The sequence below is a fragment of the Leptothoe spongobia TAU-MAC 1115 genome (assembly GCF_018739885.1).
Taxonomy (GTDB): Bacteria; Cyanobacteriota; Cyanobacteriia; order Phormidesmidales; family Phormidesmidaceae; genus Leptothoe; species Leptothoe spongobia.
The window spans coordinates 57,672-159,957 of record NZ_JADOES010000006.1 but is presented as its reverse complement, the minus strand read 5'-3'; the positions used below and the strand labels follow the sequence as shown (position 1 = coordinate 159,957).

Sequence of the window (102,286 nt, the reverse complement as noted above, 5' to 3'; positions counted from 1 at the left end):
AGTTTATTCTGGACCATGCAACAGAAGCTACCTTTGCCTGATACTATTGATGGACTTTTGTCAATGCGTAACTCCTAGTCTTGATCCTGACCAATCACATTAATCACCTCAGCACACCAGGTTTCATGGGAAACTCGCTTCAGCGAATAGCCCTGGCAAGCCCCCATCCAGTCCACTAGCTTATTCCAGCTATAAGTCTGAGGATTCACCACATTAAATGCTTGACCGTTAGGAGACTGTGTCCGGGACAAATGCAAAATCGCACGACTGACATAATCTACCGGCACCAGGTTTAATGCCGCATCAATATCTGGCGCTAGTCCCACCTGAGTAAATCCTTGAATCATTTTGATCACAAAACTATCTGGGGAACAAATACCGCTGGTCGTGTCTCCCATAATGTTGCTAGGTCGATAGATCATCATTGGTATACCCCGAACCCGGAATCCACGAATTTTGATCTGCTGGTCGCTACGACCAAGATATTCAAGGTTGCCATCTGACAGATACCGGGCCAAATCTCCAGTTTTATAAAGAATAGTGCCACCATGCTGGATAAATCGCGCTGCTGTAATCTCGGGTCGGTGTAGATACCCCCGCGCCAAACAGTCACCGGCAATGTACAACTCACCCGTGTCACCCAGGGGTACAGCCTGTAAATCCTCATTGAGTGAAAAAGATTTGTTATAACAGACGCATTGTCCTAGAAAAAGAATTCTACAAGATGGACTAACAGAGTACGTCCTAAATGATTGGACAGTCTGGCTTGGGACTTAGTCATAGCGAATGCCGTTATGCTCTAGCCACCCATCTGCATGCCAGTCCTTAGGATCATCATGGGTCCAGTGTAGAATGCCACCGCGCTCATTCCATTCATATTCCCCTCGAAATCTCACCTCATCCCCCTCGCGTAATGTATCAATCCGAGGAGATACATCGATATTGTGACTAACCAGCAGTGACTGTCCTGACTCTAGTCGCAAAATAAACTTCTGATGCCGTGAACCTTCTAAATCGTCTGCGAGTAAGCGTTCTACTCGACCGACACCGTCCACAATTAAATCAGATTGCCCATTGCGATAGGCCTCCATCAGTTCAGCATCACCTTTGATCTCAGCTCGTCGAAAATGGTCCTGGGGGGCAGCATCCGCCATGGGTATAAACCAAGAAAACAACAATCCAGACACTTTTACCACTGGCACAAGTAGTATAAAAACAGCTAGAAGGGCTGCAGTTGAAAAGCTTTGGAATACTTTCAGAACAGTACTTTGGGCCATGGTGGTGGGAAACCGTATACGGTAATGTCGGTGTAATTTTACCCCAAACCATGGGGGCATTCACCACCTGCGCTAATTCTCTTCCTTTGCGATTATGAATTTGTCGAGCAAGAGAGACACCCCCATGAAGACATCTGCACAGCAACCCATTATCGAAAGCCTACGTACCTGGTACCGCAACGCCATCCGCAACTCTAAATATCGCTGGCTTGTTGTTTTTGGTAGCCTCCTATATCTCGTTAGTCCTTTCGATATCTCGCCTGATGTTTTTCCAATCATTGGCTGGCTCGATGATGGCATCATTGCCACCCTACTAGTCACTGAAGTGTCCCAACTCCTGTTCGAACAGGTCAATGCCTCTAAGAAAAAGAACCAAGAGGCTGCTAATAATTCCGCTGATGCCGCCACCACAACTGAGCAGGTGGTTGATGTAGAGGCGGCCCCCGTAGGCTAGTCCAGTGGACGGCTTGCGTGTTCAATGTTCAACTCATTTAAATTAGGCACAGAATCATGACTTATACCAATTCCCAAACTGCAGTCAACGAAAACTTTCAGTCCATCAAATCAGAAGGTGGTCGCCGGACTCAAAAGATTGCTGATATTCTCAAGGCTGCTTTCTCCGACGCTGTCACTGAAGTAAAAGAAGGTGCTGGCACTGTCAGCCCCCTTGCTAAAGACCTAGCCGGTAATGCTGTTGAAGTGGTTAAAGGAAAAGGCCAGGAAGCCTATCACAGTGCTAAACAGGCCGCCCAGGATACCGCTAATGAGGAGCAAGATGTGATTGCTCGGTTTAAGCTCAAGCTACAGGCGATTATCGATGCCATTAAGGCCACATTGTTTAGCCAGACAGAGGCTGCAGAGGCAGAGGCAGAGGCCATCGGGCTTATTGAGCAGGAAACTGAGGTGCACACCGTGGTTACTGAAGATGCCGCCACTGAGGTAATTGTGGATTCGACCGCTGCTTAGTGTCATGGGGCATGTTCCCCTCCTAGTTTTGTTAGGTACGCAATAGATTGGCGCTGGCTTAGGCTAGCGCTTTTTTTGTTTTTTGGTAGGGGCATTGCATGCAATGCCCCTACGGACGGGATGCTAACAACATTATTGGAATACAGTCCTTCTATGGAACATTCCTAGGTTTTAGCTAAGGCTTCTTTCTGACGTTCTTTAATCTCCAGATGCACCAGCAGAGCATTGATATCCGCTGGATTCACGCCGCCAATGCGGGTGGCCTGCCCCACGGTTAAGGGCTGTACCGACATCAATTTTTCGCGGGCTTCCATGGATAGGGTGTCGATGGTCATGTAGTCGATGTTTTGGGGTAGCTTACGGTTTTGTTGCTTGGCTACCTGGTCAATTTGTTTTTGCTGCCGCTGGATGTAGCCGGAGTATTTGATGTCGATTTCAGCCCCTTCTTTTTCGGCGCGGGTTAGTTCGGGGTTGCCGAGACCGTATTGCTCCAGGTGCTGGTAGTGAAACTTAGGGCGACGGAGGAGATCGGCGAGTGCGATCGCATCCTTGATTTTCTGCCCCGTATCCGCCACAATCTGCTGACCCACTGGCTCATGGGCCTTCACCCGAGTACTGTGCAGCCGTTCTTTCTCCACCGCAATATTTTCCTGCTTACGGGTATACAGCTCCCAGCGCCGGTCGTCGATCAGGCCAATCTCTCGACCCAGGGGCGTCAGCCGTTGATCCGCATTATCTGACCGCAGAATCAACCGATATTCCGACCGAGATGTGAGCATGCGGTAGGGCTCCCGTAAATCTTTGGTACATAGATCATCGATTAACGTGCCTATGTAGCTGCCCTCACGGGGAAAGATGATCATCTCTTCTCCACGGGCATAGCGCACAGAGTTAACACCAGCCACAAAGCCTTGGGCCGCAGCCTCTTCATACCCTGTCGTACCGTTAATTTGACCCGCGCAAAACAATCCCTCTAGCTTCTTAGTCATCAGGGTGGGGAAACACTGGGTGGCAGGCAAATAGTCATATTCCACCGCATAGGCGGGACGCAGCATGGCACAGTTTTCCAACCCAGGCAGACTGCGCAGCATGGCCCGCTGAATCGTCTCGGGCAGGCCCGTAGAAAACCCCTGCACATAAATCTCAGGAATCGTACGACCTTCCGGCTCTAAAAAGATTTGATGACTCTCTTTATCGGCAAAGCGAACAATCTTGTCCTCAATGCTCGGACAGTAGCGTGGCCCCTTGGAATCGACCCAGCCACCGTAGATGGGCGACATGTGGAGATTCTCTTGGATGATGCGATGGGTCTCAGCCGTGGTGCGCGTCAGATGACAATCCATGGGCTCGCGTTCCACCCATACCTCTGGGTCAAAGCTAAACCACCGTACATCCGTATCGCTGGGTTGCTTCTCCAGCACATCAAAATTGATCGTGCGACGATCCACACGGGCCGGGGTCCCCGTCTTCAATCGTCCGGTTTCAAAACCTAGTTGGTTTAATGTATCAGTCAGACCAACAGCGGCAAACTCACCAGCGCGACCAGCCGCCATAGACTTGTCGCCCACCCAGATCACCCCCCCCAGAAATGTCCCCGTGGTGAGAATCACTGACTTACAGCGAAAGGTTACGCCAAAGTAGGTTTGCACCCCAATCACATCATCGTTGTCACCCAAGACTAAATCTGTTGCCATGCCTTCACGCAGGAACAGATTCTCCTGGTTCTCCACGATGGTTTTCATGATGGCGGCATATTCTCGCTTATCGGTTTGCGCTCGCAGCGCCCACACCGCTGGACCACGGGAATTATTGAGCACTCGCTTTTGCAGATAGGTGCGATCGGCCATTTTACCAATCTCGCCCCCCAGGGCATCCACTTCGTGGGTCAGCTGTGATTTTGCCGGACCACCTACCGCTGGGTTACAGGGCTGCCAGGCAATGCGGTCCAGGTTAAGGGTGAGCAGCATCGTCCGTGCCCCCAGCCGTGCGGATGCCAAAGCTGCTTCACAGCCCGCATGGCCCGCGCCAATCACGATTACATCAAATTCATCTAGAAACTCTACCGAGCTGCCCATGTGGCTTACCTATCCAGCGTTTCCCATTCTAACCCTCGATTTCATCAGTGCCGTTGCTGATTTAGGGATGCCCCAAATTAAGCCCAAATTAGGCCAAAATTAGGGATGATGCAGGCGATGTGGCATTCATTGATATAAATTGATGTGGGGTTTGGAATCAGGTGCTTCTACGCCCTGGGGCCTTGGGTATCTCCTGTGCGCAGGGCCTCCGTGTGCTGAGAGCATCCGTACGTGATACCTTACGTATGTTTATCTTAAATATCCAATAGCTTCAGTAAACGCTTTAACCTTTCTCAAGCTTAAGCTGTGCCGTTCTTAAACTGATGAAAATAAATTCACGGCTATTCTCACCTTGCCAGGTTAGATGGATTTTAGTAACAACCTTAGGTTTAACTGCTAGCCCCCTGGGGTTTACGACTACTGCCTGGGGGCAAACAGCAGATGGACCGACTTTGCCCGAGCCTGTCACACAGACCGAATTGTCTCCGGCTAATATCCCCAGGACTGAACTGACGGTACCCCAGGGCAATGGCGAGATTATTGCCGATATTCAGATCCGGTTGGTGAATGCGGAAGAAGACACTGAGGGCAGTCCAGACGTTGCTGGCATGATCAAGCAGTTTCAACTTCAGCCCGGAGATAGTTACGATCCGGAACTGGCCCATGGGGATCTGAGCCGGATTGCTGGGATGGCTGAGCGGGTGACGCTCACCCTTGAGCCCGCCACTGAGCCCGATCAGATCGTCATGGTGGTAACTGCCGAGAAACCCAATTCTTTCTTTTACGACTTTGGCAGCTTACCTCGAACCACGGCTCTTGCCGGTCCTCTACGTCCCGTTACCGTCAATCCCTCTAGCAATAGTGCCCGTGGATTTTCCATCAAGGTGCATGGGGGAATCGATAATATCGGTGATAATAATCAGCGGCTGACCGTTGGCTTGCTGGGTGGGGAGAATACCCTGGGGGCTGAAGTTGACTTCAGGCAGTTTTTCCAGGATGGCTCAGGCTACGGTCTCAATTTTGAAAATCGGCGTGGCATCGAGCCAGAATTTGAAGGTGGTGATAATGAAGTAGACCTGGCCAATGGGGATGATCCCTGGGTGCATCGTCTGGGTGGAGGCGTTGAGTATTTTCGTCCCTTAGCCCCTGATTTAGAAGCCGCTCTAGGGGTTTCTTACCAGCGTATTTCTATCAGAGATGACGCGTTTACCAACGATGTGTTTGATGACGATGAGTTGGGTAACTCGCTGACGGTCAGTGATAGTGGTCAGGATGACCTGCTAACGATTAATCTTGTCGGTAAGTTGGATCGTCGAAATGACGCGGATAATCCCACCCAAGGGTATCGGTTTCTATTTGGCACCGATCAGTCCATTCCCATTGGCGATGCCGATATTCTGTTCAATCGTCTTAGCGCTAACTACACCCAGTTTTTGCCATTAAATTTGTTTGGATTTACCGCAGGTCCTCGCACCCTGGTGTTGAATGTACAAGGCGGTACCATTATTGGCGATACGCCTCCGTATGAGGCCTTTAGTCTGGGGGGCTCAAGTTCCGTTCGCGGCTACAGCTCCGGAGAACTGGGTACTGGAGAAAGCTTTGTCCAAGCCACGGCTGAGTATCGTTTTCCCATGTTTTCCTTCAATGCCTTGGATGACGATATTGACGTGGGCGGTACCCTATTCTTTGACTATGCTTCTGACTTGGGAACCGGTGACGATGTCATTGGTGAACCGGCTGAGGCTCGCGACAAGCCAGGCGATGGGTTTGGCTATGGTCTGGGGGTGCGGGCATTGACCTCTGTCGGGGCTGTACGACTTGAGTTTGGCCTCAATGATGAAGGGGACTCCCAGGTCATTTTTAAGATTGGCGATCGCTTCTAGTTGTTTGTCATGGTGTGGTCACATCTCTGTGGCCACATCGCTAGAACTCAACCAGTTAAGACAATTGCTAAACTTAATTAAATGGCTGCTTGATAGAGCTTTATGACTGCTGTCCTTGGCGTTACAGATCATATTAAAACTCTGAATGATTTACAGAGTCGGTTTGGCCTCCAGCAAGCAAGCGACGACACTTTTTTTAATGAATGGTTGACTAACCTACCTCAGTTGGCCAATGACCAACAACTGGGTGTGGAGCGGCTAAAAAATCGATATGATTACCACCGGGCGGAGGGGTTGCTGTTAGAGGGCACATTCAATGCTGTTGTGCTGTCCCCTTTGCTTGAATTAGCTGGTTTTTTAGATCCACCATTTCGACTTAAGTCGCCCTATGGGGTCAGTCTGGAGTTAGAAGACCCCGACGAAATTATCCGAGGATTTATTGATACCCTCATCGTCCAAGAACATCTGTGGATCATGGTTGTGGAATCAAAACACACTAGCATTCCAGTTCCCGCTGCGTTGCCTCAGCTTTTGGCTTACATGCTGGCTAGTCCTCAGCCGGAGCACCCTGTCTATGGCATGGCCACTAACGGCGATGAGTTTGTCTTTTTAAAGCTATGTCAACCAGACAGTCCGGTATACGATACTTCACGGACATTTTCACTTTTCCCACGTCGCCATGAATTGGGTGAAACCCTAAGGATTTTGATGCGTTTAGGGACTCTTGTTGCTGAATACACATAGGGCAGCCTGGTTTCGGCAAGCGTACACCACGGATAGCTTCGAAATGTTTGGGCTAAATGAATATCAAAATTGAGTTCAATGAGCGCGAGCAATGGCTATTATCATTCGCATTGATGAATATTTTTGGAGGCGGCTCTACCAATGTGCTTCAAAACATATTGGTAAGCATATTGAAAGTGCATGTCTTTAACTGATGAGACCATTAATCAGCGCTTAAAATCTGACCAGGACTGAGTTTCCACTCTGGAATCAGCGTCGATTGAATGTGCTCATCTTTGACGAATACCCTGTCCTCATACATGCCGTTATCCCAGCGGCAGACGGTGACCTGGCGCAGTTCAGGATCCACAATCCAATATTCAGCAATGCCCCGTGCCATATATTCGGTGTGCTTGTAGCGATAGTCGCGATCGCGATTGGCTTGACCAGGGGAAACCACTTCCACCACCAGCAACGGCGGCGGCATATCGTGGGTAATGGTGGCTCGCTTAGTCCCAGCGATGGCCGCTTTAGATCCTTCAGAATGAACTAATAAATCAGGAATACGACAGCTCACATGCTGACCACTCACTTCAATTTCGGTGTTTTTCTGGGCTAACCGTTTGATGGGAAAGTGCTTAGCCAGCTCAAACATTAAATAAGTGGCAATATCATTATTTTCGTCAGATTCTGGCGGCATTTCTAACAAAGCACCGTTAAATAGCTCGTATCGTGCATCTAAACCCTGGGTCTGGTTCAAATACTGCTCCAGGGTGATGGGCCGAACGGAGATAGCTGGGGTCATGGTTGCGACACAAGCACTACAATCCTCATATTGTAGCCAACGGATATTTTTCCCAACCCTCTCCTCCGGTATCGTTGCAAAGTAACTGACGGAAAATTCAACCATGCAACCAGATGTGCTGGCCTTTGACTTTGATGGCGTCATTTGCGATGGGCTGATTGAGTACTTTCAGACAGCATGGCGGGCCTATGGCAAACTGTTCACCCCAGAGACTTTAGAACCCCCTGCAGGTTTAGCTGAAAAATTCTATCCGCTGCGTCCTGTGATTGAAACTGGTTGGGAAATGCCCATGCTGCTAAGGGCCTTGATTGCGGGTAAAACGGATGAGGAAATCATAGCGGGCTGGCCAGAGCTGGCCCTACCTTTTTTAGAAGAAACTAATCTCACTAAAGCTGAGGCAGCCAAAACGCTGGATGGCGAGCGTGATCATTGGATTGCCACCGACTTGGATAACTGGCTGGCCCAGCATCGGTTTTATGCCAACATGCTGGCAATACTACAAAGGTCTCTAGAAAAACGTCCCACCTATATTGTCAGTACCAAGGAGGGGCGCTTTATCCAACAGCTACTCAAACAAAGTGGTGTGACCATGCCCCCGGAAACGATTCTGGGTAAAGAGGTTAAACGGCCCAAGTATGAAACCCTACGGTTGTTAACGGCCAAGCACACTATCGATGCCCGAAATCCCACCCTCTGGTTTATCGAAGACCGCATCAAAGCTCTCCAGTCTGTTAAAAAACAGTCTGACTTAGACCATGTGGAGCTGTTTCTCGCTGACTGGGGTTACAATCTGGCACCCGAACGTCAAGCAGCCCAGGAAGATAATCGAATTCATCTGCTATCGTTAGACTCGATAGTACAAAAGTTCGATACGGAATAGGCACATCCATGCTGGATCTATCGAAAATTGCCCAGCAGATGCAGGGGATTAGTCATCACCTGGCCAAGGAGGCTGAAGCAGCTAAGGTGAGGATTGCGATCGCAACCCAACTCCTAAACCAGGCCCACCTTCAGCAGTCCCACCTGGTGGAGCAGCTTCAAACTAACAATCTGGGCTTCGCCGCCGCCGTCCCGATTGAACCGCTAGATACCAGAGTCAACATCAACCCTGCCCCAGCAGCCCACACCGTTATTGCCACCGACGGCTCCCAAATCAACCCCAGCCATCATGAAATTGCCTATTGCTATTTACTCAATATCGGTCGGGTTGTACTGCACTATGGCCAGAGCCGCTTTCCGCTACTTGATAGCCAGCCCGAGGTAATTTATCGCCCCGAAGACCTCTATGCCTCGCGGCAATGGGGAATTCGCACAGAGGAGTGGATGGGCCATCGGCGGACGGTGTCGGAGGCAGTGGTCTTGGCAGAGTTAGGTGTAGAGGTAAGTGGAAGGCGGGGCAAAAAATCACGGCAGCTGTCCCTTTTACAACGTCTTGCCGTTCCCACCTTGGCCATGACCGATGGCTCGTTAATCTATTGGTTTCTGGATCAGCTCCCGGCACCAGCCAGGGACCAAATCCTCGACCCGATCCTGGCGGCGTGGGAGCAGCTGCGCGATGCCCAGGTGCCGATGGTGGGGTATCTCAGCGCTTCACGCAGCAGTGAAGCCCTAAACTTCCTGCGATTACAAAGCTGCCCCCACGATCAGCCGGACTGCCAAAAGCATTGTGAAGGGCAAACCGATGGGGCCCCTTGCCAGGTATTCTCACCGCTACGGGATGTCACCCTATGGGCCACATTGCTAGAGCCTGGTCAACGAGGGCCATTGTTCAAAAGCTCAGCCGATATTCTGCAGCTCTATGGCGACCATCATCAGATCTACTTCTGCCATGTGCATGTGGGTGCTGAGATTGCCCGTGTGGAGTTCCCTGAATGGGTAGTGACTGATAAAAAACTGTTTGATGCCGCCCTTAGTCTGACCCTAACCCAGGTACAAAAGGGGTTTGGCTATCCGGTGACCTTGGCAGAAGCCCATAATCAGGCGGTGGTGCGCGGTGGCGATCGCAGCCGTTTTTTTGCCCTCCTCGAACAGCAAATGATTCGTGCTGGTCTACAAAATGTAGGCACGTCTTATAAAGAAGCCCGAAAACGCGGCAGTATCGCCTAATCTACATGTCCGGAAATCCAGCCCAACAATTCAAAATTTCCGCTAAGGTCATCGGGAATTCTCTACCTAGCGCGCGTTGTTAACTGTACGTTTTTGCAGACTGTCATCCTGATATTTACGGAGGTAGACTGCAATGCCAGTATTAAATAACGTCTGACTAATGTATGTAGTTACTAGAACTGCGGCTGTGAACTCCTTACCTCAACCGCCGAGTCGCCATCTATGGCACTGTACTCAGGCAATTGATGCCCACGATAGCTGGATCCGTTCCATCACAGTGGATAGCCGAGGTCGGTATATCATCAGCGGCAGCGGGGACCGATCAATTAAATTATGGAACCTTGAGAACGGGCAACTACACCACACATTACAAGGCCATAGCAGCTGGGTGCGGGCATTGGCCATTAGCCTGGATGATCAGCTGATCGTCAGCGGTGGCAATGATAATAATGTCTGTCTTTGGCACCTGGAACAGGCTCACCCGGTGACCACACTCAAAGGTCACACTGATAGCGTCCGGGCCGTTGCCTTTAGTCCTGATGGTCAGTGGATATATACCGGTAGCCAAGATAAAACAGTCCGGCGTTGGTCAGCCGCCACTGGCACATTACAAGAAACACTGTTAACCCATCAGCACTGGATTCGTACCCTCGTCCTGAGTCCCGACGGCCAGACCCTCATTACTGGCACTCAGGATCAGGAAATTAATATTTGTGATGCGGCCACTGGTCAAATTCGCCGTAGATTACAGCGACACACAGGCGATATTGTGTCCCTTGCGATTAGCCCAGATGGTGAATTACTGGTAAGTGGTGGAGCCGATCAAAAAGTGATGTTTTGGCGTCTGCGGGACGGTCGCTTTATGGGGGAGTTCGATGCCCATAACGGCGGTGTCAATAGTGTTAGCTTTAGTGCCGATGGCAAGCTATTGGCTACGGCCAGTCGCGATCGCACAATCCGCATTTGGAACATGACCACCCGCAAACTCCTTGACATCCTTGAAGGTCATGCAAGCGGGGTCTGGTCCGCCGTCTTTGCCCCTGACAACCGCACTCTCATTAGCGGTGATTGGTCAGGACAGATTCGGTGTTGGCAGCTGATGCGTTAGGAGTTGCTTCACCTCCATACCACCTATAGAAGAACTTAAAGCCAAGCTTCTCTACTCAAAAGCTACTATTGAAGTAGCTGTTTAAATCCTTCTGGTATCAACCAACACTATGGAAACCCTAGCCCTAACCAACGACAACGTAGAAAAAGTACTTGACGAGCTCCGTCCCTATCTCATGGCCGATGGCGGCAACGTTGAGCTGGTTGACATCGACGGTCCCGTGGTCAAACTTCGTCTCCAGGGTGCCTGCGGTTCCTGCCCCAGCTCTGCCATGACCCTGCGCATGGGCATCGAGCGTCGCCTCCGCGAATTTATCCCCGAAATTGCCGAAATCGAACAGGTTGTTTAAACCCATCAAAGTCCCTCTCCCTCGGGGAGAGGGATTTAGGGTGAGGGATGCTATTCTGATTTACTGGGAAAACTCGGTGAACCATAGTGCTTGATCTAAAGCTGATTCGACAAAATCCTGACCAAGTAGCAGCGGCCTTAGCCAAACGCAGCGGCGACTATTCGCAATCACTATCTGAGCTGCAGACGCTAGATAGTGAACAGAGAGGGTTGGAGGGAGTGCGATCTCAACTCCAGGCCCGCAGCAATGAAATTGGCAAATCCGTCGGCATGAAAATTAAGGGCGGTGCCGATCCCAAGGGCGATGAGGTCAAAGACCTACGAACAGAAGGTAATCAGGTCAAAAAAGAACTATCAGAACTAGAACCCAAAGAAAAAGAACTCAAGGCCAAAATCCACGACATTCTCCTCACCCTACCAAACCTGCCCAATGACAGCACCCCTGAGGGCAAGGACGAAGAGGACAACGTCGAAGTCCGGCGCTGGGGTGATGACCTGATCCCCCAGGGTGATGGCTTCCTCGCTCATTATGAGTTAGGCGAAAAGCTAGGCATCATGAACTTCGAGCGCTCGGTAAAAATTGCCCAGAGCCGCTTTGTCACCTTGATCGGTGCTGGTGCAGCCTTGGAACGAGCATTAATTCAGTTCATGCTTGATCGCCACACTAAGGTGGGCTACACCGAAATCTTGCCCCCCATTCTAGTCAACTCAGCATCGCTTACGGGCTCAGGTCAACTGCCAAAGTTTGCCGAAGACAGCTTTAAATGTGCAGACGATGACCTTTGGCTTACCCCTACCGCTGAGGTCCCCTTAACGAACCTGCACCGCAGTGAAATCCTCACCGCAGAAGAGTTACCCATCAATTATTGTGCTTATACTCCATGTTTCCGACGAGAAGCGGGCAGCTATGGCCGCGACACCCGTGGCCTGATTCGCCTACACCAGTTTAATAAGGTGGAAATGTTTAAGTTCGTCCATCCAGAGACATCCTTTGACGAATTGGAAACGTTAACAAAAGATGCCGAAGATATCCTCCAGCAGCTCAAGCTGCCCTACCGAGTTCTCGCTTTGTGCACCGGCGATATGGGTTTTTCAGCGACTAAAACCTATGACTTAGAAGTGTGGCTCCCGTCAGCCAACCGCTATCGCGAAATTTCCAGTTGCTCTAACTGCGTTGACTTCCAGGCCCGGCGTGCCGACATCAGGTTCAAAGTTCCAGGGCAAAAAGGCACCCAGTTTGTCCACACCCTCAATGGATCTGGTCTGGCCATTGGACGTACTATGGCGGCCATTCTAGAAAACTATCAACAGCCTAACGGCAGCGTAAAAGTACCCAATGTCCTGCAACCTTACTTAGGACGGGAGTTCCTTTGAATCATTTAACCCACATGTATGGAATCAGAACGGTAGAATGAGAAGATAGCAAACATTTTTCTAGTATTCTGGTGCGCTTATATGTATTGATAGCCCTGTCAATCCTTATTTCCCTAGATTTCTTTAGACTGAGTAGCTAGACAAAGCGCATTAGCTCTCAATCAATTTTTACCGACCTACTTATTTTCATATATGTCCGTTCTGGCCGTTATTTCTGTCATTGCCATCCTGATTTTTGTCCATGAGCTGGGCCATTTCCTAGCCGCTCGACTACAGGGCATCCATGTCAACCGCTTTTCCATCGGCTTTGGTCCCATTCTCTGGAAATATCAGGGTTCACGAACAGAATATGCCTTGCGGGCACTGCCCCTGGGTGGCTTTGTTGGCTTTCCCATGGAGGAAGACTCAGATAATAGCTTTTCGCCTGACGACCCAAATCTGCTCCAGAATCGGCCAGTGATGGATCGCGCCATCGTCATGAGCGCCGGTGTCATTGCTAACCTTCTGTTTGCTTATCTGGTTTTTGTGGTCCAGTTCACTAGTGTTGGCGTTCCCCAAGACTTTGTCCCTGAGCCAGGAGTGCTGATCCCTCAGGTTATGTCCAGCACATCTCCAGCTGCTACTGCTGGAATCAAAGCAGGCGATATCATCCTGTCCGTGGATAATCAACTCCTCAATCAGGGTGAAGCTAATGTGCAGACTTTGATTGATGCCATTCAAAGTAGTCCAAATAAACCCGTTGATTTACAGATCCAGCGGGGCAAACAGGAACTTAACCTTACCGTAACGCCAGATGTATCTCCCGAAGGCAAGCCTCTGATTGGCGTTCAGCTATATCCCAACGGTAGGTTTAGCTATCAGCGATCCAGCAATCCTGTCGAAGTGCTCAAGTTTGCTGCTGAGGAGTTTCAAAACGTATTTGTCCGTACAGCGCAAGGATTCTTTGCCCTAGTAACTAATTTTTCTGAGATGTCAAGCCAGGTATCTAGTCCTGTAGGCATCGTCGACCAAGGTCGGACTATGGCAGATAATAACCTGATTAGTCTGTTTCCCTTCACTGCTCTCATCAGTGTAAACCTGGCGATTATCAATATCTTGCCCCTGCCAGCGTTAGATGGCGGTCAGTTGGCCTTCTTGCTAGTCGAGGCATTGATGGGTAAGCCCTTACCTCGACGCATCCAAGAAAGCGTTATGCAAACTGGACTACTCCTGTTTTTGGGGCTAGGTGGCATCCTCATTGCTCGCGACATTTCACGCCTAGAGATTTTCCAGAACGTTTTTCAGTAGGCAGAGCCGATCGTGACTGCTACACAAGCCAAACGCCCTCGCCTGACTAAAAAACGACGAGCACTGCTTATCCTCGAACGTCTCAAGGAACTCTACCCAGAAGCCCCCTGCTCCCTCGACTACGACAATCCACTGCAGCTACTGATAGCCACCATGCTATCTGCCCAGTGCACTGACGCTCGGGTGAATATTGTCACACCAGCTTTATTTGAACGCTTTCCCAGCGTGACAAACTATGCAGAGGCAGACGTTGGCGAAATCGAGTCGTACATTAAATCAACGGGTTTCTATCGCAATAAGGCTAAAAATATTCGTGCCGCCTGTGAAAAAATTGTGACCGATTTTGGTGGGGAAGTCCCTCAATCAATGGAAACACTCACTAGTCTGCCAGGTGTGGCTCGAAAAACCGCAAACGTAGTGCTCGCCCATGGGTTTGGGATCAATGCTGGGGTGACTGTAGACACCCATGTTAAACGCATTACCAACCGACTCGGCCTGACTAAGCATGATGCTCCGGTCAAAATTGAGCAAGACCTGATGAAGCTACTGCCCCAACCAGATTGGGAAAATTGGTCTATTCGCTTGGTCTATCATGGCCGCGCCGTCTGTGATGCTCGTAATCCAGCCTGTGAGCGATGCCAATTGGCTGAATGGTGCTCATCTGGATCAAAGTTGATCAAAGCCAAGAGCAATAGCAAGACGACTAAAAAACTACCCCAAAAAACATAGGCTGCTCATCTAGTTTTCCTGATGAGAGGGGAACTCTAGAGCATGCATAAAGAGTAGTTTTTAGTTTGAAGCATGATCGGACTATTCGGCCTGAGCACGCTGATTGGGGCGATGCTGCTGGTCAATTGGTTAACCAAGTTTGAGTTTGAAGATAATTTCAATGAAAGAGAACGGTATTAATCATTTACAAAATAGTTTTGCCAAAGACAAGCATGTCCTTTATTATGGGAGACTGTGATCAACATCGGTAACCTATAGGAAACTATCAGCCCAATGGCTAAGAAAGGCATGATTGCGCGTCAGCGTAAGCGCGAAAAAGTAGTTGCAAGGTATGCGACCAAGCGCGAAGAACTTATGAAAGCATTTAAGGCAGCTGGGTCCCAAGCAGAAAAGCTAGAAATCCATCGCAAAATCCAACAGCTGCCTCGCGATAGTTCATCTACGCGTCTGCACAATCGCTGCTGGTTGACCGGTCGCCCCCATGGTTATTACCGTGATTTTGGTCTCTGTCGTAACGCCCTCAGAGATATGGCTCATCAGGGTCTGTTACCCGGTGTAGTCAAGTCTAGCTGGTAAGTTAAATCAGATTTAATTCATTTATATACTATGCGTCCTGTCTGACGAATGTTCAAGCGGGGCGCATTGTCCATTAGATAGCTTTTAGATAGCTTCAGAGTTTGACAAAGCCCCCCCTAATTTTGTTTTGACATACGGATAAACCATTGCAGGACAAACAGTCAGTTGATCCAGTTGCGATCGCTACCGCTTTCCAGGCTTTGCTAAAACACCATCAGACTACTTGCCTACTGGTTAATCGGCAAAATCGTCTTATACATATCTGTAGCGATCACCTCGGGTTACTTGAGGCCGATGGCAATGCATTAGAGCAGGATGTTATCCAGCTGTTACCCGCCCGCCTAAAAGGCCCCAGCAGTGACGTTCTCAAGCAAGCACAGCACAACGGAGAATCCCAAAAAGCTGGCTATCAGCTTGAGTTACCCAACGGTCAACCATATGCCGTGACTCTTGTAGCCAGCTTACATATGGTCCATGGGAGCCAAGACTTCCTAACCCTTTTAATTGAACGGGTCATTGAGCAAGATGCACAAGACAGTCTGTATATGTCGGAAGATCCATGTACGACAGAACTGATTGAAGTCAATGAACGCTTACGGGCAAAAGTATGCGAACAACAGCAAACTGAACAAGCATTAGCCCAACAGGCCCAAGCATTAGTCCGTTCTAATGCAAATTTGGAGGAGTTTGCCTACATTGTCTCCCACGATTTGCAAGAGCCATTGAGGGCGATGACGGCCTTTTCTCAACTCTTGGAACAACGCTATAGCGAACAGTTAGATGCCTCTGCCAAACGCTACATTACTCACATTGTTGAGGGCGGTACTCGCATGAAAGCGATGATTGATGGCATCTTAGAACTCTCTCGCATCAGCCGTAAGACACAACCCACCAATAGCCCTACCAACCTAGACCAGGCCCTTGCAACAGCCCTTAAAAATTTAGAGCTAATTCGACTGGAGACACAAGCAAGCATCACTCACACTGCTTTACCGACTCTATACGTAGATCAAAACCACATCGTACAACTACTGCAAAATCTGATTAGCAACGCTATCAAGTTCCGAGGAGTAGAGCTACCCCGCATTCATGTTTCTGCCAAACAGCAAGCCCATAACTGGCTTTTTACTATCCAGGACAATGGTATTGGCATTCCTCAAAGCCAACAGGAACGTATTTTTAAGCTCTTTAAACGATTGCATAGCCGACAAGAATACCAGGGCCATGGCATCGGACTTGCTATCTGCAAAAAAATTGTGGAGCATTATCAGGGCGACATTTGGTTAACGTCAGTGCCTGGACAAGGGGCAGTTTTTTATTTCACCCTTGCCGATATCGACCAAAATAAGGCTTAAAATAGCAAATATCTCAGTTTTCTTGAGATGAATAACGAGACATTTGGGGATGATCATGCCGCATATCCCTAAAGCTCAAGCATAAACGCTATCACTATAGGGTAAGACAGAACTCCTAAGAATAGGTATTTTTGCGATATACAAGTTATATCGAGTTTTCTTACTATATTTCTAAGCCATCTAGCACAAGACGTCTAAGCAAGACACCGCGTCTAAGCAAGACAATCTGTGCCAGATAGGGGATGTGCAATCAAATAACGTATCCATCTTATGTAGGCTGTGTATAGCCCAAGGGGCATTCAAGAAAAGACGATAGCCGTAACGCATCGGTACTTTATTTTTAAGCAGATCCCTAGCCTGTTCTTCTCCTTGTAGAAACTCTCATTTATATCCTTTTTATTCTGTTTTTATTACATCTGTCATGCCGTACAACCAAACATTCACAGTAGTCCTATAGGTCTTGCCTATGGGTGCCTACACCTATGACACTTTTTACAAGCCACTCATTCATTCATTTATTAAATACATACGGATACACCTATGGTGACAGGCATCGATGCATTGTTGATTGAAGATAACCTATCGGATGCTCAACTTTTTCAGGAACTTTTAACATCATCTGAACTCCTAAACACAAGGCTCCACCATACCGAACGCTTCAATGATGCCCTCCAGACATTAGAAGCTCAAAACAACAACTTTGATGTGGTTTTATTGGACCTGTGTCTACCGGATGGAGAAGGGATAGAACTCGTCAAACAAATTAAAACCCTGGTGCCCAAGATACCTATTGTGGTGCTCTCAGGCATTCAAGATCAAAACGTTGCCTTGGCCGCTCTCCAAGAAGGTGCTCAAGATTATCTGATGAAGTCAGATACATTCTCCCCCGAAAAACTACAACAACTCGGGTACGTAGATGTTGGTAATCTACTGGCTAAGACTATCCAATATGCAATCGAACGCGCAGAGCTAACCAAAAAATTAGAGATTAGCGAAGAACGCTATGCTCTGGCCGTTCAAGGGGCCAATGATGGCATTTGGGACTGGGATCTGATCACAAATACCATCTGTTACTCCCGCCGTTGGCAGGCAATGCTAGGCCTAAATAATAGCGGTATTAGTACAAGTCCAGATGAATGGTTATCCCGCATCTATGCCGAAGATCGTGCAGACTTTGAGCGCAAACTCCAGGAACATCTCGACTTCCATTGGTCAAACTTTGAATGTGAGTACCGCATTTTGCACAGTGATGGTAGCTATCGGTGGATGCTCACACGAGGAATGGCCCTGTGGGATGAAGGGGGACATCCCTATCGAATTGCTGGTTCTCAAACCGATATCACTGAACGTAAGGAGCTGGAACAATCCCTCCACAAGGAAAAAGAGCTAGCTCAAATTACGCTTCATTCCATCGGTGATGCCGTGATCACTACGGATGAGCGGGGGCATATCAAAGACTTTAATCCAGTTGCAGAGAAACTGACTGGATGGAAAGCCAAGGACGCCAGGCAACGTTCTATTTCAGAGGTATGCAAACTGGTTGATAGCCTTACCGGTAAGCCACTTCAAAATCCAGCCCTCCAAGCGATTAAAGAAAAGAAAGCTATTAGTCTCAGTAACCATCCCACCTTAATTTCTAGAACAGGCCAAGAGTTTGGAATTGGGGACTCGGCAGCGCCTATTCGCTCGGCTACGGGGGAGGTATTGGGTACCGTTCTGGTATTTCATGATGTGACTGAGGAGCGAGGTCGGGCCAAACAGCTGGCCTGGCAAGCGTCTCACGATCCGCTGACAGAACTGTTTAACCGTAAAAAGTTTATTCATTCCCTCGATAACGCCATTGACAAACTCCTGGGACAAGACTCGCAGCACATGCTGTGCTATATGGATTTAGATCACTTTAAAACCGTTAACGATACCTGTGGTCACGCAGCTGGCGATCAGCTATTACGCCAGGTAGCGGACCTTTGGCGAGGACAAATTCGACAGACAGATGTCCTTGCCCGTTTAGGCGGTGACGAGTTTGGGCTGTTGCTATACAACTGCAAGTTATCTCGGGCCACCCAGATTGCAGAGTCATTTTGCCAGAGCATCCAAAAATTACGGTTTCTCTATGATGGCAAGGTCTTTAATATCGGTGTCAGTGTCGGTATTGTGCCGATTACATCCCACAACACCAATAATGAACAGGTGATGCAACTGGCAGACACGGCCTGCTATGCCGCCAAAAATAAGGGACGTAATCGTGTACAGGTATATCATCCAGACGATGATGGCATTCATCGTCAAACGGAAGATATTCAATGGTTTTCCAGGGTGACAGAGGCTTTGGATGAAGACCAGTTTCAGCTGTACTCTCAGACCATCGAAGCGGCTATCCCTGGATCTAATGACATCCGACTGTGTGAAATTTTGCTGCGGCTACCGAATGCTAAAACAGGAGAAATTTCACCACCCATGGCATTTTTGCCAACAGCTGAGCGATACAATCTCATGCCGCGTATTGATCGATGGGTGGTAAAACGATTTTTTAATTATCTAACCTCCCACACCCCTGTCCCCAAAACTATCTACAGCGTCAATCTATCGGGCTCTAGCATCAATGATGAAAGTTTTGTCGAATTCTTGGCAGAGCAGCTACGGCAGTATCCGGTTAATCCTCAAATACTCTGCTTTGAAATTACGGAAACCCTAGCCATTGCAAATTTGCAAAAAGCGGTTGAGCTCATCCAAAAGATCAAGCAAATGGGCTGTCACTTTGCTCTGGATGACTTTGGTAGTGGTATGTCTTCGTTTAGTTATCTCAAGCATCTACCTGTGGATTATCTAAAAATTGATGGTCACTTTGTCAAAGAAGCACCGACAGATGAAGTGCTCTGCGCTATGTTGCAATCGATTAATAATATCGGTCACATTATGGGGTTAGAAACAATTGCTGAATATGTTGAAAATACAGTCGTCTTAGAGAAAGTGCAGGCTCTGGGCATCGACTACGCTCAGGGATATGCCATCAGCCGTCCACAGCCCCTTGTATAGTGGTTTAGACATGGCTTATATGGGCTTCAAGATTGACCAACTCTGCTCAGCATCAGCCTAAACATCAGAGAGTGTATTTCGCCATATTTCTTTAGCATTCCTATAGTTAACGTAGAGAAAGAAACGACTCTTACTGAAAAACGTGAGAATCGTAGCTATGTTTGCTAGGATTGCCCCTATGCTGTGGCGATTTGGTAGGTATATGCCATGACTACAGGTGATAGGGGCAAGTCTCTGACAGGTGTTTAAGTATGCGCTATTGGGAGTTTTTAATTCAGCAGGAAGGCGATCAGACCTGGCTGCCTTTAGAAACAAGGCAGGTAGAAATATTAGAAGGTCGTTATCGCATGGCTGCCTATACCAGCTATGACGAAACATCTGTCGAAGTTCGGGTTAGTCAACTGCTGCTAGATGAAATTCCACCCCGTCGTCGTGTCCGGAAGCGTAAGTCCATCACTAATGACTCAGGGCTACTGGCGATTTTTCCGTTTATGCAGCTGAGTCCTGGTCGCTGGGAAATCGATTGCAACAGTCCCGACGTTATTGACGACTTTCTTGGGGATTCCTGGCATTATTCTGTCCAGCTCCAGGTCACGCCTCGGGATGAAGATGACTGGGAACTTGATTGGTCAGAGGCCACCGCAGATAATGATTTACCCGAGCTTGCGGAGCTAGAACCCACCGAGCCCCCCCCTGCCACTGACCTAACATTGGAAGGGGCTGCAGAGAGTGTCCAGTCTACTGAATTTCAGTTAGAGCTGAAGCAGCAGGCCTATGTCACAGAATTAGGAAAAACGCTGACGCTGACAGGTCATCTTGCTCAAACGACTGGTCGCTCCCTATCTAGCAAACAGCTTTGGGTGGAGTTACGGGATCCTCAAACGGCCAGCATTCTTAAGGAACGGTCCTTTGAGTTGCCCACCCAAAGCCTGCCATCTCCCTTCTCAGTCACAATTACCTTGCCAGAAGAACTGTCTACCCAGGTGATTCTGGGAGCAGTTTCGTTACGATCTAAGGCTGAGAAGGACGCCCTCGCCTTAGCATCCTTTACGGTCACCATTGGACTAGCTCAAATGTTGGATGCGATCGCAAACCAACCAGACCTGGAATTCGAAGAAGAAATCTCCATTTTTCCAGGCTCCACGGAATCCTTTGTCCCGCCGCCAGAAAAAACTGAGGCCCTAATCACACGGGAGACCCCCATCATTCCCAGGGAGTTAATCCCCTCCGAAGGGTTAACGCTACCGCCTCAAATTAAACCACCTAGTGAGTTAGATGAGGACATAGACCGTCAGCCAGAACTACCAGAATTTCCGACCAAGCTCGATATTGACCATCAGGGTCAGGACACTCCAGCAGCAGAAACTATAGCTCCAGCTAACCAGGAACTCCCAGCAGAAGAACTGCCTGTTGAGGCCCTATTAGACGAAAACGAGCTCTTCGAAGACGTTCTAACCGATGAACGGCCAGCGATGGGGCTAGTCGATGAACTGCCTATAGAGACGTTAAAGACCCCAGACGAAACTTTAGAAACATCAATCCTGAGCGAGCCAGATATCGCTCCCGAGGATGAGCCTGGGGCAGACGAACAGCAACCATTTTCTGCACCTAAGGTATTTGAACTCGGCAGCATTGAAGACGACGATCTAGACCTGGAGTTAGCCAATGCGGCCCAAGACGATCTAGACGACGATCTAGAACCAGAGCCACTCCCTAGTCCCAACTTTTCCCTCAATGCAGGCTCCGCCTATAGACCAAAAACCACAGACCATCAATGGGATAAGGGCACTATCCACATTGATCGAGACTTTCAAAATTTACAGCTAAGGGACCGTTTTTGGAAAAAGCTCAACCTATTGACACAAGAGGGCTACCGCGAATCTCTAGAGGTCAAACGAGCCTTAAAAACATCTGATACCTTGCCAGAAGGCAACCGACAAAGCAACGAGTTTGTGGCTTATGAGCCCCGTCCTCAGCGCCTGGAGCAGAAGCTGGAACAAGCCGCAAAGAAACCCACAAACGACAGTCAGGAACCGATTCAAGTCCTGCCTCCCACATTAGATGTTCCCATGCAGGAGCTGGTAGCTGGGGAATGGATTGCCATTAAGGTGCGTCTACCGGTAGCTAACTATCATCCCTATGTCAAAGTATGGATGAACGACTTACAAACTCGCACGATCATTGAGGCCCCACGCATGCTGATGCAATTTACCCCCAATGATTACAACGAACTTGAAACCCTGATGCGGGTACAGGTGCCCACTGGCTGTTTGGAGCTCCAGATTGCTGCGATCTCAGTGGATATGTCTACCCTGCAAGAAAGTCGTAAAGTCGTTCAGAATCGGCGGGTGATGCCACCAGACAATACTGTCTCCCTCTTTGACGATTGGGATATGTAGGGAGGGAGCCATGGTGCGACTCTACATATCCCTACAAATCCATGCAAACTTTCTACACAATCGACATATACCGCATCAAATCAAAGTAAATTAAGGTCTAGGTCTTAGGCCCACATTCAAGCGTGTTCGCTCCCTTTGAGGAGAAAATGCAGCTCTGGATGTGTAAACGTTTAAATCTTCAGAGCATTTGCTCTTCATTGAGAGATAGGAGACTTGATATATATGGATACTTCCCTTTTGCCTCAGGTCATGGTGCCCATCGTGGCTATCCATGCATTTGCATTCATGATCGCCATGTTCCTCTATGTAGAGCAGGAAGAGACGTCGGCATAGGATTCTAACCGGTCGATAAATAGCGTTGATCACATAGTCAGGATAAGTTCATCTACCTGACAGCGTTTAACTCTTATGTAGATGTGATGTCTAAATGGCCTATATAAAGGACATTTGCGCTATATAACCGGATAATCATTGCAAAAGCCCCGTAAGCTAAGTCAGCTTACGGGGCTTTTCAACACCTATTTGAGTCCCTACCAGGTTGGCCAATAGATTCAAGGTGCTTAGTAATTACTTGGCTAGGCACCTTGCCAACCTGGCATTGTCTTGGGTTCAAAGACCAATAGAGTTAGACACCTGAACCAACACCAGCATAGGCACCATAGAAAAACAGACCAACCACTACCAACACACCGGTGCCAGCAACAGTTGCCACAATCCAAAGGGGAATTCGGCCATTCTCAAACATGAATTTATCTCCTACTTGTCACCTACTCTCATATTCATGAGACCTTCTCATGGGAATGAGATACCCTCATGGAATGAGACCCTCTCATGAATATAAGGCACGCTGATATTCATGGGACACTCTCATGAAAAATTAAGCCCAGACGGCCCCAAGGACCATCTACACCCGTTAGATTTAGTTAAAGAAGTAGCTAGAAAATAGCAGACCTAAAATGAAAACAAGAAGCAAACCAAGGAACAAGGATGTCCGGTTTAACTCAACAGGCTGCTTATTGGGATTCGGAATTCTGTCCACGGATGTCTCCTATCGCTGAATGAACTGCATTGCGGCAATGGCACCCAGGAAGAATACCGAGGGAACACCAAGGGCGTGTACGGAAAGCCAACGTACCGTAAAAATGGGGTAAACGATGGGCTCGTTGGGATTACTACTGGTCATAGGGGGATTCCAATCTCAATCGACAATCAACAAGGGTGAGGGCCAACTACGTCCAAATTAAAACCTGCAGGTTCCTGTACGGTAAAACGACCGCCTTGGACGTGGACCAGGTTTTAGTTACCAAACTGGGTAATCTGCTTGCCCGCCTCATAACGGTTCTCAAGAATCGGCACCTGGACCTGATTATTGGGGAAATACTCGTTGGGACGAGGGGTGCCAAAAACGTCATAAGCAAGGCCAGTGGACACAAACAACCAACCTGCGATAAATAGAGCAGGAATAGTGATGCTGTGGATAATCCAGTAGCGAATACTCGTAATAATGTCTGAAAAAGGTCGTTCTCCAGTATCACCTGCCATTGTTCAATCTCCTCTTAACAGCGAATAGGCGTTGAAACATATCCAGCTAAAGCTCCCATTAATGCAAAACCATAGTTATGGATATGAAAAGGTTTAGTAACATCATAGAGAACAGAGCATATCCCTATCAAGCGATGATGAAGGATTCATTCATAGTCCTGTTCTCTTGCCCTTGATTAAACCGTGAGTAAAATCGGCTTAAACTGCCGCAGCGTCAGGCATGTAGCGCAGCAAATAACCGCGTTGTCCCAAAATAAATCCCCGCTCCCCACCAAAGAACTTAATCCGGTACAGGTTAGAGGGAACATCTCCAGCGGGCTTATCCTTTAACCAGGTCTCGCCACCGTCGGGACTCATCAGCAGTGTACCGCTACCACCACTGACCCAAAGCTCATTACCGGTACGATAGCCGACATCCAAAAATCCCCAACTAGAGCCAATCTCAGGACGAAGCGGTTCACCCCAGCTTTCATACTTTGGTACCTCTGGACTTTCGCCAGGCTGCCCAAACTGCATCTGACCACCTCGGGCAATCAGCCACAGGTCACCAGTACTGGTAAAGCCCATATTTTGTAAACGCTTGGAATTCTCACGATTATGGGGCTGCCAGCTCTCTTGACCGGGCTCCCAGGTGGAGTAGAAGTTACCCCGTGACGACACCGCCACATAGCGACCATCATCGCTCCGTGTCATGTTTCGAACCACACCAACGGCAGCCTGCACCAAAGCAGTCCAGTGGCGACCGCCATCGTCAGTGCGATAAATCGCTCCGACATCTGTGGCTAGCTCAACTGAGCCTTCGGCAAGGGCTGTCACCATTAAGGGGCTACCTGGTAGCTGATTACTCAGGGGCACATTGGCCCAAGACTTCCCGCCATCGGTCGTGTGCAATAACACGCTGGGTAGACCCGCAACCCAGCCTTCATCTCCGGAAAAATTTACGGAGGTAAAGGTGTAGCGCCGTTCACCAAGATCTAGAACCTTTTGCTCCCAGGTCTCACCACCATCGGTGGTTTCAAACAATGTAGAACGGCTACCGACTAACCAACCATGGTCAGCATTCGCCGCAAATGCCACATCAGAGAAGGTGGAATCGGTTTCTAAGGCAATCATTTGCCATGGATTGCTATCTAGGGACGGTAGGAAAAACTTGGTGCAGCCGACGGTGAGAATTGCGATCGCAACCAACAGTAATCGCTTAAGCCCGATGGCCACTCGCCCATTAAAAAAGTCCGTTAAAACCGTTTGCATCTCTACTAATTTAGACAAAAAACAAATTTAGACATGAAAACCAGACTGAGCATTACGCACTGACCGCGCCAGGAGCAAGTTCAATCCCATTTGGGACTACTTCAAACCGTACAAACTCATGAAAAAGAAAAATGCCGTTGCCAAAGCACCAAAAATAAGCAGGTTTTTTTGGCCTGGAGTCAGCACATTCACACCAAGGCCGTAGCCCAAGTTTTCAGTAAATCCTGAAGGCTTACCCACTGGACCAATGTTAGAAAACAGCTTGGGGCGTGAACCACAAACCGGACAGCGCCAGGTAATCGGCAGCTCAGCAAATTGCACCCCTGGAGGAATGTCTGCTTTGCCATCCCCCTTAACCGGCTCATAAACATAGCCGCAGGGACGACACTCATAACGATCCATTTCGTAGGGTGTAGGCGGTGCAGATGGCTCTTCGGTCTCGGGCGTATCCACCACCGGCTTAGCATCAGGCTCAGTATTCATGGGGGGTTGGGGTAGCGTCATGTAAACAATTATTACATACTGGGTTGCGTCTCCCGAACTCGACAGGGAATATGACTGATCCTTGCAAGCGATCTATAGATAATGTCCAACATTTTCATTGTCAGATTTTTCTATCGTCATGGGATTCGCCTACACAGCTGACTAGAATAGAAGTAAGCTAAGTGGGGGCTTATGACATCTGTCAGGTTAGTTAGAACAATGGTCATCCTTAACGGCCCTAACGTACAAAGCTAACCTGACTCGCAATCGACAAAATGTATTTGTCGATTGCTGTGTGCCCGCTGAGAGGAAATCACAAAACGCGCGTGTTTGTACTAACTGGATACGAATACTTTCTACTCTTTCTGATTATTTGTAGCCTGGTGCCTGTATCGGCACTGTTGGCCGCTAAACTCCTCGGAGCCAAAGGCACAGGGGTAGTCCGACGCACAACTTATGAATCAGGGATGGAGCCCATTGGTGGTGCCTGGATTCAGTTCAACATTCGCTATTACATGTTTGCCCTGGTCTTCGTCATTTTTGACGTTGAAACCGTCTTTTTATACCCCTGGGCAGTTGCATTCCACACGCTGGGCGTGCTCGCGTTCGTCGAGGCTTTGATTTTTATCGCAATTTTGCTGATTGGTTTGGTTTACGCATGGCGTAAAGGAGCATTGGAATGGTCATAAAATCACCCTCAGGCAGTTCCATCATTGGCGACAATGAAAGGGTAATGAACCCGGCAGCACAGCCTACGGTCACCCAGGATCTGTCAGAAAACGTGATCCTCACCACAGTTGATGATATTTATAACTGGACTAGACTATCCAGCTTATTTCCACTGCTTTACGGTACTGCCTGCTGCTTTATTGAGTTTGCGGCGCTGCTTGGCTCCCGATTTGACTTTGACCGATTTGGGTTGGCCCCGCGTTCCAGTCCCCGTCAGGCCGATCTGCTAATCACCGCTGGCACCGTCACCATGAAAATGGCTCCAGCTTTAGTACGTCTCTATGAGCAGATGCCTGAGCCTAAATACGTCATCGCTATGGGGGCATGCACTATTACTGGCGGTATGTTTAGCGTTGATTCTCCCTCAGCCGTACGTGGTGTAGATAAGCTGATTCCAGTGGATGTCTATATTCCCGGCTGTCCACCTCGACCAGAGGCTATTTTTGATGCGGTGATTAAACTACGCAAGAAAATAGCTAATGAGTCCATGCGTGAACGGGGTGTTTTGGAACAAACTCATCGTTACTATACCCGTGCTCACAAAATGGAAGTGGTAGAACCGATTCTGACTGGAAAATATCTCAGATCGGGTACTCGTGAAGCTCCTTCTAAAGAGCTTATGCAATCCATGGGTATGCCCATGAACCTGCCTGAAAAAGCCACCCAGGAGGAAAAAGCTAATGGCTGATGAAGAAATTAGGCCAGAAGAATCAAGTGAAATTGTTGAAGCTGGACCGATATCTAGCTGGCTAACTGAGCAAGGGTTCGCCCATGAAATCATGGAGCGCGATCATTTGGGTGTAGAACTGCTCAAGGTAGAGCCTGCTTTTCTGATTCCCTTTTGCACCGCGCTTTATGCCTACGGATTTAACTACCTGCAGTGTCAGGGTGCCTACGATGCAGGTCCTGGTCAGCCCTTAGTAAGCTTCTATCATCTATCAAAGGTGAGTGATAACGCTGATCGTCCCGAGGAATTACGCATCAAAGTGTACATCCCCCGAGACAACCCCAAAATTCCTTCAGTTTATTGGATTTGGAAGGCGGCCGACTGGCAAGAGCGTGAAAGCTATGACATGTACGGCATTATTTATGAAGGGCATCCCAACCTAAAGCGATTGCTCATGCCTGAAGACTGGGTAGGCTGGCCTCTGCGTAAGGACTACATTTCACCAGATTTCTACGAGCTGCAGGACGCATATTAGCCTGTATGCAAAACTTGCTTGTATTTTTACCCCACAGTTTTATCAGACTGGTGGGGTTAGTTGTGATCAAAGTCATATCTCTACCTGGGGATGCCTCCAAAATAAGGGGAAACACCGAAGGGTGACTCCCATGGCATCTGCTGACTTAATTTCATCTACGGTTTTGCCGACTAAAAGCATCATCATATGCTCCACAGGTAGATCCGGTAGCACGCTGCTAAGCAGAACCTTAAGTAGCTTGGGCTACTTTGGCAAGCCCATAGAGTTTTTTCGGTTCGATATGCTGGCTGACAATGGGGTGACGACATCAGCTACCGAACTTTATCGGTATTTGGGCCAGGTTTACCCCTTGGGGACCACCCCAAACCAGGTATTTAGTGCCAAGCTGCACTGGGATCATCTGAGAAAACTATTGCAGATAGCACGTACTGATCCTGTACTCAAGTCCCAATCAGAGATTGAAATCCTGTCACAACTCTTTCCAAATCCTATATTTATTTTTATTCGGCGTAACGACCTGAGTAGACAGGCTATTTCTATGGAAATTGGTCGCCAAACAGGCGTTTACTTAATCCTTAAAGAGCAAGATAAAAAGCCCCCTCAAGATAAACAACGACTATTCTTTAGACCACTCAATATCTATCGATACAAACAGGGACTGCAACAACGAAATCAAAACTGGCGATCATTGTTTCACCGGAATCACATGTCCTTTTTGGAAGTTGTCTATGAGGATTTGGTCACAGACTTTGAGGGAACAATGCACCAGGTCATTAAAACCTGTGATGTTGCCATACCTGCAGAGAATTTTGAGATTTCTCAGGCCACTAAAAAGCAAGGCAATCAGGTGAATGAACGCTGGTTAAGATATTACTGCCTGATCCCTGAAAGCTTTTTAAAAGCTTATTCCAATGCCAGAAGCTATCTCAGACAGCTCATTGCCAAACGATAATTGAGTCGACATTGCTGATTCTAGAGATGATTTCACCGACAAAACATCGGCCTATAACATTTCTGGCAGCTTGGTTCATCCTCTAAATCAGCAGCGATATTTACTCCGCCCATCGTCTGAGTAGATTTGACACACTCTTGGAAAGCAAATCAAATTCAGGCGTCTTACCATGCTGGGCAAACAATGAACGCCGCACGGTATCGATATCAAATAACAATTCTCGCTGGGCCGGATCGCGGATTAGGCTATGGGTCCAACCCACCACTACCAGACGTTGACCCTGGGTGACCTCATTGACTCGATGCAGCGTAGATGAGGGGTAGACGATGACACTGCCTGCTTTTAGCTTATAGGCCTGCTCATCATCGGCCCCCTCAATCACCAATTCCCCTCCCTCGTAGTCGGTGGACTCACTTAAAAAGAGGGTAAAGGACACATCCGCACGATAGCGGCCCATCATGGCATTATCGGCATGGGTGCCATAGGACATACCCACACCGTAACGACTAAACCGCAGGCTGTGAATCTGTTTTGGCCGCACTGCCACCTGAAACAGGGGATGACGGCTGAGGGCAGCTTTGACTATAGATTCTAACGATTGACCCACATTACGCTTTAGCTGCTGATTGTTTTTCACCTGTTTGGCATACCAGCCAGCGGTGGTTTTACCATCTACAAACTCAGCCGTTGCTAGCTCCTCGTGGATTTGCCTGAGCTCATCAACAGAGAGCACGTCAGGAATTTGAAACAGCATTGATTTATTTCCAGCCTACCCGGTCGACAAGTTTGACCACGTCGGGGTTATTCCGACCGTAGGCAGAGACATTGACCTCATCAACCTTGAACTCCCCTAGCTCGGCCACAATGGGATCCATGGATACTCCATCTACCACGGGATATTCGTTATTACTGTTGGCAAAGACTTCCTGGGCCTCATCACTGATCAAAAACTCCAGAAACGAGATCGCACTTTCCTGATGCTCAGCCCCAGCCACTACACCCACGCCGCTAATATTTACATGGGTGCCCCGATCGGCTTGATTTGGGAAAAACACCGCCGTTTTCGACACAACATCTTGGCTTTCTGGCTCATCGGATTTGGCTAATCGAGCCCAATAGTAATGATTAGCAATAGCGACATCACACTGCCCCGCTGCCACCGCCTTAATTTGATTCACATCCCCACCATCGGGATCCCGCGCGAAATTATTTACCAATCCCTCGGCCCAGGCTTCGGTTTCTTCTAAGCCAATGGTTTCCACCAGTGACCCCAGCAGAGATTGATTATAAATATTGCTAGAGCTACGTACACACACTCGCCCGTTCCATTCCGGTTCAGCTAACGCCTCATAGGTGGATAACTCAGCCGGATCAACTGACTCGACGTTATAAATCAGTACCCTTGCTCGCTTGGTCAAGCCGTACCATAATCCATCAGGATGGCGTAAGTTAGCAGGAACCTTTTCATCCAATACAGGTGAAAAGGCCGACTGAAAAATACCCGCTTGCTCTGCTCGCCACAGACGTCCTGCATCGACAGTGATGAACACATCTGCTGGGCTAGCCTCACCCTCAGTCTTAATCCGTTCGATCAGTTCGTCTGATTTACCCTCAACCACATTGACGTCAATCCCTGTCTGCTCTGTAAAGCGCTCAAATAGATCGTCATCGACATCATAGTGACGCGCCGAATAAACATTGACAACGGCCTCTGGGTCTGCAGCCTCTTGCGACTGACTATCACAGCTTGCGATCGCAAATGCAACTAGGCCAGCACACACAAAAACAGATTTATAGGACATGGACATCCGTAATGCGAAAGTTTCTCAATCAATATTAGGGGAACTCCATTCACTAAGAGAACTTTTTCACCAGAATACATAGACGCCCACCACATGATTACCAGATGATCACGCCAACATTCGCAAAAGTTGAACAAGCTTCAGCACATCATTGGTGAAAACGACACCTAAAATTCAAACTGCCAGTATTATTCTCTCAGTAACTTTTAGATATTTTTCGCAATAAGTAGAAACTATTGCAAACTGACAAGAATTTCGCTACTATTCTCATTAAGTAACTATTAATGATAGTCAACGGAGAAAGGCCCATGGTCGCCTACACCCCCTCAGCAATGAAAGCCGAACTGCATGAGCGCGGGTGGCGTATGACACCTCAAAGGGAAACGATCCTCAATACGTTTCAAAATGTGGCTAAGGGCGAGCACCTGAGTGCAGAAGAGTTATGCGAGCTGCTCAAAGAAGAGGGAGCACCCATTAGCCTCTCCACGATTTATCGTAATCTCAAGCTTATGTCCCGTATGGGTATCTTGCGAGAGCTAGAGCTAGCCGAAGGCCAAAAACGCTATGAAATCAATCAGCCTTCGCCCCACCATCATCACCATCTAATCTGCGTCCGGTGTAACAAAACTATCGAATTCAAAAACGACTCCGTCCTCAAGGCCGGAGCCAAAATGGCTGACAAGTCAGGCTATCACCTATTAGATTGTCAGCTATTGATCCATGCCGTATGTCCGGCATGTCAGCGCTCAATTATGCCAGTTTAGGTGCTGGTAATCAGCTGCATCGATAATCATCAACTACTCCCCAATCACCTCTTCCTCATAATCCTCATAAGGTCCCCCAACGCTAATCGGTGTTCCTACCACTTGAGCATCAACAATATTAATATTCTCAAGGGACGCATTGCTGACATCAGTGAAATAAAGCGCCGAACCAGACAGATCTGCACCATCTAAGATCGCTGATTGAAAAACAGCGTTAGTCAAAAAAGCATTGCTCAGGTTGGCTCCTGTCAAGTTTGCACCCGTCAAATCAGCCCCTTCTAAATTACTATCTGAGAGATTTGCACCCTGGAGATTGGTCCCACGCAAATCAGCCCCAATCAAATGAGATGACTGTAAATCAGCTCCCGAAAGATCGCAGTCAGAGCAAGCACCAGTGACTTCTAGACGTTGCAAGTCAGCCTGAGATGCTCCAAGCACAGGTAAAGAAACAACAGCAGGTAAAACCAGAGCAAGTAAGGTGGCGGTGCGTAACAACATAAGCAATCTCCTCAAGGGGGTTAAACAGCTCAGTCTTCGAAGACCATGGAGTTCTAGGAAGTACCACACTTGAATCGTTTGAGTTTCCTAAGATTCCAGCTGTTTAGATTAACCCTTTATGATGTGTTGTCACGATCTTGACACAGTCCTTCGGTAATTGCCTAGGGTCTTAACAACCTATAATTATTCGGTTTTCAGTACAATTTGCTGATTTCGAAGGAGTTTAACCCCGTAGAAGGAGCTACGTAAAGGATTTACGTAGGGGTTAATCGGTATTGATGGACACCTGCGCGAGCCATGATGCTATAGGCAGGTGCCTGGCTTGTGTATCAGCATCACGGGTCAACTCCCAAAATTTCAACAACCTCTAATGGAATAGACCGTTCCAATTGCAACGTTTGATTTACATAGGTTGACATGCTGGTTACAGCCCCTGCGTATCCAATACCGTCATCTCGTCCAACAATTCCTTCATAAATTTTTCGGGATCTTTGAGATTCATTTCCGAAAGAGCCACCATTTCCTCAACGCTATAACGATCGTCACTATCAACGACCTCTGAAATCCAACTAGATATTGTCTCAGGATGTCGCAATAGCTCTTCAGCGAATTGCAATGGGCCTTTACCTGAATTTTTAGCATCCACTTTAGAGGCCAGGCACAACTGCAAGAGCTTACCCAGTGTAGTTTCGGGGGTGGTACACAAGAGAAACGCCATTGTTTGAGTCAAAAGCTGTTCCTTCTTCATCGGAGAGTCTCCCAGACTGACTATTTATGAATGGTATTGATGTTGTCTATGTTCGCTGCGCGTAAACTATAGCATGAGAGTTAAATTTCCATTTGTATGCAGCGATAGAGATAGTTCAGAATGGATAACACATTAAACCTGCACTATGGCAGGCAAACTTACTATCCACGTCCTCGATACAGCCCAAGGCTATCCGGCAGTTGGGCTAAGGATTGAACTTTGGAGTTGCGATCGCTTGCCCAAATCAGTTACCACCAATGCCGATGGCCGCACCGATGCCGCCGGCTAAACGACCCACTACCATGTAACGCTGCGCTGCTCGCCCTGGCCCTATAGCACCTACCGAGGCGGCTAATCCTATGAGATATACCATCACTGAACTCAACCAAATGACTCAGGCAGAATTTGTCGCCGTCCTCGGTGACGTATTTGAAGATACCCCCAGCATTGCAGAGCAAGCTTGGCATCAACGACCGTTTCTCAACTTGGACAATCTCCATCAAACTATGGTGAGCATGGTTGAGAAAATGTCTGAAGACGCTCAATTAGCTCTTATCCGAGCCCATCCCGACCTAGGTAGTCAGGTACAAATGGCCCCTGCCTCTGTGCAAGAACAAACCAGTGTCGGTCTTGATCGCCTCAGTCCAGCAGAATATAAGCAGTTTCAAACCCTGAACACAACCTATCAAACTAAATTTGGCTTTCCCTTTATCATGGCAATCAAAGGTCAGGCCAAGGAAGCAATATTAACCGCATTTGTAAAGCGTTCAAAAAAATCTCTGGTTAGTGAACAACAACAAGCATTATTGGAAATCAACAAGATTGCGCAGTTTCGTCTAAACGATTTGATCACTTAACTGGAGTTTAGACAAAAATCGCTCTTGACAAGATTATTTGTCTAAACTCCAGACTTAAACTACGGTCAGGTTTTGCTAATCACCCATTGGTAGCCCAGGGAACATGGTGCGGATAACAACATCAGCGATTAGGCAAACACCACGGTACGATTGCCGTACACCAAAACCCGGTTTTGCAAATGCAATCGTACCGCACGGGCCAGCACCACTCGTTCCAAATCCTTACCCTTACGAATCAAATCACTCACCTGGTCCCGATGGCTCACCCGCACCACATCCTGCTCAATAATTGGACCAGCATCCAAGTCTGACGTCACATAGTGACCTGTAGCCCCAATGATTTTCACACCCCGCTCATAGGCCCGATGATAGGGACTTGCCCCCACAAACGCAGGCAAAAATGAGTGGTGAATATTAATCACATTGGGAAACTGACTTAGAAAGTCAGGGCTGAGAATTTGCATATACTTAGCCAGTACCACCAAATCAATGGAGTGTGACCTTAACAAAGCCAGTTGCTTTACCTCTTGCTCTGGCTTTGTTGCCTTAGTAATCGGAATATGATGAAAGGCAATATTAAACTGCTCAGCAATAGGCTGTAGCGTTTCATGGTTGCTCATAATCAGCGGAATCTCTGCCGCTAGCTCACCTGCCTGGTATCGCCACAGCAAATCCAGCAGACAATGATTTTGCTTACTCACCCAAAGTGCCATGCGTGGCACCACATCGGAGAAGTGGAGTTGCCATATGGCCCCTAAAGGCTTGGCAATAGAATCAAACGCAGGTCCAATCAGCTCTCGTCGCAGGTTAAACCCTTCCAACTGCCATTCAATCCGAGACAAAAACAGCTCCGATGGTTCATCTCGATGTTGATCAGCATGAACCACATTGCCACCATTGGCATAGATAAAGTTTGCAATTTTAGCCACCAGTCCCTGCTGATCAGGACAAGAAATCAAAAGTGTTGCAGTGGGTGAGGTCACAGGCAGAGATTCCTAGTTGGCTGGGCATATTAAAAAAGCAGCAAGATAGGATATTATCCCAGTTTGCTGCTCAAGTATATTGATTCAACGATTCTATGAATACCGTGGTGGTCTACGGATTCAAACGTTTACATGCGCTGCTCTAGGAAACCAGTGAGACGGCCCAGGGTATCGTTAAGCTTTTCATCAGTCGTAGGACCTGCATCCACCTCTTCAGTCCGCTTCATGCGCTCAAAGGTGCGAATGATCATGAATAAGATAAAGGAAATGACAACAAAGTTGATAATCGTCGACAAGAAGACGCCGTACTTGATGCCATTTGCAGAGAGAGAGGCAATATCTTCGACATTTGCTGCCTTGAGGGCAGGGTTAAGCAACAGAGGAGTAATAATGTCCCCAATAAAAGACGTGATAACGGCACCAAAAGCACCACCGATAATAACGGCTACAGCCAAGTCAACAACATTGCCACGCAGCAGAAAATCACGAAAGTCATTCATGAATCCACCTGCAGAATTCACCGCGTTGGAACGAGCCTGTCTACTAACCATATCTGAAGCTTTCCTTAAGTGATAAGTGTCATGTGTTTGAGCACATCACCTTGAACTGATAGCGGGGGTGTCAAACCCGCCTGAAGGCCATATCAACTGAAGCATGCACTCGCTATCAGCATTTTCTGACCCACAAAGTGAATTCACAGAATATATCAGTGTTTACTTGGAAAATCCAGTTACTTAAACTACAAGGCTTCCAAACATTACGCAGTGTATCGACAGGTAATAGAAATCAGGAAAAAGCCTTAAAAACAAGAGTTGTTTGTACGATTTTATGATCGCTTTAAGCAATAAAATAGGCCTCAGATTAAATGATATTTGAGCTACCTATGTGTTCAACATTACCTGGTGAAACTAGAAGCTCTTTGAGCGCAGGTACACTGGGTCCAGTGCGACTACTAAACGGCTAAGAACTCTTGAATCACATCATTACTGAGCTGATCGGTAGAGCCAGAAGCAACGATGCCTCCTTTTTGCATGGCATAGTAATAGTCGGCCTGACGGACAAAGTGTAAATGTTGCTCCACTAGCAGCACAGAAATACCCGTGGTTTCGATAATCCGACGGACAGCGTTTTCAATATCGAGAATAATTGACGGTTGAATGCCCTCGGTGGGTTCATCTAAGAGCAATAGCTGGGGTTGTCCCATCAGGGCACGGGCAATGGACAGCTGCTGTTGTTGTCCCCCACTCAAATCGCCTCCCATCCGCGACAACATAGTTTTTAGAACTGGAAACAACTCAAAGATTAACTCAGGAATCTCTTTTTTAGCTTTGGGGGCACGATTGCCTAACGCTTCTAACCCAATGAGCAAATTCTCTTTGACACTTAACCGAGGGATAATCTCTCGTCCTTGGGGGACATAGCCAATACCGGCTCGGGCTCTACGATCAGCAGTGAACGCATTAATGGGTTGACCATCGTAGTTAATCACACCCTCACGGGAGGATAACAATCCGATGATATTTTTGAGCAGTGTCGTCTTACCCACACCGTTACGACCAATCAAACAAACCATCTGGCCCCTAGAGACGGTGAGATCTACATCTCGCAAAATATGGCTCTCACCGTAGTAGAAATTTAACCCCGAAATCTTGAGCATGGGAGCTGTGGCAGGGGCTTGCTTGGTGGGCTGAACAGCAGCAGTCGTTGTCATGGGTAGTGAAGGTAAAGGCGCAGGTCTAATGGGAATCGAGCAAGATAGGTGAGACGCTTGTGTTAGCTGGCTCCATTACTCCCGTGGGCCATAGTGGCGGATTCCAAACGGCTAACGGTCTCCGCTGGTAAATCTAGCAAGGTTACAAGCTTGTGGTAGGCAGACGCTTCAGCCTGATTAATTTGATTAGCACCGATCACCTCGTAGCTGAGCATGAGGGCCTGCTCTCGCTGGGCTGGAGTCTGCAGCTGAGGGACAAGCTCTTCGAGGGGGATTTTTTTGGCGAGTAAATCCTTTAATTCAGTTTTTAGGGTAGCTTGATCATCGGTGGCTTGAGCAAACTGACGACTGAGACGCTCAAGGATGATATCTTGCTCAGCCGCTTCAAAATCACCGTCGGCCCAGGCCATGGTGGCGGCAATCCGTAGCAACAACATCTGCTCAGGTGTGATTGAGGTTTCGGTGCCGAGGTACACCTCAATCACCCGTGGATCGTTTTGCACCTGGTCCATGGTGCCTTCGCACAGAACAGAACCCTCATGGAGCACGGTCACCTGACGGGCGATTTGGCGGACAAATTCCATGTCGTGCTCAATCACAATCACGGAATGGCTTTCGGCTAAGGAAATGAGCAGCTGACCGGTCCGTTCGGTTTCGTCGTCGGTGAGACCGGCAACGGGCTCGTCTACCAGGAGTAAATCAGGGGATTGGGCCACTAGCATGCCGATTTCAAGCCACTGTTTTTCGCCGTGGGATAGGAGGGCAGCAGGTTTATCGGCTTTGTGGTCTAGGCCAATGGTTTCGAGTAGACCACCCACGGTGCGGCGCTCGGCCTTAGGGGTGGGCTTAAATAACGTCGCTAAGACGTTCTTGTTCTGGTTGCAGCACAGCTCCAGATTTTCACGCGGGGTCAAGTTGAGGTAGATGCGCGGGGTTTGAAACTTGCGACCGATGCCGAGACGGGCAATGTCGTGTTCGGAACGACCGCTAAGTTTTTTGCCTTTGAACCGGACTTTGCCTTGGGTCGGCTGAACTTTGCCGGTGATCACATCGAGGAAGGTGGTTTTGCCTGCACCGTTGGGGCCGATAATGACGCGCAATTCGCCTTCGTTCATGGAGAAGGTGAGGTTATTGAGGGCTTTGAAGCCGTCAAAACTGACGGTGAGGTCGTCGATTTCGAGGATTTTATTGGCCATCGTTAATCGTTCGATTGAGGTTGTATCGAGGTATTGAGTTGATGGGAGATTATTTTCCAGCTAATTCGCGTTGTTCGCGTTTGACGTCGGGATCTAGCTCAAGGTCAGGATAGGTGTTGAGCTGGGGTTGGATCCCGAGCAAATCACGGATCTGTCTGACGGCATCATCTCGAAACCAGCCGACGATGCCTTTGGGTAGCACGGTAACCACCAGCAAGAATAGGGCTCCTTGGAAAAATAGCCACACTTCGGGAAATTGCTCACTGAGTAAGGCCTGGGCCCAGTTGACCACCAAGGCACCGAGCACGGCACCACCTAAGGTGGCACGACCGCCAACGGCAACCCAGATCACCATCTCGATGGAGAAAGCAACGCTCATGTATTGAGGCGTAATGCCACTGGATTGGACCGTGTACAGAGCGCCGGCAGCTCCAGCAATGCCACCGGCAACGGCAAAGACGAGCACCTTAAACATGGCAGGGTTATAGCCTGAAAATCGGAGCCGGTTTTCGTCGTCGCGGATGGCGATGAGCAATCGGCCAAAGCGACCTCGGGTGAGCCAACGGCAAAGACCATAGGTAAGGGCAAGGACGATGACGGTGGCAACGTAGAAGACGAATTGCATGCGATCGCTACCCACCTGCTGCCCAAATAGCAAGGTCGTATCGGTCGTCAAACCATTGGTCCCATTGATCAACTTTTGCTGACCATTAAAAAAGTTGAAAAAGACCACCAGCATGGCCTGGGTCAAAATTGAGAAATAGACGCCTCGAATCCGGTTACGAAAGACCAGATAGCCCAGTAACCCTGCAACGATGCCAGGCAACACCACAATGGCAATCAGTGTGACTGGCAGGGAATAAAACGGTTGCCAGAACCACGGCAGCTCTGACACCCCATACAGCCCAAAGAATTCAGGAATACCATCACCGGCCAGATTTAGCTGTAGGTGCATGGCAAAGGCATAGCCACCCAGGGCAAAGAAGATCCCCTGACCCAAGCTAAGTAAACCGGTGTAGCCCCAGATCAGATCCACACCAAGGGCCACGATGGCCAGGGCCAAAAACCGCCCTAGTAAACCCAGACGAAAATCGGTCAGTAATAAGGGGGCAATGAAAAGCAGGAACAGGATCAGGCCAATGACAATACCGGCTTCGAGGGTACGTCTGCGCTTTTTGCCCACAGATTTTGTCGTTATCATCATTACACCTCCACCGAGCGGCCTTTTTGGGGAAACAAGCCAGCGGGCTTAACCTGCAAAAAGGCAATAATCAGGGCAAACACTAACACCTTGGCCATACTGGTGGTCGCAAAGAAGGTGGCCGTATCAATCAAAGGCTGTATGGCCTCGCTGGACGGCAACATTAGCACTAAGGTACCGGACCCCAAAATGTAGGAAACAATACCAATAATCAGGGCAGCAACAATACTGCCCACCAACTTGCCAACCCCGCCGACAACAACAACCATAAAGGCATCCACAATATAGTTACTCCCCAGGTTTGGCCCCACCGAACCCAGCAAGGTAACGGCACAACCAGCGATCCCGGCTAAGCCAGAGCCGAGGGCAAAAGTCAGGGCATCCACTCGCTTCGTCGGAATCCCCAAACAGGCACTCATGTCACGGTTTTGGGTAACGGCTCGAATACGTAAGCCCCAGGCCGACTTATTAAGAAACCAAAATGTCCCCACTAAACAAATAATCGTCAACGCAATGATAAAAAGTCGTGCCGCAGGAAAGGACAGGGTATCGGTCACACTAATGCTGTCCTGTAGCCAGCTAGGTGCGGTAACGTCCACATTACGAGCACTAAACCAGGGTTTAGCCAGGGCATCGTTGCCATTCAGGGACCGCCCCAGGGTTACCCCAATGCCAGCGGATAGCACCAAAACGACAAAGTTGGCCAACTTCTGACGTGGTCCTAAATTAGCTAATTTGCTCAATGCAGCTCGTCCGCCAAAGAGCAACAGACACACCACCAAAAGCCCAAAAGTCATAGCCCAGCTAACACTGCGGACGAACTGCTGCAGGATGAGACTCACCCCCCAAGTAGCCAACAATGTTTCCAATGGTCGCCCGTAGAGCAGTCGAATGACACTGCGTTCCAATGCTAAGCCCACCAGGGCGGCCACCAGAAAAGATAACGGCAGGGCTGCCAAAATATAAAAGTCTTGGGCTCCATCACCAAAGGACTTGAATCCGTTTTGGACCACATAGGTGGTGTAGGCCCCCAGCATCATTAGCTCTCCATGGGCTAAGTTGATCACGCCCATGAGGCCAAAAACGATGGCCAGACCCAGGGCCACAATTAGAAGCACCGCGCCAATGCTGATGCCATTAAATATGCCGTTGATTAAACCGTCGAGCACGACAATTACCTGTGAAATACGTTGACAGTTGCCTGTGTTGTTGTGAAAACTTTATCGAGTAAACCTCTTGCCAGCCCCCATCCCTAGAAGGAGAGATTTAAGAAAAAAGGCATCCCCCAGCAAAAAAGGGAAGAGTCTCTTTTACAAGTGACCCTTCCCCCTGTTAGCTAATCTACCAGAGCCTTAGGCTTCTTTGTACTTACCACCTTTGGCCGGGTCGGACCAGTCACAGGCATAGCCCTTAGTGTCTTCTACAAACTGATTCCAGGGAATTGGAGTCACAGGACCATCAGTTGCAGAGACAATATCAAACAGACCGTCCTCACGGATCTCACCAATGCGAACAATCTTGGAGATGTGATGGTTGGGGTTCATGGTAACCGTACCACCGGGAGCATCAAAGGTTTGACCATAGGCTGCTTCACGAACAGCAGCGATATCTGTGGAACCTGCTTTTTCAACCGCCTGGCTCCATAGATAGACCATGATGTAAGCGGCTTCCATGGGGTCATTGGTTACCCGATCATCACCGTACTCGGCCTTGAAGTCAGAAACCCACTTCTCATTCTCAGGACTCTCAACCGTTTGGAAATAGTTCCAAGCTGCATAGTGACCTTTGAGGAAGTCGGGGCCAATGGTGCGCACTTCTTCTTCTGCAATACTCACGGACATAACCGGGTACTTGTCAGGACCCATGCCAGCGCCCTTAAGCTGCTTAAAGAAGGCGACGTTGCTGTCACCGTTAAGGCTATTGAAGATCACACCGCCGTCGGGGAGCGCGGCCTTGATCTTGGTGATGATGGGGGTGACTTCAGTGTTACCTAGGGGCAGGTAGTCTTCACCGACAGTGGTGCCACCTTTGGCCTTCAACTGCTCTTTGATAATGTTGTTAGCAGTCCGAGGGAAAACATAGTCAGAACCAACCAGGAAGAAGTCCTTACCTTTGTTCTCCAGCAGCCAGTCTACGGCAGGCTCAATTTGCTGGTTGGGGGCAGCACCGGTATAGAAAATGTTCTTAGAACACTCTTGGCCCTCGTATTGAACGGGATACCACAACATGTGGTCCTTGGCTTCAAATACGGGTAGTACTTTCTTGCGGCTAGCCGATGTCCAGCAGCCAAATACGACGGAAACTTGGTCTTGGTCGATCAGTTTCTCTGCTTTCTCAGCAAAGGTATCCCAATCGGAAGCACCGTCTTCCTTAACGATTTCGATTTGCTTACCGAGAACACCGCCAGCGGCATTAATTTCTTTGATAGCAAGTTCTTCAGCATCTACCACAGTGGTCTCACTAATGGCCATGGTGCCACTTAGGGAGTGCAGAATACCCACTTTGATAGTATCGCCACCGCCACCAGCAGAGGCTGTCGTAGCTTCACCTTCAGCTGGTGCAGTAGTGCCACCAGTAGTGTCGGAAGTACCACCACAAGCCTTTAGCAAAATGCTGGTACCTACGGCAGTAGAGCCGTACACCAAAAATTTACGTCTATTAATCCTCGTCATTGGGCGTTCCTTATCTAACGACTCACACACCTATGGCATCAAGAATCGGCCACTGCAACACGAATCGTCACAGCTACCGTAGATACACGTATTTGCTCCGTGATGGTAAGTCTTGCAGAAAGAGGGAATTGTAGTGGTTGATACTTTTTGGCTTTCTACAGATTTATTTGCTTTTGTTTGCTTTTGATCCCCAGCATTATCCCCAAGTGACTTTAGGCTGCAGCATCGCCACTATGGACAAACTAATGCTAATGTTTGAGGCTGACCGATAGCCTAGACGGATTGAGGTACTGACAGCCGTCCCTGGTACTGGATAAACGATTCAATCGTTTCTAAACCTTGGCTTTCTTTAAGGTTTGTAAATACAAAGGGTTTGTCACCTCGCATGGTTTTGGCATCACGATCCATTACAGATAAATCAGCACCCACCATGGGGGCCAGATCAATCTTATTAATCACCAGTAAATCGGACTTGGTAATGCCTGGGCCGCCTTTGCGGGGGATTTTATCGCCAGCGGCGACATCGATCACATAGAGGGTGAGGTCCACCAGTTCTGGACTAAAGGTGGCGGCCAGGTTATCGCCCCCGCTCTCGACAAAAATCAGATCGAGGTCTTTAAACCGGGCTTCTAGATCCTCAATAGCGACCAGATTAAGGGATGCATCTTCGCGAATTGCCGTGTGTGGACAGCCACCGGTTTCGACACCAACGATGCGGCTATGGTCCAGCAGGGCCTGACTTCGCACCAAAAACTGGGCGTCTTCTTGGGTATAGATATCGTTAGTGACTACGGCGATGGAATAGTCATCGCGCATGGATTTGCAAAGGGCATCAACCAGGGCGGTTTTGCCAGAGCCGACGGGACCGGCGACGCCAACTCGATAGGGGGAGGAGGTCATGGGGTATGGATATCGAAATCCGTTTTGTAGAGACCTTCCATGGAAGGTCTCTACAATAAATCCTAGGGTAAAACCCATGGTTCGTGAATCTAGAATTTGCCTTCAAAACTTAAAAGTTATTTCTAACTGCGGAAAAGGCGGGTGTAGAGGGTTTCGTGGTGCATACTTGCGATCGCACCGCCCCATCCACTGACATACAGCTGATCATCCTGTAATTGCACAATGCACTCTGCTGCCGTTTTCAGCTCAGGGATCAATTGCAGCAGACACATCTGACCATCGGTTTGCCCCAAAGGAACGAGTTTGATAGCCGCCCCAATCAGGTTGGCCGCCCAGCTTTGCAAATAGCCAAGGGCCATGGTGTGAATGTCGATCTGCCAGTGGGCGGCGATGATGCCAAAAGCAACGGAGAAATTGCAAGGAGTGCCGCAAGCGGTGAAGGTCGGTTGCAGTTCAGGGTGTAGTTTTTGACCTAGACGGACGAAGGCGCGCCCCATTTGCCAGCTTTGTTGACGTAGTTCGGCGGTATCACGGCTAGCCGTCAACCAATCGTTCCAATAGCGGAGCTGCTCGGGGTTTTGATAGTGATGATGGGCACGGGTTGCGATCGCCACATCCAATCGCACACCGCCATAGCGCAGCTCCTGCACCAGCCAGCTGTATAGGGTGGCACTATCCAGCAGATACCCCTGCATCACCAAGGTTTCCAACCCTTCCGAATAACTAAAAGCCCCCACTGGCAAGGCTGGACTCGTCAGCTGCAGCAGTTTGAGCAAAGCTTGCTCATCAATGGTGATGGCCATAGGCACCAGACTCCGGTTGAAAGGGGGCAGTCTCAGCCGTCACCGTGACCTCAAAACCTGCCAACATTGACTCCAGTACAGGATCTGGGGATAGGCGCAAATAATCAGAACCCACCTCCAGGCTCACATGGCGGTTGCCTAAATGGTAGGCAGCCCGCAATAGCCATAAAGCATTAGTCGACGGGGGCTGAGCGATAGCCGACGGGGGCTGAGCGATAGCCGACGGGGGCTGAGCGATAGTCGAAGCCCGTACCGTTAAGACCGGTTCAGGTTTCGCCACAATTTTTAGGATCTGACTATGGTCTTCTCCTTTTAAACAATCCCCCCCCTGCAACGTAGTTCCCCGAGTCAGCTCCAGGTAGATTTCGCACCTGTGATGAGGGTCAGAATCACGGGTAACTGAACTGGCCATATCGCCAGCAGCATCCGTAATCCCACGGGAAATTATGTATCGATATCGAGAGCGGGTACGCTCTTCAGCCGTCAAAGCCAATGTCAACGTAGGCGTGAGCGCTGACGCTACTTTCTGAGTAAAAACGTACACGAATAGTCACACATGCGTTGTCCCTAATTAGGATGCCACATGCTGGCACCACTCAGATTAGGCGAATAGATTAAGCGCACTTGTTCTATGCCGCCACCCAAACTGTCACAAGTCCGTACGGAGATGCCCAACCTGAGCATGAGGTAAACACCATCACAAATATCCGTATTTTCCACTAGGAAATTCAGCATTTTATACGAGCGCTAAAGACCCCTAGAGCAGTCAACGAATTTTTACACGTTCATTTGCCACTTACTTCCCGCTAGTTATGGCTTCTCAGATTCAACTTGTTCCCCGACCAGTTTCATCCCAGGCTGCACCCATGAGAGACACTAATGAATCTTTTGACATGCAGGCCACGCTACTACTAACAGCCATTGAAAGTTTTACTGTTGGTCTTGTGATTGTGGCTCAAAACGGTACCATTTTACATAAAAATAGTCGTGCCGAAGCCCTGCTCGAGAATCTTCCTTGTTCCTCATCTACATTTATCCCTGATAGACTCTGGCGCACTTGTCAAAGTCTGGTCGAACATCAGGATGAACAATCTGATATCTTGCCCTCAGATTGCAACATTGTTTTAGAAGATGAGATCTCCACTGCCCAAGGAACTATCTTGATGAGAGCACAGTGGTTTGATTGGGAGTATAGGGCCTATGAGTCTAATAATTGCTTTTTGATTACGTTAGAAAATCGTCAACAATCCTTGATTGCGATCGCAAAGCAAGAGGCTCAGCGCTATGGCTTGACCACGAGAGAAACAGAGGTTTGGTGTTTAAAGCGCATGGATCAAAGCTACAAAGATATTGCCAAGGCCTTGTTTATTTCTGAAAACACCGTCAAAAAACACTTGAAGAATATCTACGTCAAAAAAGAACAGTCTCAGTGGTTGGTTTAGTGATAGACAGAGACAGCTTCGATATCAAAAACAACAAGGGGTTTTATCAATGCATCCCTTGTTGTTTTTGATTAAGTTTGAGCAACAACCTACGACAGTAGATGCTCTATAACAATGTGCATCTCAGAATCTTGCACCCATATCGGTACTTGTAACAGATTAGACGTATTGAAAGGTACTGCTATTGAGGTTGATATTACCTGCACCACGGATGACAGCAATCAGCTCATCTTGCTGACCAGTACCATTGTCGATAAACAAGGCACGACCACTGTCAACACCATTAGGAGCAGAGCCCAAGCGATAGTCATGATCGTTACTGAGCTGGATCCGATCGCCCTGGCCCACTTTCAGGTCAGTGATGAGGGCATAGTTCGATAGTCCCATGGAGCCTGAATTGTCATCATCATAAAACGCACCAGACTTGTTACCCAAAATAAAAGTATCGCTGCCTTTACCGCCGGTCATCACGTCTTTTTCGGGGGCAGTTCCACCTCCTGTCCCTTGCAGGATATCGTTACCATCACCACCTACAAGCTTATCTGAGCCAGTGCCCCCTAGAAGCCGGTCATTACCCGATCCACCAGCCACATGATCATTTCCTGAACCACCAGAGACCAGATCATTACCTGAATCGCCAAACAACTTATCAGCACCCTGGTCGCCGTAGATTTTATCGTTACCGCCCTTTCCTCCAATAATATCATTACCTTCTTTTCCACCAATGGTCTGACTCTTAGAGCCACCAATAATCTTGTCAATCTGACTAGTACCACGAATAACAGCATTGTTACTCATGATTACATTCGGCCCTGAGGGGGTCGGAGGTTTGGGGGCAGGCGGTTCCGGGTTGGGTGGTACAGGAATATCAAGACTGGCAGGCGTGTGCCACTGAGTCCCTTGCGATGCCAGCTCAACAGTTCGAATACGCTGGGTCTTGTTCAGAATCCAGCCCTGGTTTTGACCGTTCGACAAGTTGCGCCAGAGGACATCGGCCCGGCCATCTCGGTTGAGATCACCGACCCCGGCAATGGCCCACTTGGTATCTTGGCGACCTGGCAGATTGGCGGTTCCCTGCCGTTGGCCACCATTCATATACCAAACCTGGTTTTGACCTGTTTTCTGATTACGCCAGAGGAGGTCGACCTTCTCATCCTGATTGAAATCAGCGGCCCCCCCGATATACCAGTCTTTGCCTTGACGCTCTGGCAGAGCGACATCTTGCTGCCACTCAGTGCCATCCATGAGCCAGAGTTCGTTTTCCCCAGTGCGCGTATTCCGGATGATGAGATCGTCTTTTCCATCGTTGTTGAAATCAGCGGCTCCTTGAACCTCTTGCTGAGTGTCAAACAAACTCTCGAAGATCGTTTCACTGCCATTACGGTTGGTCCCATTCAGGAACCAGGCATCGATACGAGCGTCAGGACCACCTTGCAACACCAGATCATCCTTCCCATCGCCATTAAAATCACCAATAGCTCGCACCGCAAAGTTGGTGTTGGTAATCTTGCCTATATCTGTGGTGCGAAGGGTGTTGGCTCCATTGAGCAATCGGGCTTTGAGTTGTCCTGTCTTGGCATCTTGCCAGAGGATATCGGTTTTGCCATCACCATTAAAGTCGGGGCCAATGACATCATTGGTGGGTGTGGGCTGCGGATTGGGATTGGGGCCGGTCACAATCCCTCGCTCGTCGGTATCAAGGTCGAGTTTGACATTCTGGTTGCCAATGCGCACGGTTTCAGTGATCGACTTTTTGAGCCCACCACCCGAGAAGGTGACCTGATAGGTTCCTGTATCCAGAGCCAGTGAGTAGCCTCCCGAGCCAAATGTCCGGGTGGAAAAGGCCTTGTTGTCTGACTGACGAATTGCCTGAATATTAACGCCCCCCAAGCCTTCACCAGGGGTGTAGAAATCGTCATCGTTGACGTTGTCATCGAACGCTACCCCCGTGAGAAATGCCTGGTCAAGGTCCTGCGTCTCATAAACACCGTCAAGGTCTCGGGTACCAAAGTTGGCTGTGGCAATCGAATAGCTTTTGTTGCCATAGCGAGAATAGGGACCATTAGCAATCCCCACACCAATTTCTTTGTAGCCCTCGCGCAAAATGGTGTCTCGGTGTCCTGAACTAGGCCACCAGCCCCCACCCGCTGCTGCCCAGTAGATATGGTTATCAATATCTTGAGTTGTGACTCGGGGGGTAGGGTTGTTGATGTCTTCGAGGGGTTTGGCCGAGATGTTTTCCCCATAAGACCAGAGTTGATTTTGAGGGGTGCGAAACGTTTGTAAGGGGAATCCGGTGTCTTCGATGCGTTCAATGGCGCTGCTGCCGTTGGAACCGGAATGGCTAAAGAAACCTCGGCGCAGCATATCGTTACTGTGACCTTGAGCGGCATCAGTCAATTTCAGGCTGATGGCCAATGGTTCCTTGGGGGTAGCGGTATTATTGCCTAAGGGGCCTCTATAGCGTTGTGTGGCCGCAGTTGGATTCGCCCGAATCCGGTTGATCAGTTCAACCATATATTGTTCATACGCTGTTGGTTGAGCCATATGCTTATTCTCCTTAAATGTTAAATGAATAGCCAATGAATTCGGCAGCACCCACATAGGGGAATGTCTGCTCGAACTAGTGATTGGTAAGAGTTTGCAGAATCGGAAAATGTTAGAAACGGTCGCTTATCAAAGCGTCCATCATCAAAAACTAGATCAGGGAATATCTGTTGTGATGTGGTACCTACTAGATGTAGTGAGTGTTACAGGTAACCAAATCTCTCATATCCGTTAATATCGAGTGTGAGTCGTTGGAGAATCCTCTCCACATCAAAGATGCCATAGCAACGTCGCTTGAGCACCTTCACTCGCTTATTAACATCCTCAACAAAGCCGCTTGACCACTCGTCTAGAAAGTAGTTCGTAATTTGATCGAGCCAGGTGTCCACCGTTTCTCAAAAATTCTCAAACTCATCGAGTCCACGTTTGCACACACGTTTGTACCAGGCTCGGATAGCACACTTCTGCCTTGGGGAACAGCCACATCGCCCCTTTAATCTACTGATATGCTTCGATCGGGGTTAATAAATTTGGATTGGGTATAACAACAAGAATCTACCCCAGTTCTAAGGAAGCTAGATTGTACAATCTGGGAAATAGTCTGCTCAAATAAGATAGGCTTCTTATCGAACAGACTATTTCACTAAATTACAGGTTAAATCCTTATCCCTTAACTATTGGCATCAGGACTATTTAGACATCCTGATTAGACGTACTGAAAGGTGCTGCTGTTGAGGTTAAGGTTACCCGAACCACGAATGACAGCAACCAGCTCATCTTGCTGACCAGCACCATTGTCGATAAACAAGGCACGACCACTATCGACACCGTTGGGAGCCGAGCCCAAACGATAGTCATGATCGTTACTGAGCTGGATTCGATCGCCCTGGCCCACTTTCAGGTCAGTGATGAGGGCATAGTTTGATAGTCCCATGGAACCTGAATTGCCATCATCATAAAACGCACCAGACTTGTTACCCAAGATAAAGGTATCGCGGCCCTTGCCACCGGTCATCACATCTTTTTCGGATGCAGTTCCTCCCTTTGATCCTTGCAGGATGTCGTTGCCACTACCACCAACGAGCTTATCGGAGCCGGTGCCACCGAGAATCCGGTCATTACCTGATCCGCCAGCAACATGATCATTGCCCGATCCTCCGGAAACAAGATCATTACCTGCATCGCCAAATAGCTTATCAGCGCCTTGATCGCCGAAGATCCGATCGTTACCGCCTTTGCCTCCAATAATATCGTTACCCTGTTTTCCACCGATGGTCTGGCTCCTGGAGCCACCAATAATCTTGTCAGCCCGATTAGTACCACGAATAACAGCATTGTTACTCGTGATTACATTGGGGCCTGAGGGAGGGGTGGGAGTGGGGGCTGGAGGCTCAGGAGTGGGTTCAGGGTTGGGTGCAGGATTTTCAATAGTTCCTTTACCAAATACCTGGGTCCAATAGTGCCCATAGTTAACACTACCCGTATCATTTGCTAAATAGTAGTGACCAACGCCAATCTCGTTATAGTTGGCATTGAGCATGTTGGCACGGTGACCAGGGCTATTCTTCCAGCCTTCGACGACAGCTTTGGCAGAACCATAACCAGCTGCAATATTTTCACCAACAGTGCCCGATTCATAACCTTCATCTTTCGCACGGTCCCAAGGCTTAGACCCATCTTTCCCCGTATGGGAAAAGTAGTCTTGATCAGCCATGTCCTTGCTATGCTTATCGGCTGTTTCATCCAGGTTTGTATCCAGAACGAGAGCCTTTAGACCATTTTCTTTACGAAATTCATTGGTTAGTCTCAGGACTTCGTTTTCAAACGCTTGATTCTGCATGTTCTTCGCTTTTAAAAATTAGATTGCAAGTGGTATCTGCAACCCTTGAAAGAAGAAAAGATTCCTTCTGACCACTAACAAGGGGTCTCTAGCTTTGAACACACGTAAAGGGTGATGTTGAGGTGAGGCATAGATGCGATCGCAACAGTAGACTAATCCACTGAGCTACTAAGCTCACCATCTTGAAAAATCAATTACTACAGGCAAATGTCAGTTACTATAGGTAACTGGGAACTCTTTTCCACAGCGTTAACTTCACTAGCCTAAAAAATCACCATGTCCACCCGAGCATCAAAAACATTGATTAAAAGACTTGATGCAATGGTGAAAACTCTAACGCCGCATTTTCTTCTCAAATGTGAAACTTTATGAGTTTTCTGTGGCAGGCTGCACTTTCATTGATCATATAAACTATAGGTAACTATGTCAACACTTCCAGACTAAATTCGATCAAAAAACAATCTTTTCAAGAATCAAAACTATTAAGGAAGAGGGCTTCAAGACCATTTAGGATATACAGCAAGATATCTTGTTTATGACATGTGTCCCTATATGACAAGTAAGGTAGCGCGTCTGTTGTCATTGAAGTTTCAATATGTGCCGATATGAATAGTGACACATCTCCTGCCATCCTTTCAGCAACAAACAAAAAGATAATCTCATCACAACAATTCTAACAAACGCTTCTAAAGCATACGAAGATAATTTTCTAATATATTGAGCAGACTAACGATAGCCAATTTATCTATATCAAGTAACCATATTTGTCACAATCAATGTAATTTCCTAAATGCTTATATAAAGTAGCTTGTTTTGAGGAGCACATAGCAATCAAACTCAGCACCGTCGTCAAACACACATACTATAGAATTACGTAGTCATTTCATTGCAACCTGTGCCCATGCTGCCCAAAGATGACCTGCTCAAGGGTTCGGAAAATACTGACACTCTAGCTCGTGTAATTGATAAAGCCGATCAGGCCATTCGTACTTGGGAGCCGGTCACAACGGATTTTCTCTCCCCTCCAGAGCTATATGAGGCCCAGGCAATGTTTGGTCGTCTGACCGATATCCACACCCAGACCCAGGGAGGATATCCCCAAGCTGAGCGACAACGATTAACCATTGCGAGATCAGAAATTCCACTAGAGGGCCAGGCGCTTCCCTTATCCCTATTGAATGTGGCAGGCAATTTCCTATTTGACACCGCCACCCATCGAGATTTTTTAGGTGCACTGTTAGGTACCGGCATTGTCCGAGAAAAGGTAGGAGATATCATCGTCCTTGGGGAGCGAGGGGCCCAAATTATCGTCGTCCCTGAGCTAGTCGAATTTTTGCAGATGAGCCTGATCCAAGTGCGTTCGGTGCCAGTCAAAACTAAGCCCATCGACTGGAATGAGCTTCGAGTACGGGAACCCAAGAAAAAAGAAATGACGACGGTAGAAGCGTCCATGCGTTTAGATGCCGTAGCTTCCGCAGGATTTGGCATGTCCCGTAGCAAAATGGCCGATATGATCACCGCCGGAGATGTACGGGTCAACTGGAAGCCTATTTCCCAATCGAGTCACTCCTTAAAATCAGGTGATCTAGTCGCCATCCGTGGCAAAGGCCGCTTGGAAATCGGCGATGTCATGATTACGAAAAAGCAGCGCTACCGCATTGGTCTGACCCGCTATGTTTAAGATATTGGACTCTAGTCTAAAGGACTAGCGAAAGACCTAAGCTACCCTATGAATGTGGGTTGCCACATGGGTGTCTAAGTCTATCTGTTTTGTCGGCTATTGATCAGCCCCTCGCAGATTCGAATCATCCTCAATATCGGCAACGACATGTGTATTACAGTCCTGCGTCCATCTCTGAGTACCTATGCCTCGTCTTTCCAATCGCGCTTATTCATTGCTAGATAAAGAACTCCAACGTCTTTGTGAGGGAAAACCGGCCGAACAAATACGCCGTAATATCGTAGCTAAGCGCCTTCAAAAGATGTGTGAACAAGAAGGAACACCAGCAACTTATGCGGAGATAAAGGACGCTATAGACGATATCTTTCCAGAATTTGACGAAAAAATCCTCAAACAATCAGCCAAACTAAACCTACCCAATCCAGCTATTCGACCTGCCAAGTGGGTTATCGGCCTTACTGCCGGAGTAGCCGCTCTAGCTGGCGGGCTATGGTTTGTTAATCTTCCGTATCCAATGGTGCGCTGGCCAGTGTCCAAGGTAGCTCCGATGCTGTTGCTACCCAGTTTTATGCGCATGGACCATAACTATCGCCAGACTATTATTTACACTGAACAAGCCGACCAACTCATTAACAATGCCACCAGTGCTGCTGATTTTGAGCTCGGTGCAGCCAAATCGGCTCAAGCCCAAAAACATCTGGATCAACTACCGGTGTGGTTTCTTGGCTATTATCCCCAACGATATTGTCAATTCTTTAGCTGTGGCTGGAAATTTACCCTAGACGAATTTCAAGATGCCCGTGCACTCATTGGTCGCATGGAGGCCCAAATTTTTCAGGAACAAAATGCGCTGCAACAGTTAGATACAGCTGCCCTAGCGATTGAAACGGCGAAGGAACAATACCAAACCGTAGAGGCTGCGGCAGAGAAGACTGCCGTGCTAGCCGCCTGGCAAGCAGGCATGGACCAACTAAACGAAATTCCCAACGGCACATTGGCAAGTAGTCAAGCTCAAAAACGACTAGAAGCATTTCAGCGAGATTACTCCAGCTTAGCCGGGACCACAGCGGATGTTCAACAGTCTAACGATCTAGTCACTGTAGCCAAAAACTATGGGATACAAGCAGCCCAACTTGTACAAGGACCACCCCATCTAGCTAGCAAATGGGAACAGGCAGAAAATCTTTGGGAAGAAGCCATTCTGGCTCTAAACAGAGTGCCTGAGGGCAGTCCTGGCTATATTGAGGCACAAAAAATAAAAGCTCAATACATCGTTAATCAAGGACAAATAGAAACCCAAAAGCTTAGGGAGCAAGAAGCAGTAGCCACCATACAGAAAGTTCGTGATACAGTTATTCAGCTCATCGATAAAGCTGAGCGAGGTGAAATTCGTGGTTTACAGGCAGAGTTACAGAAGGTTATCAACAACCTAGGAACAGTTCCAGCTGATACTACTGTCTCTGCAGAAGCCCAACAGTTGCAGACTCAGGCTCAAAATAAACTCAACGAGTTGCAGCAAGTACGCAATTAGCAAAATTATTAGAAAGTCAAATCCTGGATGGTCTAAGACATAGTCCAGGTTACTTGAGGCAAGTGGCAATACAGATCATGGATTGGGCAGCGGCAGCTGACTCTATATCAATGCCTGATAGCCACTGACTCAGACGCAATCGCCAGGAGCCTTTGCCATACTCTCCTTTGAGCACTTCTGTACCGAGGTCATGGTTGTGAGGATGCACTGTCACAATAAACCCCAGTGGCTCCAGTACCTGGGCATAAAACTCTATGTCTAAGCCATCCCCTGGCTTACGGTTATGGATTTCTGTGGCTCGTCTAGCAAGGCGATATTCCCTAGGTAAATAATGAACACTGCGGATCATCTTATAAAAAGGGAAACGAATCTGCCGTAGCAACAACCCTAGGCCCTTAAAATTCCATGCGGAACGCTGTGGATCTTGATCTGTCAACAATATGCCACCAGGTTTTACCAAACGAGCTGCTTCTGCCAGCACTTTGGCCATATCATCGCAGTGATGCAATGTCGCATTTAGCACCACAATATCGGCAAATCTATCAACTAATGGCAGATTATGGGCATCGGCTAACAGTGGAGTATAGCCAACGCTTTCTGCCATTTTCAATGCTCTAGGAGAAATATCTACACCAATTAGAGCCTTAGGTTGTCCCCCCACAGTGGCATAGACATTTCCTGGCCCACAGCCAATATCCACCACTATTTTGTCATCCCAACTTCCCGTCGCCGTTAGCCACCTAGCATGAAAAGTCTCTGCCCGATGATGGGTATCAAAATAGTACTGGCACCATTCTGGATTTTCTAAAAAGGTAATATTAGCCTGCATCCCTTCGCTATAGCACGATAGGCGATGTTCAGGGATACCTTGCTCGTTGATATCAATCTGCTCGCTGACATTCAAATATGGCCACAATGCTGATACAGCAGTGGGTGCTAAGAGAACACTGGACATAGAGCTCAGAATTGTCTAGAAAGTTCTAGAACAGATAAAGGATAGGAAGAAAAATCATTAAATCTTGTCCACGTTTAGAATTGTCGTTTTTTCCAAAGCAAAACAACGATTTTGAACGTGATTTAGCACCTTTATACATTTAAGGAGAGTATTGCCAACATCTAGCAATACTCTCCCCATATCTAAAAGCCTGATACTAAGGTACGATAACAACGCCGTTAAGGAGCCATCAACTTTAGCCGTCCAGTATTTAGCTTTCTCGAATAGCGACACCAAAGACATTAACATTGGCAATTCGCAGCTGGTCCATGGCTTGATCAAGTAAATTCTGTTTCAGCTGACCAGGACGGGCAACAATCAACATACCATCCACTTGTTCTGCAACTAAATAAGCATCTGACTGGCCAAGAAGTGATGGTGAATCAAACACAACCAGGTCAAATCTGGGCTTAAGCTGCTGAATTAGCTTTTGAACTCGCTTGGTTGTTAGTATATGACCGGCATCATGGCCTTTTGTTCCCGCGCAGAGTACTTTAAGTCCATCAATAGGCTCATGGAGAAATGTACTTTTAGTCAACTCATTGGCATCGCTTAAGGCCAAATCCGTCAAACCAGCATCATTTGGTAACTTGAGATAACTATGGATCTTTGGATCTCGCAGGTTAGTATCTACTAATAAAACTCGCTGACCTAAAAGTGCAGCTGCTTCTGCCAGATGTATGGCTGCCACCGACTTACCTTCTTTATCCATGATAGAACTCACCACCACCGATTTGAGGGGTTGATCAGAGCTGCTCAATCTTAGGTTGGTATAGAGAGAGCGAAATGCTTCCATAAACGGATCGTCAATTATGACACTGCTTCCATGATCGGTAGCCCCCTTCTTGACATCACCATTAGCTAGCTGCAGTGCTTTAGCGGGATCCAATACCGTAGGTATAGTGGTTTGAGGTGTCGGAATTTTACCTAAGATTGGCAGCTGCATAGTACGCTGAATATCTTTCTCTAAATATAGAACTCCGGTTGATTTATCCAGCAGTAATGCAAGTACTGACCCTAGCAAAAGTCCTAACACTCCACCAATAATCAAGTCTTGCGTCAAACTTATAGACTGAGCCCGTGGTTTGGTAGTAGGGGTTACAATTTCCCATGGAATTTCACGTTGAGCTGAATCAATTTCTAACGCCGCTTGCTTAGCCAAGAACTGGTTTAGGTTCTCTGTTGCAATCCCTAATTCCCGCTGAATATCAACATATTCGCGGGAAATACCTGAGAGTTCATCCACATCTGAGCTGAGTCCCTGTAATGTCTGATTTAGAGACTGCTCGCGAGCTTCTAAAGCTCTCATTTGGTTAAGCAAATCTCGCTGAGATTGTTCACCTTGTTCCTCTAACAGTACCAGCAAATTCTCACGCTGTTCCTTGAGGATCTCCATATCAGGACTACCGTCCAAATAAAGTGTAGATGCCTCTGCAATTTGGGTATCTAGCTGTAGTAAAGAATTTAACAGGGATTGGTATCTTGGATTTGCCTCCAAAGCGGCAGAAGATGCCTGCTCTTGTCCCGCCCCTAACTGGCCACGTAGACTTTCATAAGTTGCACGATTTTGTTCCAGCTCGATTTCTAAATCGAGCTGTTGCTTAGAAAAAGTATTCACTTGACCCGACAGCTGCGAGCCACGAGAATCTGGATCAATAATATTGTAATCTAGCCGCAAAGATTGCAATTCATCTTGTAATGACTCTACCTTATTCGTCAAATCTGGCAGTTTTTGCTCCACAAACTCCATAGCTCGACGAATATCGGCCTGTTTCGATTCAAGACTGTAGGTAAGATAGGCTTGAGATACCAGATTTAAGACCACCTGAACTGTTTGAGGATCGGGATCTTGCAAGGTTACTCGGATAATGTCTGAGCCTTTACCGAACTGATTTACCCGTAGGCGGCTCACCAAAATCTGATAGCAGGGGTCATAACTGAACTCCAGTGAATCACTTGACTCTGAGTTAGCTGGTGTGGCAGGACAATAGTTAGGATATCGTTCTTTGATCCCTTCAATCACAGGCTGCAATACCGCAGGTCCAGTTAAAATCTTGAGCAAGTCCTTATTAACAGCATCTTGATCCTGACTCGTGATTGTCTCAGGAACGTTGGAGATAACTTCTGTCTCAGTACTTTGGGCCTTGACTAAAATTTCAAAGGTGCCATTATAGATCGGTTTCTCAGTAAGCACCCTGGCAGCAGCCAAGCCCATACTAACTGCAGTCATTCCTGCAATTATCCACCACTTACGCTGCAGTGTTTTAAATAAGGCACCCACATTTAGACCGCCTTCGTCTTCTGCTGGGGTGAACCTCTCGGGGGCTATCCAAGTTGATGATGAGGGGACGGTATCAGCTCTCATAGATTAAAAGATAAATATATAGAAGTTGGCAGTAGAGTGTGGAGATGAATGTGCCGAGCTATACAGGGCTTGTGCTTAATCAAGAATATTGAGGAACCTTAGGGGTGAAAAGACATTAGTTATCACTTGTCCAACTGGCCCTAGAACAGTTCCAATGTCGTCACTAATACGCGCCAATGCCGATGGATTGACAATGATCACATCGTTATTCTGCAGAATAGGATTATTTTCATCATTGATTCCTCCAGCGAAGTCAACTGGAATCTTCCTGCGAACAACGGTGCCATCTGGATTCAATCGGATCAGTTCAGCATCCTTTTCACGGGCACGGCGATTAAATCCACCGGCCGCCAGGATGGCTTGACTCAAGGATGTATTGGGATCTAGCTCCATTGTTCCTGAACGAGTTACTTCACCCACAATATTGACTCGAATAGAGTTGGGGGAAATACTAGAGCCTAAAACCGTGGGGACTTCTTCAGGATTCAATGCAATAGCTGTGGGAACAAAAATAGTATCGTTCGGCTGGAGCACCACGTCCTGATAAACATCACCCACTTCCAGGAGCTTCCACAAGTCCACATCAATAACTTGAGATCCCCCTGTACGAGTAGGTCGCACCACCTGTACCTTACGAATATCAGCTCGGGGTCTGATCCCCCCGGCTACCTGCAAGGCTCGGGTAACCGTAGTGGGTGTATTCGAACCAGAGGATGAACCAGGAACTCCAGCATCCCTAGTAGTTGCCTGACCACCCCGGATTGTATAAGGGCCAGGTCGATACACTTCACCAATGACAGCTACATTAATTGCTTCGCTGACGCTGGCCGCAAAACTAGCATCTGCCAGCAGTGTAGAGTCTTGAAGGGATACAGTGCCTGTGGGAATAAAGATCGAATCTCCATCCCTAAGAGATATATCGTACTGAGAATTACCGGTTTCTAACAGCTGCCAGAGGTCAATCGTAAATGTTTGCTGACGACCATCCCGGCCAGGACGCTGAATCTGAATTTGACGAATATCAGCCACTTGAGTAACACCACCCGCCCGCTCTAGGAGTTGGGTCAATCGGGGGGCCTGGGTACCTGTTTGGGTAAGGGTATAGGCACCAGGGCTATCAATCTCACCGGAAATACCCACCTGCAATGGACGTCGATTACGTAAGGTCAGGGTGACTAAAGGGCGTCTGAGATATTGACCGTATTTACTGGAAAGTAGGTCTGTTGTCTCGTCGATGGTCAGTCCTGCAACATTCACTGGCCCCACCAATGGCAAATTCAATATGCCATCTACTGCAACTTCACTCTCGCCGCTATATTGTGACACCTTAAATATATCGACATGCACGACATCACCAGCTCCCAGGGTATAGGCCGTTTCAGCAGGAGGAGCAATGTTAGGCAAAGGTGCTGAAGCCGCATTGTTGGTCCCATTATTACCAGGTAGAGGCGGTAACTGAGCGGCGGCTGGTAATGATGATGAAGTAATTGCTGCTAGGGCAACAAAGGCAAAGGCTAGTTGTGACGGGGGCAAGGAACGAAGCAACATGAGTAGACTGCTTATGTTGTAGGACGATTGTGATTCATACAAGACTGGCTAGCCTTGGAGATTACATTTTCACCATTGTCTTCAGCAAATCAGCTTAGTTTTGGTGCAGTCCTTTAATTGGACCACCCCGTTTACCCGATTCAAACATTTTTTCAACGACTTTTTAAAGATTCTAAATAAAGTCGGATAGCATTTTTACCTAGAGAACTAGTTATAGGGCTGCATTTGTTAAATTCATAAAGCAGCTATTTACTCAATCCGTACGGAAAATACCTATCTCACATGGAAGCTAAACATGAGCACAATATAGGTTTTTACATGGGTTCAGCCAATTTCTTTGCTCAGCTAGTCGACAAATCAAAAATATTCGTCTATGCTGTGCAACATGAAGGGTGTGTGTTGCACAACAAATAAGGTTGAATTGTTTTCCCTTGTGGGCTAAGTGTTCTCTCTGATTACGATCTCAAAGACAACAGCTTGGCAGTGTTTGGTTTAAGTTCTTGCTTGAATCAATGAGTTTCCCATTTACCGCCGCATCTATCTTTAATCACGTTCCATTTGAAACTACCGTTTCCTCTATGGGAAAATAGCCGTTATGGACGTGACCAAGGTTTAGTTAGGAAAGTCTCCAACACACCCCAAAGTTTTGAAAAATTGAACTAGTTTAGGGTTTTGTTTCAGGTGACTTTGCCTGTGTGTTTCCAACTCGCTGTGGGTAAAAGCTAAACAGATTATCCGAAGCTTGTATGTATGGAAAATAGACACTACTTCTCCGGTCGTTTGTACTTATTGAGTTAAGTACATGGATGCCACCCCTAGTGTCCGTTTATTCTACACAAATTTTCCCGGAATCTATCCCCTACAGCAATACAAAAATTGTTATACGCATGTGCTCTTTCAGAGCTGAGATCGTGATGTCGGACCTATTACTCTAAGGCTAGTGGGTTAACAAGTACATTGTTGAACCTGGGTAAAAGGGTTATACCCCAATGGCCGATGCGATTGACAGCTCCTATACAGTGGCATCTCATACCAAAGTATTTTCGTTAACCGACCTCAACAAATTCGAGAATTATTATGCTGTATTCAACTAGGTCTAGTCTTACTAGCCTTTGGCAGAAGAGCACAAAGAAGCTGGAAACGCAGAATGTAATCGGATTTCCGGTCACCGCAGAATCATTTGAAACACAAGTTGACACCATGGTGGGATGGGCGCGTCAACGATTGAGCAAAGCCGTATGTGTGGCCAATGTACACATGCTGGTCGAGGCAAAGTGCAACAAAAAGTTCGCACGAGTCTTGCATCGGGCTGACATGCTTACACCTGATGGCATGCCCTTAGTATGGATCACAAGCAGATTGAGGAAACGGCAACAGGAGCGCGTTGCTGGTATGGACATTCTGTTGAGTCTTTGTGAGAAAGCCACCCAGGAAAACATCAGTGTCTTCTTCCTGGGATCAACACCTGACGTGTTGTGGAGCATGGAGCAACGCCTGAACAAAGAGTTTCCGGATTTGAAAGTTGTGGGCATGGAATCTCCTCCATTTCGCCCGTTGACCATAGAAGAAGATGAATCTCTAGTTCAACGATTGAATAGTAGCGGTGCGGGTTTGGTCCTCGTAGCCTTAGGTTGCCCCAAGCAAGAATGGTGGATGTACAATCACAAAGGTCGAGTAAAGGCCGTTATGGTGGGTCTAGGTGGAGTCTTTCCTGTTTTTGCTGGCCAACAGAAATGGGCTCCCGTTTGGGTTCAAAAAAATGGTTTAGAGTGGTTATATCGCTTAGTCCAAGAACCAAGAAGGCTCTGGAAGCGTTATGCAAAGACTATTCCTCTATTTCTGCTGTTGGCCTTTAAGCAATTGGTCAAAATTAAGCTAGGACTTGAACCTCGATTTGGTGCTCCCCGTCCAGAAATTGTGCTGGGGTCCATGAGACGATAATCCAATTGATTTCTAGAGAACTCTCATCTAGGTATCATAGGTAACTAAATTAACAGCCTGTTGCGTACATTGACTGGAGCGATGTATACAGCAGGCTTATTGTTAATATCTTGATTTAGTTCCCTAAGGAATCGAGAAAGGCTTTTATTATCAATCTGATGAGGCAAACTGATGTTTTGACATAACAAGACACTGGGTATGGTAGTGCGTCAAAATCAATATTTTGATAGCGTTAACAATCTTGATCAGATCGTGTAGCTGAGATGAAGTTACGAGTCTACTTCCGGCATCTCTCAGCTTTCCCGAAAGCGGCTCTATGTCAGGAAAACTATAATGTCATGCGTACGGGCTTAGACTAACGTTTGTGGGTTGTGAACTAATTGTCAAGTATTCTATATCTTTACTCTATGAAAATGAAGCTGCCCGGTGCCCTCCGTACACTAGTTAAAACAACCCAATTTTGGAAAGAGAATCATCTAATCCTTAGAGAATTTAAATACTTTAAAAGGGTTGTCTTCTTAGCTATCTTTTTTGCTTTAGTAGCAGCGGCTTTTGAAGGGATGACGGTTGGATTTATTGCGTCCTTTTTGCAGGGACTTACCAATCCGGGCGAACCGCCTATTCAGACGGGAATTCAATGGTTTGACACCATATTTCTTGGGACTCAAGCCTCCGCCACAGACAGAATTTATAGGCTTTCTGGACTCCTGTTAGTTGGGGTATGGCTACGGGCAAGTTTTGACTATCTAAGCACAATCTACGCTAAAAAGTCTTCTTTGAAGCTGGTCAATCAACTGCGCGGTAGGATATTCGACCAGTTAGAAAGCTTCAGGCTAAGCTACTACACCACCGTGAGCCCTGGGGCCTTAATGAGCACCATCCGGGGTGAAGTTAACCAGGTCCAGCAAGCCTTTAATGTCCTTTCAACATCCATCGTACATGGCTCTAAAGTCTTAGCCTATTTGGTGTCAATGCTACTGCTATCATGGCAGTTATTTTTGATTTCCACCCTGGTTTTTGGTCTAATGTCGGTTGGGTTGACGTCTCTAACAGCCAGAGTGAGAGAGGCTAGCTTTGATGTCCCGAAGGCTAACAAAGCGTTTACGTCTCGTGCGCTAGCATTCGTTAACGGTATTCGCACGGTCCATGCCTCGGGCACTCAGGAATTTGAGCGTAAGCGATTCTACACTGCTGCCCAGACAATTCACAATGCCCAGATTAAGGTAGTCAAACTCTCGGCATTAGTGAGACCTCTGATCGAGGGACTTGGGGTGACGCTGTTAGTCGGTATGGTGGTTATATCCTACAGTTTGCTAATCTCCACAGGTCGACTCAAAGCAGCGGAACTACTGACCTTCTTATTTGTCCTCATTCGTACCACACCATTAGTCTCCTCTCTGAATGGTACTAGGGTAGGCTTTATCTCATCCCAAGGAGCATTGCATGCTGTCACTGATCTACTCAGAAAAGATGACAAACCCTACTTTCAAGATGGGCATAAAGTTTTTCAGGGGTTAAAGCGTTCAATTGACTTTGTCTCAGTTGACTTTTCCTATAACCCTGGTGAGCCGATTCTACACGACATTACGCTCTCGATTAAACGTGGGGAAACAACGGCACTTGTGGGTGCTTCAGGCGCTGGTAAAACCACACTGGCAGATTTGCTCCCACGATTCTATGATCCAACAGGGGGGCAAATTCTGGTTGATGGTGAAGAGCTAAACAAACTAAAAATCACTTCGTTTAGACAACGGATGGCCATCGTTAGCCAAGATACCTTTATCTTCAACACGACCGTAGCAGAGAACCTGGTATACGGTGTTGAAAACGCCAGCGACACCGATATTATTGAGGCGGCCAAGGCAGCCAATGCATTGGAGTTTATCCAAGAGTTACCAAACGGATTTGAAACAATGCTAGGAAATCGTGGGCTTAGACTATCAGGAGGGCAACGTCAACGGATTGCGATCGCACGTGCCCTACTCCGTAATCCTGAAATCCTCATCCTAGATGAAGCCACCAGTGCCCTAGATTCAGTCACAGAAAAGCTGATCCAAGATTCACTAGAAAGACTCTCCAAAGGACGAACCGTTATCGCCATTGCCCACCGACTATCCACCATTTCCAATGCAGACAAGGTAGTCGTCATGGAGAAAGGACGGATTGTAGAACAAGGCAATTATCAGGACTTGCTCAAAGAACAAGGCAAGCTTTGGAAATATCACCAAATGCAGTTTGAGATGGGCAGCGCTCACTAAAGTTCTTTAATGCAGATGTATGTCGAAACATGGGGTATTCAGATGGCACAAACAATCTACCTTGGTGGGGCTGGCCTTTGATTGCCACGATGGTGCCAATCTAGAAGTACCTGAAATGTTGGATGCGCTCAGAAACAAAGCAATACCTAATACAGGTTATTAATAAGCGCGAAAGCAATAAGACCAACATAAAAATATTTGGCCGATAAAAAATTAAACAATCTAAATTCAGCAGAGGTTATGAATCATGCAAAATAGTGGACCAATTTTCATCGTTGGCTGTCCTCGATCTGGTACAACTCTGACTCGCAGCATTATCAATGCACATCCAAATATAGCCTGTGGAGCGGAAACTCACTTCCTCAAAGATCTTTCAAAAATCGTTGATCAACATTGGGAAAGAATAGAGCGATATGATTTCACAAAAGATTATTGGAATGAGAAAATAGCTGACTTCTTTGACACCTTTAAGTCTGAGTATGCTCAAAAGCAAGGAAAAAAAAGATGGGCAGAAAAAACCCCAAGCTATGCATTCAAACTTGACTTTATTCATACACTATATCCCGATCTACAAATAGTTCATGTAATCCGAAATGGATATGACGTAACACTATCTCACTTAGATAGATGGGGCTATAAAAAAGCTGTAAATTCGACAAAAGTCTGGGCCGAGAGCATAAAACATGTAAGAGATTTTGGTCAATCTCTCCCTAATGATCAATATTTTGAAATTCGGTATGAGGATCTTGTAAAAGAACCTGAGGAAAATTGCAAACTTCTATTTGAATATTTGACTGAGCCTTGGGATCCTATCGTACTTGAGAAAGGTTGCTATACAAGCAATTTAACTGAGTCACGGCGTAAAGAATCCGGTGAAACATCGGCACTTTACCAATCACGTGTTGGGTTAGGCAAAAAGAAATTAGATCCGTTACTGGGAATGTTATTGAATTTTAGATCAGGCGGCTTATTAAAGCAGCTAGGTTATTAACTTAAAAAATCAAAGCCTATGTTGCCTCACACACCTACATAAGAAACAATGAACACGCAACCTATATTAGAAGATTTAGAATACATAAGGCAGTATGGCAAGGTGTCAACGCGCTACGTTGGCCTTGTAGGTAGAGGAAATCTCGGTGATGAAATTTTAGCCAAAGTCATTTACTCTCATTTCAATCATCGACTCCGCCTTTACAGCCCCATGCAAATGGGGCCCTTAATGCCCTACGCCGAAAAACTACTCGGATATAAGGCCTATTTTTTAGGCGGAGGAACGTTAATCAAACAAGTTTCTGAGCACTTAAAGCGTATCAGAAAGCTTCAAGCCAAATATCCAAACTCTAAATTTATCGTCTTCGGCACTGGTGTCGGTGACATTGCCATGTGGGAACGGTTTGGCATAAAGACAAATATTCAACCCTGGAAAGAAATCCTCAATAGAAGTGATTTCTTAGGTGTCAGAGGTCCAATCTCAAAACAGTATTTAGATTCCTGGGATCTAGATAAGCCAGTCAAAGTCATCGGAGACGGCGCTATTCTCTTGGCCAGAAACTATATAACGCCCAAAAAAATAAATCGTTCTATCGGCTTAAACCTTGGCTCATTGTTGATCCGTGATGGTAAATTTCACGGCGGCGATGAAAAAGCAGTATACAACTTCTACATCAAGCTCTTACATTATCTAAAATCAGAAAATTTTAAAGTAACGTTCTTCCCAATGAAAGCGGTTGAAGTAGAAAAGATAACCCTCATTGCGAGGGAAGCGGATCTGAGCGAATTTCAAATTTATCCAGCATTTAAAAAGCCCATTGAAGACACCATTGCCAACCTGGAAGCACAGGACATCTTTATTGGGGAAAGACTTCACTCCTCTATTTTCGCAACCTGCGCCTATACACCAACCATCATGTTGGAATATAGAACTAAATGCTTGGACTTCATGGCATCTATTCACTGCGAAGACTGGAATATTCGGACAGATAAGTTAGAGTTGGATACGGTTGTTGGTCACATTAAATACTTCCATAACAATATGGAAAAGCATCAGAGACTACTGTTTTCAGAGATGCAGGATAAGGTTAAGACTCTCCATACAGCCCGGACAGAGGTCATCAATATCATCACTAACGCTTAAAGTTCTGTATGGATGAATAACTTAGGTACGTTTATCAACAGTTAAATCAGCTTCTGAACTTCTTAGTTTTTATCTTAAATCTAAAAGGCTAAACGTTATGAGCTTTGTATTCATCTTACCCGTTGTTCATCCTCAGCGAAGTAAAGTTAGCAACTACCATCATGTAGAAATAGCCCTCAAACAAACTCTAGAATCTCTACAAAATCAAACATATAACGATGCCAAAATCATTGTGGTTTGTTGTCAGATACCTAGCTGGGCTGATCGGTTCAATCAGAACGTATTCTTTTTAGATGTATCAAACTCTGAAATTTTTAGCCCTGACAGAAATAACACCAAAGTTGATAAAGGATTGAAATATAGTTTAGGCATTCTCTATGCAACTGCTATTTTCCAGCCAAGGTTATATATGTTGGCAGATGCAGATGACTATGTAAATACTCAGCTGGCTGACTATGCGCTCAACTCCCTCACGGGAACGTTTGGAAATAAAGATATTGATGGTTATTTAGTCGATAAAGGTCTTCAAGTTGAAGTAGATATTTCATCTGAAGAACAGCTTGAATATAAGGCTGCTTACCTTATCAAACACTTCAATACGTCGTGCGGTACCTGTAGAGTATTTAAGCAAGAAAGTTTAGCTCAGAAGCTGCTTGAAATTGACTCAAATATATTTCAAAAATCTAAGCAATGGATTCCCAATCAGTTAGGAACTATCACCGAAGTTCCCTCAGATCTTTCCATATGGCTGGATAGATTGTGTAGCGACAGCTATCTAGAGAATTGGCACATTGTCAATGTCCTAGGCAGACATATTAAACAAGACAAGCACTTTAATTTTATACTGTTTCCCCATGTGGGAGCAGCCAAGGCCTGTGGCCATGGTAATCATGACGGTCCTCGGGAAGGCGGATTAAATCAAAAGAAGATTATTGGGCAATTAGCTACCAGTGATTTCAAGAAAAAGTTTGGCATTGCAAAAAAAAGAGCGTTTGATTTTAGCTTGATATCAGATCTAAAAATGAAGATCGCATTTCGTTTAAATCAAAACTAGAATTGCCAATAAATGCCTTAGGGAAACTTAAAATCTCTCAACTCATCTAATCATTTAATATTGTGTGATTATTTAAATTCATTTAGATAGAGACTTTTTATTTTAACTATTTTCCCATCCAAACTAGGTCCTATCCTATTTTTGAGTCACAGGAATTATGCATGAATTATTCAAACAACATCATTTCTAATAGCCCCCCATCGCGAGAAAAGGTTAAGCCCGTCCAATGGTCAGGCTTACTAGATTTAGTCCAAAAAACTACAGCAGTTGATCGAAAAAAGTATCAACACAAAGGTCGTCAAATGTCGGCCAATCGGCTTTGGCATCTGGTATTTCCTAACCTGAGCCAACCGATCTTTATTATTGGGTCTCCTCGCTCTGGGACAACGTTTCTAGGATCATGTATCGGAGAGCTACCAGAAGTTTCTTATCACTTTGAGCCCATTGCTACAAAAGCAGCTGCCCGCTGCATTTACGAAAAAGAGTGGGGCTTTCAAAAAACTAAGTGGTTTTATCGACTAGTCTACGCGTGGCTCATGAGAATTCACGCCGATGGAGACCTACGCTTTGCCGATAAAACACCTCGAAATTGTTTTGTTATAGACTTTCTCAATCAAGCATTTCCCAAGGCACAGTTTATACACATCATTCGAGATGGTCGAGATGCCGCCTTGTCCCATAGTAAAAAGCCATGGATGCAAGCGGCACAGGCTAAATCCCCTAAGTATGAACCTGGAGGCTATCCCTATGGCCCCTATGCCCGTTTTTGGGTAGAGCCAGAACGCATTGCTGAGTTTGAGTCAACCAGTGATATCCATCGATGCATCTGGGCTTGGCGACAGCACACAGAGAATGCCTTAGCAGCAGCCGTTAAAATCCCGCAGGATCGTTACCATGAAATTCGATACGAGGATCTTATCAGTAATACCCAATCAGAAACTGATCTCCTACTAGACTTTTTAAACATTGATGATAATGCATCTCGGCGGCGTTTCCATGATGCGGTCTCCAAAGTGCGGCCTGATTCGATTGGGGGATGGAAGAAAGAATTATCAAGTGAGCAACTGCAGCAGGTTGAGCAAGAAGCGGGTGAACTGCTTAGACAATTAAACTATGCTGACTGAGAATTAGACATGATTAAATCGATCACTCAATCACCCAAAAGAGTTTTTGTTGTGGGTTGTCCCCGTTCAGGCACAACACTACTGCAAAGTATACTTTTGACAAGTCCTTCAATCATTTCTTTTCCTGAGTCCCATTTTTTTGTCAATTTGTTTAAACGACGCACTGACTTTCAGAAAAGGTTTAACCTGGCTTCTCAATATTCGAGACCAGGTTTTGCCAACTTCATGGGTGAGTCAGGCTATCAAATAGTCAAATCAGCTTTACCTAGATATGCTCTGACCATACAACAGCAAACTCAAGTATTTGCTAGAACGTTAGATCGGATTGCAAAACAAGAGAGAAAATCCATTTGGATGGAAAAGACACCTGACCATGTAAATTTCATTGATTTTATTGAAACCCACGTCAGGGATGCGCTATTTATCCACATTGTCCGCAATGGTCCAGATGTCGTGGCCTCTTTATATGATGTCACCCACAAATATCCTCTGGAGTGGGAAGAACCGTGGGAGATAGAACGATGTTTACGGAAATGGATAACCTGTGTGCAGAATACCTATAAACATTTGCATAAACCCAACCACCTGTTGATTAAGTATGAAACGCTTGTCAATGATCTAGACTCAGCTAGTCAAAAGCTTACTGATTTTATTAATGTCGATCTTCATACCCATTTATTGACAGATCGCAAGGATGCCTTTAAGGATATTGCTCTAGCAAGAGAACCTTGGAAGGCTAATTCTGTAAAACCGGTTTATCAAAAGGGTAAGGATAAGTTTTCTGTGCTTTTTGATGATGACCAGAAGACGTATATTTTGGATGCGATCGCAAAAGCCAAATTGACAACCATCAAAGACTAATTCGAGTGACTTTATGTCTTATAAGCCTAAAAATAAACTGTCCACAAACTTTACATAGCGCATTATTCTAGACCTATTATTAAAAGGACCTATAAGTCATAAGAACTTAGTCTCAAAAAATAGCAATCACTCCCAAAAGATTGTTCACTTTTATACATCTTCACTCTAAGTAGAAAAGACCAAACTATCATCTCTGAGATTAATTCTATTTCTTATGCTGAAATCGTTCGGTAAGACAATTAGCTCTCCTATATTAAACAAGTTTAGCCTTGGCAATATTGCTATGTTTCATATTGGACGTAGTGGGAGCACAGTATTAGGAGATTTACTCAACCAAAGTCCGAAAATTCTTTGGGATGGAGAGGTCTACCACACCTATGTTGATTGGGGTGGTCAGAAAGCACTCAGAAAAGGTCAAAATCCTGACATTGATCCCGTAAAGCTGATTCAAGCTCAGAAAATCAAAGCCCGCAGAAGATACTATGGCTTTGAAGTCAAATTCTATCATCTAGATCGTACTAACATCAGTCTACAAAACTACATTCAACAAATTAGTGAACTAGGTGTTAGTCACTTCATTATCCTCAAAAGAAAAAACTATTTACGAAAAATCGTTTCTAGCTATGTATCTTTTGATAAGAAAAAAGCAAACTTAAGAACCATTGATGACTCCGATCATCATTCAGTGGAGACAAAGGCTAAGTTACATCAGATCAAGCTAAATATTGACAGCGTCAACATTGATTCCACTCAAAAATCTCTACTAGAGCACCTTCAATATTATCAAACTCACTTTCAAAGGCTAGACTCTGCACTCGCAGACAAGAAAGTTTTGCGTCTAACCTATGAGGAAAATATAGCACCGAGCCCCATGGATGGATATCACAAAGCCTGTGATTTTCTAGGCATTAGCCGGCATCCAGTCACTGTTCAATATGGAAAAACTAATCCATTCAAACTATCTGAAATAGTAGACAACTTCAGTGATGTAGAGAAAGCCCTCCAGAACAGTGAATTTGAATGGATGCTATATGAATAGAGTGGAACTCACATTGTCTAAAGCATCAGACTTATCTTGTGTCTTTCAGCACCTGATAACTATCCAAAGTTCCTCCATGGATTTAACTATCATTTCAACAAGCTAAGAGCTATGAGAGTCCTATTCGTTTCTAATAACTTTCCAACCGATCTTCGTGTCAAAATCCATGGCATCTACAAACGAATGGGTCTTTTTATAGACGCTATCAAGGGTCTGGCATCAATTGACTTTCTCTACTACGTCTCCCCCAGCTTTGATATCTCACAAGCCAATGTGGCCAAACTAGAGCAGGAGTTTGCACAGCACTGGCAAGCCGATATTACCCTCACCTTGTGCCATCGCTCAACGCGCAAACATCAGTTTTTACGACGCCCTAACTACCTGCCTGGAGCCCTCAACTTTTTTGAACAGAAGCCTTACATTAGTCTCAGTGGCAAACGACAAGTAGCGGCGCTAGAAGACTGTTTGGACCGTAAACCAGACGCCATTTTTGCCCACCGGCTACAGGCCATGTGTCCACTCATGTTGGCCAAAGCTAAGCTCCCCCCCATCTTCTTTGACCTGGACGACATCGAGCACATATCCCTCGATCGTCAGTTAAAACAACCAGCACCCTACCGTAAAAAAGATCGCAGTTACCATTTATACCTACCCAGTCTTAGACATGCAGAACTCAAAGCTATTCGTAAAGCCCAAAAAACATTTATTTGCTCTGAGCAGGACCGCACCTATCTAGCAGAGCAGCTCAAGCTACCAGGCATTGTGACCATCCCCAATGCCATCACGATGCCGATGCCCCACCCCCTTACCAATGCCCCCACACTTTTATTCATCGGCTCGTACACTTATCAGCCCAACGTCACTGCAGCAGAGTTCTTGATTGAACAGGTATGGCCCCATGTGCACCAAGTGATGCCAGAATCTAAGCTCATCATTGCAGGGGCTCATCCAGAAAGCATTCGCGGCCATCAGATTCCGCCTCCTGGGGTAGAATTTACCGGATTTGTTGAAAATCTTGATGAACTATATCAAAAGGTCCGGGTTGTCTGTTGCCCAATACTCTCGGGTAGTGGCACTCGGGTCAAACTGATTGAAGCCGCCGCTTATCGGAAACCCATTGTTTCTACTCGCATTGGTGCAGAAGGTCTAGATCTAGTTGATGGAGAAGCTATATTCTTGCGTGATCATGCCAAAACCTTTGCAGATGCCTGCATCGAGCTGCTCCAAAACGATCAACTGTGTCAACGTCTTGGCAATGCCGCCTATACCGTAGCTTCAAAACGATACGACAGAGCTCAGATTTTGCAACAGATTCAACATCATCTCTAGTTATGAACATAGTGACGACGTCGAGTACTAGCACCCTGATCCCTGACGTATCAGTGATCATTCCCACCTATAATCGCATCACGATGCTGGAGGAAGCTCTGGCCAGCTTGCACGCTCAAGAATACGACGGCATGGTAGAAATTATCGTCATCGACGATAACTCCCAAGATGGCACCTCCCAAATTATTCGGGAGAAATATACGGATATTCACCTGATTACGCTCTCTGAAAACGGCGGAGCCTCTGCTGCGCGTAACCAGGGAATCGCTGTGGCCAAAGGTGAATTTATTGCCTTTTTAGACTCAGATGATCTTTGGGAGCCAGATCATTTGCGATCGCAAATCGCCCTCCTAAAAAGTAAAAATATCACTGACACTCAAACACACTTTGGGGTCAGTGATATTTTTATTTGGGAAACCATCAAAGATATTAGATATCAAAAGTCCCAAAAACCTAAACCTCAATATTCATCAACATTGCATCATCTATTATCGGGAGGCAGTTTTGTATCCACACCATCTGCCGTCATTTTCCCTAAACATATTCTTGATGAAATCGGTATTTTTGACAACAATCTAAGGCTGGCAGAAGATACAGATCTCTACACTCGCGCTATTCTCAAGGACTTTAAACCAGTCTTTACAGAACAAGCATCGGTTGTCAGACGGAAACATGACAGTGGTCAAGCAATGACCATCAAAAACATCGAACCAAGAATAACAAATCGCCTCGATGCATTGCGAAAATACTACCCTCTAGCCAAGCAAAGGTTAGGTAATGTCAAACAAAGTCAAATTCATTCCGAAATTTATTCAGACTTTGCTAGATATTATTACGAAGATAAATCTTACGGTGACTGGCTAAAGCTTCTTCTAATATCTACTCGCTATAGTTCCCCACTATGTGTGATTCGTACTAATTGGCACTATATCAACGATTTCTTCGGCAGGATCATCAGTAAATTAAGGTTTGCAAGCTGATATTAACCACCACTGTCAGATCCTCTTAGCCAGATTGTATTGATACATAACACTGCGCAACCCTTTAGTGACAGGCAAACCATGAGAAAGATAAAACTACTTAAATCTAAATCTGCCAAGCCCTCTATATTCTTTATGCATCTTCCTAAAACAGGAGGAACTTCCGTTGATTCAGCTTTTCAAAGGCATTACGGCAGAGAACATGTAAAAATTGAAGCATCTGAATCCTATGAAGCTTCAAAAGTTCTCTACGACGACACACACAAAGAATTTAGCTATGACGATTGCTTTCGCTATCGTGAAAGCCTGCTCCTATACCATATGAATTTAGGGTCAAAATACATCAGTGGCCACATTCGGTTTAATCAAAAAATCTGGGAAAACACGAAAGACACGTACGCATACGTTACCGTTCTCAGACATCCTGTCAAACGATATATTTCCAACTACTTCTTTAACAAATATAAGGAGGCTGAACACTGCAGAATCAATGATGAACTGTCAGAGTTCCTGGACTCAGATCGTGCCAAATCTTGGGGATATATGTATACCAAATATTTCTCCGGCAATCCCAAATCAGCTATAACTCCTAGTGAGGAATTATTAAAAACAGCAAAGGAAAATGCATTGAAGTTTAACACTGTTGGCTTCCTAGAGAAGCTAGATGACTTTGTCGCCGAGTGTAGAAACAAATACAATCTACGACTCAGAATTCCCCATAAGAGAAAAAATCCCAAATCTAGCCGTGAGATATCTCAGGCTAACTTGGAGAAGATTAATTATATTTGTCGTTTTGACCTAGAGCTTTATGACTTTATTAGTCAGAATTCTTAGCCTCTATCAGCCAAGATCTATCAATAAACTACTTTATATCTCCAGGGAAAATAATAAATCTCGTTTATCTCCACAGTAACGATCAAATTACAAGATTTACGACCAAATCACTCTTTTCTATTAGAATCAAACCGATGAGCAATATTCGCCCTTTTGTCTCAATCATCATACCGGTCTACAACGATCGCGATCGACTAGAAAAGTGTCTGGATATTCTAGAAAATCAGACATATCCCAAAGCATCCTATGAAGTTATCGTCATTGATAATAATTCAACAGACGATATCAAATCCGCAGTCGCGAAGTTTTTGCAAGCTACCTATACCTTTGAAGGTGTTGTCGGTTCTTATAGCGCTCGTAACAAGGGGCTCTCTATTGCCAAAGGAGAAATCCTTGGATTTACTGACTCTGACTGTGCTCCAGCATCAAACTGGATCGAAAAAGGTGTGGAACAAATCTTGAAAAACCCTGACTGTGGTTTAATCGCTGGACACATCGAATTTTCTTTCAAGGACCCGGAAAGGCCTAATCCTGCAGAGCTATACGACAGCCTATATTTCTTACAGCAAGAAACATACATCAAAGAACGTCACTTTGGCGCTACAGCTAACGTATTTACTACTCGAAAAATATTTGATATCGTCGGGCCTTTCAACACAGCTCTTAAGTCTGGAGGAGATCGTAATTGGGGCGAACGAGTCTATGCGGCAGGTTTTCAGCAAATTTATGCCACTGATATCGTAATTGCTCATCCGGCTCGATCTAGCTTTCAGGAACTCAACAAGAAGCTACGTCGAGTTTATACAGGTGGCTTCTATATCAATAAAAAGTCTGAGAAACCAATTTTAGACCTGCTGCAAGAAGTCATATACGACATCAAACCACCAGCAAGATTTCTATTCAGATTTCTAAAAGAGCAAGGTATTAACGGCAAAAAGGATAGAATAGGTGTCATTTTCATTTATATGTTTCTCAAATTTTCTAAAGCTACAACTGAGTTAAAGCTTTATTGGAAGGAGCATAATAAGGCTAAACTATCTATCGAATAAACGTTATTCATCTAGCTTGTGCTTACTAACTTATCAATCTAATCTCAACTCGTCAGCTACTTTTATGACTACTGAGCTAAAACAAACTCCTTTTGTTTCTATTATTATTCCTGTTTACAATGACAGTGACTTTTTAAAGGTTTGCCTGCCAGCCCTAAGCAAACAAACCTATGCAAAGGATCGCTATGAGATTATTGTCGTTGACAATAACTCGGAAGAAGACATTAGTAAGGTTACGAATCAGTTTGAGCAGGTAACCCTGGCCCACGAGTCCACACCAGGCTCCTACATCGCCAGAAACAAAGGTTTAAGCATCGCTAAAGGTGACATTATTGCCTTTACAGATGCCGATTGTATCCCCCAGCCCAACTGGCTAGAAAAGGGGGTATCCACATTAACCCAGCGGCCAAATATTGGCCTAGTCGCTGGCCGCATAGAGCTGTTTTACAGAGATCCGAAGCAACCCAAATCCTTTGAACTGTACGATAGCCTGACCATGGGCTTCCCCCAAGAAGATTTCGTCAAGGACAGCCATTTTGGGGCAACGGCCAATCTATTCACATTTCGCTCTGTTATAGATAAAGTCGGTGGCTTTGATGAAAACCTCAAGTCTGCTGGGGATCGACAATGGGGAAAACGAGTTTACGACAATGGGTATGAACAGGTGTATGATGATGATGTGTGCATTCGCCATCCAGCAAGGTATTCCTGGGCCGATGTCAAAAAGCGTGCCATCCGTATCACGGGCGGTAGATATGATTTAGCCAAGAGAAGTTGGACCTCTCGATGGGATGCCGTTAAAGATTTGGTTGATTACCTAAGGCCCCCTTTTAGAAGCTTCTTTAGAATTTGGGCTGACAAACGTCTCCATAGCCCTCAACAGAAATTACAGTTTACGATCGTAATGCTGCGTATTCGCGATGTAGTCATCAAAGAACGCCTCAGACTCCAGCTTGGGGGGGGGACTCCCGAACGCAGCTAATTGTTGACACGTCGCATTTCACCCTAACGTATCGCTAACTTTATTAATATGGCTGTGAACAATACGCCACCATTAGTCAGTATTGTCATCAACAACTATAACTACGGCTCTTTTGTAGGACAGGCTATTGATAGTGCCCTCAATCAGAGCTATGACAATGTTGAAGTCATCGTTGTTGATGATGGTTCCCAAGATAGCTCACGGGACATTATTAGCAGCTATGGAGATAAGATTACCCCTGTATTTAAGGACAATGGTGGACAGGCCTCAGCCTTTAATGCGGGCTTTGCCCATAGTAATGGCGACATCATTTGTTTACTCGATGCCGATGACCTGGTTTTTGAGAATAGGGCTGAACAAGTTGCCAATGTATTTATCACCAATCCTGACATTGATTGGTTTTTTCACGAGTCAGCCCCTGTTCAGACAGCGGACATCACCGATGATACTCTGACGGATCTTTACAATCAACACGCTAAAGATTTGAGTCAAATTGACTTTGAAACTATCGATTTCAAAGCCAATTTATGTAATGCAGAGCTACCATACTTTGCACCGTCCACCTCTAACCTTTGTTTCTCTCGATCACTTTTAAGCAAGTTTTTCCCATTACCAGAGGTCAAAGGTATTTCGGGGCTAGCAATTTGTGATTTCTATCTCAGAATAGTTGCAGTATGGCTAGGGGTTGGTATTAAATCCGAAGACTATCTCGGGGTATTTAGATTCCATTCCAACAACCTATATACAACCCAAGCAATTACGAAGAAGCAGAAGACTGATTGCGAAATACTACTATTTACAGCCTATTACCTATGTATAAACTATCCAGAGTTGGCAAAGTTAAGTAGCAAATTACTGTCCAAGGCAATTTGCTTACATTGGCATGTTAGAAAAAATGACTTCAACTATAGTGAAATCATCCATAAATGCCAGGCTAGCTTATCTTATTCAGAACGATCAACTATATTCCCCAAGGCTATCGTTTACTCGGCAAAACTTAGATTTTCAAAACTGATTTAACCAAAAAAATATTTTTTATAATACTGGAAGAATTTTCTAGTCTATATCTGAGCTTTTAAATTCCTGAATTTTAATGCTGATTTCAGGTTTATTCTCAGTATAGGTAATAGGTCAAAAATTTAAATACATTAGAGTTTCAACCGTTTTTTATTTTTGCATTAATTTTACATCTAAGCAAAAATAATTAGGAATTAAAACGATTTTTGTAGAGATATCTATACTAGCATTTCTAATCCATAAAAGTAATGGTCCTATGTCGATAAATTAGCGTTCACACCTAAGCCTAAAAATCGACTAAAGAGATTTTATCATGGCGATATTATTAGGGGTTTAGTGCCTACTGCTATAGAAATTGCCGTTGCTGATTTAAAGGGTAAACCAATCTTTTAGAGATGCTATCTACCAACATCCTTCAACATCCTTCAGATTAAATCACATTGAGGATCAGCAACGACAGATTTTCTCCCTATTGAGAAACAGTGGATAGTGACAATCGGGGATATCTGTTACCCACTGCAGAAACTTTGTTTTGGATTGCAAGTACGTCTGTCGATATAAAAACGATACATATCATGCAGCAGCCTCTTTCTGTCAGTATCATTATTAACAACTATAACTACGAACGTTTTCTGTCTCAGGCAATTGATAGTGCCTTAGCTCAAACATATTCCCATGTGGAAGTAATCGTTGTTGATGATGGTTCCACTGATGGCTCCCGTCAAATAATTCGTGGGTATTGCAATCGTGCAAATACTGTCTCATCAGTGCGCTTCATCTCAATTCTGCAAGCCAACGGCAAACAAGGTGCCGCATTTAACAACGGATTTAAGCATTCCACAGGCGATATCATCATCTTTTTGGATGCTGATGACTACCTACACCCCCAGGCTGCAGAGCGCGTCGTCGAAGCCTGGCGTCCCGGTATCGCCAAAGTCCACTATCGTCTCTCTGTGATCGATGGAGATGGCAATCCCAAAGGATTCTTCTTTCCCCAGGGAGGTATCCTAGACAGCGGTCATCTACGCAATAAAATCCTCCAAACCAGCGGTTATGGAAGTGTTCCTACCAGTGGTAATGCTCTCAGCCGCCAGGTGATGGAGAAAATGTTCCCCATCCCGGTGGAGTTTAATACCACCTCAGACGACTATCTTTCAGCCTTGATTCCCCTATACGGTGAAGTTGTCGCCATCGAAGAAGAACTGGGTGCATACCGTATCCATGACAGCAATCAATGGGCATTGGTAGAGCTGGATAGCAGTCGGTTTCGTCGCTTTATCGCCCATGATCTGCAGCGCTGTGCCCTGCTCAAAGCCACTGGGCCCTCCCTCGGATGCAAAGTGCCCGACAACCTTGAAATCCGAAGGTTTGGCTCCGTCTGGTCTCGCCTTGTTTCCCTGCGCCTAGAGCCTGAACAACACCCCGTCCCTGACGATAACGCCATCCTATTGGCACTTTGGGGCGTTCAATCCCTCTGGCTTTATTCCAACGAGTCCCTGGTTAAACGCATTCTCTTTAGTCTCTGGTTTATTTGGGTAGGTCTACTGCCATTGTCCCTGGCCAAGCCAGCCATTCACTGGCTGTTTATGCCCAATCAACGCCCCCGCCCCCTACACTCTCTCATGAATATCCTGCGTAGAAACCGCCCTGACGAGACGTCCCAGGACTGTTCTCAAGATACTGAAAAGTCCCTAAGAGCTCTGTTTATTAGCCATACCTATGTGGTAGGCATCAACCAGGGCAAACTAGCCGCCATTACCGACAAGGCCGAAGTAGGGCTGCTCACCCCTGAAACCTGGTGCTCCCAGGGTTGGGAACGGGTTCTTTCTCTAGAAACCCCGTTCTCGAACATAACAATGTTCCCCAGCAAAGTTCTGTTTTCTGGACGGGGGGGAGCCTATGTCTTTAACCCCTTGAGAATTTGGCAAGTCATTCGCCAGTTCAAACCCGATGTCCTTCAAGTGGAAGAAGAAGTCTTTTCGCTGTGTACCCTGCAACTGGCTATCTGTTCTCGTTTACTGGGGCTACCCTTGGTGATTTTTGGCTGGGAAAACATGGATCGAGAGCTGCCATTGCCCCGGCGCTGGATCCGTGACTTTGTTCTGTGTACCGCCTCTGTCATCCTGGCAGGCAACCGTGACGGCGGACAGCTGCTAAAGCAATGGGGCTATCAAGGCATCATCGAAGTCATGCCCCAGATGGGTGTGGATGAAGATATTTTTTCACCCGCACTGAGCACTGGCTGCAATGAAAAACTCAACATTGGCTTTCTCGGTCGGATCGTTCCTGAAAAAGGCATTGATCTGATGCTCAAAGCTGCCCAACAAATGAAACAACAGAACCTCGCCTTTGAGATCACTATCTGTGGGTCGGGACCGGCTCAGGAAGACTTAGAAGCCATGGCCAAAGATCTGGACGTGGAGGACTGCGTCCGCTGGCTAGGGGCGGTGACCCACGAGCAGGTGCCAGCAGAAATGGCCAAGTTCGATGTGCTGGTACTGCCCTCCCGCAGCGTAAACACCTGGAAAGAACAATTTGGTCATGTGCTGATCGAGTCCATGGCCATAGGCATCCCCACGGTGGGCTCCACCTGCGGTGAAATTCCCAACGTGATTAACAATCCTGAGTTGGTGTTTGCAGAAAATGATGCCAATGGTCTGGCCACAATCCTATCCAAGCTTGTACGCGATGAAGAGTTTCGGAAGTCCATGGGAGACTTTTGTCGGCAGCGAGCGCAGCAAAACTATACCCACAAGCGGATCGCACAACGGCTATATGCCCTATGGCAAACTGTTCTAAACACCCCTGCAGTCCCCCTCTCTCTCTCCCATAGGCCGATAGCAACATCAACGACATCGGAGGCTTAGGGGCATTATGCGTGTTGTCATTGCTCGAACGATGGCCGAGTTTAGTATGGATGCCTATGCCACGGGCCTCGTCGAAGGTCTGCGCGCGGTGAGACCTAGCTGGGACATCGTTGACCTTAAACCTCACTCCGTTGACCGTAACAGTGGCTCGGTATGGGTAAGGGCTCACAAAGCCTATGAACGGTTTTGGAATTTTCCTAAGACAATTCAGCGGCAGCAGGCAGATATTTATCACATCATTGACCCTGCTGAAGCCCATGCGGTGTACCGACTCCGACGCAAGTCAGGCCAAAAGGTCGTTGTTACCTGCCACGACTTGATCAACTTTCACAATCAGTACAATCTGCAGGGCTCAATCCAGCTACCGCTGGTGAGTAGACGACTCTGGCTATGGGCCGTTCATGGGATGAAACAGGCCGACCACGTCGTCTCGGTATCGACGGCCACGGCCCAGGAGACGACTAAGCTGTTGGAGATCCCCTCCACCCATATTACCGTCACCCCCAATGGCGTCGATCCTCTCTTTCAGCCAATTACCAACGATGTGGTGACCTCTATCCGTCAGCGCCATGGCATGGCTACTGACACCCTGTGTTTACTCAATGTCGGCTCCAACCATCCTCGCAAAAATATTCTGATCGTTCTGAAGGCGGTTAGAAAATTAAAGCAACAGGGGCTGCCAGTTTGTTTTTGGAAGGTTAGTGCTGATTTTACAGATGAACAAAAGACCTATATCCAAGAACATAACCTGGAATCATCGGTGGTCTATCTGGGTAAACCTGCCCCCGAAGATTTGGTCGAGCTCTATGGCGCTGCCGACATACTGATAGCGCCCTCCCTCCTGGAGGGATTTGGTCTAACCATTCTAGAAGCCATGGCCACGGGGACCCCAGTGATCACATCTAATGTGTCAGCCATGCCTGAGGTGGCCGGTGATGCCGCGATTTTGGTAAATCCAAGTCAGGCGGATGAGATCGCATCCGCCGTCCAAACCTTGTACCACGATTCCAACTATCGCAACACCCTGATAGAAAGAGGTCTCAAAAGAGCCCAACAATTTACCTGGCAAGCAACCGCTGAAAAGGTCGCTCAGGTTTACGAATCCCTGTTTGCTAAAAATAACAATCTACCCCTATCCATAAGCTCCAGCTAACTTGTAAGCCCCTAGCCCCAACTGATATTGACATGAAAATACTGATTTCTGCCTATTCCTGTGAACCGGGTCAAGGCTCAGAGAGAGGCGTCGGTTGGAATGTCGCCAAAGAAGCAGCCAAGCACCACGAAGTCTGGGTATTGACTCGCCCCGACGAAAGCAAAGAGGCCATCGAAGCCGAGCTGGCGGACAACCCCGTCCCCAACCTCCATTTTGTCTACTTCACCCTGCCATTCTGGAAAGACAGTTTGTCCCTGGGACAGTCCGGGGCTATGCAAATCCACTATTACCTATGGCAGATTCAGGCCTACTTTGTCGCCAAACGCTTACACCAGGAACTCAACTTTGATCTGATCCACCACGTTACCTTCGTAAAATACTCCTCCCCCAGTTTGTTATCCACCCTGCCGGTCCCCTTTATCTTGGGGCCTGTGGGCGGTGGAGAATCCGCCCCATCCAAATTCTGGAGAGACTTTAGCCTCCGCGCTCGCCTCTACGAATTTGCTCGGGACGCCATTCGTAAAGTGGGAGAGAAAGATCCTCTAGTCGCCCACACCATTCGCAACAGCGCCATAGTTCGCGCTACCACCGGCGATACCGCCCAGCGCCTCTACAAAATGGGTGCAAAAGATGTGGAAGTAGTTTCCGCTATCGGGCTGCTAGAAGAAGAAATCGATGTCCTCAAGCAGCACAGCCTGCCCCCGGCAGAACCTCTACGCTTTATCAGCATGGGTCGTCTGCTCCATTGGAAAGGTTTCCATCTCGGCATTCGCGCCTTTGCCCAGGCCAATCTCCCCAATGCTGAATTGTGGCTGGTGGGCGATGGTCCAGAAGCCGATGCCCTCAAGCAGTTGGCCGCTGATTGCGGTGTCGCCGACCAAGTCAAATTTTGGGGTCGTCTCTCCCGAGACGAGACCCTAGACCGGCTCAACGAAAGCCATGTTCTGTTACACCCTAGCCTGCACGACTCCGGCGGCTGGGTCTGTATCGAAGCCATGGCCTCCGGTCGTCCTGTCATTTGCCTAGACCTTGGTGGTCCCGCTGTCCAAATAACTGAACAAACCGGCTTTAAGATCGCGGCTGAAGAGCCCGACCAGTCTGTCCGAGATATAGCGGCTGTCATGGAGCAGTTCTCTCACAATCCTGCTCTGTGCCACCAGATGGGCCAGGCCGGTCGCCAGCTGGTCGATGAAACCTTTAGCTGGACAGCGGTCGGTCAGCAGTTAAATTCCCTGTATGAAACAACGTCTAAAGGTGTGCCTGTGACGGCTTAATATAAAATCCTGATCGATGGCATCCGTTATCCCAGGGCAGGTACAAGACCTGCCCCTACAAAGTGATCTATTTTGAATCAGGTTTACCGAATTTGGATTTGGTATAACGGCCCACGTCCTTCTCTCCCTTTCTCGTTATGCATGTGCTGATCCCAGCCCTCCATCGTCCGACCAAACCCACGGGGGTCTGTCGCCACGCGGTCAATCTGGCCCAGTGTTTAGCCGCAACGGCAGAAGTTACGCGCGTCACGTTGTTAATCGGCACCTGGCAGCGTGACTACTTTAACGAGGTCTTTCAGCTAGACTCCCCAAAAATCCAGCTGGTGGATGTGGATATCAAAAATAGCTCCCTGGCGCGCAACCGCTGGTTTTTATTTGGTCTGCCTCAGATAGCACAGCAGCGACAGCCTGACATGATTCACATGTCGTTTCCCTTTCCCTTTGTGCGTCAGTGGTTCCCATGTCCCATTGTCTCCACCATCCATGATCTCTATCCCTACGAGTGTCCGGAAAACTTTGGCTATCCCCGCGTCTGGTTTAATCAGCTATTTCTCCAGCAGTGCATTCGAAATAGCGACGGTCTCACCTGTGTCTCTAACTGCACCCTGGATGCCCTCAAAGATTATTTCCCAACGGTCAAAGACACCAAGAAAACCACCGTTGTCTACAACGTTGTTGACTTTGAAGAAATTAATGCCCAATTGCCCCACCAGGTATCTCCTGACGATCCTTTCCTGATGACCGTGGCCCAGCACCGCAAAAATAAGAACCTGGATCTCCTGATTCAAGCCTACAGTACCCTGTATCAGCGCGATCAGCTTCAGGCCAAGCTGTTGATTATCGGCAGCTCTGGACCTGAAACCGAAAACCTGACACAGCTAGTCACCCAGCTAAATTTAGAGAACCAGGTATTATTTCTGTCCGGACTATCCGACGGAGAACTGCGTTGGCTCTATGAGCATGCATCCTTGTTTGTGATTCCCTCAGCAACGGAAGGGTTTTGCCTACCCTTGGTAGAAGCCCTCACCCTGGACTGTCCAGCTGTTTGCTCGGATATTTCCATCTTTCGTGAAGTAGGCTCCTCAAAGTGTCATTACTTCCCGCTCGATCGTCAAGAAACCATGCCCCTAGCCAATACCATGGCTTCGGTTTTATCCGATACCTCTCGGCAAATGCAAACTGTAGACAACCGGTTTTCTAAACCGACCATATCGAAGCAGCTACTTGATTTTTATCGATTATTGTAGCGCTGGAGTGGGGTGAGAACGGCCCACAGTTCAAGCACTAGAACAACGTCTACCCCAGATTTAAATCCGCCCGATTAATGCAAAATCGCCTGCAGCTTTCTGGATTAAATACGCCTCCTCCTGCTGAGGGACGAATTGGCAGTATAACCCTTGTACTAGTGGGGTTTGCATCTGCATTTTTTCCCCGTCTTCTGGCCTCTATGGGGGTCCCAGCTATCATCAACTTTGTCCACTTTGGGCTTATTCCCAGTGCCTTTTTAATCACCATTTTTACGTCCAAAACACGGGACAAGAAACGGTTAAATGTGGTGTGGCAGCTGTTGACCGGGATAGTTATTTTCCTGATCTGTATGATGGCTAGCGCCATGATCAACAGGGCTGGCATCGTCAATATTACGCTGCAATTTTTGTTCCAAGTGGAACCCTTTATGTTCCTGGCGGCAATCATTGCATTACCGCTGTCTGGCGACCGACTGCAGCGGTTTAAGTCTTGGGTTTTGGGGTTTGCTGCGTTTAATTTATTGCTTGCGATCGCACAGTCTATCCTCCTCCCCATCGGTCTTTACCCCAAACCCGATGGTGGCACCCTGCAGGACAACATTGGCGGCGTCTTTGGTGGCGGGGGCGGTAGTGCCGCCAACTACATCGCCTGTACAGTTTCATTCTACGTGGGATTGTATTTCTTCAATCAGTTCAAACACCTGCCCCTATGGGCCAGACTATTGCCCCTGGTGGGAGCAATCTATCAAACTCAAGTCTCTGACTCCAAGCAAGTATTTTTAGCCCTCGTAGTCGGTTGGGGATTGCTAGCATTAACCAAAATAGAAAAACCGGCCAAGCTCTTAGTCTATTTCTCACTCTTTGTCCTACTCATCGCTGCCTTTAGTTGGGCACTGCTAAATTTAGAGTCCGAAATCCTCAGCCCGTATCAAAACTGGATCAATCGCCCCATTTGGGGATGGGATGGCTTAGCAGCAGAAACCAAATTTGCCGCCTTTAGAATCATTCCCACCCACTTTGAATCTCCCCTAAACTGGTTTTTTGGTCTGGGGCCAGGGCATACCGTAACTCGCCTTGGTGGCTGGGTAATGCGGGATTATGCCAGTCTTCTGGGGCCCCTTGGGGCCACCATTCATCCGGCATCATCCGAAGTTTTCCGTGTGGTCTTTGACAGCTACCTGCCCCAGGAGTCTACTATCTACTTTCCCCTATTTACCTGGGCTGGCATCTGGGGGGACGGGGGCATCATTGGACTGACGGCCTACCTACTCATCTGTTTTATCGTTTGGAAACAGGTCTGCGTAGACGACCTTGGTAAGTTCCTACTGCTGTCAACTGCTGTATTTGGCTGCATTTTGACCCAGATGGAAGAACCCGGTCATATGCTTACCATTGCTTGTCTGCTAGGCCTACGCTGGCAAGAACAGCGAGAAAAGCAGCTGGCTCAAACCAATGCCCCACGCCACCTCAGATAGAGATTGCACCACTCTGGAGTTAGTCGCCCACTAACATTAATCAGCTGCGCTCTCACCATCGCTGCAAAAATAGAGGAGCACCTGTCATACAGTACTGTTCTGTTTTTTGTGGCAAAAGATTTCTTGTACTAAGCGCAGGGGACGGAATAGATAATAGAAAAAGAATAGGGATTTTGGTAACGGCATGGCGGCCATATCGGCAAGGGTGGGATGCATCAAATCCCCCACAAAGTAGACTCGATTTCTCCAATCAGCCATCAGCCGAAATTGATGGATCACACGCCTCATAGTCAATCGCGAGTCCACGTTGGCTTTCTTACCTAAGAGAATATTTTGCTGAACCTCCTGCACCAGAGTTTGAATGACCGGTGACTCTTGAATCTTCTTTTGGGCGCTTTCAGGTAAATCCACTCCATACAAATTTTGCACCAGACTCAGTCCCAATAGAAGCCTGCGCAAAACATCCAGATCGTCTGATAGTTCAAGCAGGTGGTCCCAATCTAATGTGGGGTGTTTGTCCATTAGCATGGCCACATCACAGATTTTACCTAGCTGATTCCAATAGTCCTCAGCCCCTTGGGCACATAAAACAAGAATCTGAACCTCTGGGGTCAAGCTAAGCACCTGTTTACCCCCTATTTCAACCATTTGGGTATGGTTCCAGATCCACCGGGTATCAAATAGGGGGTAAAAGTGTCTGGCTAAAATGCCCTGATGAATATCGAGAAAAATACGTTTTTCAGGATTAAACAAGCTAAATTCTTTCTGCGTCTGAAAATAGGCTGCCTGCTCCTGAGGGGTTAGTTTTGCCAAACAGTCTCTTTCTGATATCGCCATCAGCTTATCGCAGGTATAACCATGCTTGATGGCGATATCCCTAAGCGTTAGTAAATCATCTGGATGCACCAATAGATCCAGATCACCAAAGACACGCAACGATAAATCGCCATAGGCGCTGACCGCCGTCACGGGCCCCTTAAACGTAATGGCCTTGATATGATGAGTGTCTAAAATGTCTAAAAAGGCCCTTAGTTCTTGAACGAGAGAAAAGGCATTTCCTATATTTCTCAGCTGATATTGATGTAACTCTGCGAGCACCCAATCTGGTAGCTCTGCAGGCACCATGGATAGAAGAACTTTATGCAGCAACGGTAACAGTCGATGAAACCGAGCCATTTTAATCGCTTTCTTCCAGTCCAGCCCATTTTGGCTGACTAATTGTTGGATTTGATGCTGACAGCTATCCCCTAAAGACTGTCTAGCACAGCACAGTAGCAACACAATTTCTGGTTCTAAATCAGTTGTATTTAAGATATTCACGAACCTTCAAGGTAATTATTCTAAATAAGTCAGTGATTCACACCCTAACTACCAATAGTTTTTAGCTTGAATTTTAAATAAATGGGCATAGGCACCCTGATAGTCCATTAGTTCTTGATGGGTGCCATTTTCTATAATTTGGCCCTTGTCCATGACATAGATCCGATCGGCCATCTTCACCGTAGAGAGTCTATGGGTAATGAGGATTGCTGACTGGTCTTGAATTAACTCACGAAACTTACTAAAGAGTTCATACTCAGCCTTGGGATCCATGGCACTGGTGGGTTCATCTAGCACAATCACCTGGGACTGACGCAAAAAAGCTCTGGCTAAGGCGACCTTTTGCCATTGGCCAATACTAAGTTCTTCGCCACCATGAAATAGCTTACCTAGCATGGTGTTATACCCCTCAGGTAGCTGGGTAATCACGTCATGGGCTCCAGATTTTTGAGCAGCCTCGATAATGCGCTTGTCCTGTAGTTCTAGGTGCACATTACCTAACCAAATATTATCTTGAGCAGAAAGATGATACTTGGCATAGTCTTGAAAAACAACGCTAATCTGTTGACGTAAATGAGCAACATCTAGATCCCGTAAGTCAACGCCATTTAGGGTAATCCTGCCCTGAGTTGGATCATATAAGCGACATAATAGTTTAATCAGAGTTGTCTTCCCTGAGCCATTTTCCCCAACCAGAGCAATAGTTTCACCAGGTTTTACAGTAAATGACAGCCCCTTTAAGGCCTGACGAGACGTTCCTTCATACCCAAAACTAACCTGCTCAAACGTAATTCCCTGATCTTTTACAGGTGGGCAGAACTTTGGCTGCGCTGGCGTTACAATCTGGGGATGCAAGTCTAGAAATTCATACAGATTGGCTAGGAATAAATTATCCTCATGCAACCCAGAAAGACCGGCGATGAATGATTTAAGTGCACTTTGCCCTCGCTGTAACGCCTGATGATATAGGACAAGATCTCCTAACTTTAAAGCTCCTTGCAGAGCCTGATAAAGGATAAAACCATAAATCGCACCAATCATGACTCCCGCAATCAAATTGGCTGCCAAAAACGAGAGCGAACGCCAAGCCATTAACTTAAACTTTGCTCGGTAAAGTTGCGATCTCAACCGATTAAATCGCTGACTAAACAACTCGCCCAAACCAAACAAGCGAATTTCTTTGGCAAATTGTTCTCCTGTTAATAGCCAGGAAAGATAAACTGATTTCCGTTCGACAGGCGTCCAGGTACGCTGCCAAGCATATAACTTACGCGTATAGTATATTCGAACTAATACAGTTGGTATAATTGCAATCAATAAGGCGCTGGTTATACCCCAATGGAGGGTCAATAACAACCCCAACATTGCAACCAATAAAATGCTGTTTTGAACAACTAGTGCTAGCCGCTTTAAAATTTGATTAGGGCGGTAGGTCGCTTCTTTCTGAGCCCGCTGTAATGTATCGTGATAGCGAGGATTCTCATAATAACTTAGATCAATTTCAACAGACTTAGCATGCAAAATGCTACGCATGTAGTCAGATACTTTTTGGGCTTGTGACGACGTGACTAGCTCTGAAAGTGCATTAGCTATCATTCCAGTCAACAGCACTACAGCAAGACCAATCAATAATGGCTTGCTTTGACTTAACAACTGTGGCGATGCTGTAATCTCTGGTTGAGTAGTCACAACATCGACTAACAGTTTCACCAAATAAATCTGTAGTAATGGATATAGTCCCTGGATTACAAGCAGACTCAGTTTAGCCATTGTCCAACCAGGACTGCTACGCCATACTAACCGTAAGGCTGGTACTAAACGCTGAGTTTGCTTAAAAAGCGCAACTAATTTTTTACCAGATTGCACGGTAGGTTAACCCCTGATTTCTCAACTGATACTTCTTTCACATGTTTCTCTACCATGCGGACTAAATCAGGCAATTCTTCTAAACCAGGTTTTCTAGTAAAGCGGTGGTATGATACCTGCTTAAGCAATTGGGTACATTGTTGAAAATGCACCTGCATTGACTGATTGTCCCGCAAGACATCCATAGCGCGGGTATGGCTGACCAAATATACAAACGCATCCTTAAAGCTTAGGGGAGTGATACTGTGGCTATCGCCTTTAGATAACAGATAAATACTTTGTAATGGCAGCTGCTTTTGTTGGAATCCTGTTTTCAAGTGATAGGCCCGTTTAGAGGAGTGGGCATAGAGAGACTCTAGGCTGGCTGGATCTTTGCCTAATGCCTCTGCCGCTTGAGGAGAAAGCTTACACTGAGGAAACGATGGAACAACGTTAGGACTCTCCACGTTCTCTAAACTAATTGCCAAGACATCATCGGTAATCACACTATGGCCGTGGGTATGTAGTGCTGCAGCCAGAGTTGATTTCCCCCAACCCGAATGCCCTAAGAATGCGACCACCTTGCCTTGGATTGCAACGCTGCTTGCATGCAGAACTAGAAACCCCCGCTGTCGTAGGATAACTGACATACAGCCTCCTAAGATATTAGGACTAATCATCTCGTGGGTAACCCCTTCAAACGGAGTAATCGTAATCAACTTTCCATCTGAGATGCGAAATTTCCCTATCTCTGCTAGCCGACCAAAAATGTCCTGTGTTGAATTAATTGTGTCAGGGTTAGGTTGTTCCTTGGAATCTTTTAAGCGGATGATAACATCTGGTTCACCTTTGGCGTTAGGTAGCCCTGACAGCGGAATCTCTGAGTGGAGACATAGCTGATAAGCAGAGTAACAATACATGATTTACAAAAATACGTCTACTTAGACTTGAGATAATGAATTTCAACAACAATAGCAACAAAGTACTAAAGCAATATAGCCATTAATATCTTTATCTTTTACTACCAACTTAAGGGGACACATTCACTATGCTCAAATCTATCAAAACATAGTAAAAAAGGGGATCTAATGAGATGCTTTTCGAATCCATTCAACAAATTTCTAGATTAATAGGCAATGATTACCTATTAATCCTCAACAAGGATGAGTGGACAGAAATTTACCGTCTATTAAATCCCCCAGAAGTTAATCAAAAGGTTTAGCCCCCATGATCAGTCTTTGATAAAGAACTCCAAATCTGAAGGACTGAAACCCAATAGCCAAAGGTAACTATCGAAACCAACTAGGTTGGATGGAATAAGACTATTCCCAAGGTCAATAGCTCCCCATGAGTTGGTTTTGCACACTAAAACAGATCTTCAAAGTCAATAGTCACGTCTACAGAACCAACACTTTCAATTTCTAGATCATTTGCACCACGAGGCAGGTTAGTAAAAATAACGCTATCTCCAAGGTTGACAGCTCCACTACCTTTGGTTAGCTTTTGTACACTACCGTAAGCTGTCAGGTTAGGCTGAGTATATGTCTTCTTAGTCATTGTGTGTCCTCGAATTACATCAGTTGAGTTAACAGTTGGTGATACTCCCTGGTTTGGACTTACAGTCAGGAATACCGGCCCTAACCTGCCAAGATAAACGTTTGTCTTGGCAATGAAGTGTCTCTATATACGTTTAAACCAAAGTGCCAGTACTGTTGCTCGCCACACTATGAAACAGTCATTTGTCATTGAATTAGCTGTTTTATTCGACTCGGGGTATTGTTTTACCCTTTTCCAAGCGTTTTTCCAATTGTCAAGATTGACATATCCAAGCACAGAGTGATGGTACTGATTTAGTACTTGCTCAAATAATGGGTGATTTATATTGAGTAACCCATTTACAAAATTAGCGGTCATATTGGCTTTATCACCCCGCCATTGCACTGCTTTGGGTAATATATTATTGAGCCCTTGGCGCATAATTATCCGGCCAAATCCTCTTCTGAATTTTTGGTCAGATGGAACAGCTAGGCAGAATTCAACTAACCGACGATCTAAAAATGGATGACGGGCCTCTAAACCAAAGGCTGCTGCACAACGATCAACCGCTTCAAGGTTCACTGACAGCACGCCCTCTGTAAGTGACTGCCAATGCTTTCTTCGCACTGCTCCTGGTGCGATTGGTTTGGGCGTATATTTATCGATACGCTCCTTTAAGTAAATCTGCTTTGCAAAATTAGCATTAACTGTTTTACCTACTTTAACCAAATCATCAACTGGCTTCTCAGATACTCGATAAAATTTCTGTAAAATTTTATTGAAGACTGGTTTAATTCCTTGTCTAATCAGTAAGCTGCGACGTGAATACTGGAAACGATGGTGAATATAGTTAACAGTTTTAGCAAATGCCAACCACTGTCCACGTTTGCTCAATTGCCTTAAAGCTGGTAAACCATAATACGCCAGCATGTGGTTAACGGGAGACTTATAGTTTTCACTTGCAATTTCGAGAGCTTCGGAAAATTCTGGCCATTTTTGCTGAAATGCTAGCTCATGTAGGCGATCTAGACCATGGGAAACAACTGTATCACCGTCAAAGCCATCGAAAACAATGCGTACATTTGCCTCATTGGCAGCCTGATTCAAGCGCCAAGGATAGTGATGACTAGGGCCTAATATAGGCTCATCTTCATAGTTCCAAATTTGATCCACATCACTTAAAGGACCAAACAAATCGGCATGAATGTAGTGGGGTGTATAGCCGCCTTGCTTTAATACCTCGACAATATAGGGGCGTTCATCACATTCTTTGACCGTGTCAAAAATATTTGAAAACGTATGCAGTGTTTCTCCTGTTGTTTCACTCAGGATTTTACGGGCTACACAGCTAACTGAAGAAGAGTCAAGACCACCGCTTAGATGGGATCCAACTGAAAAAGCACTTCTTAATCGACACCTGACCGCTTTAGTAAAAATCTCACGAAAAGCCTCTGCATAGGCTTCGTCTGATTCTAGCGTTAGCTCCTTGTCAGGATCTAGTTGCCAATAGGTGTCAATCTTGAGACCTGACGCATTTACCCACATTCTAGAGGCAGGGGGTAATCGTAAAATGTCTTCAAATGTGGTAATTACCTTGTCGTCAAGCATCAGGGACAGATAGTCGGCAATCCGAATCTCATTAATTTTCTGAGGAATCCAGTCTAAACACAGAAGACCTTTAATTTCTGACGCAACAGCAAAAGAAAGATTTGGCTGATGGTAATAGTAAAAAGGCTTTACTCCAAAATGGTCACGGGCACAGAATAGCTGCTGCTTTTGTCTATCCCACATAACAAAGGCAAATGCTCCAAGCAAATGCTCCGGACAGTCACTGCCCCATTGTTCATACGCTGCCAGGATAAATTCACTGTCAGTGATCTTTTCCAAAGGTCGATCAGGCAAAGGTAATACTTGCGCTAGTTCGTCGCGGTTGTCAATGCGAGCATCTGCAGTAATAGCTAGATCGCCTTTAACCAGAGGAAGCTGCTCATGGAGTGATTCTGGTGTTGTCCACAACATGCGATGCCCCAGACCGATAGAATCTTGGCACCAGGTGTCAGATCCATCAGGTCCTCGATGCGCTAGGGTATTGATCATTTGGTACAGCTCACTAGGCACAACTGGACGCTGGTCAAAGTGATAAATGCCTGCAATTCCACTCATTGTTTTGCTTCCTCAGTAGAAAGCGATTTAAATCGGCTCAAGTTACGTAGCCAGCCAACAATGACTCGGTCTTTGTACTCAATCCAGGCATGGGCTTCCAGGGTATTAGCAGGCCCTTTGGCAACACCAATATGGAACTGATGGACGTACCCATACCGAGTTAACAGTAGCTGTGACGTTAATGCCCGCACCAAACATTTAGCCCCACTTGGGGTATAGCGTCCAGCCACATTAACAGTCCATACGATAAACCCGACGGAAACTGACTGCGGTTGCTCCTCACATATCCACACCGAGGAGAGTTGTGCTAACTTCTGTCTTAAAAAATTAAATGGCAACAACCATAGTGCTAACCGGATACTGTTTAGGAGCAAACAGCTGTAGAGTAAGACTCTGAACTCATTTCCTGGCAGTTTGAGTAGTCTATGCAGTTTGTTCATTACTTACCTCGATTAGACAGGCCTCTTTCATCTCCACAAGAATCTTAGTCAGGTCTTGCTTACAGAGATCAGGTTGCACGTCATACTCTTCGAGGAGGTTGTAAAGAATACTATCAAATGTACAAGGTTGTTGAATTAGCTCCCAAACTCTTGCACCCACTTCATTCAGGCCATAGTACATACCTGTGGCCAGATTTAGAATAACCGCTTCCCCGCCCAGCTCAGATGCAATTTGCTCTGGCGCAGTGGAGATAATTGCTGTTGTTGGTATATCTAGCATCTGAGAAGACATAGGGGCTTTATGTAAAGATATTAGATTGCAAGTGAGAGTTTTATCGTATAAGGCCAGAAACTTAATTGGCTCACATTACGTCCAGACTGATGTGGCTAATGGTTTTCTCAAGTTTTATTCGTTACTTATCTTGAAAGAACCTAGCTATGCCATAGATATGGCTTTCCCCCATTTCTCTTCAAAGAGTAACAACGATACTCTTTAGAGTCAGAAATACAATCCCCAATAAGGATGCAGTATTATAACTTTCTTCAAAGGTTAGGACTACCTATCCGAAAAAAATCGGATTTTCTCAATAAACGCCTCTCCAGACGAGCCCTTATAGCTCCGAGCAGCCGTTTATATAGCGGTTCTCATTCGCACTGAATACACTCGGTTTTGAGGTTTCAGTGGTTGGCACTATCAAGGTGTGTTCAAAACAAGCCGGAACCGCTATATCTAAACTTTCTTGAGGCTGCGTTTTTGCCGATCTACCATTGCCATTGCTGTGTAGTAGTAGACCGTAAACAGCACACCTACAAAGATCTGTGCACCCCAGGAACCATGCCAAAAGTCAAACCACCATTCGCCCCAATAGGCATGGGCTAGTGCCATCAGCATAATCCTTGGCACATTAAATACTAAACCAACAGCGGCACCCACTAGTATCAGGCGCGCAATCTGTAATCGTGTACGTTTGAAAAAGATTCCCAGCAGCAAACCTGTTACGGCCATAGCCACTGCCATATTAAAACCATTACAGCGCCAGGCAACTTCTACTGCACCGCCAGTAGGCATGGTAATAAATCGTCCTTGAGCAATAGCAGGCTGACCAATCCACTGCAAAACTTGCGTACTTGCAGCCGCCATAATATTTTCTAGGAAGTTCTCCGGCATGAGAAAACGCCAGGTTCCTTGGGCAATAATCCCAGGACGAGTGTAGACCGTCATGGGAATGAGTAATGTGGTCAGTGGATACTTAACAAAGAATGTAGTGCCCCAGGTGCTTAGGGTGATCCCACCCATAATAAACAGCCAAATTAATGCCTGAGCCCACATGTCTACCCGAAAAAATGGGAACATGACCACACTTCCCAATATGATCAGATGACCAATAATCCGATCTTCTTCAGAAGCAACTAGCTGTTTTAGCTCCTGGCGTTTTTGCCATAAGGGAATCAATCCCATTAGAGCAGCACAGGAGATAAGAACCAACCCGGTAGAACCGCTAATGGAGCGAATTACTAAATCATGAATCCATAAGGGAAAATATAGTAGGCCAATTACAAGACCCAGTAAAACGATTCGACCATGATGAGTCTCTATTTGAACTCGTAGCCACTCAAGACATTGCTGGCTAAGCTGCCGTATAAAGTGCATAATATTCATCTGTCTTAGATATAGATCTAGATAACGTCCTAAGCAAATTTAGAGAACTTGAATATCTTTCCTTCTATGTCTAATAGGAAAATCTTCTTAGACGCAGCACTCGACTTATTAATTTACTAAAAATATGCCATCTGCTCCGGGGAAAAGTCATTAGAAAGAAAAGATAAATCCTTAAATGTATAATCAGTCGATTGACATTGGTCGTGATACCATCAGCAGTAAGATTCGATGGTGCCTTGTCAATCAAGGGCTCACCAAAGCGGGTGAAATCGTAAACAATTAGCTCTAGCCTTCTCGAGCTAATTTATTCACTTTCCGTTTAACTTAGAAGTGTCTGTCAGAATCGCACAAGTGACAGGGAGAAATCTTGTCTATGTCGAGTTGAGTATGAAACACATATACAAGACCGTAAAAAAGAGGCTCTGTAAGCTCTCTTAGTCATATGCTCTAACTTATGAAGCTCATATATAGCCTATAGGTGACACTTTTGTTAGCGCAACATAAAGAGTCATGCTCTCTCTCTTGGCTGAGTGAAAAAACGTTCACAATTAGTGATTAACTCACTAGAGATTACTAGAGACACCATCCGTGTGCAGACCCTGTCTAGATTGATAGCATCAACCCAACAGCCTCCACATTAAACAATGTGGAGGCTGTTGGGTTTGTATCGCGTTGTGTTTTCTAAGACAATCAGTCGAATAATCGAAATTTATTTATATTCGTTTGATCCCTAGCCGACCAAGCCCCAGCATTCCAAAACCAACTGCAATTAGATTTCCCATACTCGCTACACCTGCTTTTGTAATACCCTGACGAGCATTCTGCTTAAGGGTTGAGGCTTGACTAGAGAGTTGCTGAGACGCTTGCTTCAATTGTTCGGGAGTAACTGATTCTGGTAAATCTACACTACCCTCTCTGGCTTCTTTGATTTGGGATTGAGCCTGCTGCTCCTGATTACTGATATTTTGCAACGTCTCACTTTGTAAAATCAGGCTGTCACGAATAACCAAAATGCAGGAGAGCATAAAGGCTACGCCTAATACCAAGCAAACAAATCCTAACAAACGCTTTAGCTGACGCTGGTTAAGAAACGCATACATCAATAAAGCAGCGGAAAACAGTAGAATGATACTGCGATCGCCAATCTGCTGTAATAAATTTACCCGCCACTCTAAAGAGAAGGGAGCAGGAGGTGTCCCTAATACCAACGTATCCACTAGAAAACCAAATAGGCAGGTAAGTCCAACAATCAAGCAAATATTCTGACCTGCAGAAGGACTACTATAGCTAGGGGCAGACTGAGCAGCTTTAGAAGGAAACGGTCGAGGAAGACTTGTCATAATAAAGAGGATAGATGACAACTATGTAGACAAACTTTTTGGCAGTTATTTTTCAGGGAAACATACATATTGTTAATTGGGTAAGTCTGTCAAGCTATTACCCGTTAGGTATAGATTCTATAGCTTTGGTGCTAATAAGCCCCCCGCTTACCCACAACAACAAAGATGGTTTTCAAAAGCAGCAAAAGGTCATAGCCTACTGACCACTTTCGTTGATAGTTCAGATCCATCCGCACAATTTCATCAAAATTTTCTACATTGGAACGTCCGTATACCTGCCATTCTCCAGTCATGCCTGGTTTGATGTTCAAACGCTGAAAGTGAAAGCTAGAGTATTGCTCTACCTCATCTGAGGTGGGAGGACGAGTCCCAACCAGGCTCATGTCTCCCTGTAATACGTTAAAAAACTGTGGTAACTCATCTAGACTAGTTTTTCTTAAAAACTGTCCTACTCGAGTGATTCTGGGATCGTTTCGATTTTTGAAAATGTGCCCATCGGCTTCGTTCTTTACCAAGTGCTTTATCTGTTCAGCATTGGTGACCATAGAACGAAATTTCAAGATTCTAAACCTCTTACCTTTTAGACCACAGCGTTGCTGTGTGTAAAAGATAGGACCAGGTGTATCTAACTTGATGGCCAATACAATGGGAAAAAATAAGATCGAGGTAATTGATAGTCCCAACAACGCACCAAGTATGTCTATGCATCGCTTACGCTTGCTATAGACAGAACAATGTGTCGAAAGAGCAACTACCTGTAAAGAGGTAGGAGAGTATGTGGAGAGTCGCATAACGCAAAAGTTATTGAGATCAAAGATAGGTATCTGTACCCTTTTAAAAACAATGGGCTACTGTCTCAATCTAAGGACTTAAAAATCACAGAAACCTGCAGTGTATCCAATCAGCGAATAACTTGTTGCGTACTATAATTTCGTATTCGATTTGTTCTATTATTGCTGGCAACACCAGCAGTATCTGGAAAGAAAAGGCTCGGTTTACACAAGCTTTATTAACTTCATCAGATGCTTATATTTTTGGGATGGCTGATCCTATTAGGAATTAATCTGCAGAATAGCTTTATAAGGATTAAATGCCACGATTTACAGCATTTATGCCTCCACTCAGGACAAACTAGCTGAGCAAGAGTGCCGAAAGTTATCCAAGTCCTAAGATGTGGCCTGTAACGTCAGTTGTCTGATATTTATAGAGTATTTATACCCGCATTTTACCTACAGTTGATTTGTCCCATGGCTTTTATTTAGTATAAATACCCGGACATTTTCTAAAATCTCTGTAGAAGTCTATAAGCCAAGTCACGTTATTTCTGTCTTCGTTGGTATGACTTCTTCGTATAAAATTGCTGATTCTATCCAGTCCTGGCAATGGCTATTGGCCGATCCCCAGGATGACCAACCGCTCTACCAACATCAAGAAGATTATCGCTCCCCCCAAACCCTTGCTTCCAAATTAGGATATTGGACAGATGACCTGTCTATACCATCTCAATCGTCTACGGCATGGCAATATCATACGGCCTTGGCTCTTGGTGCAACGGTCGTTTGCTCTGCCGGTGCCCTTATGCAATATACCGAAGCGGGTTTCTGGGGGCAGACCGATACAACTGCCTCAAACACTACAGATACGATTACTAAGCAAGCGGAATCTGATGGTGAGACTAAAGTATCGACACCACCCATTGTGACGCCCCAGGCTCAGACTAATGCAGCGTTTAGTTCGGCTGACCGCGATAGTACTTGCAAAGACAGTACCTGCAAAGGTCTGGAGTTTATCGATCAACAATTGCCTGACCTCCAGGATCAGGTCCGTCAGCTCAGGACAGAAATGCAGCTGTTCCAGTCAAAGCATACAACTCAAAATCTACAGAAACATCGGACTGTTTTGGCTTATCGCAGCAGTGATTTATCTCGTAGACAGGCTGAGCTAACAGTGCGATCGCAACAGCTCGAACAAAAATTCTCCAATGTAACTTCTGTTCTGGCCCTGGAATCTGATGAAGTTAGCCACATCACTGGTCTGTTACAAGCAGATGCCGACTATCAGGGATATTTGCAACAGCTCCAGATATTAGAGAACGACATTGCTAATGAGTTTAGCAATCCTGAAATCAACACCACTCAGCTAGGTGAACTGTACGCAGTTTATTATCAGATTGAAAGTCAGCTGCGACAGATAGCCCAAAATGCATTGGCAAGCTATATGTATGTAGCCAGCCAGGAATCATCTGATCCCATTTGGCAAGAGGTTAGCTATCAAGCTCCTCTACAAGAGTTAGTAGACTTGTCTCATCAGCATCAAATGCTGGTTATGGAGCAAAGCACCCTAAACCAAATTGAGGCAAAACTTACTGAACGTCGTACTGAGCTAGCCAGTCTCTTGAGACAGTATGCCACAATGCAACGTCAGCTAGATGGTCACAACCAGGTTTTACAACAATATGTAGCTAAACGCCAAGCATTACAAAGCGAACTGACCTAAGCCGTAGTGTGCCTGATCTCATTTTTAGCTGAGAACTCTAACCTATATCTTTCGAGGAGAACGATGTCTCTATGTGGTAAGAGACATCGTTCTCCTTTTTACTAGTTTTCATATGATGCCGATATCACAACTTTTCGCCCATGGTAAGAACATCATAGAGCCAACAGCTTACCACACCCCTAGTATGTTCTTTAGGCTTCATTTTAGCGTCAGAAAACAAATTCTTATCAGCTAAAAAGCTGATAAAATCTAATTAAATAAGCAAGATGATGAGTTTAATGGCATAAATTTGAAATAATGAGAATTCAACCTGAATCTAAAGGGGATAAGGCCTATAACAAGGAATTAGCGGCAATAAATCAAATAAAATAAAGATCGCTTAAACAAACCACATTAATACTTTCGAATGAACAAAACCATCTGTTATACAGTGCTAAGACATCAAACTGCATTTAGGTAAGTCTCGGGGTAACGCTAATGGCTCATCGATAGATCTTTATTCCAATCATTTATCGATATGGCTACTCATAAAGTGCTCTTTAAGGGAAAAGCTTAAGCTATCTAAATATTGATACCTAATATGGCTAGCAGCATGTCAAGTTTTAATGATGAAAAGACACTTTGATTCTTATCCTTCTGAAACTTATGCAATTTTTCGAATAAAGCAATAGAGACTGAAAAGTGTTTGAGTAATCACAGTATCTATCCCACTTTAAGAAATTGCAATCCTCTGACGTGTAGCCTCTACTAGGTTTTGATTCTAAAGTCGTCTGCCATCTATGAGTCTTAGAAATCTTGTGGTTTTGTTGTTCTTCTTTGCTTAGATGATTATGTTCAAAAGAATTTCCTGTGTTGCTTTTGGTGCTGTTTTCGCATCACTAATTTCGGCAGTTGAGCCTGCTCAAGCATTTAGCATTCGGTCTAGTAGCAGTAGCTTTTATAGCTCACCTACATTAAATTCTCTTTCGTCTTTCAATACTCCATCAACTGGTTATGGCCAATCTTCTTTTGGATCAAACTCTCCTAGTTTGCTGTCCCAGGGAACCCAGGTAGGCAGTACGGGTAGTAATTGGCTATACGGTATTCCCCTGGCACTTCTCATATGGATGATTGCAGAAGGATTAGATACTACTGGTGATGATGGAGAGCCAACAGTTGTTCTAGGCAAGTCCATTGTGAAGCTTCCTACTGACACGCCTGGGATTCCCGGCACTCCTGGCACTCCTGGTACTCCTGGTATTCCTGATGGCGGCACTCCCCCCACTGCAGTTCCTAGTCCTGCGCTCTTACCTGGTCTAGTTGGCATGGGTGTTGCTGCTATCCGCAAACGTAAGCAGCTGCAAAGTAACCAGGCCTAGGGCCAACTCAGCTGCCTACATCAACTATCCCAAGTACCCTATAGTGCAAACAGGGGATACGTTTTAAACGCTTGTGCTCCAATTGTTCTCAAGTTCGATGAACTCCATATACAAAAAGATGATTCCCGTGATGACAGCCGGGGATCATCTTTGGCTTTTTCTGGCAGGTTTTTCAGCCCTAAAAGTTGTCTAAATATTGGCAATACGATAGCTATCTGCAAATAGCACAGCCATTTTTAACTGGGAGGGATCGACTAAATCAATCGCTGACGAATCTTGGATGAAGCGGTATCGATGAGCCCCACTGCTAAAATCAGAATAATCAGAATGGCAGAAACTTTGCCATATTTGAACGCACGAAAACTTTGATAGAGAGAGACACCAATACCACCTGCGCCAACGATACCTAGCACAGATGCAGCCCGAACATTGGCTTCAAATCGATAAAGGGTAAATGAGGTCCACAGGGGAATCACCTGGGGAATCACACCAAAAATAATCTCCTGTAGTTTGGATGCCCCGGTGGCTCGGATCCCTTCTACGGGACCAGGATCAATGGCTTCAATGGCTTCAGAAAACAACTTACCTAAAGTGCCTGTCGTATGCACAAATAGGGCTAATACCCCGGCAAAAGGGCCTAAGCCCACCGCTACTACAAAAATCAGAGCAAATACCACTTCATTAATCGCCCGCATGGCGTCCAAAAAACGGCGGGTGAGAAAAACCATCCAGGCCGGGGCAACATTCTCTGCGGCGAACACTGATAGGGGCACTGCCACAATAGCAGCCACTAAGGTCCCCCAGAGACCCATGCCAATGGTTTCTAGAATATCGGACAGATAAAACTTCCAGTCGGTAAAGTCAGGCGGGAAATAACGGCTAATGTATTCCACCATATTGCCAGCACCTTGAAGTAGCTCCACAAAGCTGAGGTCACTTTTTTGACCTGCGTAGACGAGGACTGCGATCGCAACCAGCAACCACACAATCCGCATGGGCGTGACTAGCTTTTTTTCCTCGGCCAGCACCCGCATAACCTCAGCTGAAACAACACCATCATCGTAGGTTTGGGAAGAAACAACCGACTTAGCCATAATGAAAAAAAGCGTTAGATAAAAAAGTAAAAAAAACACGGGCAGCCCGAAGGCTGCCTGTGCTGCACATTTTAGGTGAGTGAGAACTTACTTCAACGCATCAAGCTTCTTGTTAAGCTCGTCTAGCTTAGTTTGCTTATCGCCATCACTGAGGTTCTCATCATTTTGAACCTCCAGTAGGTCCTTAGCAATTTGCAATTCACGAATGGTGTTCCAGTCTGAATCCTTAGCTTCATCTAGGCCAGTCCACTGCAGACCTTCGAGAACCTCTGTGTTGTCATAACCGATAAAGAAGTCCTTGATGGAATCTTTGAGACAGTCAGGTAGATCTTTACGATAGGCGAGAGGATCGCTAGGAATTACAGGAGAAGTCCAGATGATCTGAATCTTTTCAAGGGCATCGGGAGCAGTCTCTTCCAACCGAGCCAGGTTTTCATTGTTGTTAGTAGCAATGTCTACCTGGTTCTCAGACACAGCTAAGGCAGTAGCCTCATGACTACCAGCAAAGATAAGCTCACTAAATATCTTGTCGGCATTAGCCCCTTGCTGAGCAAACACGTAGTAAGTGGGGACCAAGAAACCAGATGTAGAGTTTGGGTCATTGAATGCAAACGTCAAGTCAGCAGCATTCTCAACAACATACTTGTCACCATTGCCCTTTTCTAAATCAATCTCACCAACGATGGGGTTCTCCTTGTTAGTGATCAGGTGAGAATAGTAACCTTTGGAACCATCAAGAGCCACAGTCTGAACAAACGCTTCCGCTTCAGAACGCTCAGCTGCTTCAATGTAGGACTTCCCACCGTACCAAGCAACCTGCACTTTGCCAGCCCCCATACCTTCGATTACACCGGCATAGTCAGTGGCGTAGAAACCCTTTACAGGACGACCAACAGCTTCAGACATATCAGCCAATAGAGGCTCCCATTGAGGCTTCAGGTTATCAGCAGACTCAGTGGAAATAATACCAAATTCAATTTCTTTAATATCAGCAGCACAGGTGCCACCTGCAGTTACAGAACTAGCCGCATCGTCTACTGCATCAGTCGCTGTATCAACAACATCACCGGCACTGCTACAGGCAGCCAGAGTGCTGATCATCAGGCTGGAAGCCGCTAGCAAAGATGCAAATCGACGCAAGGAGGAAATAGACATAATTATTGTTCCTTTGATCCTATCCGTGTTTGTGTAACCGTGTGTGGGAGACCCCAGGTAATGAGAGGCCATTAGCTTGCAAACATCTCACTGTGACCCCTCATTACCAGCTCTTCAACGGCTGATCCATAGATGCTGTTGAGACGATCCGCATCCAAGTCAACCGTAAATCCGTCAAAACAAACTACCCCCTGACGCAGCGCTATAGAACGCTTGAAGTATCGCTGTACCACCTGTACCTGGTGCAACGAGGTCACCACCGTAATGCCTTGCTCTGCATTTAAACTGGTCAACAATTCCATCACCTTGCGGGCAGAATCTGGATCTAAGGAGGCAATGGGCTCATCCGCCAGAATTATTTTGGCTCCCTGCATCAGACAGCGGGCAATAGCCACTCGCTGCTGTTGGCCACCTGACAATGCCGACGCCCGTTTGTGAGCTTGATTTAAGATACCCACCCGCTCCAAAGCCGCCAAGGCCCTCACCTTCTCTGACTTGGTAAAGTTGTGCACCAAAGAACGTAGCATCGATACCTGGGACAGATTCCCTACCAGCACATTTTCTAAGGCCGTCAGTCGGTTGACCAAATTGAACTGCTGAAAGATGAATCCCACATGACTACGAATCTGGCGAGCTTTAGAATGGAGTTCACCTTCCAGTTGCAGCACATTACCAAAGATTTCCACACTGCCCTTATCGGCCTGCTGCAACCCATTCAGATTTCGCAGCAGCGTGGACTTACCAGAGCCCGATGCCCCCACCAAAGCAACCATTTCACCGGCAGCTACCGTCATACTGACATTCTGCAATGCCGGTTGCCCCTTGAAGGCTTTTGATAGACCCATTACCCTCACCGCAGAGTGAGATGAGGCCATATCTAAGTTGATAGCTGCAGCTAATTGCATATCTCTCCAGGGGGTACTGGACCCAACTCAACGGGCCTGCCCATAATGACTGACCTGCTTTTTATCAATAATTAAAACCACAGACGTATAGACATCTATAACTAAATCTTGGTTATTACCATTGTCGGTGGTAAAGGCTTAAGACTGAAACCAAGACAGGTTAATTTTTAGGAAAGGTCAGGTTAAAAATTGGGGTGTATAGACTCTGTTAATAAGCTGTTAATCAGTGGACCATCCTAAACTATCCATCCTGTTCCATTACCAACTCCATGCGATCTCCTCGGAAACGAGTTACTCCGTATTCGATCACGGTACCGTTTTGATCAACATTGATCGATTCTGATAACAAAATGGGACTATTAACGGGCATTTTGAGCAGGCGCGCATCGCGGGGACGGGCGACACGGGCTGAAATACGTGTAGACCGACGAATATGATCACAGCTGTATTCTTTTAGCAGCATCTGGGAGATAGAATTGTAGGCTTCACAGTGGGTGATCAACTGGGGAAATCGCTGCCCTGGAAAATGGCTACTGCTGACGTCAATAGGCAACTCATCCACTAGGTAAAGACGCTCCAGCAGAATGACCGATGCCCCTAACTCGATTTCTAATCGTTGGGCCAGCTTAGGATCGGCCTTGATATCGACAGTTCGCAGCATCTGCCTGGTGGGAGTAATGGCCTGGGCCTTGAGGGCTTCATTAAAGCGAACCCGCTTCCCAATAGGTAATGCAATCGGAGCCACAACAAAGGTCCCTCGACCCCGCTCTACATCCACAATGCCCTCTTGCCGCAGAACATCCACAGCCCGTCTGAGGGTGTGACGATGCACTCCAAAGCGTTGGCTGAGTTCTAGTTCTGTGGGTAGTTGATCCCCTACGTTAAAGACCAACTCTTCGATATTACGTCGCAGCTCATCGGCAATCTGAAGATACAAGGGTAAGGCATCTTGGCGCATTGTTTCTACTATTGTTATTCTTTTTTATTCGAGACTTAACCTACTCTTAACCAAACTAGGAAATCGAGAGGGGATGTTGGATGGCAGCTGGCTCCTTCTTTCTGTTGTTATCCACAGTTTAACTCGCTTTTAACCTATCTTCTAGGAACCCATACTTAGCGGAGAATGCCCGTTATTCTCGTTACCCTTAATGAGTTACGCTCCAAGCGCATCGTCACTCGCAATAACAAATTGTTTCCAGTATTGATCCCAGGCTTGTCTGACCTTATTATCTTGCAATTCATGTTCTTGCAGGATGAGATCAATATTTGCTGGGGAAAAACCACCATTTTCTAAAGATTTCCGCAAATACTGCTTCTCTAACATTTCCTCTCGCTCAATCTCAAACAACAGAAAATGAGCTACAGCTTTAGACTGCTCATTTGGGGTATCAATTTAAGTCGGGGAATTCTGAACAGGTAAAGAGTTAGTAGTTAGTAGTCGGTAGTGAGTCCCTGACTGGCGTTTAACCATCAACGACTCACTACTATCTTCCATAAACTTTCCCTCGTTAAATTGGTGTCCCATTTAGTCTTAAGCCTTTGCTTGCATCTGTTCAGCCACTTCAATTACCTGCTCAAACACCCGCATCAAATTACCGCCCCAAATCTTGCGGATGTCATCAGGAGTATAGCCCCGAGATAACAACTCTTGGGTGATATTTGGCATTTGGGATACATCTTCAATATCGATTAAACCACCGCCACCATCAAAATCAGACCCAATCCCCACATGGTCAATGCCCATAATCGCCACCATGTGATCAAGATGGTCGATGGCATCAGCCAGGGTTGGTTTAATTTCAGGATATTGGGCACTAATCGCCCGATACTGAGCCAATAGGTCAGCCACCTCTGCTTCACTGAGGTCACCCCTTAACCAGGCCGCTTGCTGATCAGCCAGCGCGGCCAATGCAGCCACTCGTTCTGGACGCTGCTCAATCTCTTTGATGTAATCGCCTAACAAACATAGCTGTACTACACCTCCATTCTCCTTCATCGCCCGCAGCATTTCATCATCCATATTGCGCGGAACGTCTCGCAGCGCACGGGCACTAGAATGGGAAGCAATAACTGGCGCTTGGGTTAAACGCATAACGTCCCAAAATGTATCATCATGAACATGGGAAATATCCACCATCATCCCCAATCGGTTCATTTCCTGCACGACCGATTCACCCAACGGACTCAACCCCTGCCAGTCCTGTTGCTCGTCTGTAGACGAATCACCTAGCTGACTATTTTTGGAGTGGGTCAACGTAATGTAGCGAATTCCCTGAGCATAGAAAGCTTGCACCGCGCCAAGATCAGTTCCCAAGGGATAGCCATTTTCCATGCCTAAAAAAAGAGCCCGTTTTCCTTCGCGTTCTAATCGATAGGCATCTGTGGGGGTTAGTGCGATCGCAACCTTATCCCCATGCTCAGCCGCAAGCTGATATGTCCACTCAATCATCTGCTGAGCCAGAGCTTTTGCTTGGGCATAACCCTCGTCCGTCAGCTCTCTTTGTGGGGTAAAAATAGAGATAAACGCCCCATCTAGTCCTCCCGCTTCCATCCGGACCAGGTCCCACTGACCACTACCAGGAGCCCCCGTCTCATGACCAATAGCGGGATTAAACTCTAGATTGACGGACTGGCGAATGGGCCAATCAATATGACTGTCAATGGTCAAAACAGCTCGATGGATAATCTCGGCCCGCTCATTCGTCAAAGCGACAGCTGACAGAACTGTCGTCTTGGAAGTTCCCCACCCCAATGTAGCCATCAACATCAGAGTAGATGTCAGAATAAAGAGAAGGAATCGCTTGGGAATACGGGCGATCATAACAGCGATGCATAGAACTAAGGTAGATGGCTCAAGGATATCGCAATCACAACAAAGGCAGATCAACAGACCATCTGACAGTCTTCTCAATCGGGATAAAAATCGTACCCATGCAACTAATCTATCGATCCCAGGAGGGCGGCAAACAGGATATACACACCGATAAGCACAGCAAAATCAATGATCAAGATCACGAAACGGCGCATTATACCGACATAATCATCTGGGGCAAAATATACGCCCATACCGAGCGAAGTATCGTGGTTATGTGTGGTCATTGACATACCAGGGTATATTTCCTCGATCAAAGCATTTTTACCTTTGCAAAATGGGTACGAGTTATATGCTCAATACACTAGTTTTTTAAGACATATAGCTGAATAAAAATTCAGCTACTATCCCTTGTGGGGATACACAACTTACTATAGGAAGAATCAAATGAAGGCTCTTAGTATAGACAACTATACCGATCATCAGAAAATCTACGTACTACCCTTCAGTCATGTTTCAGGGGCATGACCCGCTAGATTACTCAAGTAATGCATCTTTACAATGTCTACTACCTACTACCTATTGCCTACCGTTCAGGTCTATGACCGCCTCTTTAACGACTGCCTATAACCTCCAACTCGTCGTCGTTTCAGTGTTAATTGCTGTTTTAGCAGCTTATACGGCTATAGCCTTAGCTGAACGGGTCGCTGCCACTCAAAGCCGGACACAAGCACTATGGCTAGTGGGGGGCGCTGTGGCTATGGGGACCGGGATCTGGTCTATGCACTTTATTGGCATGCTGGCATTTCGGCTGCCCGTCCTGGTTTATTACGATTTTCTGACCGTATTTGTCTCTGTTTTACCCGCCATTGTCGCCTCTGGCATAGCACTTTTTTTAGTCAGTCGACCTACGCTGGGTTGGCTCCAGCTATCGGCCGGCAGTCTATGGATGGGGGTGGGTATCGCATCGATGCACTACATCGGGATGGCGGCGATGAATACAACGGCCACTGTGTCCTACGATGCTTGGCTAGTCGCTCTATCGGTAGCGATTGCGATCGCAGTTTCCTACATCGGTCTTTTTCTCTTCTTCCAGTTTCGAGAAAACACCCAAAAAACCTCCTTACTCCGGCAGAAACTCCTGGCTGCCATCTTTATCGGCACCGCCATTTCCACGATGCACTATACGGGCATGGCGGCAGCCGGTTTTATCGCCCCACTCTACCTAACTCTGCCAGAGGGGTTACAACCTCCC

General features: G+C 46.4%; 93 protein-coding genes and 2 pseudogenes (1 of these 95 running past the window's edge). 47 read left to right on the top strand and 48 right to left on the bottom strand.

All coding sequences use genetic code 11. From position 1 onward, the window contains the following. Nucleotides 1-74: 74 nt before the first annotated feature. Both IXB50_RS22600 and IXB50_RS05170 read right to left on the bottom strand, forming a co-directional pair. The gene (locus IXB50_RS22600) at nucleotides 75-626 is read right to left on the bottom strand and encodes an SDR family oxidoreductase (protein ID WP_246564093.1); all 552 of its coding nucleotides are present in this window, start codon (nucleotides 624-626) and stop codon (nucleotides 75-77) included. A gap of 147 nt (nucleotides 627-773) precedes the next feature. Beyond that, the gene (locus IXB50_RS05170) at nucleotides 774-1,154 is read right to left on the bottom strand and encodes a DUF3465 domain-containing protein (RefSeq protein ID WP_407658790.1); all 381 of its coding nucleotides are present in this window, start codon (nucleotides 1,152-1,154) and stop codon (nucleotides 774-776) included. A gap of 247 nt (nucleotides 1,155-1,401) precedes the next feature. On the opposite strand from IXB50_RS05170, the gene IXB50_RS05165 reads away from it, so the two are divergent. Then, entirely contained in the window at nucleotides 1,402-1,731 is a 330-nt protein-coding gene (locus IXB50_RS05165; protein WP_215607875.1) for a YkvA family protein, read from the top strand. A gap of 56 nt (nucleotides 1,732-1,787) precedes the next feature. After that, nucleotides 1,788-2,243 (top strand): hypothetical protein, encoded by a 456-nt coding sequence (locus IXB50_RS05160; protein WP_215607874.1) that lies wholly within the window; start codon nucleotides 1,788-1,790, stop codon nucleotides 2,241-2,243. 164 nt (nucleotides 2,244-2,407) lie between these two features. Here IXB50_RS05160 and mnmG read toward each other — a convergent pair whose 3' ends face one another. Then, nucleotides 2,408-4,318 (bottom strand): tRNA uridine-5-carboxymethylaminomethyl(34) synthesis enzyme MnmG, encoded by a 1,911-nt coding sequence (gene mnmG, locus IXB50_RS05155; RefSeq protein ID WP_215607873.1) that lies wholly within the window; start codon nucleotides 4,316-4,318, stop codon nucleotides 2,408-2,410. Nucleotides 4,319-4,641: 323 nt separating this feature from the next. Here mnmG and IXB50_RS05150 point away from each other — a divergent pair, with 323 nt between their 5' ends. Next, nucleotides 4,642-6,201 carry a BamA/TamA family outer membrane protein gene (locus tag IXB50_RS05150; protein WP_215607872.1) on the top strand — a complete coding sequence of 520 codons (1,560 nt, stop codon included), beginning with the start codon at nucleotides 4,642-4,644 and terminating at the stop codon, nucleotides 6,199-6,201. Between the two features lie 102 nt (nucleotides 6,202-6,303). Continuing rightward, on the top strand, nucleotides 6,304-6,945 hold the full coding sequence (locus tag IXB50_RS05145) for a type I restriction endonuclease subunit R (protein ID WP_215607871.1): 642 nt from the start codon (nucleotides 6,304-6,306) through the stop codon (nucleotides 6,943-6,945). Nucleotides 6,946-7,147: 202 nt separating this feature from the next. On the opposite strand, the gene IXB50_RS05140 is transcribed toward IXB50_RS05145, so the two are convergent. Beyond that, nucleotides 7,148-7,834 (bottom strand): Uma2 family endonuclease, encoded by a 687-nt coding sequence (locus IXB50_RS05140; RefSeq protein WP_246564092.1) that lies wholly within the window; start codon nucleotides 7,832-7,834, stop codon nucleotides 7,148-7,150. On the opposite strand from IXB50_RS05140, the gene IXB50_RS05135 reads away from it, so the two are divergent. The 11 genes from IXB50_RS05135 (at nucleotide 7,833) to IXB50_RS05085 (ending at nucleotide 22,047) form a co-directional block, all read left to right on the top strand. Then, entirely contained in the window at nucleotides 7,833-8,609 is a 777-nt protein-coding gene (locus IXB50_RS05135) for an HAD family hydrolase (RefSeq protein WP_215607870.1), read from the top strand. The genes IXB50_RS05140 and IXB50_RS05135 overlap by 2 nt on opposite strands. 8 nt (nucleotides 8,610-8,617) lie before the next feature. Further along, nucleotides 8,618-9,835: a DNA double-strand break repair nuclease NurA gene (locus IXB50_RS05130; protein ID WP_215607869.1), complete on the top strand. Its 1,218-nt coding sequence runs from the start codon at nucleotides 8,618-8,620 to the stop codon at nucleotides 9,833-9,835. A gap of 187 nt (nucleotides 9,836-10,022) precedes the next feature. Then, nucleotides 10,023-10,943 (top strand): WD40 repeat domain-containing protein, encoded by a 921-nt coding sequence (locus tag IXB50_RS05125; protein ID WP_215607868.1) that lies wholly within the window; start codon nucleotides 10,023-10,025, stop codon nucleotides 10,941-10,943. A 109-nt stretch (nucleotides 10,944-11,052) separates the two neighbouring features. Next, on the top strand, nucleotides 11,053-11,292 hold the full coding sequence (locus tag IXB50_RS05120) for a NifU family protein (protein ID WP_215607867.1): 240 nt from the start codon (nucleotides 11,053-11,055) through the stop codon (nucleotides 11,290-11,292). 86 nt (nucleotides 11,293-11,378) lie between these two features. Further along, complete coding sequence (serS, locus tag IXB50_RS05115) at nucleotides 11,379-12,665, top strand: serine--tRNA ligase (RefSeq protein WP_215607866.1); 1,287 nt, start codon at nucleotides 11,379-11,381, stop codon at nucleotides 12,663-12,665. Nucleotides 12,666-12,857: 192 nt separating this feature from the next. Next, nucleotides 12,858-13,952 carry an RIP metalloprotease RseP gene (gene rseP, locus IXB50_RS05110; RefSeq protein ID WP_215607865.1) on the top strand — a complete coding sequence of 365 codons (1,095 nt, stop codon included), beginning with the start codon at nucleotides 12,858-12,860 and terminating at the stop codon, nucleotides 13,950-13,952. Nucleotides 13,953-13,964: 12 nt separating this feature from the next. Further along, nucleotides 13,965-14,681 carry an endonuclease III gene (gene nth, locus IXB50_RS05105; protein ID WP_215607864.1) on the top strand — a complete coding sequence of 239 codons (717 nt, stop codon included), beginning with the start codon at nucleotides 13,965-13,967 and terminating at the stop codon, nucleotides 14,679-14,681. A gap of 273 nt (nucleotides 14,682-14,954) precedes the next feature. Continuing rightward, entirely contained in the window at nucleotides 14,955-15,257 is a 303-nt protein-coding gene (gene rpsN, locus IXB50_RS05100; protein ID WP_215607863.1) for a 30S ribosomal protein S14, read from the top strand. 146 nt (nucleotides 15,258-15,403) lie between these two features. After that, nucleotides 15,404-16,612, top strand: a complete 1,209-nt coding sequence (locus IXB50_RS05095) for a sensor histidine kinase (protein WP_215607862.1) — start codon at nucleotides 15,404-15,406, stop codon at nucleotides 16,610-16,612. 540 nt (nucleotides 16,613-17,152) lie between these two features. Beyond that, entirely contained in the window at nucleotides 17,153-19,648 is a 2,496-nt protein-coding gene (locus IXB50_RS05090; protein ID WP_215607861.1) for a GGDEF domain-containing response regulator, read from the top strand. Between the two features lie 251 nt (nucleotides 19,649-19,899). After that, nucleotides 19,900-22,047 carry a hypothetical protein gene (locus tag IXB50_RS05085; RefSeq protein WP_215607860.1) on the top strand — a complete coding sequence of 716 codons (2,148 nt, stop codon included), beginning with the start codon at nucleotides 19,900-19,902 and terminating at the stop codon, nucleotides 22,045-22,047. A gap of 625 nt (nucleotides 22,048-22,672) precedes the next feature. Here IXB50_RS05085 and IXB50_RS05080 read toward each other — a convergent pair. From IXB50_RS05080 to IXB50_RS05055, 6 genes are all read right to left on the bottom strand, one after another. Further along, nucleotides 22,673-22,792 (bottom strand): photosystem II reaction center protein J, encoded by a 120-nt coding sequence (locus tag IXB50_RS05080; protein ID WP_215607859.1) that lies wholly within the window; start codon nucleotides 22,790-22,792, stop codon nucleotides 22,673-22,675. A gap of 174 nt (nucleotides 22,793-22,966) precedes the next feature. Continuing rightward, nucleotides 22,967-23,086 (bottom strand): photosystem II reaction center protein L, encoded by a 120-nt coding sequence (locus IXB50_RS05075; RefSeq protein WP_215607858.1) that lies wholly within the window; start codon nucleotides 23,084-23,086, stop codon nucleotides 22,967-22,969. Between the two features lie 9 nt (nucleotides 23,087-23,095). Next, nucleotides 23,096-23,230: a cytochrome b559 subunit beta gene (gene psbF / locus IXB50_RS05070; protein ID WP_215607857.1), complete on the bottom strand. Its 135-nt coding sequence runs from the start codon at nucleotides 23,228-23,230 to the stop codon at nucleotides 23,096-23,098. 113 nt (nucleotides 23,231-23,343) lie between these two features. Continuing rightward, nucleotides 23,344-23,589 (bottom strand): cytochrome b559 subunit alpha, encoded by a 246-nt coding sequence (psbE, locus tag IXB50_RS05065; RefSeq protein WP_215607856.1) that lies wholly within the window; start codon nucleotides 23,587-23,589, stop codon nucleotides 23,344-23,346. 198 nt (nucleotides 23,590-23,787) lie between these two features. Next, nucleotides 23,788-24,840: a photosynthesis system II assembly factor Ycf48 gene (locus IXB50_RS05060; RefSeq protein ID WP_215607855.1), complete on the bottom strand. Its 1,053-nt coding sequence runs from the start codon at nucleotides 24,838-24,840 to the stop codon at nucleotides 23,788-23,790. A 96-nt stretch (nucleotides 24,841-24,936) separates the two neighbouring features. Beyond that, nucleotides 24,937-25,323 carry a rubredoxin gene (locus IXB50_RS05055; protein ID WP_215607854.1) on the bottom strand — a complete coding sequence of 129 codons (387 nt, stop codon included), beginning with the start codon at nucleotides 25,321-25,323 and terminating at the stop codon, nucleotides 24,937-24,939. A gap of 326 nt (nucleotides 25,324-25,649) precedes the next feature. Between IXB50_RS05055 and ndhC the strand changes: the two genes are divergently transcribed. The 4 genes from ndhC to IXB50_RS05035 all read left to right on the top strand — a co-directional run bounded on the left by ndhC (nucleotide 25,650) and on the right by IXB50_RS05035 (nucleotide 28,206). After that, nucleotides 25,650-26,012: a photosynthetic/respiratory NAD(P)H-quinone oxidoreductase subunit C gene (gene ndhC, locus IXB50_RS05050; protein ID WP_215607853.1), complete on the top strand. Its 363-nt coding sequence runs from the start codon at nucleotides 25,650-25,652 to the stop codon at nucleotides 26,010-26,012. Beyond that, entirely contained in the window at nucleotides 26,003-26,740 is a 738-nt protein-coding gene (locus IXB50_RS05045; RefSeq protein ID WP_215607852.1) for an NADH dehydrogenase subunit K, read from the top strand. The genes ndhC and IXB50_RS05045 overlap by 10 nt, the downstream gene beginning before the upstream one ends. Next, complete coding sequence (locus tag IXB50_RS05040; RefSeq protein ID WP_215607851.1) at nucleotides 26,733-27,254, top strand: NAD(P)H-quinone oxidoreductase subunit J; 522 nt, start codon at nucleotides 26,733-26,735, stop codon at nucleotides 27,252-27,254. Before IXB50_RS05045 ends, IXB50_RS05040 begins: the two co-directional genes overlap by 8 nt. Before the next feature lie 130 nt (nucleotides 27,255-27,384). Next, entirely contained in the window at nucleotides 27,385-28,206 is an 822-nt protein-coding gene (locus IXB50_RS05035) for a Stf0 family sulfotransferase (RefSeq protein WP_215607850.1), read from the top strand. A 100-nt stretch (nucleotides 28,207-28,306) separates the two neighbouring features. Here IXB50_RS05035 and IXB50_RS05030 read toward each other — a convergent pair whose 3' ends face one another. Both IXB50_RS05030 and IXB50_RS05025 read right to left on the bottom strand, forming a co-directional pair. After that, on the bottom strand, nucleotides 28,307-28,960 hold the full coding sequence (locus IXB50_RS05030) for a Fe2+-dependent dioxygenase (protein ID WP_215607849.1): 654 nt from the start codon (nucleotides 28,958-28,960) through the stop codon (nucleotides 28,307-28,309). A 4-nt stretch (nucleotides 28,961-28,964) separates the two neighbouring features. Then, on the bottom strand, nucleotides 28,965-30,008 hold the full coding sequence (locus tag IXB50_RS05025; RefSeq protein WP_215607848.1) for a Fe(3+) ABC transporter substrate-binding protein: 1,044 nt from the start codon (nucleotides 30,006-30,008) through the stop codon (nucleotides 28,965-28,967). Nucleotides 30,009-30,316: 308 nt separating this feature from the next. Between IXB50_RS05025 and IXB50_RS05020 the strand changes: the two genes are divergently transcribed. Beyond that, nucleotides 30,317-30,772, top strand: a complete 456-nt coding sequence (locus IXB50_RS05020; RefSeq protein WP_215607847.1) for a Fur family transcriptional regulator — start codon at nucleotides 30,317-30,319, stop codon at nucleotides 30,770-30,772. Nucleotides 30,773-30,805: 33 nt separating this feature from the next. Here the strand turns inward: IXB50_RS05020 and IXB50_RS05015 are convergent, their stop codons facing one another. Beyond that, nucleotides 30,806-31,270, bottom strand: coding sequence for a pentapeptide repeat-containing protein (locus IXB50_RS05015; RefSeq protein ID WP_215607846.1), 465 nt, complete (start codon nucleotides 31,268-31,270; stop codon nucleotides 30,806-30,808). 424 nt (nucleotides 31,271-31,694) lie between these two features. Then, nucleotides 31,695-32,018: a hypothetical protein gene (locus tag IXB50_RS05010; protein WP_215607845.1), complete on the bottom strand. Its 324-nt coding sequence runs from the start codon at nucleotides 32,016-32,018 to the stop codon at nucleotides 31,695-31,697. A gap of 145 nt (nucleotides 32,019-32,163) precedes the next feature. Between IXB50_RS05010 and IXB50_RS05005 the strand changes: the two are divergent. Together IXB50_RS05005 and uraD are read left to right on the top strand one after the other, a co-directional pair. Continuing rightward, nucleotides 32,164-32,373: pseudogene (locus IXB50_RS05005) on the top strand (hydroxyisourate hydrolase). Between the two features lie 4 nt (nucleotides 32,374-32,377). Further along, nucleotides 32,378-32,875, top strand: coding sequence for a 2-oxo-4-hydroxy-4-carboxy-5-ureidoimidazoline decarboxylase (gene uraD, locus IXB50_RS05000; protein ID WP_215607844.1), 498 nt, complete (start codon nucleotides 32,378-32,380; stop codon nucleotides 32,873-32,875). A 128-nt stretch (nucleotides 32,876-33,003) separates the two neighbouring features. On the opposite strand, the gene purU is transcribed toward uraD, so the two are convergent. The 11 genes from purU to IXB50_RS04945 all read right to left on the bottom strand — a co-directional run bounded on the left by purU (nucleotide 33,004) and on the right by IXB50_RS04945 (nucleotide 43,076). Next, entirely contained in the window at nucleotides 33,004-33,858 is an 855-nt protein-coding gene (gene purU / locus IXB50_RS04995; protein WP_215607843.1) for a formyltetrahydrofolate deformylase, read from the bottom strand. Nucleotides 33,859-33,986: 128 nt separating this feature from the next. After that, the gene (gene mscL / locus IXB50_RS04990; protein WP_215607842.1) at nucleotides 33,987-34,409 is read right to left on the bottom strand and encodes a large conductance mechanosensitive channel protein MscL; all 423 of its coding nucleotides are present in this window, start codon (nucleotides 34,407-34,409) and stop codon (nucleotides 33,987-33,989) included. 401 nt (nucleotides 34,410-34,810) lie between these two features. Continuing rightward, a complete protein-coding gene (gene urtE, locus IXB50_RS04985) occupies nucleotides 34,811-35,515 on the bottom strand; it encodes an urea ABC transporter ATP-binding subunit UrtE (RefSeq protein WP_215607882.1) in 705 nt (234 codons plus the stop codon). A gap of 116 nt (nucleotides 35,516-35,631) precedes the next feature. Continuing rightward, nucleotides 35,632-36,765 (bottom strand): urea ABC transporter ATP-binding protein UrtD, encoded by a 1,134-nt coding sequence (urtD, locus tag IXB50_RS04980; protein ID WP_215607841.1) that lies wholly within the window; start codon nucleotides 36,763-36,765, stop codon nucleotides 35,632-35,634. A 49-nt stretch (nucleotides 36,766-36,814) separates the two neighbouring features. Further along, nucleotides 36,815-37,966 carry an urea ABC transporter permease subunit UrtC gene (gene urtC / locus IXB50_RS04975; RefSeq protein WP_215607840.1) on the bottom strand — a complete coding sequence of 384 codons (1,152 nt, stop codon included), beginning with the start codon at nucleotides 37,964-37,966 and terminating at the stop codon, nucleotides 36,815-36,817. Between the two features lie 2 nt (nucleotides 37,967-37,968). Then, nucleotides 37,969-39,135 carry an ABC transporter permease subunit gene (locus tag IXB50_RS04970; protein ID WP_215607839.1) on the bottom strand — a complete coding sequence of 389 codons (1,167 nt, stop codon included), beginning with the start codon at nucleotides 39,133-39,135 and terminating at the stop codon, nucleotides 37,969-37,971. Nucleotides 39,136-39,318: 183 nt separating this feature from the next. Beyond that, nucleotides 39,319-40,638 carry an urea ABC transporter substrate-binding protein gene (gene urtA / locus IXB50_RS04965; protein WP_215607838.1) on the bottom strand — a complete coding sequence of 440 codons (1,320 nt, stop codon included), beginning with the start codon at nucleotides 40,636-40,638 and terminating at the stop codon, nucleotides 39,319-39,321. Nucleotides 40,639-40,911: 273 nt separating this feature from the next. After that, complete coding sequence (ureG, locus tag IXB50_RS04960; protein WP_215607837.1) at nucleotides 40,912-41,538, bottom strand: urease accessory protein UreG; 627 nt, start codon at nucleotides 41,536-41,538, stop codon at nucleotides 40,912-40,914. A gap of 122 nt (nucleotides 41,539-41,660) precedes the next feature. Further along, nucleotides 41,661-42,341 carry an urease accessory protein UreF gene (locus tag IXB50_RS04955; protein WP_215607836.1) on the bottom strand — a complete coding sequence of 227 codons (681 nt, stop codon included), beginning with the start codon at nucleotides 42,339-42,341 and terminating at the stop codon, nucleotides 41,661-41,663. Continuing rightward, nucleotides 42,325-42,885, bottom strand: a complete 561-nt coding sequence (locus tag IXB50_RS04950; RefSeq protein ID WP_326520725.1) for an urease accessory protein UreE — start codon at nucleotides 42,883-42,885, stop codon at nucleotides 42,325-42,327. Before IXB50_RS04950 ends, IXB50_RS04955 begins: the two co-directional genes overlap by 17 nt. Before the next feature lie 23 nt (nucleotides 42,886-42,908). Next, complete coding sequence (locus IXB50_RS04945) at nucleotides 42,909-43,076, bottom strand: hypothetical protein (RefSeq protein WP_215607835.1); 168 nt, start codon at nucleotides 43,074-43,076, stop codon at nucleotides 42,909-42,911. A 131-nt stretch (nucleotides 43,077-43,207) separates the two neighbouring features. Here IXB50_RS04945 and IXB50_RS04940 point away from each other — a divergent pair, with 131 nt between their 5' ends. Then, nucleotides 43,208-43,783, top strand: coding sequence for a helix-turn-helix transcriptional regulator (locus IXB50_RS04940; protein ID WP_215607834.1), 576 nt, complete (start codon nucleotides 43,208-43,210; stop codon nucleotides 43,781-43,783). A 159-nt stretch (nucleotides 43,784-43,942) separates the two neighbouring features. Here IXB50_RS04940 and IXB50_RS04935 read toward each other — a convergent pair whose 3' ends face one another. The 3 genes and pseudogenes from IXB50_RS04935 to IXB50_RS04925 all read right to left on the bottom strand — a co-directional run bounded on the left by IXB50_RS04935 (nucleotide 43,943) and on the right by IXB50_RS04925 (nucleotide 48,170). After that, nucleotides 43,943-46,330: an FG-GAP-like repeat-containing protein gene (locus IXB50_RS04935; RefSeq protein WP_215607833.1), complete on the bottom strand. Its 2,388-nt coding sequence runs from the start codon at nucleotides 46,328-46,330 to the stop codon at nucleotides 43,943-43,945. 203 nt (nucleotides 46,331-46,533) lie between these two features. Further along, a pseudogene (locus tag IXB50_RS04930) lies at nucleotides 46,534-46,794 on the bottom strand (transposase); the annotation flags it as partial. Nucleotides 46,795-47,036: 242 nt separating this feature from the next. Beyond that, nucleotides 47,037-48,170, bottom strand: coding sequence for a CAP domain-containing protein (locus IXB50_RS04925; protein ID WP_215607832.1), 1,134 nt, complete (start codon nucleotides 48,168-48,170; stop codon nucleotides 47,037-47,039). Nucleotides 48,171-49,071: 901 nt separating this feature from the next. Here IXB50_RS04925 and IXB50_RS04920 point away from each other — a divergent pair. Both IXB50_RS04920 and IXB50_RS04915 read left to right on the top strand, forming a co-directional pair. Then, the gene (locus tag IXB50_RS04920) at nucleotides 49,072-49,851 is read left to right on the top strand and encodes a photosystem II S4 domain protein (RefSeq protein ID WP_215607831.1); all 780 of its coding nucleotides are present in this window, start codon (nucleotides 49,072-49,074) and stop codon (nucleotides 49,849-49,851) included. A 184-nt stretch (nucleotides 49,852-50,035) separates the two neighbouring features. Further along, nucleotides 50,036-51,382 (top strand): hypothetical protein, encoded by a 1,347-nt coding sequence (locus IXB50_RS04915; protein ID WP_215607830.1) that lies wholly within the window; start codon nucleotides 50,036-50,038, stop codon nucleotides 51,380-51,382. Nucleotides 51,383-51,431: 49 nt separating this feature from the next. On the opposite strand, the gene IXB50_RS04910 is transcribed toward IXB50_RS04915, so the two are convergent. The 3 genes from IXB50_RS04910 to IXB50_RS04900 form a co-directional block, all read right to left on the bottom strand. After that, the gene (locus IXB50_RS04910; RefSeq protein WP_215607829.1) at nucleotides 51,432-52,337 is read right to left on the bottom strand and encodes a class I SAM-dependent methyltransferase; all 906 of its coding nucleotides are present in this window, start codon (nucleotides 52,335-52,337) and stop codon (nucleotides 51,432-51,434) included. Nucleotides 52,338-52,587: 250 nt separating this feature from the next. Next, the gene (locus IXB50_RS04905; protein WP_215607828.1) at nucleotides 52,588-54,741 is read right to left on the bottom strand and encodes a polysaccharide biosynthesis tyrosine autokinase; all 2,154 of its coding nucleotides are present in this window, start codon (nucleotides 54,739-54,741) and stop codon (nucleotides 52,588-52,590) included. 75 nt (nucleotides 54,742-54,816) lie between these two features. Beyond that, nucleotides 54,817-56,289 carry a polysaccharide biosynthesis/export family protein gene (locus IXB50_RS04900; RefSeq protein ID WP_215607827.1) on the bottom strand — a complete coding sequence of 491 codons (1,473 nt, stop codon included), beginning with the start codon at nucleotides 56,287-56,289 and terminating at the stop codon, nucleotides 54,817-54,819. Nucleotides 56,290-57,366: 1,077 nt separating this feature from the next. Here IXB50_RS04900 and IXB50_RS04895 point away from each other — a divergent pair. From IXB50_RS04895 to IXB50_RS04800, 19 genes are all read left to right on the top strand, one after another. After that, nucleotides 57,367-58,230, top strand: coding sequence for a WecB/TagA/CpsF family glycosyltransferase (locus IXB50_RS04895; RefSeq protein WP_215607826.1), 864 nt, complete (start codon nucleotides 57,367-57,369; stop codon nucleotides 58,228-58,230). A gap of 407 nt (nucleotides 58,231-58,637) precedes the next feature. Continuing rightward, nucleotides 58,638-60,488: a heterocyst formation ABC transporter subunit HepA gene (gene hepA, locus IXB50_RS04890; protein ID WP_215607825.1), complete on the top strand. Its 1,851-nt coding sequence runs from the start codon at nucleotides 58,638-58,640 to the stop codon at nucleotides 60,486-60,488. Between the two features lie 247 nt (nucleotides 60,489-60,735). Then, the gene (locus tag IXB50_RS04885; protein ID WP_215607824.1) at nucleotides 60,736-61,479 is read left to right on the top strand and encodes a sulfotransferase family protein; all 744 of its coding nucleotides are present in this window, start codon (nucleotides 60,736-60,738) and stop codon (nucleotides 61,477-61,479) included. Between the two features lie 48 nt (nucleotides 61,480-61,527). Beyond that, entirely contained in the window at nucleotides 61,528-62,622 is a 1,095-nt protein-coding gene (locus tag IXB50_RS04880) for a polysaccharide pyruvyl transferase family protein (RefSeq protein WP_215607823.1), read from the top strand. 97 nt (nucleotides 62,623-62,719) lie between these two features. Continuing rightward, nucleotides 62,720-63,676, top strand: coding sequence for a hypothetical protein (locus IXB50_RS04875; RefSeq protein ID WP_215607822.1), 957 nt, complete (start codon nucleotides 62,720-62,722; stop codon nucleotides 63,674-63,676). A gap of 161 nt (nucleotides 63,677-63,837) precedes the next feature. After that, nucleotides 63,838-64,800, top strand: a complete 963-nt coding sequence (locus tag IXB50_RS04870) for a sulfotransferase family protein (protein WP_215607821.1) — start codon at nucleotides 63,838-63,840, stop codon at nucleotides 64,798-64,800. Between the two features lie 9 nt (nucleotides 64,801-64,809). After that, nucleotides 64,810-65,661, top strand: coding sequence for a sulfotransferase family protein (locus IXB50_RS04865; RefSeq protein WP_215607820.1), 852 nt, complete (start codon nucleotides 64,810-64,812; stop codon nucleotides 65,659-65,661). Nucleotides 65,662-65,944: 283 nt separating this feature from the next. Beyond that, nucleotides 65,945-66,700 (top strand): hypothetical protein, encoded by a 756-nt coding sequence (locus IXB50_RS04860; protein WP_215607819.1) that lies wholly within the window; start codon nucleotides 65,945-65,947, stop codon nucleotides 66,698-66,700. Nucleotides 66,701-66,811: 111 nt separating this feature from the next. Next, nucleotides 66,812-68,029, top strand: a complete 1,218-nt coding sequence (locus tag IXB50_RS04855) for a glycosyltransferase (protein WP_215607818.1) — start codon at nucleotides 66,812-66,814, stop codon at nucleotides 68,027-68,029. Nucleotides 68,030-68,031: 2 nt separating this feature from the next. Beyond that, nucleotides 68,032-69,009, top strand: a complete 978-nt coding sequence (locus IXB50_RS04850; RefSeq protein ID WP_215607817.1) for a glycosyltransferase family 2 protein — start codon at nucleotides 68,032-68,034, stop codon at nucleotides 69,007-69,009. Nucleotides 69,010-69,090: 81 nt separating this feature from the next. Further along, nucleotides 69,091-69,843 (top strand): sulfotransferase family 2 domain-containing protein, encoded by a 753-nt coding sequence (locus IXB50_RS04845; RefSeq protein WP_215607816.1) that lies wholly within the window; start codon nucleotides 69,091-69,093, stop codon nucleotides 69,841-69,843. A 134-nt stretch (nucleotides 69,844-69,977) separates the two neighbouring features. After that, nucleotides 69,978-70,892 carry a glycosyltransferase gene (locus IXB50_RS04840; RefSeq protein ID WP_215607815.1) on the top strand — a complete coding sequence of 305 codons (915 nt, stop codon included), beginning with the start codon at nucleotides 69,978-69,980 and terminating at the stop codon, nucleotides 70,890-70,892. A 64-nt stretch (nucleotides 70,893-70,956) separates the two neighbouring features. Then, nucleotides 70,957-71,874 (top strand): glycosyltransferase, encoded by a 918-nt coding sequence (locus IXB50_RS04835; protein ID WP_215607814.1) that lies wholly within the window; start codon nucleotides 70,957-70,959, stop codon nucleotides 71,872-71,874. 48 nt (nucleotides 71,875-71,922) lie between these two features. Beyond that, nucleotides 71,923-72,894, top strand: coding sequence for a glycosyltransferase (locus IXB50_RS04830; RefSeq protein ID WP_215607813.1), 972 nt, complete (start codon nucleotides 71,923-71,925; stop codon nucleotides 72,892-72,894). 479 nt (nucleotides 72,895-73,373) lie between these two features. After that, the gene (locus IXB50_RS21995; protein WP_326520724.1) at nucleotides 73,374-75,758 is read left to right on the top strand and encodes a glycosyltransferase; all 2,385 of its coding nucleotides are present in this window, start codon (nucleotides 73,374-73,376) and stop codon (nucleotides 75,756-75,758) included. A gap of 7 nt (nucleotides 75,759-75,765) precedes the next feature. Continuing rightward, nucleotides 75,766-76,911, top strand: coding sequence for a glycosyltransferase family 4 protein (locus IXB50_RS04815; protein WP_215607812.1), 1,146 nt, complete (start codon nucleotides 75,766-75,768; stop codon nucleotides 76,909-76,911). 32 nt (nucleotides 76,912-76,943) lie between these two features. Further along, entirely contained in the window at nucleotides 76,944-78,185 is a 1,242-nt protein-coding gene (locus IXB50_RS04810; RefSeq protein WP_215607811.1) for a glycosyltransferase family 4 protein, read from the top strand. 137 nt (nucleotides 78,186-78,322) lie between these two features. Next, a complete protein-coding gene (locus IXB50_RS04805; RefSeq protein WP_215607810.1) occupies nucleotides 78,323-79,432 on the top strand; it encodes a glycosyltransferase family 4 protein in 1,110 nt (369 codons plus the stop codon). Between the two features lie 77 nt (nucleotides 79,433-79,509). Continuing rightward, nucleotides 79,510-80,907 carry a hypothetical protein gene (locus IXB50_RS04800; RefSeq protein ID WP_215607809.1) on the top strand — a complete coding sequence of 466 codons (1,398 nt, stop codon included), beginning with the start codon at nucleotides 79,510-79,512 and terminating at the stop codon, nucleotides 80,905-80,907. An 84-nt stretch (nucleotides 80,908-80,991) separates the two neighbouring features. On the opposite strand, the gene IXB50_RS04795 is transcribed toward IXB50_RS04800, so the two are convergent. From IXB50_RS04795 to IXB50_RS04750, 10 genes are all read right to left on the bottom strand, one after another. Continuing rightward, nucleotides 80,992-82,227 (bottom strand): nucleotidyltransferase domain-containing protein, encoded by a 1,236-nt coding sequence (locus tag IXB50_RS04795; RefSeq protein ID WP_215607808.1) that lies wholly within the window; start codon nucleotides 82,225-82,227, stop codon nucleotides 80,992-80,994. A 48-nt stretch (nucleotides 82,228-82,275) separates the two neighbouring features. Further along, nucleotides 82,276-84,093, bottom strand: coding sequence for an ABC transporter ATP-binding protein (locus tag IXB50_RS04790; RefSeq protein WP_215607807.1), 1,818 nt, complete (start codon nucleotides 84,091-84,093; stop codon nucleotides 82,276-82,278). Further along, complete coding sequence (locus tag IXB50_RS04785) at nucleotides 84,072-84,992, bottom strand: hypothetical protein (RefSeq protein ID WP_215607806.1); 921 nt, start codon at nucleotides 84,990-84,992, stop codon at nucleotides 84,072-84,074. The genes IXB50_RS04790 and IXB50_RS04785 overlap by 22 nt, the downstream gene beginning before the upstream one ends. 445 nt (nucleotides 84,993-85,437) lie before the next feature. Next, the gene (locus tag IXB50_RS04780; RefSeq protein ID WP_215607805.1) at nucleotides 85,438-85,629 is read right to left on the bottom strand and encodes a hypothetical protein; all 192 of its coding nucleotides are present in this window, start codon (nucleotides 85,627-85,629) and stop codon (nucleotides 85,438-85,440) included. Nucleotides 85,630-85,752: 123 nt separating this feature from the next. Continuing rightward, entirely contained in the window at nucleotides 85,753-87,771 is a 2,019-nt protein-coding gene (locus IXB50_RS04775) for a lasso peptide isopeptide bond-forming cyclase (protein WP_215607804.1), read from the bottom strand. Further along, nucleotides 87,768-88,211 carry a lasso peptide biosynthesis B2 protein gene (locus IXB50_RS04770; protein ID WP_215607803.1) on the bottom strand — a complete coding sequence of 148 codons (444 nt, stop codon included), beginning with the start codon at nucleotides 88,209-88,211 and terminating at the stop codon, nucleotides 87,768-87,770. The genes IXB50_RS04775 and IXB50_RS04770 overlap by 4 nt, the downstream gene beginning before the upstream one ends. Next, nucleotides 88,195-88,503 (bottom strand): PqqD family peptide modification chaperone, encoded by a 309-nt coding sequence (locus IXB50_RS04765; RefSeq protein ID WP_215607802.1) that lies wholly within the window; start codon nucleotides 88,501-88,503, stop codon nucleotides 88,195-88,197. The genes IXB50_RS04770 and IXB50_RS04765 overlap by 17 nt, the downstream gene beginning before the upstream one ends. Before the next feature lie 438 nt (nucleotides 88,504-88,941). Next, entirely contained in the window at nucleotides 88,942-89,862 is a 921-nt protein-coding gene (gene crtC / locus IXB50_RS04760; RefSeq protein ID WP_246564097.1) for a cyanoexosortase C, read from the bottom strand. A gap of 722 nt (nucleotides 89,863-90,584) precedes the next feature. Continuing rightward, nucleotides 90,585-91,211 (bottom strand): HpsJ-like protein, cyanoexosortase C-associated, encoded by a 627-nt coding sequence (hpsJ-C, locus tag IXB50_RS04755; RefSeq protein WP_215607800.1) that lies wholly within the window; start codon nucleotides 91,209-91,211, stop codon nucleotides 90,585-90,587. Between the two features lie 131 nt (nucleotides 91,212-91,342). Then, entirely contained in the window at nucleotides 91,343-92,002 is a 660-nt protein-coding gene (locus tag IXB50_RS04750) for a sugar transferase (protein ID WP_215607799.1), read from the bottom strand. Nucleotides 92,003-92,549: 547 nt separating this feature from the next. On the opposite strand from IXB50_RS04750, the gene IXB50_RS04745 reads away from it, so the two are divergent. Together IXB50_RS04745 and IXB50_RS04740 are read left to right on the top strand one after the other, a co-directional pair. Continuing rightward, entirely contained in the window at nucleotides 92,550-93,707 is a 1,158-nt protein-coding gene (locus IXB50_RS04745) for a GumC domain-containing protein (RefSeq protein ID WP_215607798.1), read from the top strand. A gap of 830 nt (nucleotides 93,708-94,537) precedes the next feature. After that, the gene (locus IXB50_RS04740) at nucleotides 94,538-95,065 is read left to right on the top strand and encodes a PTPA-CTERM sorting domain-containing protein (RefSeq protein WP_215607797.1); all 528 of its coding nucleotides are present in this window, start codon (nucleotides 94,538-94,540) and stop codon (nucleotides 95,063-95,065) included. A 254-nt stretch (nucleotides 95,066-95,319) separates the two neighbouring features. Here IXB50_RS04740 and phnE read toward each other — a convergent pair whose 3' ends face one another. The 7 genes from phnE to IXB50_RS04705 form a co-directional block, all read right to left on the bottom strand. After that, a complete protein-coding gene (gene phnE, locus IXB50_RS04735; RefSeq protein ID WP_215607796.1) occupies nucleotides 95,320-96,159 on the bottom strand; it encodes a phosphonate ABC transporter, permease protein PhnE in 840 nt (279 codons plus the stop codon). Nucleotides 96,160-96,246: 87 nt separating this feature from the next. Beyond that, nucleotides 96,247-97,314, bottom strand: coding sequence for a phosphonate ABC transporter substrate-binding protein (phnD, locus tag IXB50_RS04730; protein WP_215607795.1), 1,068 nt, complete (start codon nucleotides 97,312-97,314; stop codon nucleotides 96,247-96,249). Nucleotides 97,315-97,385: 71 nt separating this feature from the next. Then, the gene (phnC, locus tag IXB50_RS04725; RefSeq protein WP_215607794.1) at nucleotides 97,386-98,219 is read right to left on the bottom strand and encodes a phosphonate ABC transporter ATP-binding protein; all 834 of its coding nucleotides are present in this window, start codon (nucleotides 98,217-98,219) and stop codon (nucleotides 97,386-97,388) included. Between the two features lie 241 nt (nucleotides 98,220-98,460). Continuing rightward, a complete protein-coding gene (gene phnF / locus IXB50_RS04720; protein ID WP_215607793.1) occupies nucleotides 98,461-99,177 on the bottom strand; it encodes a phosphonate metabolism transcriptional regulator PhnF in 717 nt (238 codons plus the stop codon). Nucleotides 99,178-99,372: 195 nt separating this feature from the next. Beyond that, complete coding sequence (locus IXB50_RS04715) at nucleotides 99,373-99,567, bottom strand: hypothetical protein (RefSeq protein ID WP_215607792.1); 195 nt, start codon at nucleotides 99,565-99,567, stop codon at nucleotides 99,373-99,375. 183 nt (nucleotides 99,568-99,750) lie between these two features. Continuing rightward, nucleotides 99,751-101,040, bottom strand: a complete 1,290-nt coding sequence (locus IXB50_RS04710) for a dipeptidase (protein WP_215607791.1) — start codon at nucleotides 101,038-101,040, stop codon at nucleotides 99,751-99,753. 116 nt (nucleotides 101,041-101,156) lie between these two features. Beyond that, nucleotides 101,157-101,324: a hypothetical protein gene (locus IXB50_RS04705; protein ID WP_215607790.1), complete on the bottom strand. Its 168-nt coding sequence runs from the start codon at nucleotides 101,322-101,324 to the stop codon at nucleotides 101,157-101,159. Nucleotides 101,325-101,632: 308 nt separating this feature from the next. On the opposite strand from IXB50_RS04705, the gene IXB50_RS04700 reads away from it, so the two are divergent. Further along, nucleotides 101,633-102,286, top strand: partial view of an MHYT domain-containing protein gene (locus IXB50_RS04700; RefSeq protein ID WP_215607789.1) — the start only. The gene runs 2,022 nt beyond the window's last position; 654 of the gene's 2,676 nt are visible here — the first part of the coding sequence; the start codon lies at nucleotides 101,633-101,635; the stop codon falls past the right edge of the window.

Excerpts from the sequence above, each read along its gene's own strand:
- IXB50_RS05170 (WP_407658790.1), bottom strand. The coding sequence starts at position 1,154 with ATGGCGGATGCTGCCCCCCAGGACCATTTTCGACGAGCTGAGATCAAA.
- IXB50_RS05165 (WP_215607875.1), top strand. The coding sequence starts at position 1,402 with ATGAAGACATCTGCACAGCAACCCATTATCGAAAGCCTACGTACCTGG.
- IXB50_RS05160 (WP_215607874.1), top strand. The coding sequence starts at position 1,788 with ATGACTTATACCAATTCCCAAACTGCAGTCAACGAAAACTTTCAGTCC.
- mnmG (WP_215607873.1), bottom strand. The coding sequence starts at position 4,318 with ATGGGCAGCTCGGTAGAGTTTCTAGATGAATTTGATGTAATCGTGATT.
- IXB50_RS05150 (WP_215607872.1), top strand. The coding sequence starts at position 4,642 with ATGAAAATAAATTCACGGCTATTCTCACCTTGCCAGGTTAGATGGATT.
- IXB50_RS05145 (WP_215607871.1), top strand. The coding sequence starts at position 6,304 with ATGACTGCTGTCCTTGGCGTTACAGATCATATTAAAACTCTGAATGAT.
- IXB50_RS05135 (WP_215607870.1), top strand. The coding sequence starts at position 7,833 with ATGCAACCAGATGTGCTGGCCTTTGACTTTGATGGCGTCATTTGCGAT.
- IXB50_RS05140 (WP_246564092.1), bottom strand. The coding sequence starts at position 7,834 with ATGGTTGAATTTTCCGTCAGTTACTTTGCAACGATACCGGAGGAGAGG.
- IXB50_RS05130 (WP_215607869.1), top strand. The coding sequence starts at position 8,618 with ATGCTGGATCTATCGAAAATTGCCCAGCAGATGCAGGGGATTAGTCAT.
- IXB50_RS05120 (WP_215607867.1), top strand. The coding sequence starts at position 11,053 with ATGGAAACCCTAGCCCTAACCAACGACAACGTAGAAAAAGTACTTGAC.
- rseP (WP_215607865.1), top strand. The coding sequence starts at position 12,858 with ATGTCCGTTCTGGCCGTTATTTCTGTCATTGCCATCCTGATTTTTGTC.
- rpsN (WP_215607863.1), top strand. The coding sequence starts at position 14,955 with ATGGCTAAGAAAGGCATGATTGCGCGTCAGCGTAAGCGCGAAAAAGTA.
- IXB50_RS05090 (WP_215607861.1), top strand. The coding sequence starts at position 17,153 with ATGGTGACAGGCATCGATGCATTGTTGATTGAAGATAACCTATCGGAT.
- IXB50_RS05085 (WP_215607860.1), top strand. The coding sequence starts at position 19,900 with ATGCGCTATTGGGAGTTTTTAATTCAGCAGGAAGGCGATCAGACCTGG.
- IXB50_RS05080 (WP_215607859.1), bottom strand. The coding sequence starts at position 22,792 with ATGTTTGAGAATGGCCGAATTCCCCTTTGGATTGTGGCAACTGTTGCT.
- psbF (WP_215607857.1), bottom strand. The coding sequence starts at position 23,230 with ATGACCAGTAGTAATCCCAACGAGCCCATCGTTTACCCCATTTTTACG.
- psbE (WP_215607856.1), bottom strand. The coding sequence starts at position 23,589 with ATGGCAGGTGATACTGGAGAACGACCTTTTTCAGACATTATTACGAGT.
- IXB50_RS05060 (WP_215607855.1), bottom strand. The coding sequence starts at position 24,840 with ATGCAAACGGTTTTAACGGACTTTTTTAATGGGCGAGTGGCCATCGGG.
- IXB50_RS05055 (WP_215607854.1), bottom strand. The coding sequence starts at position 25,323 with ATGAATACTGAGCCTGATGCTAAGCCGGTGGTGGATACGCCCGAGACC.
- IXB50_RS05045 (WP_215607852.1), top strand. The coding sequence starts at position 26,003 with ATGGTCATAAAATCACCCTCAGGCAGTTCCATCATTGGCGACAATGAA.
- IXB50_RS05040 (WP_215607851.1), top strand. The coding sequence starts at position 26,733 with ATGGCTGATGAAGAAATTAGGCCAGAAGAATCAAGTGAAATTGTTGAA.
- IXB50_RS05035 (WP_215607850.1), top strand. The coding sequence starts at position 27,385 with ATGGCATCTGCTGACTTAATTTCATCTACGGTTTTGCCGACTAAAAGC.
- IXB50_RS05030 (WP_215607849.1), bottom strand. The coding sequence starts at position 28,960 with ATGCTGTTTCAAATTCCTGACGTGCTCTCTGTTGATGAGCTCAGGCAA.
- IXB50_RS05025 (WP_215607848.1), bottom strand. The coding sequence starts at position 30,008 with ATGTCCTATAAATCTGTTTTTGTGTGTGCTGGCCTAGTTGCATTTGCG.
- IXB50_RS05020 (WP_215607847.1), top strand. The coding sequence starts at position 30,317 with ATGGTCGCCTACACCCCCTCAGCAATGAAAGCCGAACTGCATGAGCGC.
- IXB50_RS05015 (WP_215607846.1), bottom strand. The coding sequence starts at position 31,270 with ATGTTGTTACGCACCGCCACCTTACTTGCTCTGGTTTTACCTGCTGTT.
- IXB50_RS05010 (WP_215607845.1), bottom strand. The coding sequence starts at position 32,018 with ATGAAGAAGGAACAGCTTTTGACTCAAACAATGGCGTTTCTCTTGTGT.
- uraD (WP_215607844.1), top strand. The coding sequence starts at position 32,378 with ATGAGATATACCATCACTGAACTCAACCAAATGACTCAGGCAGAATTT.
- mscL (WP_215607842.1), bottom strand. The coding sequence starts at position 34,409 with ATGGTTAGTAGACAGGCTCGTTCCAACGCGGTGAATTCTGCAGGTGGA.
- urtE (WP_215607882.1), bottom strand. The coding sequence starts at position 35,515 with ATGCTCAAGATTTCGGGGTTAAATTTCTACTACGGTGAGAGCCATATT.
- urtD (WP_215607841.1), bottom strand. The coding sequence starts at position 36,765 with ATGGCCAATAAAATCCTCGAAATCGACGACCTCACCGTCAGTTTTGAC.
- urtC (WP_215607840.1), bottom strand. The coding sequence starts at position 37,966 with ATGATAACGACAAAATCTGTGGGCAAAAAGCGCAGACGTACCCTCGAA.
- urtA (WP_215607838.1), bottom strand. The coding sequence starts at position 40,638 with ATGACGAGGATTAATAGACGTAAATTTTTGGTGTACGGCTCTACTGCC.
- ureG (WP_215607837.1), bottom strand. The coding sequence starts at position 41,538 with ATGACCTCCTCCCCCTATCGAGTTGGCGTCGCCGGTCCCGTCGGCTCT.
- IXB50_RS04955 (WP_215607836.1), bottom strand. The coding sequence starts at position 42,341 with ATGGCCATCACCATTGATGAGCAAGCTTTGCTCAAACTGCTGCAGCTG.
- IXB50_RS04945 (WP_215607835.1), bottom strand. The coding sequence starts at position 43,076 with ATGCTGAATTTCCTAGTGGAAAATACGGATATTTGTGATGGTGTTTAC.
- IXB50_RS04940 (WP_215607834.1), top strand. The coding sequence starts at position 43,208 with ATGAGAGACACTAATGAATCTTTTGACATGCAGGCCACGCTACTACTA.
- IXB50_RS04935 (WP_215607833.1), bottom strand. The coding sequence starts at position 46,330 with ATGGCTCAACCAACAGCGTATGAACAATATATGGTTGAACTGATCAAC.
- IXB50_RS04925 (WP_215607832.1), bottom strand. The coding sequence starts at position 48,170 with ATGCAGAATCAAGCGTTTGAAAACGAAGTCCTGAGACTAACCAATGAA.
- IXB50_RS04920 (WP_215607831.1), top strand. The coding sequence starts at position 49,072 with ATGCTGCCCAAAGATGACCTGCTCAAGGGTTCGGAAAATACTGACACT.
- IXB50_RS04915 (WP_215607830.1), top strand. The coding sequence starts at position 50,036 with ATGCCTCGTCTTTCCAATCGCGCTTATTCATTGCTAGATAAAGAACTC.
- IXB50_RS04910 (WP_215607829.1), bottom strand. The coding sequence starts at position 52,337 with ATGTCCAGTGTTCTCTTAGCACCCACTGCTGTATCAGCATTGTGGCCA.
- IXB50_RS04905 (WP_215607828.1), bottom strand. The coding sequence starts at position 54,741 with ATGAGAGCTGATACCGTCCCCTCATCATCAACTTGGATAGCCCCCGAG.
- IXB50_RS04900 (WP_215607827.1), bottom strand. The coding sequence starts at position 56,289 with ATGTTGCTTCGTTCCTTGCCCCCGTCACAACTAGCCTTTGCCTTTGTT.
- IXB50_RS04895 (WP_215607826.1), top strand. The coding sequence starts at position 57,367 with ATGCTGTATTCAACTAGGTCTAGTCTTACTAGCCTTTGGCAGAAGAGC.
- hepA (WP_215607825.1), top strand. The coding sequence starts at position 58,638 with ATGAAAATGAAGCTGCCCGGTGCCCTCCGTACACTAGTTAAAACAACC.
- IXB50_RS04885 (WP_215607824.1), top strand. The coding sequence starts at position 60,736 with ATGCAAAATAGTGGACCAATTTTCATCGTTGGCTGTCCTCGATCTGGT.
- IXB50_RS04880 (WP_215607823.1), top strand. The coding sequence starts at position 61,528 with ATGAACACGCAACCTATATTAGAAGATTTAGAATACATAAGGCAGTAT.
- IXB50_RS04875 (WP_215607822.1), top strand. The coding sequence starts at position 62,720 with ATGAGCTTTGTATTCATCTTACCCGTTGTTCATCCTCAGCGAAGTAAA.
- IXB50_RS04870 (WP_215607821.1), top strand. The coding sequence starts at position 63,838 with ATGAATTATTCAAACAACATCATTTCTAATAGCCCCCCATCGCGAGAA.
- IXB50_RS04865 (WP_215607820.1), top strand. The coding sequence starts at position 64,810 with ATGATTAAATCGATCACTCAATCACCCAAAAGAGTTTTTGTTGTGGGT.
- IXB50_RS04860 (WP_215607819.1), top strand. The coding sequence starts at position 65,945 with ATGTTTCATATTGGACGTAGTGGGAGCACAGTATTAGGAGATTTACTC.
- IXB50_RS04855 (WP_215607818.1), top strand. The coding sequence starts at position 66,812 with ATGAGAGTCCTATTCGTTTCTAATAACTTTCCAACCGATCTTCGTGTC.
- IXB50_RS04850 (WP_215607817.1), top strand. The coding sequence starts at position 68,032 with ATGAACATAGTGACGACGTCGAGTACTAGCACCCTGATCCCTGACGTA.
- IXB50_RS04845 (WP_215607816.1), top strand. The coding sequence starts at position 69,091 with ATGAGAAAGATAAAACTACTTAAATCTAAATCTGCCAAGCCCTCTATA.
- IXB50_RS04840 (WP_215607815.1), top strand. The coding sequence starts at position 69,978 with ATGAGCAATATTCGCCCTTTTGTCTCAATCATCATACCGGTCTACAAC.
- IXB50_RS04835 (WP_215607814.1), top strand. The coding sequence starts at position 70,957 with ATGACTACTGAGCTAAAACAAACTCCTTTTGTTTCTATTATTATTCCT.
- IXB50_RS04830 (WP_215607813.1), top strand. The coding sequence starts at position 71,923 with ATGGCTGTGAACAATACGCCACCATTAGTCAGTATTGTCATCAACAAC.
- IXB50_RS04815 (WP_215607812.1), top strand. The coding sequence starts at position 75,766 with ATGCGTGTTGTCATTGCTCGAACGATGGCCGAGTTTAGTATGGATGCC.
- IXB50_RS04810 (WP_215607811.1), top strand. The coding sequence starts at position 76,944 with ATGAAAATACTGATTTCTGCCTATTCCTGTGAACCGGGTCAAGGCTCA.
- IXB50_RS04805 (WP_215607810.1), top strand. The coding sequence starts at position 78,323 with ATGCATGTGCTGATCCCAGCCCTCCATCGTCCGACCAAACCCACGGGG.
- IXB50_RS04800 (WP_215607809.1), top strand. The coding sequence starts at position 79,510 with ATGCAAAATCGCCTGCAGCTTTCTGGATTAAATACGCCTCCTCCTGCT.
- IXB50_RS04785 (WP_215607806.1), bottom strand. The coding sequence starts at position 84,992 with ATGTATTGTTACTCTGCTTATCAGCTATGTCTCCACTCAGAGATTCCG.
- IXB50_RS04780 (WP_215607805.1), bottom strand. The coding sequence starts at position 85,629 with ATGACTAAGAAGACATATACTCAGCCTAACCTGACAGCTTACGGTAGT.
- IXB50_RS04775 (WP_215607804.1), bottom strand. The coding sequence starts at position 87,771 with ATGAGTGGAATTGCAGGCATTTATCACTTTGACCAGCGTCCAGTTGTG.
- IXB50_RS04770 (WP_215607803.1), bottom strand. The coding sequence starts at position 88,211 with ATGAACAAACTGCATAGACTACTCAAACTGCCAGGAAATGAGTTCAGA.
- IXB50_RS04765 (WP_215607802.1), bottom strand. The coding sequence starts at position 88,503 with ATGTCTTCTCAGATGCTAGATATACCAACAACAGCAATTATCTCCACT.
- crtC (WP_246564097.1), bottom strand. The coding sequence starts at position 89,862 with ATGCACTTTATACGGCAGCTTAGCCAGCAATGTCTTGAGTGGCTACGA.
- hpsJ-C (WP_215607800.1), bottom strand. The coding sequence starts at position 91,211 with ATGACAAGTCTTCCTCGACCGTTTCCTTCTAAAGCTGCTCAGTCTGCC.
- IXB50_RS04750 (WP_215607799.1), bottom strand. The coding sequence starts at position 92,002 with ATGCGACTCTCCACATACTCTCCTACCTCTTTACAGGTAGTTGCTCTT.
- IXB50_RS04745 (WP_215607798.1), top strand. The coding sequence starts at position 92,550 with ATGACTTCTTCGTATAAAATTGCTGATTCTATCCAGTCCTGGCAATGG.
- IXB50_RS04740 (WP_215607797.1), top strand. The coding sequence starts at position 94,538 with ATGTTCAAAAGAATTTCCTGTGTTGCTTTTGGTGCTGTTTTCGCATCA.
- phnE (WP_215607796.1), bottom strand. The coding sequence starts at position 96,159 with ATGGCTAAGTCGGTTGTTTCTTCCCAAACCTACGATGATGGTGTTGTT.
- phnD (WP_215607795.1), bottom strand. The coding sequence starts at position 97,314 with ATGTCTATTTCCTCCTTGCGTCGATTTGCATCTTTGCTAGCGGCTTCC.
- phnC (WP_215607794.1), bottom strand. The coding sequence starts at position 98,219 with ATGCAATTAGCTGCAGCTATCAACTTAGATATGGCCTCATCTCACTCT.
- phnF (WP_215607793.1), bottom strand. The coding sequence starts at position 99,177 with ATGCGCCAAGATGCCTTACCCTTGTATCTTCAGATTGCCGATGAGCTG.
- IXB50_RS04710 (WP_215607791.1), bottom strand. The coding sequence starts at position 101,040 with ATGATCGCCCGTATTCCCAAGCGATTCCTTCTCTTTATTCTGACATCT.
- IXB50_RS04705 (WP_215607790.1), bottom strand. The coding sequence starts at position 101,324 with ATGTCAATGACCACACATAACCACGATACTTCGCTCGGTATGGGCGTA.